Origin of the sequence: Leucobacter exalbidus (assembly GCF_017834145.1) — a bacterium.
GTDB classification, from domain to species: domain Bacteria; phylum Actinomycetota; class Actinomycetes; order Actinomycetales; family Microbacteriaceae; genus Leucobacter; species Leucobacter exalbidus.
In genome coordinates, this window is sequence record NZ_JAFIDA010000001.1 from 1,727,454 (window position 1) to 1,842,796 (window position 115,343).

Annotated in this window: 98 protein-coding genes, 3 rRNA genes and 8 pseudogenes (2 of these 109 cut by a window edge); 35 read left to right on the top strand and 74 right to left on the bottom strand. The window is 60.9% G+C overall.

Annotated features, from left to right (window positions below; genetic code table 11):
- The 7 genes from JOF28_RS07790 to JOF28_RS07820 form a co-directional block, all read right to left on the bottom strand.
- Window positions 1-210 carry the 5' portion of a DUF3817 domain-containing protein gene (locus tag JOF28_RS07790; RefSeq protein ID WP_209705250.1) on the bottom strand. 243 nt of this gene lie to the left of the window's left edge, so 210 of the gene's 453 nt are visible here — the first part of the coding sequence; it begins with the start codon at window positions 208-210; the stop codon falls past the left edge of the window.
- 177 nt (window positions 211-387) lie between these two features.
- Window positions 388-504 (bottom strand): 5S ribosomal RNA (rrf, locus tag JOF28_RS07795).
- Window positions 505-641: 137 nt separating this feature from the next.
- Window positions 642-3,752, bottom strand: a 23S ribosomal RNA gene (locus tag JOF28_RS07800).
- 421 nt (window positions 3,753-4,173) lie between these two features.
- Window positions 4,174-5,700 (bottom strand): 16S ribosomal RNA (locus JOF28_RS07805).
- Together the 16S, 23S and 5S rRNA genes form the textbook arrangement of a ribosomal RNA operon.
- A 426-nt stretch (window positions 5,701-6,126) precedes the next feature.
- Window positions 6,127-6,483 (bottom strand): VOC family protein, encoded by a 357-nt coding sequence (locus JOF28_RS07810; RefSeq protein ID WP_209705251.1) that lies wholly within the window; start codon window positions 6,481-6,483, stop codon window positions 6,127-6,129.
- 52 nt (window positions 6,484-6,535) lie between these two features.
- A complete protein-coding gene (locus tag JOF28_RS07815) occupies window positions 6,536-7,201 on the bottom strand; it encodes a response regulator (RefSeq protein WP_209705252.1) in 666 nt (221 codons plus the stop codon).
- Complete coding sequence (locus JOF28_RS07820) at window positions 7,198-8,442, bottom strand: sensor histidine kinase (protein ID WP_209705253.1); 1,245 nt, start codon at window positions 8,440-8,442, stop codon at window positions 7,198-7,200. The genes JOF28_RS07815 and JOF28_RS07820 overlap by 4 nt, the downstream gene beginning before the upstream one ends.
- A 108-nt stretch (window positions 8,443-8,550) precedes the next feature.
- Here JOF28_RS07820 and JOF28_RS07825 point away from each other — a divergent pair, with 108 nt between their 5' ends.
- Complete coding sequence (locus JOF28_RS07825) at window positions 8,551-9,123, top strand: hypothetical protein (protein ID WP_209705254.1); 573 nt, start codon at window positions 8,551-8,553, stop codon at window positions 9,121-9,123.
- Between the two features lie 72 nt (window positions 9,124-9,195).
- Here JOF28_RS07825 and JOF28_RS07830 read toward each other — a convergent pair whose 3' ends face one another.
- From JOF28_RS07830 to JOF28_RS07850, 5 genes are all read right to left on the bottom strand, one after another.
- Entirely contained in the window at window positions 9,196-10,617 is a 1,422-nt protein-coding gene (locus JOF28_RS07830) for a DUF2130 domain-containing protein (RefSeq protein ID WP_209705255.1), read from the bottom strand.
- 53 nt (window positions 10,618-10,670) lie between these two features.
- On the bottom strand, window positions 10,671-13,871 hold the full coding sequence (locus JOF28_RS07835; protein ID WP_209706909.1) for a type I restriction endonuclease subunit R: 3,201 nt from the start codon (window positions 13,869-13,871) through the stop codon (window positions 10,671-10,673).
- Window positions 13,872-13,958: 87 nt separating this feature from the next.
- Complete coding sequence (locus JOF28_RS07840; protein ID WP_209705256.1) at window positions 13,959-14,390, bottom strand: hypothetical protein; 432 nt, start codon at window positions 14,388-14,390, stop codon at window positions 13,959-13,961.
- Between the two features lie 10 nt (window positions 14,391-14,400).
- Window positions 14,401-14,778, bottom strand: a complete 378-nt coding sequence (locus JOF28_RS07845; protein ID WP_209705257.1) for a helix-turn-helix domain-containing protein — start codon at window positions 14,776-14,778, stop codon at window positions 14,401-14,403.
- Window positions 14,775-15,152, bottom strand: a complete 378-nt coding sequence (locus tag JOF28_RS07850) for a hypothetical protein (RefSeq protein ID WP_209705258.1) — start codon at window positions 15,150-15,152, stop codon at window positions 14,775-14,777. The genes JOF28_RS07845 and JOF28_RS07850 overlap by 4 nt, the downstream gene beginning before the upstream one ends.
- A 235-nt stretch (window positions 15,153-15,387) precedes the next feature.
- On the opposite strand from JOF28_RS07850, the pseudogene JOF28_RS07855 reads away from it, so the two are divergent.
- Window positions 15,388-16,828: pseudogene (locus JOF28_RS07855) on the top strand (IS30 family transposase).
- 4 nt (window positions 16,829-16,832) lie between these two features.
- Window positions 16,833-17,126, top strand: a pseudogene (locus JOF28_RS07860) (integrase core domain-containing protein); the annotation flags it as partial.
- 41 nt (window positions 17,127-17,167) lie between these two features.
- Here JOF28_RS07860 and JOF28_RS07865 read toward each other — a convergent pair.
- From JOF28_RS07865 to JOF28_RS07905, 9 genes are all read right to left on the bottom strand, one after another.
- Complete coding sequence (locus tag JOF28_RS07865) at window positions 17,168-17,704, bottom strand: FAD-binding protein (protein ID WP_245190219.1); 537 nt, start codon at window positions 17,702-17,704, stop codon at window positions 17,168-17,170.
- On the bottom strand, window positions 17,697-18,404 hold the full coding sequence (locus JOF28_RS07870) for an SDR family oxidoreductase (protein WP_209705260.1): 708 nt from the start codon (window positions 18,402-18,404) through the stop codon (window positions 17,697-17,699). The genes JOF28_RS07865 and JOF28_RS07870 overlap by 8 nt, the downstream gene beginning before the upstream one ends.
- A 271-nt stretch (window positions 18,405-18,675) precedes the next feature.
- Window positions 18,676-19,452 (bottom strand): SDR family NAD(P)-dependent oxidoreductase, encoded by a 777-nt coding sequence (locus JOF28_RS07875; protein ID WP_209705261.1) that lies wholly within the window; start codon window positions 19,450-19,452, stop codon window positions 18,676-18,678.
- On the bottom strand, window positions 19,452-20,651 hold the full coding sequence (locus tag JOF28_RS07880; protein WP_209705262.1) for a cytochrome P450: 1,200 nt from the start codon (window positions 20,649-20,651) through the stop codon (window positions 19,452-19,454). The genes JOF28_RS07875 and JOF28_RS07880 overlap by 1 nt, the downstream gene beginning before the upstream one ends.
- Window positions 20,652-20,811: 160 nt before the next feature.
- Window positions 20,812-21,273 (bottom strand): flavodoxin domain-containing protein, encoded by a 462-nt coding sequence (locus JOF28_RS07885; RefSeq protein ID WP_209705263.1) that lies wholly within the window; start codon window positions 21,271-21,273, stop codon window positions 20,812-20,814.
- Window positions 21,274-21,309: 36 nt separating this feature from the next.
- Entirely contained in the window at window positions 21,310-22,623 is a 1,314-nt protein-coding gene (locus JOF28_RS07890; RefSeq protein ID WP_209705264.1) for an FAD-dependent oxidoreductase, read from the bottom strand.
- 20 nt (window positions 22,624-22,643) lie between these two features.
- Complete coding sequence (locus tag JOF28_RS07895) at window positions 22,644-24,068, bottom strand: carboxylesterase family protein (protein WP_209705265.1); 1,425 nt, start codon at window positions 24,066-24,068, stop codon at window positions 22,644-22,646.
- Window positions 24,069-24,124: 56 nt separating this feature from the next.
- Window positions 24,125-25,714: a bifunctional 3-(3-hydroxy-phenyl)propionate/3-hydroxycinnamic acid hydroxylase gene (locus JOF28_RS07900; RefSeq protein ID WP_209705266.1), complete on the bottom strand. Its 1,590-nt coding sequence runs from the start codon at window positions 25,712-25,714 to the stop codon at window positions 24,125-24,127.
- A gap of 41 nt (window positions 25,715-25,755) precedes the next feature.
- Window positions 25,756-26,463, bottom strand: coding sequence for a fumarylacetoacetate hydrolase family protein (locus tag JOF28_RS07905; RefSeq protein WP_209705267.1), 708 nt, complete (start codon window positions 26,461-26,463; stop codon window positions 25,756-25,758).
- 273 nt (window positions 26,464-26,736) lie between these two features.
- Between JOF28_RS07905 and JOF28_RS07910 the strand changes: the two genes are divergently transcribed.
- The 8 genes from JOF28_RS07910 (at window position 26,737) to JOF28_RS07945 (ending at window position 35,503) form a co-directional block, all read left to right on the top strand.
- Window positions 26,737-27,435, top strand: coding sequence for a GntR family transcriptional regulator (locus JOF28_RS07910; protein WP_209705268.1), 699 nt, complete (start codon window positions 26,737-26,739; stop codon window positions 27,433-27,435).
- 122 nt (window positions 27,436-27,557) lie between these two features.
- Entirely contained in the window at window positions 27,558-28,448 is an 891-nt protein-coding gene (locus JOF28_RS07915; protein WP_209705269.1) for a VOC family protein, read from the top strand.
- Window positions 28,449-28,731: 283 nt separating this feature from the next.
- A complete protein-coding gene (locus JOF28_RS07920) occupies window positions 28,732-30,483 on the top strand; it encodes a flavin-containing monooxygenase (RefSeq protein WP_209705270.1) in 1,752 nt (583 codons plus the stop codon).
- 299 nt (window positions 30,484-30,782) lie between these two features.
- Window positions 30,783-31,775 carry an ABC transporter substrate-binding protein gene (locus JOF28_RS07925; RefSeq protein WP_209705271.1) on the top strand — a complete coding sequence of 331 codons (993 nt, stop codon included), beginning with the start codon at window positions 30,783-30,785 and terminating at the stop codon, window positions 31,773-31,775.
- Window positions 31,776-31,831: 56 nt separating this feature from the next.
- Complete coding sequence (locus tag JOF28_RS07930) at window positions 31,832-32,614, top strand: ABC transporter permease (protein ID WP_209705272.1); 783 nt, start codon at window positions 31,832-31,834, stop codon at window positions 32,612-32,614.
- 228 nt (window positions 32,615-32,842) lie between these two features.
- Window positions 32,843-33,427 carry an ABC transporter permease gene (locus JOF28_RS07935; RefSeq protein ID WP_209705273.1) on the top strand — a complete coding sequence of 195 codons (585 nt, stop codon included), beginning with the start codon at window positions 32,843-32,845 and terminating at the stop codon, window positions 33,425-33,427.
- Between the two features lie 52 nt (window positions 33,428-33,479).
- Window positions 33,480-34,295 carry an ABC transporter ATP-binding protein gene (locus tag JOF28_RS07940; protein WP_245189906.1) on the top strand — a complete coding sequence of 272 codons (816 nt, stop codon included), beginning with the start codon at window positions 33,480-33,482 and terminating at the stop codon, window positions 34,293-34,295.
- Between the two features lie 431 nt (window positions 34,296-34,726).
- Entirely contained in the window at window positions 34,727-35,503 is a 777-nt protein-coding gene (locus JOF28_RS07945; RefSeq protein WP_209705274.1) for an SDR family NAD(P)-dependent oxidoreductase, read from the top strand.
- A 169-nt stretch (window positions 35,504-35,672) separates the two neighbouring features.
- Here JOF28_RS07945 and JOF28_RS07950 read toward each other — a convergent pair whose 3' ends face one another.
- From JOF28_RS07950 to JOF28_RS07965, 4 genes are all read right to left on the bottom strand, one after another.
- On the bottom strand, window positions 35,673-35,822 hold the full coding sequence (locus tag JOF28_RS07950; RefSeq protein ID WP_209705275.1) for a hypothetical protein: 150 nt from the start codon (window positions 35,820-35,822) through the stop codon (window positions 35,673-35,675).
- A gap of 45 nt (window positions 35,823-35,867) precedes the next feature.
- On the bottom strand, window positions 35,868-37,118 hold the full coding sequence (locus JOF28_RS07955) for an IS256 family transposase (RefSeq protein WP_071044057.1): 1,251 nt from the start codon (window positions 37,116-37,118) through the stop codon (window positions 35,868-35,870).
- Between the two features lie 257 nt (window positions 37,119-37,375).
- Window positions 37,376-38,143: an ATP-binding protein gene (locus JOF28_RS07960; RefSeq protein WP_209703953.1), complete on the bottom strand. Its 768-nt coding sequence runs from the start codon at window positions 38,141-38,143 to the stop codon at window positions 37,376-37,378.
- Window positions 38,143-38,562, bottom strand: coding sequence for a hypothetical protein (locus JOF28_RS07965; RefSeq protein ID WP_209705276.1), 420 nt, complete (start codon window positions 38,560-38,562; stop codon window positions 38,143-38,145). The genes JOF28_RS07960 and JOF28_RS07965 overlap by 1 nt, the downstream gene beginning before the upstream one ends.
- A gap of 83 nt (window positions 38,563-38,645) precedes the next feature.
- Here JOF28_RS07965 and JOF28_RS07970 point away from each other — a divergent pair.
- A protein-coding gene (locus JOF28_RS07970) for an IS3 family transposase (protein ID WP_425342488.1) occupies window positions 38,646-39,823 on the top strand; the annotation gives its coding sequence in 2 pieces (ribosomal slippage) (window positions 38,646-38,928 and window positions 38,928-39,823; 1,179 coding nt in all).
- Window positions 39,824-39,907: 84 nt separating this feature from the next.
- Here the strand turns inward: JOF28_RS07970 and JOF28_RS07975 are convergent.
- From JOF28_RS07975 to JOF28_RS08065, 20 genes and pseudogenes are all read right to left on the bottom strand, one after another.
- Window positions 39,908-41,686: a type IV secretory system conjugative DNA transfer family protein gene (locus JOF28_RS07975; protein ID WP_209705277.1), complete on the bottom strand. Its 1,779-nt coding sequence runs from the start codon at window positions 41,684-41,686 to the stop codon at window positions 39,908-39,910.
- Window positions 41,683-42,216, bottom strand: coding sequence for a hypothetical protein (locus JOF28_RS07980; protein WP_209705278.1), 534 nt, complete (start codon window positions 42,214-42,216; stop codon window positions 41,683-41,685). Before JOF28_RS07980 ends, JOF28_RS07975 begins: the two co-directional genes overlap by 4 nt.
- Before the next feature lie 874 nt (window positions 42,217-43,090).
- Window positions 43,091-43,315, bottom strand: coding sequence for a hypothetical protein (locus JOF28_RS07985; protein ID WP_209705279.1), 225 nt, complete (start codon window positions 43,313-43,315; stop codon window positions 43,091-43,093).
- Window positions 43,316-43,676: 361 nt separating this feature from the next.
- Window positions 43,677-45,167 (bottom strand): VirB4 family type IV secretion system protein, encoded by a 1,491-nt coding sequence (locus JOF28_RS07990; RefSeq protein WP_209705280.1) that lies wholly within the window; start codon window positions 45,165-45,167, stop codon window positions 43,677-43,679.
- A complete protein-coding gene (locus JOF28_RS07995) occupies window positions 45,164-45,946 on the bottom strand; it encodes a hypothetical protein (protein WP_209705281.1) in 783 nt (260 codons plus the stop codon). Before JOF28_RS07995 ends, JOF28_RS07990 begins: the two co-directional genes overlap by 4 nt.
- Window positions 45,947-46,166: 220 nt before the next feature.
- Window positions 46,167-47,636, bottom strand: a complete 1,470-nt coding sequence (locus JOF28_RS08000; RefSeq protein ID WP_209705282.1) for a hypothetical protein — start codon at window positions 47,634-47,636, stop codon at window positions 46,167-46,169.
- Between the two features lie 4 nt (window positions 47,637-47,640).
- Window positions 47,641-48,645, bottom strand: a complete 1,005-nt coding sequence (locus JOF28_RS08005; protein WP_209705283.1) for a hypothetical protein — start codon at window positions 48,643-48,645, stop codon at window positions 47,641-47,643.
- Between the two features lie 295 nt (window positions 48,646-48,940).
- Window positions 48,941-50,407, bottom strand: a complete 1,467-nt coding sequence (locus JOF28_RS08010) for an SCO6880 family protein (protein ID WP_209705284.1) — start codon at window positions 50,405-50,407, stop codon at window positions 48,941-48,943.
- Window positions 50,408-50,413: 6 nt separating this feature from the next.
- Window positions 50,414-51,742, bottom strand: coding sequence for a TrbL/VirB6 family protein (locus tag JOF28_RS08015; protein ID WP_209705285.1), 1,329 nt, complete (start codon window positions 51,740-51,742; stop codon window positions 50,414-50,416).
- A gap of 33 nt (window positions 51,743-51,775) precedes the next feature.
- Window positions 51,776-52,048, bottom strand: a complete 273-nt coding sequence (locus JOF28_RS08020) for a DUF6112 family protein (protein WP_245190222.1) — start codon at window positions 52,046-52,048, stop codon at window positions 51,776-51,778.
- Window positions 52,049-52,186: 138 nt separating this feature from the next.
- Complete coding sequence (locus JOF28_RS08025) at window positions 52,187-52,453, bottom strand: DUF6112 family protein (RefSeq protein WP_209705286.1); 267 nt, start codon at window positions 52,451-52,453, stop codon at window positions 52,187-52,189.
- 5 nt (window positions 52,454-52,458) lie between these two features.
- Window positions 52,459-53,664, bottom strand: a pseudogene (locus JOF28_RS08030) (M23 family metallopeptidase); the annotation flags it as partial.
- 12 nt (window positions 53,665-53,676) lie between these two features.
- A complete protein-coding gene (locus tag JOF28_RS08035; protein ID WP_209705288.1) occupies window positions 53,677-54,360 on the bottom strand; it encodes a hypothetical protein in 684 nt (227 codons plus the stop codon).
- Window positions 54,361-54,390: 30 nt separating this feature from the next.
- Window positions 54,391-55,407, bottom strand: a complete 1,017-nt coding sequence (locus tag JOF28_RS08040; protein ID WP_209705289.1) for a ParB N-terminal domain-containing protein — start codon at window positions 55,405-55,407, stop codon at window positions 54,391-54,393.
- Between the two features lie 156 nt (window positions 55,408-55,563).
- Complete coding sequence (locus tag JOF28_RS14525) at window positions 55,564-57,810, bottom strand: ATP-dependent DNA helicase (RefSeq protein WP_245189908.1); 2,247 nt, start codon at window positions 57,808-57,810, stop codon at window positions 55,564-55,566.
- 20 nt (window positions 57,811-57,830) lie between these two features.
- A pseudogene (mobF, locus tag JOF28_RS14530) lies at window positions 57,831-59,030 on the bottom strand (MobF family relaxase).
- Between the two features lie 390 nt (window positions 59,031-59,420).
- Entirely contained in the window at window positions 59,421-61,109 is a 1,689-nt protein-coding gene (locus JOF28_RS08050; protein ID WP_209705290.1) for an Hsp70 family protein, read from the bottom strand.
- The gene (locus JOF28_RS08055) at window positions 61,109-61,744 is read right to left on the bottom strand and encodes a hypothetical protein (protein ID WP_209705291.1); all 636 of its coding nucleotides are present in this window, start codon (window positions 61,742-61,744) and stop codon (window positions 61,109-61,111) included. The genes JOF28_RS08050 and JOF28_RS08055 overlap by 1 nt, the downstream gene beginning before the upstream one ends.
- Window positions 61,745-61,757: 13 nt before the next feature.
- The gene (locus JOF28_RS08060; protein ID WP_209705292.1) at window positions 61,758-62,189 is read right to left on the bottom strand and encodes a hypothetical protein; all 432 of its coding nucleotides are present in this window, start codon (window positions 62,187-62,189) and stop codon (window positions 61,758-61,760) included.
- Window positions 62,186-64,420, bottom strand: coding sequence for a hypothetical protein (locus tag JOF28_RS08065; protein WP_209705293.1), 2,235 nt, complete (start codon window positions 64,418-64,420; stop codon window positions 62,186-62,188). The genes JOF28_RS08060 and JOF28_RS08065 overlap by 4 nt, the downstream gene beginning before the upstream one ends.
- A gap of 310 nt (window positions 64,421-64,730) precedes the next feature.
- Between JOF28_RS08065 and JOF28_RS08070 the strand changes: the two genes are divergently transcribed.
- Both JOF28_RS08070 and JOF28_RS08075 read left to right on the top strand, forming a co-directional pair.
- The gene (locus JOF28_RS08070; protein ID WP_209705294.1) at window positions 64,731-65,390 is read left to right on the top strand and encodes a hypothetical protein; all 660 of its coding nucleotides are present in this window, start codon (window positions 64,731-64,733) and stop codon (window positions 65,388-65,390) included.
- 323 nt (window positions 65,391-65,713) lie between these two features.
- Window positions 65,714-65,923 (top strand): hypothetical protein, encoded by a 210-nt coding sequence (locus JOF28_RS08075; RefSeq protein WP_209705295.1) that lies wholly within the window; start codon window positions 65,714-65,716, stop codon window positions 65,921-65,923.
- Window positions 65,924-66,047: 124 nt separating this feature from the next.
- Here JOF28_RS08075 and JOF28_RS08080 read toward each other — a convergent pair whose 3' ends face one another.
- The gene (locus JOF28_RS08080) at window positions 66,048-66,344 is read right to left on the bottom strand and encodes a metal-sensitive transcriptional regulator (RefSeq protein WP_209705296.1); all 297 of its coding nucleotides are present in this window, start codon (window positions 66,342-66,344) and stop codon (window positions 66,048-66,050) included.
- A gap of 120 nt (window positions 66,345-66,464) precedes the next feature.
- On the opposite strand from JOF28_RS08080, the gene JOF28_RS08085 reads away from it, so the two are divergent.
- The 7 genes and pseudogenes from JOF28_RS08085 (at window position 66,465) to JOF28_RS08115 (ending at window position 71,102) form a co-directional block, all read left to right on the top strand.
- The gene (locus JOF28_RS08085; RefSeq protein WP_206475469.1) at window positions 66,465-66,650 is read left to right on the top strand and encodes a hypothetical protein; all 186 of its coding nucleotides are present in this window, start codon (window positions 66,465-66,467) and stop codon (window positions 66,648-66,650) included.
- Window positions 66,651-66,676: 26 nt separating this feature from the next.
- Window positions 66,677-67,051 (top strand): thioredoxin, encoded by a 375-nt coding sequence (gene trxA, locus JOF28_RS08090; RefSeq protein ID WP_209705297.1) that lies wholly within the window; start codon window positions 66,677-66,679, stop codon window positions 67,049-67,051.
- 208 nt (window positions 67,052-67,259) lie between these two features.
- A complete protein-coding gene (locus JOF28_RS08095) occupies window positions 67,260-68,678 on the top strand; it encodes an MBL fold metallo-hydrolase (protein WP_209705298.1) in 1,419 nt (472 codons plus the stop codon).
- A gap of 21 nt (window positions 68,679-68,699) precedes the next feature.
- A pseudogene (locus tag JOF28_RS08100) lies at window positions 68,700-69,450 on the top strand (sulfite exporter TauE/SafE family protein).
- Between the two features lie 14 nt (window positions 69,451-69,464).
- Window positions 69,465-70,022, top strand: a complete 558-nt coding sequence (locus JOF28_RS08105) for a DUF4395 domain-containing protein (RefSeq protein ID WP_342452122.1) — start codon at window positions 69,465-69,467, stop codon at window positions 70,020-70,022.
- Window positions 70,023-70,069: 47 nt separating this feature from the next.
- Window positions 70,070-70,450, top strand: coding sequence for a rhodanese-like domain-containing protein (locus tag JOF28_RS08110; protein ID WP_342452123.1), 381 nt, complete (start codon window positions 70,070-70,072; stop codon window positions 70,448-70,450).
- Between the two features lie 73 nt (window positions 70,451-70,523).
- A complete protein-coding gene (locus tag JOF28_RS08115; RefSeq protein WP_209705300.1) occupies window positions 70,524-71,102 on the top strand; it encodes a DUF6512 family protein in 579 nt (192 codons plus the stop codon).
- Between the two features lie 278 nt (window positions 71,103-71,380).
- Here JOF28_RS08115 and JOF28_RS08120 read toward each other — a convergent pair whose 3' ends face one another.
- Together JOF28_RS08120 and JOF28_RS08125 are read right to left on the bottom strand one after the other, a co-directional pair.
- Window positions 71,381-71,854 (bottom strand): HAD family hydrolase, encoded by a 474-nt coding sequence (locus tag JOF28_RS08120; protein WP_342452124.1) that lies wholly within the window; start codon window positions 71,852-71,854, stop codon window positions 71,381-71,383.
- A 127-nt stretch (window positions 71,855-71,981) separates the two neighbouring features.
- Window positions 71,982-72,329 carry a hypothetical protein gene (locus JOF28_RS08125; protein ID WP_209705301.1) on the bottom strand — a complete coding sequence of 116 codons (348 nt, stop codon included), beginning with the start codon at window positions 72,327-72,329 and terminating at the stop codon, window positions 71,982-71,984.
- Window positions 72,330-72,477: 148 nt separating this feature from the next.
- Between JOF28_RS08125 and JOF28_RS08130 the strand changes: the two genes are divergently transcribed.
- The 3 genes from JOF28_RS08130 (at window position 72,478) to JOF28_RS08140 (ending at window position 75,051) form a co-directional block, all read left to right on the top strand.
- Window positions 72,478-73,620, top strand: a complete 1,143-nt coding sequence (locus tag JOF28_RS08130) for an ABC transporter permease (protein WP_209705302.1) — start codon at window positions 72,478-72,480, stop codon at window positions 73,618-73,620.
- Window positions 73,620-74,339, top strand: coding sequence for an ABC transporter ATP-binding protein (locus JOF28_RS08135; RefSeq protein WP_209705303.1), 720 nt, complete (start codon window positions 73,620-73,622; stop codon window positions 74,337-74,339). Before JOF28_RS08130 ends, JOF28_RS08135 begins: the two co-directional genes overlap by 1 nt.
- A 67-nt stretch (window positions 74,340-74,406) precedes the next feature.
- Window positions 74,407-75,051 carry a TetR/AcrR family transcriptional regulator gene (locus JOF28_RS08140; protein WP_209705304.1) on the top strand — a complete coding sequence of 215 codons (645 nt, stop codon included), beginning with the start codon at window positions 74,407-74,409 and terminating at the stop codon, window positions 75,049-75,051.
- A 1,257-nt stretch (window positions 75,052-76,308) separates the two neighbouring features.
- Here the strand turns inward: JOF28_RS08140 and JOF28_RS08145 are convergent.
- Window positions 76,309-76,974 carry a site-specific integrase gene (locus tag JOF28_RS08145; RefSeq protein WP_342452125.1) on the bottom strand — a complete coding sequence of 222 codons (666 nt, stop codon included), beginning with the start codon at window positions 76,972-76,974 and terminating at the stop codon, window positions 76,309-76,311.
- On the opposite strand from JOF28_RS08145, the pseudogene JOF28_RS08150 reads away from it, so the two are divergent.
- Window positions 76,880-77,167 (top strand): annotated as a pseudogene (locus tag JOF28_RS08150) (transposase); the annotation flags it as partial. The gene JOF28_RS08145 and the pseudogene JOF28_RS08150 sit on opposite strands and share 95 nt — an antisense overlap.
- Window positions 77,168-77,187: 20 nt before the next feature.
- On the opposite strand, the gene JOF28_RS08155 reads toward JOF28_RS08150, so the two are convergent.
- Complete coding sequence (locus JOF28_RS08155) at window positions 77,188-78,234, bottom strand: IS110 family RNA-guided transposase (RefSeq protein ID WP_209705306.1); 1,047 nt, start codon at window positions 78,232-78,234, stop codon at window positions 77,188-77,190.
- Window positions 78,235-78,402: 168 nt separating this feature from the next.
- Here JOF28_RS08155 and JOF28_RS08160 point away from each other — a divergent pair.
- Window positions 78,403-79,086, top strand: a pseudogene (locus JOF28_RS08160) (IS3 family transposase); the annotation flags it as partial.
- Window positions 79,087-79,136: 50 nt separating this feature from the next.
- Window positions 79,137-80,577: pseudogene (locus tag JOF28_RS08165) on the top strand (IS30 family transposase).
- 105 nt (window positions 80,578-80,682) lie between these two features.
- Here JOF28_RS08165 and JOF28_RS08170 read toward each other — a convergent pair.
- The gene (locus JOF28_RS08170) at window positions 80,683-81,048 is read right to left on the bottom strand and encodes a sulfate permease (RefSeq protein ID WP_209705307.1); all 366 of its coding nucleotides are present in this window, start codon (window positions 81,046-81,048) and stop codon (window positions 80,683-80,685) included.
- A 191-nt stretch (window positions 81,049-81,239) separates the two neighbouring features.
- Here JOF28_RS08170 and dprA point away from each other — a divergent pair, with 191 nt between their 5' ends.
- Window positions 81,240-82,223 (top strand): DNA-processing protein DprA, encoded by a 984-nt coding sequence (gene dprA / locus JOF28_RS08175; RefSeq protein WP_209705308.1) that lies wholly within the window; start codon window positions 81,240-81,242, stop codon window positions 82,221-82,223.
- A gap of 3 nt (window positions 82,224-82,226) precedes the next feature.
- Here dprA and JOF28_RS08180 read toward each other — a convergent pair whose 3' ends face one another.
- From JOF28_RS08180 to JOF28_RS08255, 16 genes are all read right to left on the bottom strand, one after another.
- The gene (locus JOF28_RS08180; RefSeq protein ID WP_209705309.1) at window positions 82,227-82,433 is read right to left on the bottom strand and encodes an excisionase family DNA-binding protein; all 207 of its coding nucleotides are present in this window, start codon (window positions 82,431-82,433) and stop codon (window positions 82,227-82,229) included.
- A 58-nt stretch (window positions 82,434-82,491) separates the two neighbouring features.
- On the bottom strand, window positions 82,492-83,772 hold the full coding sequence (locus tag JOF28_RS08185; RefSeq protein ID WP_209705310.1) for a tyrosine-type recombinase/integrase: 1,281 nt from the start codon (window positions 83,770-83,772) through the stop codon (window positions 82,492-82,494).
- 362 nt (window positions 83,773-84,134) lie between these two features.
- Complete coding sequence (gene nrdF / locus JOF28_RS08190; RefSeq protein WP_209705311.1) at window positions 84,135-85,112, bottom strand: class 1b ribonucleoside-diphosphate reductase subunit beta; 978 nt, start codon at window positions 85,110-85,112, stop codon at window positions 84,135-84,137.
- Between the two features lie 127 nt (window positions 85,113-85,239).
- Window positions 85,240-87,381: a class 1b ribonucleoside-diphosphate reductase subunit alpha gene (gene nrdE, locus JOF28_RS08195; protein ID WP_209705312.1), complete on the bottom strand. Its 2,142-nt coding sequence runs from the start codon at window positions 87,379-87,381 to the stop codon at window positions 85,240-85,242.
- Window positions 87,381-87,782, bottom strand: coding sequence for a class Ib ribonucleoside-diphosphate reductase assembly flavoprotein NrdI (nrdI, locus tag JOF28_RS08200; RefSeq protein ID WP_209705313.1), 402 nt, complete (start codon window positions 87,780-87,782; stop codon window positions 87,381-87,383). The genes nrdE and nrdI overlap by 1 nt, the downstream gene beginning before the upstream one ends.
- A gap of 66 nt (window positions 87,783-87,848) precedes the next feature.
- Entirely contained in the window at window positions 87,849-88,082 is a 234-nt protein-coding gene (nrdH, locus tag JOF28_RS08205; protein ID WP_209705314.1) for a glutaredoxin-like protein NrdH, read from the bottom strand.
- Window positions 88,083-88,328: 246 nt separating this feature from the next.
- Window positions 88,329-88,589, bottom strand: a complete 261-nt coding sequence (locus JOF28_RS08210) for a hypothetical protein (protein WP_209705315.1) — start codon at window positions 88,587-88,589, stop codon at window positions 88,329-88,331.
- A gap of 236 nt (window positions 88,590-88,825) precedes the next feature.
- Complete coding sequence (gene rlmH / locus JOF28_RS08215; RefSeq protein WP_209705316.1) at window positions 88,826-89,284, bottom strand: 23S rRNA (pseudouridine(1915)-N(3))-methyltransferase RlmH; 459 nt, start codon at window positions 89,282-89,284, stop codon at window positions 88,826-88,828.
- On the bottom strand, window positions 89,281-90,513 hold the full coding sequence (locus JOF28_RS08220) for a pyridoxal phosphate-dependent aminotransferase (protein WP_342452126.1): 1,233 nt from the start codon (window positions 90,511-90,513) through the stop codon (window positions 89,281-89,283). Before JOF28_RS08220 ends, rlmH begins: the two co-directional genes overlap by 4 nt.
- A 20-nt stretch (window positions 90,514-90,533) precedes the next feature.
- Window positions 90,534-92,387 carry an ABC transporter ATP-binding protein gene (locus JOF28_RS08225; RefSeq protein WP_209705317.1) on the bottom strand — a complete coding sequence of 618 codons (1,854 nt, stop codon included), beginning with the start codon at window positions 92,385-92,387 and terminating at the stop codon, window positions 90,534-90,536.
- A 23-nt stretch (window positions 92,388-92,410) separates the two neighbouring features.
- Complete coding sequence (locus JOF28_RS08230) at window positions 92,411-92,980, bottom strand: DUF2207 domain-containing protein (RefSeq protein WP_209705318.1); 570 nt, start codon at window positions 92,978-92,980, stop codon at window positions 92,411-92,413.
- A 120-nt stretch (window positions 92,981-93,100) separates the two neighbouring features.
- Complete coding sequence (locus JOF28_RS08235; RefSeq protein ID WP_209705319.1) at window positions 93,101-93,487, bottom strand: hypothetical protein; 387 nt, start codon at window positions 93,485-93,487, stop codon at window positions 93,101-93,103.
- Window positions 93,488-93,554: 67 nt separating this feature from the next.
- Complete coding sequence (locus JOF28_RS08240) at window positions 93,555-93,875, bottom strand: thiamine-binding protein (protein WP_209705320.1); 321 nt, start codon at window positions 93,873-93,875, stop codon at window positions 93,555-93,557.
- 136 nt (window positions 93,876-94,011) lie between these two features.
- Complete coding sequence (locus JOF28_RS08245) at window positions 94,012-95,433, bottom strand: DHA2 family efflux MFS transporter permease subunit (RefSeq protein ID WP_209706918.1); 1,422 nt, start codon at window positions 95,431-95,433, stop codon at window positions 94,012-94,014.
- A gap of 176 nt (window positions 95,434-95,609) precedes the next feature.
- Window positions 95,610-96,743, bottom strand: coding sequence for an ABC transporter permease (locus JOF28_RS08250; RefSeq protein ID WP_209705321.1), 1,134 nt, complete (start codon window positions 96,741-96,743; stop codon window positions 95,610-95,612).
- Window positions 96,740-97,648, bottom strand: coding sequence for an ABC transporter ATP-binding protein (locus JOF28_RS08255; protein WP_209705322.1), 909 nt, complete (start codon window positions 97,646-97,648; stop codon window positions 96,740-96,742). The genes JOF28_RS08250 and JOF28_RS08255 overlap by 4 nt, the downstream gene beginning before the upstream one ends.
- Before the next feature lie 201 nt (window positions 97,649-97,849).
- On the opposite strand from JOF28_RS08255, the gene JOF28_RS08260 reads away from it, so the two are divergent.
- The 3 genes from JOF28_RS08260 (at window position 97,850) to JOF28_RS08270 (ending at window position 101,120) form a co-directional block, all read left to right on the top strand.
- Window positions 97,850-99,277 carry a histidine kinase gene (locus tag JOF28_RS08260; protein WP_209705323.1) on the top strand — a complete coding sequence of 476 codons (1,428 nt, stop codon included), beginning with the start codon at window positions 97,850-97,852 and terminating at the stop codon, window positions 99,275-99,277.
- Window positions 99,274-100,026 (top strand): response regulator, encoded by a 753-nt coding sequence (locus JOF28_RS08265; protein WP_209705324.1) that lies wholly within the window; start codon window positions 99,274-99,276, stop codon window positions 100,024-100,026. Before JOF28_RS08260 ends, JOF28_RS08265 begins: the two co-directional genes overlap by 4 nt.
- A 257-nt stretch (window positions 100,027-100,283) precedes the next feature.
- Window positions 100,284-101,120: a DUF1684 domain-containing protein gene (locus JOF28_RS08270; RefSeq protein WP_209705325.1), complete on the top strand. Its 837-nt coding sequence runs from the start codon at window positions 100,284-100,286 to the stop codon at window positions 101,118-101,120.
- A 30-nt stretch (window positions 101,121-101,150) separates the two neighbouring features.
- Here the strand turns inward: JOF28_RS08270 and JOF28_RS08275 are convergent, their stop codons facing one another.
- From JOF28_RS08275 to JOF28_RS08290, 4 genes are all read right to left on the bottom strand, one after another.
- A complete protein-coding gene (locus tag JOF28_RS08275) occupies window positions 101,151-101,513 on the bottom strand; it encodes a hypothetical protein (protein WP_209705326.1) in 363 nt (120 codons plus the stop codon).
- A 93-nt stretch (window positions 101,514-101,606) separates the two neighbouring features.
- Complete coding sequence (locus tag JOF28_RS08280) at window positions 101,607-102,713, bottom strand: alpha/beta hydrolase (protein ID WP_342452127.1); 1,107 nt, start codon at window positions 102,711-102,713, stop codon at window positions 101,607-101,609.
- Between the two features lie 239 nt (window positions 102,714-102,952).
- A complete protein-coding gene (locus tag JOF28_RS08285) occupies window positions 102,953-103,909 on the bottom strand; it encodes a DNA cytosine methyltransferase (RefSeq protein WP_209705327.1) in 957 nt (318 codons plus the stop codon).
- A gap of 31 nt (window positions 103,910-103,940) precedes the next feature.
- Window positions 103,941-104,867 (bottom strand): NotI family restriction endonuclease, encoded by a 927-nt coding sequence (locus tag JOF28_RS08290; RefSeq protein WP_209705328.1) that lies wholly within the window; start codon window positions 104,865-104,867, stop codon window positions 103,941-103,943.
- Between the two features lie 100 nt (window positions 104,868-104,967).
- Between JOF28_RS08290 and JOF28_RS08295 the strand changes: the two genes are divergently transcribed.
- From JOF28_RS08295 to JOF28_RS08310, 4 genes are all read left to right on the top strand, one after another.
- Window positions 104,968-105,828 (top strand): alpha/beta fold hydrolase, encoded by an 861-nt coding sequence (locus JOF28_RS08295; protein ID WP_209705329.1) that lies wholly within the window; start codon window positions 104,968-104,970, stop codon window positions 105,826-105,828.
- Between the two features lie 240 nt (window positions 105,829-106,068).
- Window positions 106,069-106,296: a DUF2188 domain-containing protein gene (locus tag JOF28_RS08300; protein WP_209705330.1), complete on the top strand. Its 228-nt coding sequence runs from the start codon at window positions 106,069-106,071 to the stop codon at window positions 106,294-106,296.
- 261 nt (window positions 106,297-106,557) lie between these two features.
- Window positions 106,558-107,613 carry a lipoate-protein ligase LplAB gene (lplAB, locus tag JOF28_RS08305; protein WP_209705331.1) on the top strand — a complete coding sequence of 352 codons (1,056 nt, stop codon included), beginning with the start codon at window positions 106,558-106,560 and terminating at the stop codon, window positions 107,611-107,613.
- A 29-nt stretch (window positions 107,614-107,642) separates the two neighbouring features.
- Window positions 107,643-109,562, top strand: a complete 1,920-nt coding sequence (locus JOF28_RS08310; protein ID WP_209705332.1) for a hypothetical protein — start codon at window positions 107,643-107,645, stop codon at window positions 109,560-109,562.
- On the opposite strand, the gene JOF28_RS08315 is transcribed toward JOF28_RS08310, so the two are convergent.
- The 3 genes from JOF28_RS08315 to JOF28_RS08325 all read right to left on the bottom strand — a co-directional run.
- Window positions 109,559-110,524 (bottom strand): quinone oxidoreductase family protein, encoded by a 966-nt coding sequence (locus JOF28_RS08315; RefSeq protein ID WP_209705333.1) that lies wholly within the window; start codon window positions 110,522-110,524, stop codon window positions 109,559-109,561. The two genes, JOF28_RS08310 and JOF28_RS08315, sit on opposite strands and share 4 nt — an antisense overlap.
- Window positions 110,525-110,720: 196 nt before the next feature.
- Window positions 110,721-112,814, bottom strand: coding sequence for a YhgE/Pip domain-containing protein (locus JOF28_RS08320; RefSeq protein ID WP_209705334.1), 2,094 nt, complete (start codon window positions 112,812-112,814; stop codon window positions 110,721-110,723).
- Window positions 112,811-115,343: the 3' portion of an MMPL family transporter gene (locus JOF28_RS08325; protein WP_209705335.1), read on the bottom strand. The gene runs 254 nt beyond the window's last position; the window shows 2,533 of its 2,787 coding nt (coding positions 255-2,787); the start codon falls outside the window, past its right edge; the stop codon is at window positions 112,811-112,813. Before JOF28_RS08325 ends, JOF28_RS08320 begins: the two co-directional genes overlap by 4 nt.

Sequence of the window (115,343 nt, forward strand, 5' to 3'; positions counted from 1 at the left end):
GAGTATACCTCGACCTACGCCCCACTTCTGGTTGACCCATACGAATACGGTGGTGACACCGTAGCACAGGAATACGAAGCCGTGGAGGCCGCCGGCGATGGAGACCAGGTCGGCGGTGTCGGTTGCGCGCAGGATGAGCGCGGTGATGAGGCCTGCCCAGGTGACGACCTCGGCGAAGGCGAATGTGCGAAACAGAATGCGCGGTGTCATGACTGTAAGATTACCGCGTTGCCCTGAAAACCCATGGTCAGAAGCATCATCCTTTAGTGTGATCTTCTTCACACCGCGTCTTTGTACCGTCTATGGTGGTAGTGGGTAAAACAAAGGGGCCGTCAGGACACGCTCACTCAATCGTGAACATCCTAACGACCCCTTCATTGAAAAGGTGTCCGGCGGTGACCTACTCTCCCACACCCTCCCGAGTGCAGTACCATCGGCGCAATCAGTCTTAGCTTCCGGGTTCGGAATGTGACCGGGCGTTTCCCTGATGCTATAACCACCGTAACGCTATCAACATACAAACCACACCCAAACCCTAGCCACCAGTGGTGTCTTGTTTGGGGGTGTGGCCGTCCGTTGGGAACCACAAAGTAGACGCGAACAATCGTTACACTAAAAATCTTATGCCCAACAAGTGGGAAGAAATCAAACCATCGGCTTATTAGTACCAGTCAGCTCCACCCGTTACCGGGCTTCCACATCTGGCCTATCAACCCAGTAATCTACTGGGAGCCTCACACACCAAATGGTGTACGGAAATCTCATCTCGAGGCCGGCTTCCCGCTTAGATGCTTTCAGCGGTTATCCATCCCAAACGTAGCCAACCAGCCATGCCCTTGGCAGAACAACTGGCACACCAGAGGTCTGTCCAACCCGGTCCTCTCGTACTAGGGTCAGATCCTCTCAAATTTCCAACGCGCGCAGAGGATAGGGACCGAACTGTCTCACGACGTTCTAAACCCAGCTCGCGTACCGCTTTAATGGGCGAACAGCCCAACCCTTGGGACCAACTCCAGCCCCAGGATGCGACGAGCCGACATCGAGGTGCCAAACCATGCCGTCGATATGGACTCTTGGGCAAGATCAGCCTGTTATCCCCGAGGTACCTTTTATCCGTTGAGCGACAGCGCTTCCACAAGCCACTGCCGGATCACTAGTCCCGACTTTCGTCCCTGCTCGACCTGTCAGTCTCACAGTCAAGCTCCCTTGTGCACTTACACTCGCCACCTGATTACCAACCAGGCTGAGGGAACCTTTGGGCGCCTCCGTTACTCTTTAGGAGGCAACCGCCCCAGTTAAACTACCCACCAGGCACTGTCCCAGAACCCGATCAGGGTCCATAGTTAGATATCCAATATGACCAGAGTGGTATTTCAACAACGACTCCACCATAACTAGCGTCACAGCTTCACAGTCTCCCACCTATCCTACACAGGCCACACCGAACACCAATACCAAGCTGTAGTAAAGGTCACGGGGTCTTTCCGTCCTTCTGCGCGTAACGAGCATCTTTACTCGTATTGCAATTTCGCCGAGTTCACGGTGGAGACAGCTGGGGAATCGTTACGCCATTCGTGCAGGTCGGAACTTACCCGACAAGGAATTTCGCTACCTTAGGATGGTTATAGTTACCACCGCCGTTTACTGGGGCTTAAATTCAAAGCTTCGAACCCAAAGGTCCTAACCTCTCCTCTTAACCTTCCAGCACCGGGCAGGCGTCAGTCCGTATACATCCACTTGCGTGTTAGCACGGACCTGTGTTTTTAGTAAACAGTCGTTCCCCACTGGTCTCTGCGGCCACCACACCCTTTCAACGTAAAGTCTAATAAGCGGATGGCCCCCCTTCTCCCGAAGTTACGGGGGCATTTTGCCGAGTTCCTTCACCATGATTATCTCGATCTCCTGAGTATTCTCTACCTGACCACCTGAGTCGGTTTGGGGTACGGGCAACAGCAAACCTCACGTCGATGCTTTTCTAGGCAGCATAGGATCACCTGCTTCCCCCAAAGGGTCCGCATCGTATCTCACCCTTCATGTCCCAAACTATTAATAAGGAACAGGCTACATACTTACACCGGGACAACCATCGCCCGGCACAGGCTACCTTCCTGCGTCACACCTCACGCTCACCACCCGAGCTTTGGGTTCGCAGCCACCACCCACACATCACCCGAAGGATCCATGCAAGCTTAGGTTTGCTTAGCACTACTCGTTAGGCCTTTGACGGTTTACCGCCGGTACGGGAATATCAACCCGTTGTCCATCGACTACGCCTGTCGGCCTCGCCTTAGGTCCCGACTTACCCAGGGAAGATTAGCTTGACCCTGGAACCCTTGGTCTTCCGGAGGACGGGTTTCTCACCCGTCTTTCGCTACTCATGCCTGCATTCTCACTCGTGTAGCCTCCACGGCTGGTTCACACCGCCGCTTCAATGGCCACACGACGCTCTCCTACCCATCCAACGGACTGAACCACAAAAGGCTTGTCTATACGTTAAATGCCACAACTTCGGTGGCGTGCTTGAGCCCCGTTACATTGTCGGCGCGGAATCACTTGACCAGTGAGCTATTACGCACTCTTTCAAGGGTGGCTGCTTCTAAGCCAACCTCCTGGTTGTCACAGCAACTCCACATCCTTTTCCACTTAGCACGCGCTTTGGGACCTTAGATGGTGATCTGGGTTGTTTCCCTCTCGACTATGAAGCTTATCCCCCACAGTCTCACTGCTGCGCTCTCACTTACCGGCATTCGGAGTTTAGCTGACGTCAGTAACCTTTTCGGGCCCATCGGCCATCCAGTAGCTCTACCTCCGGCAAGAAACACGCAACGCTGCACCTAAATGCATTTCGGAGAGAACCAGCTATCACGAAGTTTGATTGGCCTTTCACCCCTATCCACAGCTCATCCCCTCAGTTTTCAACCTAAGTGGGTTCGGTCCTCCACGCGCTCTTACACGCGCTTCAACCTGGCCATGGATAGATCACTTCGCTTCGGGTCTAGGACATGCGACTGAATCGCCCTATTCAGACTCGCTTTCGCTACGGCTACCCCACACGGGTTAACCTCGCCACATATCGCTAACTCGCAGGCTCATTCTTCAAAAGGCACGCCGTCACTAGAACAAGCTAGCTCCGACGGATTGTAAGCAAACGGTTTCAGGTACTATTTCACTCCCCTCCCGGGGTACTTTTCACCTTTCCCTCACGGTACTAGTCCGCTATCGGTCATCTGGAAGTATTTAGGCTTATCAGGTGGTCCTGACAGATTCACACGGGATTTCTCGGGCCCCGTGCTACTTGGGATACTCATCACGCGGTAAAACCATTTCGGATACGGGACTCTCACCCACTCCGGTCGACCATTCCAAGTCGTTCTCCTATAGCTTCACTCTCACGTTGACAGGCCGGCAGACCCATCCAACAAGTCCCACAACCCCGACCATGCAACCCCTGCCGGGTATCACACATGACCGGTTTAGCCTCATCCGGGTTCGCTCGCCACTACTACCGGAATCACTTTTGTTTTCTCTTCCTGGGGGTACTGAGATGTTTCACTTCCCCCCGTTCCCTCTACCCGCCCTATATATTCAGGCGGGAGTCACCAGGTACACAAGTGCCCTGGCGGGGTTTCCCCATTCGGAAATCCTCGAATCGCAGCCCGTTTATCGGCTCCCCGAGGCTTATCGCAGATTACTACGTCCTTCTTCGGCTCCAGATGCCAAGGCATCCACCGTTTGCTCTTAAAGATTTGAAATCACATAAGTATCAAAAAAATCACATTATAAATAATGCGACCAATGAAAAAAATTTAGTATCAACAACAACCCGTAGGTTGTTGTTAGATGCTCGCGTCCACTGTGTAGTTCTCAACGTACGGTCGATCCCAACCACGCCACCAACAAGTGCGACGCAGAAGGGCCCGAAGAAACCAAACACCCACCCCCATACAGGAGCAGCTGGCTGGGCCTTCAGGACCCAATAGTATGCACTGTCTTGAAACTAGAACCCACTCACCCACGCTTTCCAACCCTGCCCCGTAAAGGACCTGGCGTACTTGCACAGACGAGCAAATCAAAGTTTACTTTGTCGAATGTTCCACCCATGAGCGTTCAGCATCACACGTACGGTGATGTCCTGAACATTCTGCAACAACAATGTTGTTGAGTGCTCCTTAGAAAGGAGGTGATCCAGCCGCACCTTCCGGTACGGCTACCTTGTTACGACTTAGTCCTAATCACCAGTCCCACCTTCGACAGCTCCCTCCCACAAGGGGTTAGGCCACCGGCTTCGGGTGTTACCGACTTTCATGACTTGACGGGCGGTGTGTACAAGGCCCGGGAACGTATTCACCGCAGCGTTGCTGATCTGCGATTACTAGCGACTCCGACTTCATGGGGTCGAGTTGCAGACCCCAATCCGAACTGAGACCGGCTTTTTGGGATTCGCTCCACCTCGCGGTATCGCAGCCCATTGTACCGGCCATTGTAGCATGCGTGAAGCCCAAGACATAAGGGGCATGATGATTTGACGTCATCCCCACCTTCCTCCGTGTTGACCACGGCAGTATCCCATGAGTTCCCACCATTACGTGCTGGCAACATAGGACGAGGGTTGCGCTCGTTGCCGGACTTAACCGAACATCTCACGACACGAGCTGACGACAACCATGCACCACCTGTATAGAAGTGTCCAAAGAGTTGACGATCTCTCGCCCGTTCTTCTACATGTCAAGCCTTGGTAAGGTTCTTCGCGTTGCATCGAATTAATCCGCATGCTCCGCCGCTTGTGCGGGCCCCCGTCAATTCCTTTGAGTTTTAGCCTTGCGGCCGTACTCCCCAGGCGGGGAACTTAATGCGTTAGCTACGACACAGAACCCGTGGAACAGGCCCTACATCTAGTTCCCAACGTTTACGGCATGGACTACCAGGGTATCTAATCCTGTTCGCTCCCCATGCTTTCGCTCCTCAGCGTCAGTAGCGGCCCAGAGATCTGCCTTCGCCATCGGTGTTCCTCCTGATATCTGCGCATTCCACCGCTACACCAGGAATTCCAATCTCCCCTACCGCACTCTAGCCTGCCCGTACCCACTGCAAGCCCGAGGTTGAGCCTCGGGTTTTCACAGCAGACGCGACAAGCCGCCTACGAGCTCTTTACGCCCAATAATTCCGGACAACGCTTGCACCCTACGTATTACCGCGGCTGCTGGCACGTAGTTAGCCGGTGCTTTTTCTGCAGGTACCGTCACTTTCGCTTCTTCCCTACTAAAAGAGGTTTACAACCCGAAGGCCTTCATCCCTCACGCGGCGTTGCTGCATCAGGCTTGCGCCCATTGTGCAATATTCCCCACTGCTGCCTCCCGTAGGAGTCTGGGCCGTGTCTCAGTCCCAGTGTGGCCGATCACCCTCTCAGGCCGGCTACCCGTCGTCGCCTTGGTGAGCCATTACCTCACCAACAAGCTGATAGGCCGCGAGTCCATCCATCACCGATAAATCTTTCCCACAACTGACCATGCGGCCGCTGTGCATATCCAGTATTAGACACCGTTTCCAGTGCTTATCCCAGAGTGATGGGCAGGTTACTCACGTGTTACTCACCCGTTCGCCACTCATCCACCCCAGCAAGCTAGGGCTTCAGCGTTCGACTTGCATGTGTTAAGCACGCCGCCAGCGTTCGTCCTGAGCCAGGATCAAACTCTCCGTAAAAAATTACATGCCCCACCAGAAAACGGAAAAAGCTTCCCAGCAGAACGAGTTCAACCTGACAAAAACGAACATCATTACTGACGTTCATATAATTTGTCCAAAACAACCCCACCAATCCGAAGATCGGGAAGGGTTTAAATAAATTGGCATTTGACAATTTAAGTGCACACTATTGAGTTCTCAAGGACCAGACACTCCCCGTACCAGCCAAAGGCCTTCCGAAGAGCAACCTGTCTAACTTACCACAACTTCAAGTAAGTATTTGCGCAAGCTAATGAGCCGGACTGTTGTTCCGGCCCGGCAGCGTTGCAGTGACAAGAGATAACAATACGCAGATGCCAAGGTCAGGGCAACTTCAGGCCTCCACCGTGGCGTGTCGAACCGGTAAACCTATACAGGCAGCCAAATCTGGGTCGTCGCAAAGAATTAAGCGACCGACCAGACCCCCAGTTCATTGCCCGCTACATCGCGAAAGTGTGCACGGCGGCCGCCGGGGAATGCATAGGTGCCATTCGTAATGGTGCCGCCGGCTGCCACCACGGCAGCGACTGTACTGTCGAGGTCTTCGGCGTAGAGCAGCACGAGTGGCCCACCCGCGGTAGGAGTGGTGCCTGCGTCGAGCCCGCCGACCTCTCCCCCGCCCGCGGGGTCTTGGATACCTGCATACCCCGGCCCGTAATCGGTGAAGGCCCAACCGAACGCTTCTGCATAGAAGCGCTTGGCCGCCGCAATGTCGGGCGCACCCAACTCGATGTAGTCAAAGACACGGCGGTGTTGGCTCATGGTGTTGAGCCTACGCGGGGGCGGGGCGCACGGGAAGGGATCCGGAGCAGATTTATGCGCCCGCAGCCCGGGCCGCATTCGCGAGCTGCACGCGTGAGGCGACCCCGCTTTTGGCGTAGAGCGCACCTACGTGGGTTTTGATCGTTGTGACGCCTACCCCTAGGGCCCGCGCGATCGCCGGGTTGCTGAGCCCCTGCGCGACGAGGCCAAGCACCTCTCGTTCGCGTGCAGTGAGCGATTCGAGTGCAAGAGGTGAAGTGCCGGGCGGCGAGGTCTGGGGCTGCGCGGCATCGCTGGCAAGCGCGCGTGAGATCAGCCCCTCGGCAATTGCCGGGTCAATCACGCGGCGATCGGCCATCACGTGCCTGATGCTTTGCAGCATCTCAACCCCGCTGACGCTCTTGAGTAGGTATCCGCTCGCGCCGGCGGCCAACGCTCGCATGATGAGGTCATCGGCGTCAAAGGTCGTGAGCACGATCACGCGGGTCTGGGTCTCGGCCGTAATGCGTTCGGTGGCCCAGATGCCGTCTGTGCCAGGCATGCGCATGTCGACGAGCGCAATATCGGGGGCGTGTTTGTGGCACTGGGCCACCGCGTCGAATCCGTTGGTGGCCTCGGCCACAACCTCGATGCCGGCATCGGCGCTGAGGATCGCGGTGACCCCGCTGCGCACGGCTTCGTGGTCGTCGGCGACCACCACGCGAATGATCTCGGTCATCGGACTCCTTCTTCTGCCACTGTGGGCTCCGTTCCCGGCAGCGCTACGGTCGCGATCCAGGTGGCACTGTCTGTTTCTCGTCGGCTCTCGAGGCGGCCGCCGACCATCTCGAGCAGCGCGGCCGAGGCCCGCAGCCCGTGGCCGTTACCTGGGGCGGTGCGCGAGCCCCGCGCGATCTCATTGGTGAGGGAGATCCGTGTGTGTTCGGCCGCCAATTCCACGGTGACGTCGCCCGCGCCGTGTTTGGCCGCGTTGGCGAGGAGCTCTCGTAGCACGCGCAGCATCACGCCTCGGCGCGCAGCTGGCTCGGCCGCGAGGAGCGCATGCGTGCGGTCAAAATCACCCTCAGGCCACCGCAGATCTCGGTGCGCGGGCAGTACATCTGCGAGCGAATTGAGTTCGTTTGTCAGCTGATCCGGATCATTGGGGTGCTGCTCTGGAGCATCGAGCTCGAGCGACGCTGTGAGCACGGTGATGAGGCTGCGGAGCTCGCGGTGCGCGGCATCGGTGCCGTGCTTCGCGCGCTCGAGGCTTGCGGCGAGAGCATTGGCGGGCAGCACAGATCCTGCAGCGGCTGCAGGCGCGGTGGCCGTGGCGAGCTGCAGCTTCGCGGCTTCGATGTTGAGGCCGGCGACCGCGATCTGATTGGCGACGAGGTCGTGTAGATCGTGGGCGATGCGCTCGCGCATCTCAGTGGTCTGACGGGCGTGGGTGCGCACGAGGGCCGTGCGCGTGCGGGCCCGCTCGCTGCGCACGGCCCAGCCCCACGCCGCAGAGATCACCACCAGCAACCCCAACTGTACGACGACCGTGGGCACAGTCTGGCCCGCGGGCGACACGACCAGTAGACAGACAATGAGCAGCACCCCGAACGCGAGCGTCGCCCACAGTGCAATGCGCAGCCCGCGGTCGCTGCCGTACTTCACCGCGGCGTAGATCAGGTCACTCAAAATCAATACGACGCCGAGACTGCCACCAAACGACAGGTCGACCGCGGCGACGGCAGCCCCCAGCCCGAGGGCAAGGAACGGTCGCGTCGAACGCATCGTCGCGATCGCGGCCATGGCGAGCAAGGCCACCAAGAAAACAGTGCCGCGCGTACGAAATACCGCGAACTCAGCCCAGACCTGCAACATGCCCAGCTGTAAAATGGCGAGGCCGAGCATCAGCCACAGCACGGCGACGACCCCGTCGCGCGTGCGAGGGTGAGCGTTGAGTTGCTCCCAGCTGCGCGCGATCATGCCCCCATACTTGCAGAGTCTTTGCCCGTATCGGCTCATCCCCCGGGAGGAGATGGGGCGGCCCGCGGCAGGATCCGCGGCCACACAAACACGAGCACGCTGATATCCATGAGCATTATTGTGTGGGGCATCATCGCTTGCGAGGTCGGGTTTTGGGTGGTTATGTTGCTGGGGCTGGCGGCCCGGTACCTGCTACGTTTGCAACGACTATCGACCGCGCTGCTGCTGTCGGTGCCCGTGATCGACGTGCTACTCCTAACGCTGATCGCGTGGGATCTGCTGGCCAACCGGGCGGTCGCAGACTTTGCGCACGGCCTCGGCGCCGTGTATCTCGGGTTTACGGTGGCGTTTGGTCATCAGCTCATCTCGACCGTCGACGCCCACTTTGCGCACCGCTTCGGTGGCGGCCCCGCACCGACCAAACGACCCAAGACCGGGCCCGCACACGTGCGATATGAGTGGCAGCAGTGGCTGCGAGCGCTGCTCGCGGGCGCGATCGCAAGCCTGGTGCTGGGCGCCATCATCTTGCTGGTCGGTGACCCTGCCCGCACGGCCGAGCTTGCCAACTGGTATCCCCGCATCGGGTTGGTGCTGGTGATCTGGCTCATCACCGGGCCGCTGTGGGATCTCGTGGCCGACGTGTTTCGGTCGCGAGAGCCCAGCGAGCAGCTCTCATCGTAGGCGTGGTGGCCTCACAGGTACTCGCTTGCCGCCCGGCTGGTCAGCCGCTCTGCCGCTCAGCAGCTCAGCCGCTCAGCCCGCCGCGGGGCCGGTCTCAAGCTCGGCGCCCGATTCGAGCTCGGCGAACTTCGCCGCCATCGTGGGGTTGCCGCGCGTGAGCTTCTTGATCGTAAGGTCGTCTGCCTTGTCGTTTGCGAGCCGCAGGTTGTTCGCCGACTTGTGCAGCGCCTGCTTCACCTTCTCGAGATCCTTGATCGACTCGTCGATGCGCTTGACAGCCTCGTCGAAGCCTTCGGACGCGAGGCGCCAGTTGCGGCCAAATGCGCTCTTGAATGCTTCGAGGTTCTCTTCGAAGTTGGTGATGTCGACGTTCTGCGCGCGCACCTGCGCCAGCTCAGTCTTGTACTTCAGCGAGTTCATGGCGGCATCCCGCAGCAGCGAGATCATCTGCACGAAGAACTGCGGCCGAATGACGTACATCTTGGGGTATCGGTACGAGACGTCAACGATGCCCGTGTTGTACAGCTCGTTCTCGGGCTCGAGCAGCGACACCAAAATGGCGTACTCGCAGCCCTTCTCAGTGCGGTCTTTATCGAGCTCCTTGAAAAAGTCTTCGTTCTTCTTCTTGGTGGCCGTCGTATCGTTCTCGTTCTTCATCTCGAACATGATCGACACGAACTCGGTGCCGGCCGGGTCGAGGTCTTTGAAGATGTAGTCGCCCTTGCTGCCGGTGCGGGCGTCGTTGTCTTTCTCGAAGTAGGCGTTAGGGAAGGCGGTGGAGCGCAGCCGGTTGAACTCGATTTCGCAGTGCTGCTCGAGCGTCTCGCCCACCATTTTCGTGGAGAGCTTCGCCTTCATGTCTTTCAGACGCTCGATAGCGTCGTCGCGGTCTTTCAACTGCGTCTCGTACTTGTCTTTCATGGACTTCTCAGCGAGATCTTTCTCAAGCCCCGCACGTTCGAGGCTGCTCTGCAGCTCATCGCGCTGCTTTTCAACGATGCCCACGGCTTCGGTGAGCTCAAGCTTCTTGGCCATCTCGGCCGAAGCGATCTGAGCCTTCAGTTCGCGCACCTCGGCGGTGGCTTCGGCAGTCGTTTTCTGCAGTTCGGCCGCGAGCTTTGCCTCTGCCAGCTCAACAGCGGATCGCTTCTCTTGCTGTGCTTTCTCAAGATCGTTGCGCAGCGTATCGCGCTCTTTCTCGATCGCTCCGAGCGCCTCGGCCACGGCAAGCTTCTGGTTGGTCGCTCCGGCGTCGATCGTGGCCTGCAGCGCGGCTACCTCCGCCGCCTTCACAGCTACGGCCTCTTGTAATTCACTCTGCGCTTTCGCCGTTGCAAGCTCCAGGGCGTTCTTCTTTTCTTGGGCGGCGAGCTCGAGCCGCTCGTGCAGCTGGCTCTCGAATTCACTGTCACGCACCTGCTTCACGATGTCTGCGTAACCGGCCTCGTCGACGGTGAACGTTTTGCCGCAGTGCGGGCACTTGATCTCGTTCATGGGCGCGCTTCCTTCACTCGGTCAATGTATACGGGCTGTTGTCTGCTGCACCGCTACGCGCCACGCTCATCGGCGTAACGCGGGGCGATTTCTTCCATCTGGTCCATCACGAGCTCGATCGCTCCCACCTGCTTATCGGGTGGATACCGGTACTTCACGAGCAGCCGTTTAATGGCGGCTCGCAGCTTCGCCCGCACCTCGGTGCGCACGGTCCAGTCGGTGCGCACGTCTCGCCGCACGACCGCCACGAGTTCGCGCGCGATTGTGGCGAGCACCTGGTCGCCTTGGGTTTCACGGGCTGAATCGTTGCTGGCGATCGCGTCGAAGAAGGCGAGCTCGTCACGCGAGAGCGGCGGGTCAAAGCTCTCCCCGCGAGCTGCCTCGGCCACCACTTCTCGAGCGAGCTCGTACATCTCGGCAATCACCTGCGCAGCGGTGAGCTGCTGGTTGGTGTACCGGCGCATCACGTCGGCAATGCGAGAGGAGAAGGCCTGCTGCCACACAAGGTTGCCGCGGGAAATCTGGCGGCTCTCTGCCGTGAGCTGAGCCCGCAGCGCCTCAATGGCGAGCTGGGGGTTGCGCGCCTGCTGCGTGCGCGAGAGAGATTCTGCGCTCAGGTCATCGAGCGAGAGCTTAGGAATCCCGGCCGCTTCGTAGATGTCGATCACGTCACCCGATGCCGTGGACTCGGCCACGAGGCTGCGCAGCAACCGCTGCACCTCCTCAGGTACTGGCTCATCATCAGTCTGCCGCGCCAGAGCATCGTACTTTGCCATCCACACCCGCACCTCCTCGTAGAAGGAGATCTCGTCACGCAGCTCGTTCAGGTTCTCGGCCCCCGTGGCAAGCGCCCAGGCTCGCGCTAGCTTGCCGCTCAGCTCACGGAAGCGCGTTGCCGCGCTCGTGGTGCCATCACTCGCCATGCGCGCAGGATCGCGCAGGTGCTCGGTGGCCACGGTGGCTGCGGTGCTTTTAGCGCGGGGGTGGCCGGATCGCACGATTCGTTGCCAGTCGCAACCGACCAGCAGCGCTCGAATATCGTCGACCAACTGTTCGGTGAGCTGCATCGCTTCTTCGGTGTTGCGACCCACAGGTTTATTAGCCCGATCGGTATCGGTGTACTCAGCGAGCGCCGCAGTGAGGTTATCGACGAGCGGAGCGTAAGCCACAAGCAGCCCGTCTGCCTTACCGCGGAAGGTGCGGTTGACACGGGCCAATGTCTGCATCAGCAGCGCACCCTTGAGCGGACGGTCAAGGTACAGGGTGTGCAGTGGGGGCGCGTCGAAGCCGGTGAGCATCATGTCCTTGACGATCACGAGCTCGAGCTCGTCGTTAGGGTCTTTCAGCCGCGCCTTGATGCGCGCGTTCTCGGAATCGCGGCGCACGTGGGTTCTGATGAGGTCGGGGTCTGAGGGCGTACCCGAGTAGACGACCTTGATGCGGCCTGACATCGGATCATCGGAGTGCCACTCGGGGCGCAGCGTCACGATGGCATCGTAGAGTTTGGCACAGATCTCGCGAGTGCCGCCAACGACGAGCGCTTTACCTGGCCCCTCGATGAGGGGGGTCATTGCCGCACTCCGACGATCCCAGTGGGTGAGGATGTCTTTGGCGAGCGCCTCGATGCGCTCGGGGGCGCCGTAGACCGCGTTCATCACGGCCACCGATGCTTCGATTTTAGCGCGCTCGGTGTCGTCGAGCCCCAGCGTGGCTTCATCGGCCGCGGCGTCGATCTCGTCGACGGAGACCTCCTGGGCGAAGTCCACTTGGATGAGGCGTGGTTCGAACGAGACAGGTACGGTGGCACCGTCTTCCACGGCACGGCTGAGGTCGTAGATGTCAATGTAGTCACCGAACACGTCACGCGTATTACGCTCGGCGAACGAGATAGGGGTGCCCGTGAACGCGATGAGGGTTGCGTTGGGTAGCGCCCGCTTGAGATGGTGGGCGTACCCGTCGAGTGAGTCGTAGTGACTACGGTGTGCCTCATCAACGACCACGATGATATTGCGGCGGTCACTCAGGTGAGGGTGTTTCAGTCCCGAGTCCTTCTCGGCCTTGTTCAGGCCGAACTTCTGTAGCGTCGTAAAGAAAATACCGCCGGTAACGCGTGCCGCGAGTTCATCGCGCAGATCTTCACGGCTGCCCAGCTGGCGCGGGGACTCCGTAAGCAACTGGCTGCGATTGAAGGTTTCGTAAAGCTGGCCGTCGAGTTCGGTGCGGTCGGTGACGACCACCAGTGTCGGGTTGCGCAGTTTCTCGTGGCGGGCAACGAGACCAGCGTAGAGCTCCATCTCCATAGATTTACCCGAGCCCTGCGTGTGCCAAACGACAGCAGCCTTACCGTCGGAGTCCACGGCGTGCGCCGTTGCAGCGACGGCCTTGGTGACGGCGAAGTACTGGTGCGGTTTAGCGATGCGTTTCGCCAGGCCGTCTTCGCCTTGGTCGAACGCAGTGAAGTGTCGCGTGAGCGTCAGGAAGCGGGTCTGCTCGTAGAGCCCCAATACTGCGTCGTCAATGGGTTGCACATCGACCGGGTTGGGGTCGTCGAGCACGTGCTCGAGGCGAGGCTGGGCGAGCTTCTTGCCGTGGTCGTCGACGTTCCACGGCGAAAAGTGGTTGAGCGGCGTGAACGGAGTGCCATAGCGGGCATCGAGTCCGTCACTGGCGAGGTTGAAGACGCAGAATCGAAACGCGAGGGGGAACTCTTCTAGATAGGTGTGCAGTTGGGCGTGCGCTGCGGCCACCCCCGCATTGGCACCGGCCCGCTTCAGTTCGATGACGCTGAGCGGCAGGCCATTGACATAGAGCACCACGTCGAAGCGGCGATGAATGTCTCCCCGCCCCGGAACGTTCTGACGCAGTGTGACCTGGTTCACGGCGAGCCAGTCGTTGCGCTCGGGAACCGGGCTCAGTAACTGCAGCGTGGGATGCTGCGGGGTGCCGTCAACGTCGACGTAACTCATACGGTAACCGTCGACGAGCATGCGGTGCACACGTTCGTTCTCGGTGATAGCGTCTTGCGACGACGGCGTCGCAATCTCGATAGCTGCCTGCTGCAGGTACTCAGCGGGGATACCCGGGTTCAGGCGGCGTAGTGCTGCGATGAGGCGCGGCTGGATGAGTAGGTCGTCCCACTTTTCGCGTTCCCCCGTGCCGGGCGCGATCTCGCTGCCGGCTACGGCCCGCCACCCGAGTGGCTCGGCTAGTAGGTCGAGCACCCTGTCTTCCCAGTCAGCCTCGCTCGCGCGCATCATCGCGGCTCCTTCTCTCATGTGATTTTCGTGGCGTGTAGGGGAATGCGTAAAATCAGAACGATGCTGCCGGGTTTCAGTGCAGAGCTATGCCTCGGCAGGTTCTGATGTTTGGTGAGATGCTTCGACCCCGTCAGCTCGAACGAGACGTGCCAGTCGCGCTTTAGGCGCGGAGGTCGGAATCTCGGGTCGAGATTCGATCAGACCGAGCGCCCCAAGCGCAGCAGTTCTCGCAGTGAAGTACAGAAGGTTGAGGCTGGCAACGGAGTCAAGCTGCCTTTCGAAGGTAACAATCTCGGATTCCTCGAGAAGCGCTCCCGCGTTGTCCCCCTGAAGTACACCCGAGACATCGATATCTGCGGTGCCGTCACCTGTCGCGACATGCAAATGGGCCAGCAAGAACCGGTTGCCAGATTCATCGGGTTCTGGTGCATACCCGATGCTCCAGTCAACGTGTGGCTCGGCCGGCGCCGCTATCTCTACCTGGAGCGACATGATGAGTGGAGAGTCAACTGTCATTATCGATGGGTCAGACATTCTGTGCCTCTGATTCTCGCGCCCAGACTGAGCTGCGAGCTGCAGCCCTGTGGCGGCTGGTTCGCGGTAGGCGCCAATCCGTTTCACGTGGTCGTGTGACGTTAGAACCCGCAGCGGGGTTGAGTTCGAGGCTTTCACCCAGCACGTGGAGGGTAGCCGCAAGCGTTGCCACGCCGATGTTGTGTTCACCCTTGAGCCGACGGGTAATTTCTGCACGGCTCACACCGAGCGCGCGGGCAAGCTCGGCTCGGCTCATCCCGCTACGTTCAAGTGCCCCTGCGATACGCTCGGCCGCATCGATCTTCGCGGCTTCTTCAGCGTAAACGGCATCATAGGTGGGGTCTCCGAGGGAGAAGATGTCGTTGCTCATGGTTTGTCTCCGTTCCATTCCCAGAAGATGTCTTGTGCTTTGCGGATTTCTCGTGGCACTTGACTGTCTTTGGGCTTCTCTCGCCCGTGGGTTGCGTACCAACAGAGTTGGTAGCGAATAAGGTACAGGCGGTACTTGTCTACTTTGATTTCGTAGACGATCGCTTCGTCGCCGGCAGAACTCAGCCGGCGAAAGTTCTCAGGCGTCTTGATCGGGGTGCCGTCACGCAGATACTCGAGGTACTTCGCGTATCTTGCACGATAACGAATTTGAAGACCTTGAATGAAGTCAATCGCATCGCTCCTCCCCGACCTACGGTTCATCGCAAACACGGTGTCGCAGCCTGGCCAGAACCGAGTTAAGTGTTCATTCATAACTTAACACTTTTCTTTTCGCTGCGACACCGCGGCTTCAATCTAGGCTCCTGCCTCGCTGGCTATGCGCTCCGCGTCACGCACGCGCAGCTGACCCGACATCAGCTTGGGAAGCAACGTGTCTCTTGTTTCTGCGAGAGTTTTATTTTCCCTTACCGTTGTTTCAACCACGTCCAGGAGCGGCTGGCGGATTCAATTGGTTGTCGCAACACCCTGATGATGGAGGTGTTCAAGAATGGCGACGAAAGATTGGGCCGCGAAAACCGGTGATGCGCCCGAGGTGGTGCGTCGGCAGTGGCGTGCGGATAGGGCGTTACGGCCCCCGATGCGATCTCCTGGTAGACCGGAGCCTTCCCGGTCAGTTCAGCGCGAGTTTTGGCGTCTGATCGCCACTGGGATCACCTCGGCTGAAGCTGCGCTACAGGTGGGCGTGTCAGTGCCAGTAGGTACGAGGTGGTTTCGGCATGCTGGGGGTATGACACCACTGAGTTTGTGCGAGCCCACTGGGCGGTATCTCTCATTTGAGGAACGTGAAGAGATCGGCCTCCTTCGCGCCCGGAACATTGGGGTGCGTGAGATTGCCCGCCAGTTGCGGCGTGACCCTGGAACGATTTCACGTGAGTTACGACGGAACGCAGCCACCCGGAGCGGGAAGCCAGAATACCGGCCGTTGGTCGCGCAATGGAAAGCGCAACAGGCCGCGAAACGTCCCAAAGTAGCGAAGCTTGTGCAGCACGATCACTTGCGGGAGTACGTGCAGGAGCGTCTTTCTGGTGAGGTTCGGCTGCCCGATGGCACCATCGTTACGGGACCCAAAGCCCCGGTATGGAAGGGACTAAATAAGCCGCATCGGCAGGACCGGAAGTGGTTCCTGGGGTGGAGCCCGGAACAGATCTCCGAACGGTTGAAGGTCGATTTCCCCGATGATGAGAGTATGCGTATCAGTCACGAAGCGATCTACCAGTCTCTCTATATCGAGGGTCGTGGCGCGCTGAAGCGTGAACTCGTCGCGGCGCTTCGGACTGGGCGTGCGCTCCGGAAACCGCGGGCGAGGTCGCGCAACACACCGCAGGGGGCATGTCACCGCTGATGTGGTGATTTCTGAGAGGCCAGCGGAGGCTGCTGATCGTGCAGTTCCGGGGCATTGGGAAGGGGACCTCATCATCGGGACGAACCGGTCGGCGATAGGCACCCTCGTTGAGCGGAAGAGCCGTTCCACGTTGTTGGTGCATCTGCCTCGACTGGAGGGGTATGGGGAGCAACCGGTGGTGAAGAACGGGCCCGCGCTTGGTGGGTATGGGGCTGTGGCGATGGCCGATGCGCTGACTGTGGCGATGTCTCAGCTACCGCAGCAGCTCAGGAAGACGTTGACGTGGGATCGCGGGAAAGAGCTCTCCGCTCATGCGAAGTTCGCATTCGAGACTGGCACGAAGGTGTTCTTCGCGGATCCGCATTCGCCGTGGCAGCGGCCTACGAACGAGAACACGAACGGGCTCCTGCGACAGTATTTTCCGAAGGGTACTGATCTTTCAAGGTGGAGTGTGGAGGAGCTTGAGGCGGTGGCGTACACGTTGAATAACCGGCCCAGAAAGGTGTTGGGTTGGAAGACCCCGGCAGAGGTATTCACGGAGCAGCTACAGTTGGTTCAACGACCCGGTGTTGCATCGACCGGTTGAACTCACCCAGTTTCGAAGCCGGAAATTCCGGCGTGCGCTCTCACGTCACGGCCTAGTGGGATCGATGGGGCGAGTTGGTGCTGCCGGCGACAACGCGGCGATAGAGAGTTTCTTCAGTCTCTTGCAGAAAAACGTGCTCAACCGTCGCTCCTGGGCTACCCGTGAAGAGCTACGGATCGCGATTGTGACTTGGATCGAGCGCACCTACCACCGCCGACGTCGGCAGCCTCGCCTAGGCCGGTTGACCCCGGTCGAGTTCGAGGCCATCATAAACACGTCGGTCGCTCTCGCGGCCTGACGTATTAACTGTCACCAACTCCTACAGCAGACCCAAACCCGCTAAAAGAACCCTCTACCAAACACGACACTTGACACCCCGCCAGCTGTCGCGAGGCCACCTACCCCAGTATCGCCGAAGTTGCCGCTGGTCAGGGCCAAATCGTGCGGGGTGAGCACTGGCGCGACGTCACCCCAAGCGGCACCCGCCCCCACGTCGAACATGCCGACCTGCGGGTCGAGCAATTCGATGTCGCGCATGCTCGACAGGTCGAGGATGATGCCGCCCGTGTTGGTCGAGCTGCCCGAGATGCCATGACCGCCCGAGCGCACGCTGAACGGCACGGGATCGCTAGTGTTGCCGGTCGTGCCGGTATTGCCCGTCGTGCCGACTTCGCGGCGCACGCTTGTCGCGTACTCCACCACGGCGGCGGCTTCGTCGTCGTGTGTCGGCCGCAGCACCAGTTCGGGGCTCCCAGCGCCCATGTAGCTGGAGCGCAACCGCCAGTAGTCGGTGTCGTCCGCCCGCACCGCCACCCGCTGCAGAGTTTCGGGCAGATCCGGCCAGATCTGCTGACCCTGCTGGCCCAGCTCACTCATTTTCTTCACCAGTCGCTGCTTCGTTCGTTGCTTCCTGCCGCCCCTCGGCGAGCTGCTGCAGCACCCGACTCACATGTTCCTTGTTACGCAGCGTGAACTGTGCCGAGGATGCGGCCGAGTTCGCGGCCGCCGCGACACTCACGCGCCCCACCTCGGCATCCGACACCCAGGTCGGGTCGACCCACTGACGCTGACGAGTTTCGACCGGGCCGAGTATCTGCGCGAAAACACGTCGCTCGGCACCAACCTCTTGCGAGAGAACCTCGTGCATCATCTTGAGGGCGGCCTGCTCCATGTTGATGATGGAGGCCCCGGGCACGGGGGTGGTCGCGCTGCCGCCCAGGATCAGCTGGTAGCTGCCATGCTTCGGCAGTCGCGGAATCCACGCCCGCGCGGTCGCGAAGTGGGCGGTGGTGAGTTCTACGAAGTAACGGTTCCACTCATCGCGTGTCACCTGCCAGAGCGGCCGCCCCTGCCACCAGCCACCAATCGATGCGACGACGTCGGTCACCGGGCCGAACTGGGTCTCTACGGCCGCGGCCAGTGACTCGGCGCCGTCGAACGTCACGTAGTCATGAATGACGAAGTGCAGGTTGGGATGCTCGGCGAGTGCGCCCAGCACCTCACGGAACTCGGCGACGCGAGCCTCGGAACGCGAAGGAAAAATGATCTCGTCCCGAGTCATCAGCCAGGCGCGCACGACGCCCTCCCCACTGATCCGGTGCCGCCGATGATCACGACGCGACGACCAGACAGGTCTCGCCCCTGCTCTTCGTTCTGCACTTCAGCCACGGTCATGGCTGCCTCCCTCGGTTGCTCGCTGACGGAAATCACCGCCGCACACTTATCTGTAACTACAGGTAAGTGTGCTGTGTTCCCGTAATTTTGCACCGCCCGAGGGCCCAGCAAAACACGAAAGGTCTCTCGCGGGAATCCAGTGATCCCCGCGAGAGACCTTTTCGACAGAAGCCTTACGAGGCAGTCTGCCCACCGTCGACAGCTATCACTTGGCCCGTGACGTAGCTGGCGCGGTCAGACAGCAACCAAAGCGCCGCCTGCGCAATCTCGAGCGGTTCAGCCGTGCGCTTCAGCGCCGTCCTGGAGACCATTCGATCCTCGCTGCCTGCAACAGTCTCAAATAGCCGTTCAAGCAGCGGGGTTCTCGTGGGCCCGGGGGCGATGGCGTTCACACGAACTCCGCGCAAACCATACTCAAGGGCCGCAGACTTTGTCACCCCGAGGATTGCATGCTTGCTGGCCGAATAGGCTGCGGCTTGCGCAGCTCCGATGAGACCCGCCAGTGACGAGGTGTTCACAATCGCCGCACCAGCAGTCATTGCCGCAAGCTCAGCACGCATTGACTGCCAGACACCGTTGAGATTCACGTCTAGCGTTCGCTGCCAATCAGCAAACTCAACATCCAGCAAGCCACCCGAAGGTCCCGGAATTCCAGCATTATTGAATGCTCCATCCAGGCTGCCATAGCTACCCACAGCAGTTTGCGCAGCATCAGTCATGAACGCATGATCAGTCACATCGCCAGACAGGCCTATCGCAGAAAAGCCATCTGCCTCCAGCAGAGCAACCAACTGCGCTAGCGCCCCCTCGTCGCGGTCCACGACGACAAGAGACGCACCTTCGCGAGCGAACAACTTGGCTGCAGCTTCACCAATTCCAGCCGCAGCCCCCGTAACGAGAACCGACTTGCCGGCAAGTTCCGCCGAGCCACCCACAGGGGCGGTACCCACTATGAAATTTCAATCGGGAGCTGAGTCCAGCTCCTGAGTGGTGCGGTGTTAAGCGACACGGCCTCGCCAGCAAGCTTGAGGTTGGTAACCTTCTTCGCGAACGTGGTCAGCAGAATCTGCACCTCCATGCGGGCTAGCGGCTGGCCTGCGCACTGGTGAATTCCAAAGCCAAGCCCCAAGTGATCGCGACTCGCCTGCGTCAGGTCATACTGTTCTGCACGCTCGCCCCACTTGCGATCATCACGCCCAGTCGCGCCGGTGAAGAAGATGATCTTCTTGCCACCGGTGAGCTTGATTCCGCCGAGCTCGGTGTCCTCCGACACTGTGCGAGTGATCGTCTGAGTAGGCGACTCGAAGCGAAGCGTTTCATCAAGTGCAAACTTTGCGAGATCGGGTTCAGCGGAGAGCTTTTCCCACTGTTCCGGGAAATCAATAAGTGAGTGAATCGTGTTCACGAGCCCAAAGATCGTGGTGTCCATGCCGGCCGTAATAAGTGCCCGGATCAGCTTTACCGCCAGCTCATCATCAATGTCACCCTCGTCAACCATGGCCCAGATACGTGCACCCCAGCCGTCTGGGGTGAGGTTTTCGCGCTTGCTGGCGTTAGCAACCCATTCCCGAAGCGGACCAGCTTCGCTCATGATTTCACGAATCCTTTCGTTGTGCGGCGACGTCGAAGCTTGGATGGAGAGGCTGCTGAACGGCAGCATGCTGTCCCGACCGTCTTCAGGCACACCGATCAGGTCAGGCACAATCGAGAAGGGGAATTGGTAGGCAAAATCTTCGTAGGCATCAATAGTGCCCTTAGCGAGGAGTTCATCAACGAGTTCCTCGGCCCGAGCCGTCAGCCTCGCCTGCAGTCCCCGCATTTCCTTCGCGGTAAACAGCTTGATGATCGCCTGTCGAGCTACGTCATGGTTCGGCGGGTCCTGCTCAACCAGGCCACTCGGCTTGAGGCCAGGCCACCGCTCTGAATCGGCCAGGTCAGCTAGCCCCACACCGCGCGCGGAAGTGAAGCGGCGCCAGTCGAGTAGGGCCTCTCGCGCCAGATCGTATCGCCCGGTTGCGTAGGCATCGTACTTTTCGAGGTAGACCACGGGGCCGGCATCTCGCAAGCGAGTATAGAAGGGGTACGGGTTGAGCCAGACGTCTTCCCCGTAAGGATCCTCGTGAATAACCGGAAGCGACGAGCTTTGCATTTTCTACTCTCTTCTTTGAGGTTGACCACCCTGACCGAGCGGTGCAGCGGCATACGGCAAGACTATCCGTTAACTATATGAAATGTGCTGGATTTCATAAAATCTAGTATTTAATACAGTATGCGCGCTGGGTGGCCGCGCACGGTTGAGCGTTCAGGTGTTATTTTGTCAGCGACGCGGCTTCCTGAAGCACCCCTTCAATCCATTCAAGCGCCACTTCGCTTGCGTCATCCCAACTTGATGCATCGTGCCGGCCATACTCGCCGATTCGCTTCGCACCCTGCCCCGCAAAGCGGCGGTCGATGTGTTCGCTGCCCTGGCTATAAGTTGCTTCGTAGAATCGATCTCCGAGCCCAAACATTGCGTACACAACACCGCTGAGATCTGGCAGGACCGAATCAAAATCATCGATGAATGGTTTCACCACATTGGGGACTTCACCGTCGCCATGAGTCGAGCACACAACCACATATAGCCGGTCAGTCGTCAGCGCCCCCGGCTCAATCTCGTGTATTTCATTCAGCTCAGTCTCGCAACCAGACTCCTTAAGCTGTTCAATGAGGTCCTCAGCGATGAGCTCACAATTGCCAGATTCTGTGCCATACAGTACGTGTACCTTCATAGCGATTCCCTTCTTAAAAGCTTTCTATAACCAAATTTATGAGGATGCCCCGCGCGCTACACGAATCATGTCTTGCGCAGTTTTCACTTTTCGCCGCACACGTTCGGCGCCTGCGCCAGCACGCTCGTGCTCATCGAGCCGAAGCCAATCTGAATACGAAACAGCTAACTCTCTCACATCCGCTGGGAGCCCCACCCACCCCGCTTTATCAGAACGAGGAGCGAGTTCACCAGACTGCAAGTCAGCCTCAATCTCAGCAGCTACAGACTTGGCGCAAGCACGGTTCTCGGGAACGCCCCCCGTGGCTCCACGCTTAAGCCACCCAGTCCGGTAAACACCAGGAGCCACCTTGCCTGAGTCGCTTGGCTCAAAGACAGACGCATCCGTCGACTCTTCAGACGACCAAGCAGCTGAAACCAGGCGTGTGTCACCTAATTCAAACCCAATTGCTGTGATCACGCTAGTCGCATCAATGATGACCCGTTCACTCTGCCGCACCAGGGCGACGCCTGTAACACGAGCGTCGCCAAGCAGCTCGACCGGTTCGGCTCCAAAATGAAGATCGACCTGAACGTCATGGGAGCCCCCCGAGGAACCGTTTCCGCTGCCGACTAGCTCCAGCCGGGCTGAACCCCGGGCATCAATGTCACCGTCAGGTGATTCAACGCCATATGCAGTGAGGTGAACACTATCTAAGTCGATAATTTCCTTGAGCATCTGAGGGTCGAAAGCACTTTTAGCGGCCGATGATCTGCTGAGCACAGTGACGCGCTTCGCAGGCCCCCTCGCATACTCTTCAAGCGCTTCATCATCTATGTCGCTCCCCGCGTAGAGTGATGCTGGCTTTGCCAGAAATCGCAACACGTCCATCGCAACGTTGCCCGCACCAACGATAACAATTTCATCGCCAAGCTCATCCAACGCTTGAGTTGCATTAGGTGCAGAGTTCAACCTCCGAGTGATCGCACCCGCACCAAAGACGCCCTGAAGTTCTTCTCCCAAGACCCCTAACGGCCGGTCTTCGTAACGACCCGTCGCTAAGACAACGGCATCGAATTGAGCCGCGAGGTCATTGACCGACAGCTGCGCTTCTGCGCCTTCGCCGATATGAACGCCACCGGCAAACCTAATATCTGGGGAGCGAAACATTCTTTCGAACTGCCGCGTAATCGCTTTTGTGTGCTGATGATCAGCTGCAACACCGTAGCGAATGAGCCCGAACGGAGATGCATACCTGTCGAAGATGACAATCTCCGCCGCTGACAGACTCCGTTGCAGCGCCTGCGCAAGATAGCACCCCGCTGCGCCAGCTCCAACAACTGCAATCTTTACTGAATTTTCAGTGCTCATTTAATCATTCCTTACATTGCTCAGCTAGCGGCACTGCTAGTTGATTTTGCCTTAATCCAGCTATCGGGCTCAATCCTTGTCGTTGGTGAAACTCCAAGTTCCCGAGTCTCCCGCCGCAGATTGGGCTCAACGTCTTGTCCGCCGCTTACAAAAATTCGAACCATGGATATTAGTTCATCCGACATCTGCTCAAACACCTCTCGGGGCATTCCCTCAAGCATGGGTGCGCCTTGCCATTGCTCACGATTTCCAAACAACAGCGGGACCGCAAAGCAATGCGGAGCCCCTAACGCAAGCCCCACTGGGTCATGCACACGCACAAGCGACGCTGGAATGCCCGCGGCAGCCGCAGATTCCGCCAACTGCATCGCAGGCAATCTGAACTTTTCGAGTGTGATTACATCGCCCATTCGCTGCTTCGCTGATGCGACTTTACGGCTATTTTGGAGCATGACTGCAACGCGTTCGGGCTCATTAAACGTCGCCGCTATCGCCTCTTCCACACGCACTTCAGTGAACGCTGCATCAGGTGCAGCCGCCACAAATGCCTGACCCTCGTCAGAAGTCGTCACTACGAGCACGTCCGAGACGTGCGCGTTCTTGCCAAACGCGCACGCGTCGCCGGTCTCGGTCGACACCAGTCCGTCATCTATGACAGGGAATACTGGCATCCCCCGACCTCTGTACTCTGCCACCAGCTGCTGCTGAGCCGAAAGCACATCGGAGGTTGTGGCCTCTTGAGGTGACACTTCCAACGCTGCCACGAATGCGCTGCTGCGCTCCCGGTAGGCTGCCTCATCGAACGGCGCGTCACCCGGCGGGCTCACTAAGAGCACTCGTCGAAAAAGTCCCTTAGCTTCAGTCGCAGTTGCGAGCGCCTGCGCGATCCAACCGCCAGCAGAATCACCAGCGAGCGTGACGTTCTCGGGGTCTCCACCGAATGCAGTGATGTACCGCTGCACCCAACGAAGCGCCAGCATTACATCGTGCAGGCCTTGGTTACGAAGTTCAGCTCCAGGCCCATCTCCCAAAAAGCCCCAGGCCCCAATTCGATAATTCACAGTCACAACGATTGCTTCTGTGCCACGAGAGAGTTGCCCACCGGCGTACCACTGCGAGCTACCACTTCCTGATAAGAAGCCGCCGCCCGGAACAAAGACGATGACTGGAGCATCGTGCGAGCGGACTGGCCCTTGGATACGGAGGTGAAACGCATCAACAGTTTGCTCGAGATCAGACAGCGCCGAGCCAAGCAAGAAATCAAGGCCCCCCGGATTCTGGGGGAAGCAAGCCGGAGACGTCTGCCGCGGTGTTGACAGTTCGGCCAAACTAAACGGCCTATTCGCTTCACTTAATTGCGCATACTGGACGCCCCGCGCATCGAAGATACCGTCGGTTGCGGGCGCGGTGATTTCTCCGCCAAAGAATTCCAGTGTGCTGGTCAAAACAGTCTCTCAATTTCTCATCGTGCTCGTATGCGCAGTGCGTCCCGATAGATAGATCAGAAGCTGACAAGCTCCCGAAGCTTCGCCAAGATGGCCACTTCATCAGTCTGTTCAAACGCTCCGTATACATACTTATCGGGGCGAATCAGCAGGAAGCGCGATCGTTCACCCGACAGCTTTGACAAAGAGCCATCCAAATCGACTAGATCGATGCTGCCAGAACCGTTTGCGGCAGGCCGACGGCCAGCAGCGATCACAACGTGCCGCACGCCAAACGCTTCCCAGCCCGCGTTCAAGGGCGCCGTTCTGGCAGATCTGCCCGCGATCTCGATCAAAGACCAACCTGTACCGAGCACGGTGTCGAGAGGCATTTCTTCACCGTCGGTTGTCTGAACACGCGGTTGGCTCAGTGAGCGGCCAATCACTTCAGCAAGAGCTGGGAGGGCCGACGTAGCCGTTGCTGCCCCCGCCTCCGTGTAGACCGGAGGAGTAATAAATTTCATTCCTGAGAGGAAGTCTCGTACCTTCGGAATCAAGCAAAGGCCTCGCACTACGGTGTCCCTCAGCCGCGGCACCACAGTTCCCGTAGCCATAACAACACGGCCCACACGTCGCGAGACTTTGACCATCTTCGCGCCGTGTGTATGCCGTTCAACCTCATATGAGTCGAGCAGCTGCTCGGTTGCTCGGCCGCGTAGTGCCTCAATCAGCTTCCACGCCAGGTTCTGCGCATCGCGGATACCGGCGTTCAGCCCCTGCCCGGCGAACGGAGGCATCAAGTGCGCCGCATCTCCGATCAAGAACAGTCGATTTACCCTGTAATGCTTTGCAATTCGCTGGTGAGCAACATAGACCGCGGCGCGGCGCACGTCAGCATCGTCGAGCTGGGGCCGGAAGGGCTTAACTAGATTCCGGATCATTTCGGGACGCGTCATCTCATCAGCGTCTTCACGATCAAACAGCATGAACTCAATGCGAAGGCGGCCCTTCACGCCAGGGACCAGCACATACGGGCGCTTACCATCACAGTGGAACTCAGCAAAGGGATCTCGCTTCGCAGTCTCCCCCAGCAGGTCGATGACGATCCAACGCTGCGGCTGGGTGCTCCCTACTAGCGGAATGTTCGCGAGTTTCCGAACCGTACTCTTGCCGCCGTCTGCACCAACGAGCCACTCCGCTGCAAAACTGACGTTGGCACCGTGAGAATCCGTAGCTTCAACAGTGACCCCCCGTACGCTCTGAGACAGGCCGGTGACCTCGTGGCCGAGCTTGAAATCAATATTTGAGTGTTCAAGTGCACGATCAAAGAGAAGTTGCTCCATGACCGGCTGATCAAATTGAGACTTCGCTGGCTGCCCGATCCGAGATGGCATTGGCTTTGCAGATGCCAGAAGACGGCCATTCAGCCCAAAGTAACGACTCCCCGTGTCGAGAAGACTTTCGCTCTTCAGCGGTTCCGCAATTCCAAGGTCAGCCATCACCCGGAGCGACTCGTCGACGAGGCTGATCGCCCGGGGAAGATCCCCGGGCTGCGTCGCGCGTTCCAAGACTAAGACCGAGAATCCCGCGTCTGCCAATATCAGAGCGTGCGTCAGGCCTATCGGGCCTGCGCCGACAACAATTACGTCATTAGTTGCTGCATTCATGTTCTCAGTCCCAGTCTCAGTTCACGGACAGTCAGGGCTAACTACGCAACGATCCGGTTGCTCAGCACACCCATACCGGTGGCCTCAACTTCTACAACGTCCCCATCCTTCAAGAAGGTCGGGGGAGTCATAAAGAGCCCCACGCCACCGGGAGTTCCGGTCGCTATCACGTCACCAGCACTCAGCGCAGTGAACGAAGTGATGTACTCAATCAGCTCAGGAATGTCGAAGAGTAGCTTCTCGACGCGAGCCTGCTGTCGAATTTCACCGTTGACACGAGTTTCCAGCACGACGTCATCGATTGACTCGACCTTATCTGCCGGAACGTAGTAGGGCCCAAAAGCACCACTCTCAGGAAAGTTCTTGCCAGGGGACCACTGCCCCGTGTGGCGCTGCCAGTCACGTGCCGAAAGGTCGTTGAACAACGCATAGCCCGCAACGTACTTCCATGCTTCCTCACGAGGCACACGGTAAGCATCTTCAGCGAGCACAATCGCGATCTCGCCCTCGTAGTCGTACATGTCTGAGGGCGGCAGCGTAAGGTCGACGCCGTGCGGAGCAAGGGTGTCAGCCCAACGAATAAAGATCGTGGGGTGCGGAACATCGGCGCGCCCCGTCTCGTCCTGATGGGAGCGGTAGTTCACGCCCGCGCACACAATCTTGCCAGGGTTGTCGATGAGCGTGTGGAACGTCGTATCTTCAACGGCCTGTTTTGGGTTCTCGAGGACCTGCTCTGCTCGTTCAGGCAAGACTTTGCCGACGATAGCTTCCTTCAGTGATGTCGCTACACCTGCCCCACTTGGACCCAGGTCGTACAGCAGGCCCGCGTGTTCCGCCCCCCAGGTAAGCCCGTCTACGCCCTGATAGCTAGCAAATCGCATGTGAGTTCGTCTCCTCATTAGTACAACGTCATCGTTTGTATATGCCTGGGCGCGTAAATCAGCTACCCCGCTTGCATTGTGCATACTCTATCAAAAAATACAAAATAATCACATATCTTTAAAATATCCTAGGGTGGGACCATGGCAAGACGTGGAAACTCCGACACAATTAGCACCCAAGTGCGAAATCAACTCCGCAAGGACATCCTCGCTGGCACATGGCTGCCCGGCGAGAAACTCCTTCTATCTGAACTCTCAAAACGCTACATAACCAGCAGCACCGTGGTTCGCGAAGCCCTGACTCGGCTTTCAGGCGACGACCTCGTGCAGCTCAAACCGAATCGCGGGTTCTTTGTCCCACAGCTCTCACTAAGCGAGCTGCGGGACTTCAACGAGCTCCGATGCGTCACCGAAGGTTTAGGCATTCGTCTCGCAGTCGAGCGGGGTGATCTCACCTGGGAGTCTGAACTCATAGCTGCGCACCACTTACTCGAGCGAACCCAGCACTACCGCACAGACGAGCCCACCAAGCTTGACGACGCCTGGGTACTTGCACACGCTGCATTCCACAGGAAGCTTCTCGAGGCGTGCCAGGTTCAAGTCCTCATCGATCTCTCATCCAGGCTCGCAGACTCGACATCGCTCTACCGCAGATGGGGTGGAGTCGCTCCCGCCACGACCCCGCGAGACGTAGAGACTGAGCACCGCGAGATACTCAACGCCGTAACCGCGCGTGACGCAGAACTCGCCGCTGAGCTTCTGCGCCAGCACTACACCAGAACAACCGAGGTCATTGTCGAATCAGGTCTGGTCACAAGCGTCCCAGCACTCCAGGACTAGTCCTGGGGTGAGGGCCCGATGGGCAAATTTCAGTAAATAGTGCATGATTTACAGATTATGCACTATTCTAAATATGGCCGTGCAACCGCACCCCGCCTGCTTCAACGTCGAGGGAGACATAGATGACCAGCCATGTAATCAGTGAGATTGGGTATGTCGCACTCCAGACTACTGATATCGAGAAATCTATTCAGCACTCGCGGGACATCCTGGGTCTCGTAGAGACCGGCCGATCCGGAAACGCTGTTTTTCTGGGAAGCCGTGCCCGTGCCCACCACGAGCTCGTGTACCTTGACTCCCCAGAAGACTCACTCGGGCACATTGGCCTCGTTGCCCCGACGAGCGCGGCGCTCCACACCGTACGCCGTCGCATCATCGATGCTGGCTTCGCGATGATCAGTGACACGCCACTGCACCCTGGTGTTGCCGACGGATTCTCGTTCGTTGGGCCTGAGAACTTCGTCTTCGAGATTTACACCCAAATGGCGTCAGTCTCTCTCGTGCCGCAGAGTTTTGGGCCCGACCGCTTCGGCCACGTGAACCTGCACCCACAGCACCTAAAAGCAATGGTCGACTTCTTCGTTGACATTCTTGACTTTCGCATCTCCGACATCATCGGTGATGATTTTGCATACTTCTTGCGCTGCAACCCCGAACATCACGGCATTGCCCTCGTTAAGGGCCGGGGCTGGATGCACCACCACGCATGGCAGGTGCAAAGCATCGCAGAACTCGGCAAAGCTGGCGATCGCCTCTTCGAAAACGGCAGTGAACTACTCATGGGGCCCGTGCGTCACGGCGCCGGCCACAATATAGCCGCCTACTACGTAGAACCCAATGGTGCAGTCGTTGAGCTCTATACCGACCTCGAGATGATCTATGACGACAACAGGCCCCCCATCGTTTGGGACGCCGACGACCGTCATTGGTCTACCCGCTGGGCTACATACGATTTCACTGAGTTTCGTTCGCACGGTGTATTCCCCGCTTCTGAAGCGATTTCCAGCCACTAGCGCATCTGCGCCTACGCACGCCACATTCCAGGAGTATCCGATGTCTTCACCCGCCCCCGCGCAACCGCTCCCCCTCACGGACGCTTTCGACGACCTCTACTGGCGAGATTCCTACGAACCGATCTCCGAGACGGACGCCGAGCTAGAGACCATCGTCGCCCAGTCCGACTTGCCCACGTTGCTCGCCGCGTTGGCTGCTGTCACATCCGACACCTCGATCCTCGCAAAGCACCTGCGCCCGCCGCTCACGCCCGTCGATACCATCGGAAAACCCCACGGGGGAATGAGCCAGGAGCAGCAGTCTGAAGCGCGCGAAATTGCTCTGACGGCGCTTCGTCGCGTCAGGGACGAACAGCTCACTTCCGCGTCTCGCCTGAGCGAACATGAGACCCGAGAAATTCTCTCGTACCTAGCCAACGGCGACACCTCAGACTCTTGGTACGGGCTGCTCACCCACGAGCTCGACCTAGCTCCGGCCAAAAATGCTGCTCCCGACTGGCAGATATCTGACTTTGAAGGTAGAGAAGGCTTCGAGGTGCTCGTAGTCGGAGCTGGCCTGTCTGGCATTGCCGCCGCCTATCGACTCAATCAAGCCGAAATCAGCTTTACCCAGATTGAAACAAGCCATACGCTCGGTGGCACATGGTGGAAAAACCACTACCCCGGCGTGCGCCTGGATACCCCCACCTTTGGTTACAGTTTTTCATTTGCGCAGCGCACCGACTGGCCACACCAGTTCGCAGAAGGGCACGAGGTACGCGAGTACCTCGAGTCTGTAGCGGAACGTGGAAATATGACCGATTCGATTGAGTTCAATACGGCCCTGGTCAGCGCCATTTGGGACGAGAAGCTCAACCTGTGGCACGCCACTACACGAGACGCCGACGGGTCGGAACAGGTTCGCGACTTCAACGCGATCATTACCGGCGTCGGCCAACTTGACCACCCGTTCATTCCTGAATACCCGGGACAAGACACTTTTGCCGGAGTGCAGATGCACTCGCAAGAGTGGCAGCACGATGTGTCACTCGCCGGCAAGAAGGTAGCCGTAATTGGCACCGGCGCAAGTGCCTACCAAATCGCGCCAGCAATCGTGGACGATGTCGAAAAGCTCGCCGTGTTTCAGCGCAGTGCCCCGTGGATGCTGCCAGCCCCGACCTACCACAACGAAACTTCTGAAGCATTCCGCTGGCTCTGCCGCAAGGTGCCGTACTACGGCCAGTGGTTCCGCCTATGGATGACGCTGCTCGGCATCGAAGGCCGCATCCACACCGTCACTGCGGAGCCTGATTGGGAAGGCGCGCCACTTTCTGTATCGCCTACCAACGAGAAGGTGCGCCAAGAAATTATTGGCATGCTGCGCGACCAGCTCAACGGCGACGAAGAACTACTCGAGCGCATGACACCGAGCTACCCACCAGGGGCAAAGCGTATGTTGCGCGACAACGGCGTGTGGAGCAAAACTATCACCGCACCGCAGACCTCACTTGTGTCGACTGGCATTTCGCATTTCACTCCGTCTGGCATTGTCACGCTTGATGGTGAAGAAGTTGAACTCGACGTCATTATTTATGCGACGGGGTTCCGGCCTTCCGACTACCTTGACCCGATTCAGATCACCGGCCGCGGTGGGGTTGAGATCCACGACTACTGGGACGGTGACGCTCGCGCCTTCGCCGGCATCACGGTCCCAGGATTCCCGAACTTGTACATGCTCATGGGCCCGAACACCGGCGGTGTCGTGGCCGGCGGACTCTACTTTATGGTCGAGCGCGCGGTTGAATATGCTTTGAAGTCGTTCAAGCTCATGTTTGAAACTCAGACTCAAGCAATCGACGTCACCCCACAAGCCCTTGATCAGTTCATTGCAGATATTGATGCAGAGAACAACCGAATGGCATGGGGGCAACCATACGTCAAGACTTGGTACAAGAACGCCAAGGGCCGCGTATCTCAGGTGTGGCCGTTCCCCATCACCGACTATTGGACAATTACAGAACAGGTGAACCCCGAGGACTACGAGTTCCTGCGCTAGTTCTCACGTTCCACTCCGGCGGCGGGGGAGGCTTGCAAATGAAAGTGCAAGCCTCCCCTGCCGCCGTCTATTTCAGTAGACGTCTCAAGCCAGACATGGGCGGGGCTAATCGAAACGCCAAAGCGAGCTGCGCCGCACTAGACCAAGATCAAACATTGTTGGGAATTTAATGCATTATTCAAACAAGTCTGTATAGTTATCTTAGGACCCCCAAACTGCACCCAGCAGACAAGTCCACGTCAGATTTAAACACGTAATTGGGACGCATCACTAAAGTCACCTCAATGAGGAGGAAAATAATGAACAAGAAGAAGCTACTGGGAACGGTTGGCGTCGCTGCGATCACGGCAATCGCGTTCACCGCATGCAGTTCAGGCGGCGGAACTGACGCTTCCGGCGGATCGGGCGACGAGCTCACCCCCATTACTGTCTTGTACGCTCCGGTACATTATGAAACCGCAATGATCGCACAGACCGAGGGCTACTTCGAAGATGCTGGGCTCGACGTAACTCTCAAGGCTGGCGCAGATCCCGCCGCTATCGTGTCACAGGTGCTCAGCGGTGAAGTAGAAATCGGGGCCACATCCTGGGGCGGTCTCTCTGCTTCTGTAGCTGAAGGCATGCCCGTCGTCGGCATCGCTGGTAACGGTGTTGTAAGCACCGAGATCGACACTTCCGGTGTGCTCGTGGCAGCTGACAGCCCCATTGAGACAGTGGCTGACCTGCGGGGCAAGACCGTGGGAGTGGTCGGCATTGGCAATGGCACTGAAATTCCGCTTTTGCTGCAGGCCATTGATGAGGGCATCGCTGATCCCGTAAATGAGATCACGCAGGTTGCGATTCCCTACAGCGGCATGCAGGCTGCTATTGAATCAGGCACCGTTGACTCCGTATTCCCCGCAGACCCCTTCTACTTCCAGATGCTTGACGCAGGAGCAAAGCAAGTCGCTGCTCCTGTGCGCGAGTACCAGGGCAACTCACCCATCACAGTGTGGGCCTCAGCCACGAAGTGGGTCGAAGAGAACCCTGACACCGCCGAGGCTTTCCAGTCAGCAATGCAGCAGGCATTCGACTACTACGAGAAGGAAGAGAACAAGGACGCCGTACTGCAGTTCCGTGCCGATGAGCTCCAGGTTCCTATCGATAAGGTTTCACAGGTCCTCTCACCGATGAGCTTGGCTATCAACGTCCCTGAACTGCAGGCACAGCTGGACGCGATGCACGATTTCGGTTACATGCGCGAGCTGAAGGCACAGGACATGTTCTGGAGCGGCACTCCGCTCAACGAGTAATTAGTTAGCTAGGCCGCCCAGAAGAAAATTCCTCTCGAGTGAGAACGCCGGGGTTCATGAATACCAAAACTATGTCACCGCGAAACGCAATGCTCAGCATGCGTTTTGGGGTCATAATCCTCCTGCTCGTAATCTGGCAGGTGCTTGTGACCATCCACGCGATGCCGTCCATGACACCTGCTCCGTGGGAAGTCCTGGTATCGATAGGCACCACACTTTTCTCGGCGCACTTCTGGGCGGCCCTACTTCAAACTGTCTCAGCATCGCTCGCGGGGTGGGCAATCGCTGCAGTCCTCGGTGTCTTACTCGGTCTCATAATCGGATCGTTGGCACCAGTTGAACGAGCGACCTCTGCACTCATCGACATCGGTCGCTCGTTTCCCATGATCGCCCTCCTGCCTGTTGTCATCCTCTTCTTAGGAGCCAACATTCGCATGGAAATCTTCATGGTGGCGATCTCCTGTTTGTGGCCTGTCCTTGTGCAGACCATTTACGGTGCAAGGCGCATCGAATCGGCACTGAACGACACGATCCGGATGTTCCGTATTCCGCTCCTCCTGCGCTTCCGCAAGGTAATGCTGCCTTCTGCTTCCCCCTTCATCGCTACCGGCTTACGCATTTCGGCCTCCATCGCGGTTCTCGTTGCAGTGAGTACGGAGGTGCTGAGCCAAAACCCTGGTCTTGGGCGTCAGATCACCCTCGCGCAAGAGACGCAGAACTGGGATGTCGCATTTGCCTACCTCTTCTTTACAGGCCTACTGGGCTGGGGGCTGGCTGCAGGGCTTGGAAAGCTAGAAAATCGTTTGCTGGCTTGGAATCGGAGAAGCAATGCCTCATAAGCTGCCACGCTCACTCCATGCCGTGATTCCGGAAAACCGATAGGCCCCCTGATGACTCTTGTAATTCGAACGCTCGAACGTGTGTGGCTTCCAGTGCTAGTGATTGTGCTCTGGTGGTTTATTAGCGCCAACAGCACAAATGTCTACGTACCTTCGCTGGAATCTATCGTCGACGTTATTGCGCGAGACTTTGCAAACGGCGCACTAGTCAGCGCATTGCTTTTCAGTTTGCAGAACCTGCTGTACGGGTTCGTAATCGCTGTCGTTGTCGGGATCGTACTAGCCCTCATCCTCGGTGAAACGAAAGTCTTGTTCGAAGCGCTCTCACCGCTCATCAACTTCATTCGTTCAATTCCCCAGACCGCGCTCGTACCGCTCATCATCGGAGCCTTCGGCATCGGCGGGGCGCCAAAGATCATGGCGATTGCGTTCGCCTGCGTCTGGCCAATTTTGCTCAACGCTATTGACGGAGTACGTGGAATTGAGCCAACCGTTCGAGATGCAGCTCAGGTGTACCGCATCCCGAAGGCACTGTACTTCCGGCGCATTCTCTTGCCGGCAGCTTTGCCCCAGATCGTTGCGGGCATTCGTGTGGCCCTTCCGATCGCAATCGTGATGATGGTCGTCAGCGAGCTGTTTGCCGCCGAAAACGGCATTGGGTTCTACATTCTGAACAGCTCATCACGGTTCAAGATTCCAGAGACCTGGGGCGGAGCACTGCTTGTTGGTCTCCTGGGCTATATTCTCTCGACACTCTTCATCGTGCTGGAACGACGCATTCTCCGCTGGTACTTCTTGTCAGCAGCGAAGTAATTACGCCCCTGCGACTCCCTAGTTCTTACGCCATCTCCAGGAAGCAAATCCATTGAGCAACATCTATAACACAACCTCGATCGCGACGTTCCCCACTGGTGACGAAACGATTCTTACTGTTGACAACCTGACAATGAGCTACGGCTCAGGGGAGAAACTCAACCCGATTCTTCGAGGACTCAATCTCGAAGTGAAGGCTGGTGAGTTTGTCTCTATCGTTGGCCCCTCCGGCGTCGGCAAGACTACCCTCCTTCGCTGCCTGTCTGGGCTGATCACTCCCACTGCAGGTGAGATCTCTGTCAGCGGCGAATTGATTCAAGGCCCACACCCTGACATCGCTGTTGTTTTCCAGGACTACAGCCGGTCCCTCATGCCGTGGATGACAACGCGCGAAAACGTTGCTTTCCCGCTTGAAGGTAAGGGCGTCGCACGCCAGGAACGTCTGCACACTGCTGACCGAAATCTCGAGGCAGTCGGGCTTGCCGGTCAGGGTGATAAGTACCCCTGGGAGATGTCGGGCGGCATGCAGCAGCGCGTGGCAATCGCACGTGCACTCGCCTACCATGCTCCTGTACTGCTCATGGATGAGCCGTTCGCATCGGTCGACGCGCAGACTCGATTTGATCTCGAGGATCTAGTCATCGATCTTCACGCAAACCTCGGGGTGACGATCCTTCTCGTAACCCACGATATTGACGAGGCACTTTATCTGTCGGACAGAGTGGTAGTCATCGCTGAGAAGCCCGCCACCGTGGTGGACGTTATCGAAACAGGATTTGGCGACGTCAGGGACCAGGTAGCTACGAAGGCTGACCCACGCTTCTCTGTAGCGCGAGCTAGGATCCTCGAGCGACTGCGCGATCACTAAGCAACTTTGACTCGCAGGCGCGAAAAGCGTCACCTAGAAAGCCAGCCGAACAGGTAAAAGCCGAGGGGCTGGGGCAAATTCCAAGAATGAGGTATCCATCTTGTTGTTAATTGCCTGGCCATACAAGGGAACGACTTATAAGACTCATAAGGTCGCCCCACCCTGGTATAAGGCCCCAGGGTGGGGCGACTTTTCTGATCGCGGTTCAATGCTGCAGCTTTCCGGGGAAGGCAGCCTGCACACGATCAACAACACCTTCAGCAGACCGTCGATATCGCGAATCCCGGCTGTGCCGAGGTCATCCAGTAGTGCTGATAGATTTTCGTGTGAGCTGTGTTTTGCGAAGCTTGTCGCACGTTTGATCTCCGGTGCAACATCGATTTCAGCAACCCTGCGGCACCTGCAGGGGACGACGAGAGGAACACAGCGAAGTGGGAAGTTTTGACGGAAAAGTTGTCCTGATAAGTGGGACTGGTAGCGGCATGGGAAGAGCTGCCGCCTTGGCCTTTGCCGCCAAAGGCGCACACGTTGTCGGTGCCGACATCAATCTAGACAACGCTCTTGAAACCCAGGCGTTGGTCGCTGCGCAAGGCGGCGAGATCGAAACCGTCGGACCAGTTGACCTTGCAGATCCGAACGACGTTGAGCGCTGGGTGAATAGCGCACTTGAACGTTTTGGTCGTATTGATGTTCTTTACAACAACGCAGGATCGGTTCGATTCGGTTCGTTCGATGAGTACTCACTAGACGACTGGGAGTACACCATACGTAATGAGCTGACCATTGATTTTGTTACTTCAAAGGCTGTCTGGCCGACGATGGTGAGCCAGTCCAGCGGCGTAATCATAAATATTGCTTCAATAGCGGCACATCGCGAAGGCCTTGCCTTTCCCGCGACTGCTCACTCCGCGGCGAATGCCGGAATTGTTGCGTTGACTCGTACGATCGCCGCGGCAGGGGCGAAACATGGGATTAGGGCGGTCAGTATTAGCCCAGGGTGGGTAGAAAACCCTAACTCGCGGTCGAGTCGATCTACTGATCCACAAGTGAAGGCAATGAACGCTCACTTGCTTTCTCAGCTTCCACTCGGGAGAAGAGTGAGCATGGAAGAAGTTATCGACACTGTAATGTTCGCCGCCTCCGATAAGGCCTCGTACCTCACAGGCCAGGACATACTCCTCGATGGCGGAATGACCTCAGCTATTTAACAGTGACTGCCCAACTGGGCGTTAGCTGTGTAAAACTGTGCGAGACCTTCTAAGCCAGCGTGAAGGCGGCGCCGTCAGCCCAGCGCATAACCGGGGCCTCGAGAATTTGCGGTTCGTGTGTGCTGCTGTGCACTTCGACGATCTCGAGACCCTGATTCTTCATCGCGTGCTATGTCGCTTCCTCGATACTCGAAAAAGTGCCGGCAAGCCAGCGCTCCTTGAGTAGCTCTGCGGCGAGCCAAATGACCTCAGAGATTTCCCAACCGATCTCGAAGTATTTGTAAAGCCCAACATTGGGGGTGGCTTCACCCGCGGTCAAGTCCCGTGGAGTGGTGTAACGATCATTCTTCGAGAATGAGCTTGGCTACGCAGTCAACGTGAGGGGTAGTTCCACAGCCACCTCCTCAGCAACGTTGTCCGTGATGAGGCGAACCCTGCAACGAGCCAACACCTCGAGTCCGAGGTATCGGCGGCCCTCCGCCCACTCGTCAGATTGCTCTGCCAGGACCGCTCCAACGAGCCGGGTGATCGCGTCTCGATTCGGGAAAATACCGACAACGTCAGTGCGACGTCTGATTTCTTTGTTGAGACGTTCGTTGGGGTTGTTCGACCAGATCTGCTGCCACACATCTTTCGGGAACGCCGTGAATGCGAGGATATCGGCGCGGGCAGCATCGAGATGATCGTGCACGCCAGGCAGTTTCTCGCCGACGTAGTCCAGGAGCCGGTCGAACTGTGCCTCGACAGCTGCAACGTCGGGCTGGTCATAGACGGAATGCAGCATTGCTTTCACGGCAGGCCACATCTGCTTCGGGCAGGCCGACATGAGGTTCGCGGCGTAGTGGGTGCGGCAACGCTGCCAACTGGTGCCGGGAAAGTTGGCCCGCATGGCCTCGACCAGGCCAGCGTGTGCGTCTGACGTGATGAGCTGCACTCCGGTCAGTCCTCTCGCGACGAGGTCCGCGAAGAACATGTTCCACGCCGCCCCGGTCTCGCTCGTCGCGACCTGCATGCCGAGCACTTCACGATGCCCATCGGCGTTGACGCCGGTCGCGACGAGCACGACCGTGTTGATCACTCGCCCGCCCTCACGTACTTTCATGGTGAGGGCGTCACACGCGACGAACGTGAACGGGCCGGCATCACTGAGCGGTCGGGTGCGGAACTCGGTGACGTGTTCGTCGAGATCAGTGGCCATGCGAGAGACCTGCGATTTCGACAGTGAGTGAATGCCGAGCGTTTTCACGAGTTTGTCCATGCGTCTCGTGGAGACGCCCGCGAGGTAGGCGTCAGCGACGACGGTGATCATCGCTGACTCGGACCGTTTGCGTCGTTCGAGGAGCCAGTCAGGGAAGTAGCTGCCCTGCCGTAGTTTCGGGATCTGCACATCGATCGTGCCGACGCGGGTATCGAGCTCGCGGGCCCGGTACCCGTTGCGGGAGTTCGTGCGGTCTGGTGAAGGGGTGCCGTACTCGGCGCCGCAGACCGCGTCGGCCTCGGCGGAGAGGAGCGTGTTGATCATGGTGTGCAGCAGGGTGCGCATCAGATCTGGCGAAGCGTCGCCCAGGGCTTGGGTGAGAACAGCAGCAGGGTCGACAATAGAAGGAGTGGTCATCGGTGTGATGCCCTTTCGAGTGAGAGTTAGAAGGCTTCTCGAAGGTGTCCCCGGTGGCCACGCTGTTCTTTCAGTGGGGCCGTTGTTACTCGGGGTTCGTTACACCACTCTACGGGGCACTACTTCACCCGCGGGATAGGTGGCAGAGTGGCGCATAGTCCTTTCGGGAAGCGCTAGTCCATGTATCGGAAAGCAAGATTCTGGGTATCGGGAAGCAGCCCTCTTGTAGCTGCTTCCCGATACCCAGCATGGCGCGGTTACTCCCAGTAGCCCGGGGCCTGCCGGGCAAGCTCATCGCGGTGTCGGCGCATATCGATCTCGCCGAGGTTGATCTTCTTCGAGTGGTTCACCAGACGGTTCACGATCGAGTCTGCAGCTACTTTGTCGGGCAGCACGTCCACCCAATAGTCCGGGCCCGACTGCGACGCAATCATCGTCGGGGCACGATGTTCACGATTCGCGAGGATCGTAAATAAGTCGGCTGCAGCATCAGGGTCGATACCCACAGTGAGGAAGTCATCGATGATGAGGAGATCCACCCTGGAATACTCGTTCAGCATGGCCTGATGTTTAATGCTGTCATGCCGGGCGATCACGAGTTTGCGGGCAAGGTCGTCCATACGCACGTAGGCGACGGAGTGACCGTTCTGGCAGGCCGCTACTCCGAGCGCGCAGACGAGATACGTTTTCCCGCCGCCCGAGGGTGAAGTGATGAGCAAATTCAACGTCTCGGCCTTCCAGTCCTGGCCGGCGTAGCGTTGCATCCGTACTTTGGTGATGCCGCGGCCCTCTTGGTAGTCGAGTTCAGCGATCGAGGCTCCGGGGAGCGGGAACGCGGCTTTCTTGATCGCCCCGCTGACCCGGTTCGCGTGGCGCAGTTCGAGTGCGTCAGTCGCAGCAGTCAAGAACAGTTGCTCCGGCGTGAAATGGTCGTTCGCTTCATCCGTGATGAGTTCCTCGAAGCGGGTCGCGATATGAGCGACACGTAAATCACGGAACATTTCGTAGTCGTCATCGGTGAACATTAGAACGTCCTCCGCTCGCCCAGCTGACGGTAATAGTCCGCGCCACGTATATACGCTCCGGAAGGAGACTCATCCGGGGTGGCGGCTTCGCCCGCTGCAGCCTCAAATGCCGGACGTTTCCTGGTCGACGCGGCCGGCCGTACTCGGGCCGGCTTCTTTGCATCGGAATCGATTGCAGCCATGATTCGTTTGATCGTTGTGTATGTCGGGTGCCCACCTGTTGACAGAATCTGCTGGCAGGCGGCTTCAAGACGCAGCTTGTTGTTCTTTCCGAGGCTGTCGAGAATGTTTCGGCAGTCAAGGAATCCCTGAGCCTCGAGAGCACGTCGGTCAATGACCTGCCCGATCACTTCGACCGTTGCTGGGCCGAATGCGCGGGCCCGTTGTAGAAACCATTCCCGTGACCAGAGCCCGTCCACGTTTTGATACTGGGCAGGGGGTCTGCTGAAGCTTTGGTTGACTCTTGTCCGCCAGTTCTGTAGGACTGGCTGGGAGGATATGGATCATGGCTAAATACTCGGAAGAGTTCAGAAAAGACGCCGTCGCGCTCGTCAGACAAGGCGCGACCCAGTCACAGATCTGCAAGGATCTGGGGATCTCGAAATCAGCGCTCTCAAAATGGGTGACCGATGCCGACCGGACCGACCGCGGCTTACCTCTTGCGGCCGAAGTATCGCGCGAGGAAGATGCTCAGATTCGTGAACTGATCAAACGTAACCGGCTCCTCGAACAAGAGAACGAGGTCCTGCGTCGCGCGGCCGCGTATCTGTCACAGATCCACATCACACCCCCAAAATAGTGTTCCCGCTCGTCCAAGAGATGGCCGCAGTAGGCGCCCCAGTGAGGGTACCTGTCGCGGTGGCGTGCAGGGTGCTGGGATTTACGAAGCAGGCGTACTACCAGTGGGTGAAACAGCCCCGGTCGAACCGTGAAATCGAAGAAGCACATCTGATCGAGGTACTACGCGAGATTCATGCGGAAGACCCCGAGTTCGGGTACCGGTTCCTCGCCGACGAGCTCCAAGGCCTGGGCTACGAAGTGTCAGAACGGCGTGTGTGGCGGCTGTGTCATGTCGCCGGCATCCGTTCGGTAATCACGAAACGTAAGCCACGTAACGCCCGTGCTGGCGCGCCGGTGGGCGATGATCTGGTCGAGCGGGAATTTACAGCGTCTGGGCCAAATTTGTTGTGGCTTACGGATATTACGGAGCAATGGACGAAAGAAGGCAGACTCTATCTCTGCGCGGTGAAAGACGTGTGGTCGAACCGGATCGTGGGCTACTCGATCGGTGACCGCATGCAAGCGGCCCTTGCCGTGGCCGCGCTCACGAACGCGGTGGAGCAGCGCGGGAATCCGGTAGGCACGATTGTGCATTCAGACAGAGGCGGTCAATTTCGATCGCAGAGCTTCCAACACGCGCTCACCAGGCACCAGTTGCAGGGGTCGATGGGGCGTGTAGGGGCGGCGGGCGACAACGCGGCGATGGAAAGTTTCTTCTCGCTCCTGCAGAAAAATGTGCTCGACCGGAAAGTATGGGAGACACGGCTGGAGTTGCGGCTCGCGATCGTGGCATGGATTGAGGGGAAGTATCATCGCAAGCGTCGCCAGCGTGGGCTTGGGAAGTTGACCCCGGTCGAGTTTGAAGTTGTTAATGTAGGCAGCGTCGCACTCGCGGCGTAAAGAAACCAGAGTCAATCAAAGCTTCAGCAGACCCCTTTGTTCGGTCACTGCAACAGGAAGGTGCGCCTGGATTCCCGCGCGCTGTTACGTTGCGGGGCGTTCCAGCGATGCCTCAATTGCCGAGCGGTCGGCCTTAAGCTGCGGGCTGTCTGGGCGCTTTGGCCAGGGGTGCAGGTCGGTGATAATTGGGGGTGCCGATCGCAGCAGGATGACCCCGGTGCCAAATGGCAGGGTTCGGATACGGTCGGGTGGCAAGATTGGGACGCGGCGAATGGAGCGCTGGTTCGAGCGCGAACCGTAGTCACCCAACGTGATCGAATCAGTGAACTCGTCTCGCTCTCCGATCAGCGTGGAGAGGTCTTGGAGGTCGCGGGAGTTGGATGCGCCGCCGAGAACGATCTTCGCGATGCTGGCATCCCAGATGGCGGCCGCTTGATTCTCGGACCATTTGTCTCGCGCTTGGGCGAGTGACTGGAGCACGGGCATGGTGGTGATCCCTGTGCCGCCGCCCTCTGCCATGAGCGTCGGGAGCGAGGGAAGCGGCGCAAGATTTCCAATCTCATCGAGGGCGAGTAGTAGCGGCGGATCAAGCCGGGCGCCCGGTGATCGTGCTGCCATGCGGCGGGCCGTCTCGACGAGGTCTTCAACGAAGGCCGCGACGAGAGCCGAGCTGTTCCCGGCACCCGCACCGGTTGCAAGTAGAAAAAGCGTGCCGCGATTGCGGATGAACGTCTCTGGATCGAAGTGTTCGCCTTCAGCTGGGCTGACAGCATCGAGCACCCTCGGATCGGCCAGTGCCGAGAGCGCGAGTGAAACACCTTGCCAGATGCTGTCGCGTGTGCGCGGATCAGCATCGAGCATCGCTTCCAGTGACTCGGCCCAACCCGTTGCGGCGAGTGGCGACCCGATCAAGATGGCGACCGCTTCTGCCGCCGCCGCAGGGTCGAGCGTCCAACGGAAGAGTTCTGTTGGGCTGCGGTGGTCGAGGGCCGCCGCATGCAGGAGTGCCTGCAACGCAATGCGCGTCTTTCCTTCCCAGAACCCGCCGCCTTCGACGCCACCCGAAGATAGCTCGGTGGCCGCGGCAAGCCCGGTTGCTCGGATCATCGCGGTCAGCGGATCCTCGCACCCGCGTATAGGCGACCACCGCAGCCCGGCAGGGACGCCCTCAGCGAGGCGTTGCGGATCGAAAACCGCGACTGGCCCGAACTGCTCGCGTGCTCTGAGTGTGACAGTGAGGTTGTCGGGCCTCGTCGACGTCGTGACGACCGCGCCCGGTGCATCAAGGATCGCGGGGATGACGATGTGCAGACCTTTGCCTGAGCGCGGGGGACCGATCAGCAGGATCGAGTCTTCGACGCTGGCCCAAACCTGCTTGCCACGTGACCGGCCCAGCAAGTAACCCACGTCCTCAGGCATTGGCTTTTCCAGCGAAGGACGAAGCGTGGCAGCCCGGTGCAAGAGCGACTTCGCGGACGCATTGGCTGCGACCTCGTGGCTCGTGGCAGTGCCCGCGAGCTTGCGCGGATCGGCATCGGCGGCGCGGGAATGGCGGCGCCACTTCATCCAGCCCCAGCCGATCAGCCCGCCGAGTCCGAGCAGCAACGTCATCGCCACCGCCCAGTAGATGATCGCGTTGAGCGCGGGCGCTTTGAGGGCTGCTGCCGGGTCCAACGGATCAAAGAGAACGTTGACACCACCGGCAATTCCGACATCTGGTTGCGTTGCCCCAGTGAGGAAGGCAGCAATCGAACCTGCTGCTCGCAGGACTACGGCAACACTAAAAACAGCGACAAGTGCAATCATCAAGGCGTTGGTCAACTCATCGCCGAGACCACGCCCCTGCGCTTGTGGAGCACTCATGACGGTAAGCGTTCCGAGACGATCACGCCCGAAACGCGTCCGATCAGCATGATCTCTGAACGGTGGTCCACCAACTGGCTCAAGTCGACGAGCCCACGAGCACTCCCATCAGCAGATCCTTCGGCGTTTGAAACCGACAACGCGACGGTGATGTCTTCGCCGGGGATGAATCCAGACGCGGTAATCTCGAACAGCTGATGCATCGGACGGTGCCGCGCTCGCCGCATCGCACTGGGTGGAGCAGCCTCTGCTGTAGCACGCTCATTTCGCAACGCATTGACAATCTCGGTGAACACCGAGCCATCGAACTCATGTATTTCGACCCGGACGGTGCGCGTGCGATGCTCGGAAATTGCGTCGAGCAGCTCACCGAACCGAGCCCTACTCCATTCCGCCTCCGCGCCAGGAGCTTGAAATACTCGGCCATCGAGAGTCGCGCGCATCGCACCGCGCTCATCGACGTGAATGTCGGCCAGTGGGAGATTGACTGGTGTCTTGGAAGGGACTCTGGCGGATTTGCGATTGCTCATACTGCACAGGTGCGCGGCGACAATTTGCGCCCTAGTTTGTCGACAGGTATCCCACCAGATCGATCGCAGATGCTAGCTCTTATCTACTGAGGAGATTGGGTCTTGTAGCGGGCCACATGTCGATTGGGAGCTGAACCCTTCGATTAGTCCCAAACCTCTACAAGGCCGAGGTCACGGAGCTCTATCTGAGCGACCCCATTGTAGGAGGTGATGGGGCCATTCGCGCAGATTGTGAGCCCAGGAGATTCAGGTTCAACGCCACCAATATCCCATACCACGATGGCGAACCGTTGAGGGTCTGGGTAGTCCAGCCCGATGTTCAGGAAGACATCATCGTTTGACGTGCGCATACTCATAAGGGGCCCACAGACCCGCTGAGTCGTGCCGACGTGGTTCACCGCCTGGTCCCACGAGAGTCCATCGTTGGGCCACTGAGTCTGAGGAGAAGTATCGGTCCATGGGTTATCTGAGCTGGAGTCTGTGCAGAGCTCCTCGGCTCGAAGAAGCCGCACAGATTCGGGGTGGATGTTGCGCTCAAGCAAGAAATCGCAGGTCTCAGGTCCAAATTGCCCCTTTGCCATACTTGCAGTCGAAAGATAATCGATGGCTATGTCGTATTCGTCGCCACAGTTTTCACTGAGCCATTGAATCTCTGAATTAATAACCCCGGCTGTATCGCCGACTCGCTCACGTTGGATTACAGATGCGGCCACCTCATCGCAGGACACAAGCTGCGAGCTCGAGCTATTGATGCTGCTCTCGGATCGAGTACATCCAGTCGCCGCGAGGATTAGAGCAGTAGCAAGAAGGCTTACAGCAATACCTCGAGACCTAGCCGATCCCGGGAACGGGTTATTCATCGCAATGAGCAGTCTCAGTAGTCACAGGCAATCGCGTTATAAGAATGCATGGCAGGATCATCCGTCGCGTGAAAGTGGGCGTCGCCCTTGGATCGCACGGTGAGACGCTCAACGTCAGAGGCGCTCATGGCAGTGTCGCCTGTGAGCGACACTAGCTTGCCTCCTTGCACAGTCGCCTCACCGCGGTACTGGTTGCCAGCCGAGTCCACGAGGATCTCGTACTTGTTGTCCGCGTTCACAAATACGGCCTGGCAGCTGTAGTGCCCATCTTTCAGGGGGAGAGCCGACGTCTGTGTTGTTGCCCACCAAATTCCGGCAATAACTAGGCCTGCAATAATTACGTAGGTCCACCCTTTGCGCCATATTGAGTCCGCAGCCATTCTTTGAATCTAGCAGGTTCCTGAGGAGCTACTGGATACTTGGATCGGCTCGTTCAACTGATCTCGACCTTTGTCGATGTATAGCGGGTCGCTCTGCTGGGTTTTCAGATGCTCGATGGTCCCGATGAACTGACGACTTCATTCTGGTCGCCTATTGGTGGGGACAGAACTGAAGGGCGAGGTGGGCCCCAGGTATCGCTGACACTGCCTGAGCCCGGCATCAAGAGATCGGAACCATTCGCCCCCTCGTGTCGAAGAGTTCCAGCTCTCCGGGATGCAGCTGATGCTGGCAGACGAAGGAACGGTCCTTGATTCGCCAGAGTCCCTGACCCACACCGAGCCCAGGCAAGAGCTTCTGCTCGGTGCCAGTGAGTCCAAGCGCTTTCGCTGTTGCTCCAAGCTGATCAGACTCCTGCCGGTAGATGATCCGCGTTTCGGCGTTCGCGAGCAAGCTATTGGCCAGGGCTCGCATCGCGGAGCCCTGATCTCCGACGTTCTCCAGGTCGGTCAGCTTGTGGAAGATGAGCATGTTCGCAATGCCGTAGTGCCGCGCCAGTCGCCAGTGCGCATCCATACGTCGCAGCAATGCCGGATGTGACATGAGGCGCCACGCCTCATCGTAGATACACCAGCGTTGGCCACCATTCGGATCGAGGAGCGCGGACTCCATCCAGGCCGACGAGCAGGTCATGAGCACCGACATCAGCGTCGAGTTCTCCGTCACCCGTGACAGGTCAAGCGAAATCATCGGCAGTGTCGGATCGAACGCTACTGTTGACGGACCATCGAAGAGCCCGGCAAGGTCACCCGAGACCAACCGCCGCAGCGCATGTCCTACGAGACGTCCGTCCTCGGCGAGACGCCCATCGAGATCCGCTTCCGCCGTCGGCGCAAGGATGTGATCGACGACCATCGGAAGGATCGGTACGTCGTTGCTGCGCACGACCTCGCTCAGTGCCGTATCGATCGACGTGTGTTCCAGCGGAGTGAGCGGTCGCGTCAGAACCGTCTCCGCGAGTGCGCCGATGAGATCGCGTCGCCGTGCTGAGACTGTGGATGCCCAGCTCTCCTCACTCATTCCTGCAGGTCGATAGCCCTCGTCGAGAGGATTTAGCCGGGCAGCGAGCCCATGACCGAGCACGATTGCTTTGCCGCCGACGGCTTCGGCTACTGCGGTGTGCTCACCCTTTGGGTCGCCAGGAACGTAGACCCGACGGCCGAATGGGAGGGATCGGGTATAGAGGCTTTTTGCCAAGCTGGACTTGCCGGATCCGACGATGCCTGCAAGCACGAGATTCGGGGCTGTGATGAGTCCTCGCGCGTAGAGCACCCAGGGGTCGTAGACGAAGGATCCGCCGGAGTACAGATCCTGACCAACGAAAACACCGTCAGGCCCGAGGCCGCCTTCGGCCAGGAATGGATAGGCACCAGCGAGGGTCGCCGAAGTGTCTTGATGCCGCGGCAGGCGAAGTTTTCCGGGCGAACGCAGCTGGGCAGGTCCTGGCTCTCCAGCTGCCGGGAGGTACGTGGTCGCCCGGCGCTCTGCCAATTCGGCGGCGTACTTTGTGCGAGCCGCCTGATGCTCCGTCTTCTTCTGCTCAGCGCGCAAAATCGCGGCAGCCTGACTGCGCTGCTTACGCACGCGTCGCTTTTCAGATGCTGGAGCGACGAGGACCGACGTGTGCAGGCGTTCGGCATCATCGTGGCTCATAGTCCGAGGCCCCTTTGCTGCTTGATCGCCGTGATGCTGGCGGGCTCGAACCATGACGTTTGCTGTTGCTCACGCGTCGGTCTCGATGCCGACGGGGCACCAAGGGTCCGTTTGTCATCGGGTAGCCGGTCAGCAGGTGCAACACCATGGAGTCGGTACAGGGCGACGTGCTCGAAGCTGTGGCTGTAAGCGAGATGGTAGTCGCCATCTCGTACCTCACGCTCAAGTGGGCCGCTCGGTGGAACGTCGTAAACGTATCCGTTCTCCATTGCTGCGCTTGTGGTTTCGTCACCGAAGTCCCAGGATTTCAGATGGTCGAGCCCGGCAACAGCGCCGTCTCTGTCGATCATGTCGAGAACTTCATCTGCCTCTGGGCCTTGCAGGAAGACGACACTGATCCATCGAGCAGCCTGGGGTACGTTTGCGGCTGGATCGTCGCGCCAAGCAACACGGCTCGTAGCCGCTGCCGCTGCGTCGAGTCGCTCTTCGGCCTGATCGATCAGGGTCGCGGCCTGGTGGATTTCGTCGGCGGACGCAAGAGCATCCTGTGACCCGATGTCATGGTCACCATGGTCGTCAAATGCGCGAGGACGATTCTCGACATGGGCTGCAGCGAGCTGATCGAGCACCTGCTTGAGTGATCGCACACCTGACAGCAGATCGCCGAGCACACCGTACAGATCCTGCGGATTCTCGAACGAGCGTGTGGCGTGCGCGAGTCCGCGCAACGCCTCGGAAGCTTCACCGGCATCAGCGCCAGGATCGTAGAACGTGGGCATGGTGACCTTCCAACAGTCGAAGTGAGAACTTGAACGTTGGGAAGGTGCGCTCGGAGGTTCTCAGCCGCGGGCCGGGAATGACCCCGTTGGCTGTCATCCACTGACCGCAGGACGGCGGTGGCTGAGGCGAGGATTGCGTCTAGGGCGAACGCGGCCTGATCGGAACGCGCGTCACGCGGAACGGTCATGACACCGCGTAGCCCATGGCTACTTGCGCAGATTAGTCAACGAAATAGGCGGTGGCCTTCTCATCGCTGTCCAGGACATCTTCATATTCGACGCCAAGCTTCCGTGCGAGGGCAACTGATCCGTCAAGGGCTATTTCCAAGTCGGGAGAGAACGCTCGTCCAAGTAAATCGAGATAGGTGGACAATGTTGCATCCAGTTGGTCGATCAGGTCCTGATAGTCAGCTGCAAGTCGTTCGTCGAGTTCCTGTTGCGATCTCAGGTAGCCCTCGACCAGTTCCTCCTCGTGCTTCGATAGTGAGTTTGACACTGACTTGTACATCAGTATGCCGACGGTGTTCCCAATCACAGCGCCGAGAACAGGCACAGGGATGATTGCCTGACCGAGGAATGATGACAATGCACTGACCGCGGCCTCGAGGGAGACGAACTCGGCGTTCTCGATGAACTCCTGCTCGTTGATCTCCCCGCGGCGGAGCTTGTTTGCCTGCTCCGCAATGCCGAAGGCGGCGGTGACGATGGCACTGGCTGCAGCGGCCGACGTCGCTGTGAAATTGGTAAGCGTATAGATGCTGAACCCACGTACACCGCCCTTGGCGAATCCGAAGCCGGTTTCGCTCGCAACTTCTGCCCAGTCGTCCGCGTCGAAGTCGCCTAACTTCTTACCTGTGCGCCGCTTGGCGACCACGGCCATGACGAAAGTGGTGGTTCCTTCAATCATGGCTGCCGCCATGGTTACTTGCGCACCTTGCTTGAAGGTGGGCTTGCTCTCCTGATACGCGGAGTTTCGCTGATCTTGGTCAGTTTCGCGCAGAGATTCCTTTTCTGCCTCGAAAGTCGCGTTATATGTGCCTTGCTGAACTTCGTGGTAGTCGAGGTTTGACGGTTCAAGAGAATCGAAGGGCACCGAGCCATCATTGAAGAAAGTTTGAACGCGCTGCCAGTCCCTAAACGATGGGCCGTCGCCTGCACGCGTGAGAATCTTGCCTGCTTCCTCATGGGGCATGGCGTAGAGCTTGCGCACAATCTCATAGTGATCGTTGGGGATCTGATACCTATGGCCACTCTCGATGAAGTCTGGGTACCTCTCAAGATGCTCGGCGATTGCCCCCAGACCGAAACTTCCTCCCGCCGCGTAGAACTTCTGCTGGATGGCGACTCCATCTCTCATGAGGTCGAATGGTCCGTTGTCGTCAACCCACTGATAGATCTTGCCGCCACCGGTAACTTGGCTTCGCGCGTTTCCGATCCCGGTCTCGGCGACCTCAGCAATGAAGCCATGCATGCCTTTGAGCCCGCCGCGGTTGCTTATTACCACCTGCCGGATCCCGCTGATTGCTTCGTCCGCGCTTCGCAATGCATCGCGTAGATGCATATCCTGTTGGCGGAGGTTGTCAATTAGCCGGTCTAATCGGAGCTGGTTCAGATAGTTTGCCCAGGCTGCGACGGCCTGCTCCTGCCCGCTCTTCGTGATCTTCGCAGCGCTGCCTGACGTGGACTTCACGGAGCTACTCATGGTCGCCCGCCTGCTCGATGTGCTGGCCGAGTTGAGCAGCGCATGCCTTCGTGTTGTTTACCAGGGCAGCAAGCTGTGTCTGCTGCGGTTTGGCGAGGACCAAGAAATCCGTGCCAAAGAACGGTAGCGCTGCGCTGTAGCTTCTCGTGAGCTCTATCCGCAGAGAAGAAGTGCGCTGGAGGAGGCTCCCGATTTGTGCACCCATCTCCGTCACGAGGGCCGTGTTTAACTTCACAGCAGTGAGTGCCTCCTGCTTAGCTTCACGGTTCTCGAACTTCTTTTTTGCGAATAGTGCAATCGAAGCGAGGAGAGTTGCGCCGGCAATCGTCCATCCCACAGGTCCAGCCAAAGCAAGCAATGCGCTTCCTGCGGCTGTGCCGCCGCCCCCCGCCGCGAGAGCTCCACCTCCGAGCCATGCGAGTGCGGCCTTAGTCGCAACAGCTCCGGAGAGCGTGGATATCGCAGTGCCCGTAGACGCAGTACCGAAGGTCGTTGCGACCCAGAGTGCAGCCGATGGAGCCATGCTTGCGACAGCAGCGCCAGCACTGAATCCAACTCCTACACCAGTCGCGGAGTTGCGGGCGGCTTCAAGATCCTTACGAGCGAACTCCTCGGCCTCAAGGAACTGAGCCTTGTTCAACTGGATTTCCTGGAACGCAGTCTCAAAGGACTTCGGCGTGTTGGCAATACTGTTCACCACCAGCTCGACGAACTCGATCAGGTCGCTAGAGCGTTCCCGCTGACGAAACAAAGTGAGACCGTTATCGTTCATCGCAGTGAAAGCCCCGTTGTACTCTGCAATGGCCTCTTCATAAGGGTCTGGCTTCTTTGCCGTGAGCTTCTCGACGGTGCCGCTGACAAATTCTTTGGTGGAGTCCGCGATTTCCTCCGCCTGTTCAGCAGCCTGGACAGACTTTTCTCGGGCGAACTTCCCGATGCCGTCGGCAGCCTTGCCGAAACTATTCATGGCTTTGTCGATGGCCCGCGGTTCAACCATGTGCATTCTCCCTAAAGACTTCTACTGCTCTTGAAAGGAGCGTATCGGTCACCTCCGACAAGGCGGTCTTGCGGCCAGCGTCAGATGCGTCGCCGATGAGCTCAGGGCGCAGCAAATGGGCTACACAGCACCTTGGCGTTCAAACATTTCGCTCGTCGCTACTGACACCTCGATGAGCATGTCGCGTGGCTCATAGCCAACTTTCATGGCACACCCACGCCTTTATGCGGTCCGGCCGATCTGCGAGGGCTCTGCGAGGGCAGAGAACCAGCATGATTCAAATGTTCTGTACTGCTCACACCACTCGACACAGCGGCAGCGCCGCGGCGGTGAAGGCCTGAGCTTGCTGACCGACGAGGAGACGGGTCTCACACGAAGCCTGGATCGCGGCTTGCTCGATCGCGGCGACTGCGGCGTCGAGTTCGTCGGCCGTTCGTGCTGAGACCGAGATGAGGCCGGTGTAGCGCAAGATGCCGTGTCCAGCGGTGAGGTCGGCTTCCTGCTGGAGAACATCCTGAAACTCGGCGGTCTGCGAAGCATCTTCGATCTGGCCGATGCGTTGGCGCTGAGCTGCGTCTGAGATATACTCCGTCTTCTTCTTTCGGATGTCGCGCGCAGCCTGGTCAGAGCGCATCGGGGTGCACATCAGCGAGAAGGATCGCTGGATCCCAGATGAAAGGAGCAACGGCGCCAAGAACCCCGGGTAGACCATCGAGCGGGGCCACTCCGAGATCCACAGCACCGCATGGAATGCGGAGTCTGTGCGCAGCCTAGACCATGACTCGTTCACGGCGACTGGCCCCGCGGTGGCAAGTGACTGGCCGAGTTCACCGTGGCGTTCGAGCGTCGCTGCGATTGCGGGGTCATACGCGGAACGCAGGATCACAGCGATCTCGCCGCACGACAACCAATCCGACGGAGCCAGGTCGGCTGATCGCAGTGCAGCGATCAGCGTGGACATTTCTTGGCGAAGCACGGCTGCAGCACCGCGAATGCTGCCACCGGCAGTGCGGATTTGCCGAGCCGCTGCGTGCATATCGAGCGAAAGTGAGAGCGTCGTAGCGTGGCGCTCACCCGCGGGCCCGGCGCGCTCAATCAGTTCGGCGTACGTCGTTGACGCCCATGAACCATTGGCGTTGCCATGTGACGCCCACCATTCAGCGAGCCCCGTGCCAGAATCTGGCAGCGTGCGCTCAAGTACTTGCAGCATCGAGAGTCGACCAGACCTACACACGGTTGCGAGCACACGACCCCAAGAGCTGACGCGCCGATCCTGCTCGCCGGGATCGAGGAGCACGAATGCTGGGTGCGCGACGGCAACGATGGCTGTGAGAGTGCTCGCGGTCGGGTCATGAACCATCCCGGCGCCCGTGATCGGATCCTCATACTCACGCAGCCGCGCCACGTCGCCGGGTAGCGCGAGCGAACCCGCAGGCCGTGGCCTCACAACGCGCCGCCGATAGAGCAACTGGCCGCCGGTGGCCTTCCAGAGCCACCAGAAAACGACCGGGATCCATTCGACGATCGCCCGTCCAGAGATCCGGATCCACACCGTCGCCGCGGCGGAGAGCCACACGGGTGCCGAGAACGCGATGAGCATGCCGCCTCCGGCGTAGAACGCCCACACCAGTGAGCCGACGCCAACTCCGAGTGCGATCAGCTGCGAGAGTGACAGGCCAAGCAGGACGCCTCGTCGCGTCAGCCGGGAGAACTTCACCGGGACGAGATCACCGGCTCGTTGATCGTCGTAGTCCTTCGACATGGTGGGCTATTCCTTTCCTACCGTGCGCGGCTGTGGAGGCTGGCTGCTGGGCGGTGCAGGATCGGTTCGAGGCGCGGGAGGCTGAGGCGTTGAATGAGGTGCGGCAGAAGTCGCGCCCGAGCCATCCGCACCAGCGGTAGCTGATTCGGCCGTCCCAGCAACAGCACCCCCGAGCTGAGGTCCGGCAGTCGCGGCACCTTTGATGACCTCCGCGCCGATAACGACCGCTGCCGCGGGTCCGGCAGCCACGGCAGCACCACTGGCCCCCGCGCCGGATCCTGCACCCGAACCGGCGGCCGAAGCAGAGGTGCTGGGCGCACCGGTTGCTGCGGAAGTGGCGTTCGGTGTCGCACCGCCGCCGGAGCCACCATCGAGCACCTTCTTGACTCCGTCGCTCTGCGGTTTCGACGGCACGGGCACGGGCCGGTTCACGGCGCTCTTTGCTTCTTGCTCGCTTCCCATCGCGTGGTAAAGATCGAAGCCGAGGAACGAGATGAACCGGTAGACCATGTATGGCGCGAAGGCTGCAATGAACAGCAGCACGATGCCTGAGATCGGTTCAGTCACGGAAGACAAATCGGCCTCAATCGGCGTTGAGACCTGCGTGATCGCGATGAGGAACACGACGACGAGGACGAGTTTGGAGATGATGAGCGCGACAACGAACGCGGCCCATTTACCGATCCATCCGCGGGTGACATCCCAGGCCGCTCCAGCGAATGCGATGGGTGCGAGCACGATCGCAACGAGCAACAACGCTTTACGGATCAGGAGCGAGAACCAGACAATCGCGACCGCACAGATCATCATCCCGGCGAGGAAGATCGTAACGATCGCGCCGACGCCTGGAGCCGCGATGTTGATTGTGGTGAGCCCGGCGGTGAGGAGCGCGATCTTATCGCCCATAGTTTCGGTGGTTTCTCCTGCCGCCTGGACGACACCGATGCACAACTGATCCACAATCTCCAGAGCAGTTGCCGTCAACGTGATGACGACGAAGGAGCCGAGAACGGCTTTGGCTGCGCCGAGTGCTGCGCGTGAGAGCGCGGCGGGCTCCCGTCTGATGAGGCCGAGGACGAGCTGGAAGCAGAAAAACAGCAAGACGATGAAGACACCGATGCCAAAGAGCAGGTTGTAGACGTCGAGGTAGCCCTCGGATTGGACGTCCACGAGGGTCGTGCTGTCAAAGACTGTCCACATGGCTTCGATTAGCCAGCCCGCGGCTTGACCCATCGTGGAGGCGAGCCAGTCAAAAGGGGCCGACACCAAGGTTGCGGCGCCTTCGCCGACGGCATCGCAGACGTTGGATATGACGGGGATATCGCAGACACTCATCGCAGGCCTCCCTGAACTAGTGGGTGGTGGGCCTCAGACCTGCTGTCCGACGTTCCAGAAGAAATTGATCAAGGTCACGGATGCGCCGCAGATGACTGCCGCACCACACGAGATGAGTACGCCGAGCTTGCCGCGACCTGCGAGATGTGGATTGGACGAGTTCGATCCGAACCCCCACACGATCGCGGAGATAATCAGCGCGAGTACGGAAAGGATGAGCCCGACAGTCATGACGGCACCGACAATGGTGCGCAATTGCGCGATCCCCGGCAGACCGGAGTCATTCGGTGTGATGTCGATGTCCATCGGCAAGACTGCGGCGATGGTCGTGATGAGTTCAAACACGGTGGCTCCTTGGCGTGAACACCGCCGACGGCGGCAGACGAAACATGGTCGAGAGCCAGGTGTGCAGCCCGTTCCCGTTCGTCACGATGCGGCAGAGAGCTACAATTGCTCGCCCAGATGAATGAGCCAGTTCAGCCAGGTCACACCGCCACCTGCGAGGATCGCGGCTCCCAGAGCTACGAAGACCCCCGCGCGTGCCTTAGCCGCGACCGCGGGGTTGCCGCTGGAAGTCGAGATTGCCCAGATGATTGCGCTGACGATGATCATGAGGACGGCGACTATGAGGATGATCGTGAGCATCGCTCCGATGACAACTTTGAGATCACCGATGCCACTCAAGCTGCCGAAGTCTGGAAACACATTCATGACGTGCCTCCTGTCGTCGCAGAACATCCAGCACCAGCAGTCGCCTCTGGGAGATCAGCGGCGTCGTGATCGTTGAGCCATTTCGCCGCATCGATCGCCTCCGCATATGTGCCGCCGGGGCGGACCTCAAAATGCAAATGCGGTCCGGTTGAACGCCCCGATGAACCAACATCACCGATGTGTTGACCGGCGATGACACGGTCTCCGACCCTGACGTGGATGCCGTTCTGCCACATATGCGCGTACGCGGTGGCGACGGTAGTGCTGTCGATGTGGTGTTCGATGACGATCAGCCCTCCCCAACCGCCGGAGAACTCTGCGACAGTTACCACTCCATCCGCTGCGGCGAGAATGGGTGTCCCGTCGGCCGCGGCAAGATCGGTGCCGGTATGGAAGGCGCTCTCGCCTGTGATGGGGTCAATGCGTGGCCCGAAGTCGCCAGTGTGAACCCAAGACCCTTCCGGCAATGGAAATACGACTCGGGAGGATTTCGTCACTGCGTCGGTTGGTGGTGGCGATGTCATTGACGGAGTCGTGGTTGACGCAGCAGTCGTCGACGACGTCGAGGCACTGCTCGTGAGCGTTGCGAGAATCTTCTCGGCAACGGGTTCGTAGTTGTTGTACCGATCCGGGTACGCAGACACCTCGACAGCTTGTGCGGCTTCGCCCTTGCCCATGCTCTGCCAGCCGGGGATATCGAGCAGGCCGCGAGGCGATGGATAGTTGGGCCCGGACGATCCACCGAAGAACGCAGCAGCCTGATATTCGGGGTCCATCAGCTCAGCCACAGATCCCCAACCCGATTGCGGCCGCATCTGAAAGAGGCCGAGCGAGTCGTGATCGGATCCATTTCCGTCGTTCGGGTAGCTCACGGATTCTGGGTAGGTTCCCGTGTTCGCGAGCTGTCGCAGCGTCGACTCGGTGAGAGCGGCCATGATCGCGATCTGTACGCCATCGCGGGTGACGCCCTCGATCCGTGAACCCATGGTGATGATCGTCGCCGCATGCGTCAGCTGCTTCTTGTTGAGCGTGAACCTCTCACCATTCACTGTTGTCACTACGAGAGAATCCGGCACATTCCCGACGGTGAGCCCTGGAGAGGAAAGGCACGCAATCACCGCCGAATTCATTACGAGACCGACGGTGACGAGCCCCAACGTCGGTGCGAGGAACAGGAGACCGACGACTGCGATCACGAGCTTCTTCATCATGAGCCGGGCCTCCTAACGCAGCGGATTATTCAGCTGTGACAGCCGCAGCACATAGCAGGTGTCTTTGGGCGGGCAGGCAACGAAAACCGTGAAAGCAACCTGTTGGTCGGCACTGACCTGGTCACCATTCCAGTCGCCGGAGCGATGGCGGATTCCCTCGATCGTGAACGCGGTGGCACCTGCGGGGAGCTGGCCTCGTCGAGCCTGCGCGAGCGCGTCAGCCCAGGCACCCGGCACGTACGCGGAAGTGATCTCCAAGTATTGCTTCGTTGCGTACTGACGCAGTTGCGTCCACGCATCGTACGAGGGTAAATAGATTGCAAGATCGGCTGCAAGGCCGGGCTGCTCGGTGCCACTCGGGTCCGCAACGTCGAGGATGACCTCGGTGTAGTCCAGCGGAAGGAATCCACTGCCGGTGTCCCAGGTAAACAGCGCCGTCGCGACGCTGCGTGCAAAGGTCTCGGCATCGGTGCTGTGGGGGATTGCCGGAATCCGAGGTGTCGGTCCATCAGGGGCATTCGAGGAGCCAGGACCACGTTCAGTAGTTGGTGAGACCGGGCCGGTTGACTCACCGTGCCCACGGGATCCGGCGATGAGTCCGTAGACGCCAACACCGGTGATGAGGAGCACCACGACTGCGGTGGCGATGAGGGCGACAACGGTGCGGCGGGAACGAGGAGCGGTCAGAAGCTTCATGCCTGGAAGGTGCGCAGCGTCGGCCGCGCATCAGATCGCTCGGAGGTTCCTTATCTCCATTGGCTGCTCAGCGGTATCAACGTTGGTATCGAGCGCTGTTCGGAGTCGCTCCGCGAAGTCTGAGGTTGCATCCACTGCCCGCAAGAACAACTCGACTTCAGCAGCACTCAGTTTGAGAGCGAGGTCGTCGACATCAAAGTGACGCCACCACCCATCGAGCTCAGTCCAGGTAACAACGAACGCGCGAACTGGCCACGGCTCGTCGTCGTCCGCACGATTCGTCTGCGGACTCGGCGAAGAGCAGCGCTTAGTGCGCGGCGTGCTCTTGAGACGCGCCAGAGCTTCTTCCGCCAGCTTCGCGACATCTTCCTCAGGTGCATCGGAGTCTGCCTCCGCGACAAGCTGGCGGGCCCGCAGATAGCTCGGGTGTACCGGTCCGCCTGAACCGATGAGTTCGAGCTCGGCGGCAACTCCCACACGAACTGTCTCTGATTGATCTTGGTCCTCAGCGATCTGCTGCAGGTAGTTGATCTTCTCGAGAGTGGTGTGTGAAGCACCATCGGGGATCATCGCAGCGGCCTGGGCGCGAGTTTGTCCCGGTGATTCTGACGGTGGCGCAAAATTTGCTGCACCGTCACTTCCCGGCTGATTTTCGCTGCTGAAACGCGACGCTTCTTGCCGACGAGCAGCATCCTCAGCCATGTGCGCCTTGATCTCCCGATAGAGCGCTGCACCCTCCAGCTGGGTGAGCGGCTTGTGCAGCATGTTGTCATCTTGTTCAGCAAGCAGGTGTGCGAGATCCCCCGAGATACCTGAACGCACCCAAACCTTGACGTGCTGCCAGCCGAGTTGCTTAATCGCAGCCAATCGTCGCGCACCGCATACCAAGATCCCGTCGGGTGTGACCGTGATCGGTTGGAGTAAACCATCACGCTCAATCGAGGCTGCGAGCGAGTCGAGGTCGCCGAGTCCAGTGCGGTGACGCCGCCCAACGCGGATTGATTCGACGGCACGGTCCAACTCGATGTGTCCGCCGTCCCGACTCACTGGTTGCTCCCGTGGGTGGGGACCGACATCGCGATAGCCGTGACCAGGTCGTCATCGCTGAGGAGCGTTGCGAGCGCTTCACCAACGAGTATGCGGAGAAGGATGCCTCGCCCGGTGCTCGTCGCGCGATACGCGGGATGCGGCCCCTCGCTCGGTCTATAAGCCCAGACCGGGGCCGTCACGCCGTGGCTCTGTGCTCGGGTGGTTCTGCTCGACCGTGCCGCGCAGTCGCCGGGCTCGGTCAGCGGCGTGCTGTCGCGCTTGTTCTGCCGCTGCCCGCTTCGCTTCGATCAGTGCGGCGGCTTGTTCGGGTGGTAGGGCGCGCAGTTCCTCGGCTTCGCGCCGCGCCACCGTCGCCTGAACATGCGTGTCGTGGGCTTCGCGGTTGGGGCGGATAAACCGTGCTCGTATCGGGTCACGACGCACCCGCTCGGCTCCCAACTCTTGCGCGAGTAGCGTGAGACGTTCCCGGTCGTGCCGGTCTATGAGCGCCGCGTGCTCCGCCCGCGCAGCAGCGAGAGTGCGGGCGGCGTCGAGCACGCGCGGGTCGTTCTCGGCACGCCGCTGGGCAGTGGTGGTGGCCCACTCGGTGAGGCTGTCGCTGTGGCGCGGTAGTACACCCCAGGTCTCGCGCGCCCGCTCGCGTGCCGTGTGGGTGCGCTCGGTCGCGGTCTGGTGTTCCTGTCGTGCTCTGCGTCGCCCGAACCTGCCCGACGCGGCGAGCCGTTCCGATGCGGCGCTCTCGGCGATGACGGCTGTGAGGTACATTTCGCCGTCCTCGACCGCCTGCGGCATCAACTCCGCCACGGCCTCGGCGCGGGCCTGGGCTGCGCTGGTCTCGGCGGCGCGGATCGCCTCGGTGCTCTGCTCGTCCTCCGCCCTATAGGTGGCGCGTTGCTGGTCGAGGCGTTCCGCGACTCGCTCCCATTTCTCGGCCTTTCGCTCGGCACGTTCGGCCTCGCGCACGAGCCGGGCTATGTCGGCGTTCACGATGCTCACGGGGCCGTCGCTCACGAGGCCGCGCACGGCTTCTGCTGCGCGTCCGGTGGCGTCTGCGAGGCCACGGTCTGCCCGGTCGCGTTCCATCGCCTCAATGAACTGTGCTCGTGCATCGGCCATGCTCTCCGCGACAACGTGCAGGGTGTTCTCGTTTCGGCCGCGGGTCATACCGACATAGACCGCCGCACCACCCAAGCTGTCGGTGAGGATCGTGTGCGAGGCGGGCGCGGTCACCCCCTGCACCCCGTAGGCGGTCGCGGCATAGGAGAGATGGGCGTGCTCGCGCACATACTCCGCAGGCAGGTGGATCGTGTGCTCGCGTTTGCGGTCGCTGTGCGCATCGCGTACCCAGAGCGACCCATCCGCCTCGACGTGTTGCACGATCCACTGTTGCCGGTTCGCCACACCCAGGTCGGCGCTGTTCTTGCGGGTCTGGATCAGGTCACCCCGCCCGATGCTGAGGCTGTCGCTGCCCGTGGTCGTCGTGGTGTCGTCGACGCTGCCGTGCGCGACTCGTTCGTCTCGGATGCGGTCATTCAGCCGCGCAGCTTCGTCGTTGGATGCCACGGTGACCGCTTCGCCGTCTCGTCTGCTCATGGCGAGATGTTCGCGCAGCTCGTCGGCGTCGGTGTGTAGCTGGATCAGGCCCAGCACTCGCAACTGGTCGAACACTTCGCCGGGGTTGCGACGGTCGCGCATCTGCACCGTGACCTCGGCATATTCGGGATCGGCGAAGCGGTGCACCTCGGCCATATCGAACGCGCGCCCCCGAAGCTGCGCCGCCATATCGAGCACGCCACCTCTACCGACTGCGGGCAGTTGCGCACGATCACCGACAAGCGCGAGCGTTGCGCCCGTCTCGGCGGCGACGGTGAACAGGGCGAGGGCGGTGTCTTGATCGAGCATCCCCGCCTCGTCCACAACGATCCGCTCACCACGACGCAACCGCGCTGCTTGTGGCGGGCCGGTATAGGTTGCGCCAGTCATCGGGTCGCTGTCGCCTATGGCGAGGCGCGTCCATACGCCGTCAGAGTTCCGCCGCCACCCGCGCGCGTAAACGAGTGCGGCGACCGATTCGGCGGGCACGCCGAGTTCCTGGTGCGCGACCTCAGCGGCACGCTTGGTCGGCGCAACCACCCGCACCCTTCCGCCGCGTTGTTCGGTGGCGCGGATCGCCGTGGCGAGCATCGTGGTCTTGCCCGCGCCCGCGGCGCCCTCCACGATCACCAGCGGATCCTGCGAGGCGACCGCTGCGGCCGCTTCAAGCTGGCCGGAATCGAGGCGCTGACCGAGCGCGACCGCGTGCTCGCGCACGTCAGTATGCTCCGGCTCCTGCTCGGGGGTTCGGGCGGTGATGAGGTCGCGCAATTCCGTCTCGACCTGCACCACCCGCAGGCTCGTCAAGTGCGCGACATGCTCCGGCGTCACGGCGTCACGGCGTCAGCCGGGAGGATCGAGAAGCAATCCTCGAGCGCGAGCATCGTCGCAACCCCGATCAACTCGCGGAGTTCATTAGGGGTTGCACGCACGCCTGCTTCAGTGATGATCCGGGTGGCGTGCTCCTGCACGCTGTGGCGAGTCCACGTCGACTCTGCTGCGGCGCACCGATCCAAAGCACGCGAGGCGATCCGCTGCACCGAGAGGTCATCCGTCGATACCGGTACACGCGCCGGCCTACGGACCAGGTACTCAGGGTCGTAGCCGGCTTCGCGTAGCTCGGTCAGCCAGGCTTCCTCTTCCCGCAAGGTCGTGGGCTTCTTCGCGGGGCGCTCATACGCCCACGCCTGCGCGGTCAGCCGCGACGAGACAACCGGCCCCATCGTCTCGCCAGGATGCGCCGCCTCCCATTCGGCTTCGAGCCGTTCCAGGTTCTTCCGCACCTGCTCGCCCCGCTTCGACATAACCGTGTTGAGCGGTTCAAGCTCGACCACTTCTCCCGATACAGGGTCGAGGGTGAGGCCGTGCCGATCAAGCACCGCGGCGAGTTGCGGGCTGGCGGCGATCACGGCGGTACCGAGGGCACGGATCGCGCCTTGCTGCCGGAACGTGGCCGCCGTATCGAGCGCCCGCCATTTGCCCGCCGCCCAAACTCTTGTGCTGACCTGCATATGGATGTGCCGGTGTGGATCGCCTGCTCGTGAGGTTCGATGGGTGATGCCGACGACCTGCATGTGCTCGACCGGCACGACCTCCTGCTTTCCGCGCGGGCCGACACGAGTCACGGAGTGCTGCGCGAGCCACCGCTGAATCTCCGAGAGCGCGTCCTACTGAGCTTTGTTCAGCGATTCGGACGCCTCTGGGTGCAGCGCCGCCGCAATCGACAGGCTTTTGGGCGCGTTGATGACCATTTCCGCGAACCGGGGCGACCCCTGCCGATCCGACCCCGCCATGCGAGGCTTTCCCATCTGCTCGCCGGTATCAGGGTTGATCCAGTCCACCCAGCCCGCGTACTCGTCAGCGGTCAGCACGCGATTACTCACGGCTTCGCCCGAGGCATCAAGCACCGTGTACTGAACCCCGGTGCTGTCGGACAGGTAGTAGTCGTCAGCCCGTGAGCGGTCGGCCTCGACATAGCGCAGCGCGTCAGCCCCGGTGCCCCGGAACAAGATCACACCGCCCTGCATCGCGATCACCGCCAATGTTTCCAAACTAGAAACGGCTTCTATCTATCATGGTAGCATACGTTCATTCTCTGAAACAGAGTGATGTCTCAGGACAGAGTGAACAGTCCTATATCAGCACATCGAGGATGGGTCCGGACGCGGTACTGAAAGGTGCGTGCGTCACGGATCGGCAACGTCATCTGACATGCGGAATACCGCGCTCAAGGATCGAGCATTCGGAGATACGGTCAATCTCGCTCCCCACCTTGCCGGTTCCCAGCGTCCGACCAGCTGTCGTCAGCCACGAAGAGTTGAGAAACCTCCACACCCAAGGTCAGTCATGATGAGTACAGCAAAGATCGCAACGGTAAACTTGCCCCGACGTTCTGCACGCGTTTACGCCTCAACACGCTAGAGCAGGTAGCTGTATTTTCGTACCGCAGATTGCAAGGAGGGGATCGCCGACTCGTCTCCGGCCTCAGCCGAGGAAATAAGTGAACGCAACTCCGCAGCTTCGGCGTCTTCGATGAACGGGATCACCTTCGTCTTTACCTCTGTGACTATGCGCTGCTCCGCGGCACTTAGAGCGGATGCCGCCCGATCAACGCTCGTCTCTATTCGATCCGAATCAAGCGTTCTTGCAACGCGGTTCGCAATCTTCGGAAGGTCCCGCTTCTCTACCCCCTGACCGTAGGAGACATCGTCGGACAGCAGAACGTTACCCAGGCTGTCCTCTGCGGTGACGTGGAGGATACCGTCGATGTCATAACTATAGGTAAGGTCAAGGGTGATCTCGCCGAGTGGCTGTGGGTCAGGAAAATCAAGCGTCCAGGATTTGAGAATCACGTTATCGTCGTCATCGAGCGACTTGCTTGGGTCCCCCTCGATCACCTGAACATTGACCTGTTCTTGAAAGTCGGATGCGGGTATGAAGGTGTCAGTAACCCGAGCCGGCAGCTTGTGATTGCGCGGGATGAGCTCAGAGAATGCGAGTCCGCTGGTGGGGTCAAGGATGATTGTCCCGAGCGCATGTTCAGTCGACACGAAGAAGTCTCGGTCGTCCAGTTCTCCTGACAGGATGGCTGATGCGACGGCTGCTCCTTCGGCGACCGCGGTCATCGGATCGATACCAGTAGCAGGGCCGCGTCCCAACAACTCGGATACGAACTGCCGGATCGCAGGAACTTGGCAAGTCCCACCTACAAGAACCACCGCGTCGATGTCGCTAGCCTGCGCGCCAATGTCCTGAAGGCACTGGAGGATGGGTTCACGAACCCGCTCAATTTGGGGGCGAACCGCATCTTCGAACATCGCTCGCGTGACCTGCCGGTACTCTCCACCGGGCAGTGGCACGCTTACCTGTTCCGCTGTCGAGAGCTGAATCTTCGCCTTCTCGATGTCGAGACGGAAGCCCGTACGGTCACTGCCGTTCCACTTCGATGGGTCACTGACCGTATCCATGACGATGCGTGAGAGGGCAGTGTCGAAGTCGAGACCGCCTAGCTGTTGAATGCCTTTCGAGGACTGTTCCATGAAGACACCGTCGATATTCTTCAGGATGGTCACATCAAGGGTGCCACCACCCCAATCGACAACCATGAGGGTTTCCTCGTGTGCCGAACGCATGCTGTATGCCATTGCCGCGGCAGTCGGCTCGTTGATAAGCGCTTGGACCTGAATGCCAGCCATCCCTGCAGCCAGCTTCGTGCGGTAGCGCGCTAGTCCGCGACTGTTCGCTGGGATAGTAACGACCGCCTGATCGAATGCAACACCTTGGTGCGCGCTCGCGCGCTTCAGGTGCCCAAAGATCAACGTAGCAATCTCCTCAACAACAAACTCCACACCATCCACATCCGCACGCTCTTCAGCGCGAAGTAGACGCTTCACTGCGGCGAGGCTACCCGGTCGCTGCTTAGCAGCCCAGCCGAAGATCGGTCGGTCATCATCGCCACGACCGAAAACCGTGGGAAGGACTCGGTCGAACCCAAGACCAGCCCACTGTGCGGGCGGCTCATCGATTGACAGCACCGAAAGAGCGTTCGCGGCGAACTGAGCCACTACAGAGTTGGTAGTGCCAAAGTCGATACCGATGCTGGCCATTAGGACTCCTTCGGGGCGTCAGCGTCAGTCTCGGCGTCGGTACCCTCAACCGGCGCACCATCCAGGATACTCTCAGACTCTGCGCTGTCCTCAGCGGCATCATCTGGGAACGAGATTTCATTGCTCCTAGGCTCCACCTCCAGTTCGCCACCTACGGCAGGTACTGATGCCAGGTCAGGCTGCCCCTCTGCCACTGCGATATTCTGGTTCGGCTCTGGCTCGACGTTGCGCTCACGAAGACGACCCTGGTGCACAAGTCGCCGAACTTCGGTATCGACATAGGCCGGAATCTCAACTTCGACCTCACGCGAATTCGGAACTGAATCCCACACATCCGGCACCCTCGGGTCTTCAATGCGCTCAATTCCAGCCTGCCTCAGCCAGCCATCGACAAGGTTCTGGAGGTCGGTGATACTGGCCCCGCGCCGAAGTGCGACATCGATTTCCGCAAGCTGGGCGACATGCTGTGTACGAGCACGCGCAGACGCGACGACCTGTTTCCTTAACCCTTCGTAGGCGTCTGATGAGAGCGATGTCCCGGGGTCCCGAACCAAGAGGGCCGTGTGGATACGATCAAGCTGCCGCTCCATCTGGGTTAGGAGCTCTTTGTTCTCGCGGGCCTTGCTGCCGAACATATGGGGCCTTTCTCTATGACTCAGATGACTCAGATGACTCTGGGAAGCTATGGATTTGAGGTAGCGGGCTCCCCAGCCATTCGGCGATAACCGATGCCGCTACCTCACGGATGATCTGCACGCGGAGGGCCTCTATAGTTGCAGGGTCGGTGGGCTGGGTTCGCCGCTCGTACGGCTGGACCGGTGGATTGAGAATGCCTTCGCCGCTGGGAATCTCATAGACACTGGGGTTAGCCGGAATGCGGTAGTCATCGATACTCGATCCAGGGTCTTCGATGCGCTGCTCGATCGCGTGGAGCGCCCAGTTTAGGTCTTCGAGATCATATGGAGCGTCAATCGCGCGCTTCAACCGTCGTGTTGCTTTGGCAAAGGCTCTCGACGCCACTTCCTTCGATGCCCCGAAGGGAACCCCTAGAAGTAGATAAGGGCTACGTCTCTCGCTCATCGAATCGTCACCGCCTTGTTCCCGAGTTCACTTACGTGTGCCATAACGCTATCCACCCAGCGAAGCAGGTCTGGATCACTGACCAGCGGCCGAACCTTGTTGAGAATGTCCCAGCTCTCCCGGCACAGCGCGGAGATCGGTGACATTAGCTCCTGCACCGCTTGATGATTGACTTGATATGCGGGGATAACACGAAGCTTGTCGAGAATTCCATTGAAAAAGTCGACAGCCTGATCGAGTTGCTGAGATCTGGCCCCGGCATATGATCGCGCCAGAGACTCACCTGCCAGTGTCACCATCGACGACATACGCTCCCGATCATCAGTGTCGAGGCTGCTCAGCTCGGACCTTGCGTTGAGTACCCAGTCGATGAAGATGTCCTTCGGTTCGCCTTCGCTTCCGTCCATGCTCATGGAGATTGCAGTGACCGTGAGACAGACGAGAGGCACACGTTGAACCGGCTTCATCGGAAGCTTAGCTTCGACAATAGTCATACCGAATACCGCGGCACCAACCTCGGTGATGTTCTCGATGAGAACTCCGATAGCGGCTTCAACGAGTGAGTCACGCTCACCCTCAACCCAAGGTTCAGCGCCCCCCTTAGCGTCCCGGAGCTCATTGCCGAGCGCCGTGATGAACTTATCGATCCCCTCTGCACGCGCTTTCAGCACACGGACCATAGGCTTGCCGGAGTGTGCGCCGAAAGCAGCGATCGGTTGCGCGGCGAGCCATTCTTCATCGTTCTCTGCCAAGACACGAAGGACTCGCTCGTATCGCTCATCATCGATAGGTTCAGCGATGAGAAGCCGGAGTACTTCGATGATTTCCTCGGGGATGTCATCGGAGTCCTCTTCCCAGAGACGTGCGTCATCCCGCTTCCATAGAATCAGCGCCTTCTCCGCCGCGAGCGCCCGCTGCTGGGGACCGACCGCTTCTTCAGCGAGGCGGACAAACCTATCGACAGCCTCGGAGTGCTCCAGCTCAGTTGCCACGACCGCCGCATTAGTCAGGAGCGCGTCTGAGTACTCTCCTTCCAGGGCGGAGTCGAGAGCAGAGAGCGCTTGCTCAGGACGACCCTGCATCCAGAGTGAGCAAGCAAGGACATTGAGCAGTTCGTCACGCACGGCTTCACGCTTGGCGGTGCGAAGTCCATCCCGAGCGGCCCCGGCGGCCCCAATCCAATCCCACTCGAAGAGCTTCGACCGAGATACGTGAAGAGCGGCGAGGTTGCGCAACTCATCCGGTCCGACACCTGTGATACCGGCGTGGATGAGCGTCGCCCAAACTGACTTGTCGCTCAGCAGCACTTGAGTCGCGGCGTTCTCCGATCCGTTGACGGTCTCTGCAAGCTCGCGAAGGGATGGGTCCTTCGGCTCACCGGGGATGGCCTCTCCGCGCCGCAACGCCCGCGCTGCCGCAACATCTATGAGTCTCGCTGAGGGTATGGCCTCGGCGACGGTTTGGTCGCCATTCAGATACCGCCGAATGCCCTCCGAGGTAAACCCGAGCTGAACGACCTCGGAAGAACTCAGATCCGCCGGCGCGATTCGAGCGCGAACATATGTCCTGAGTGGAACGTCGGGCATTGCGTCGACCGCTGCATCGGCGGACACTCCGCTGAATCCAAAATTGCGCACCCCACGATCGATGAGGTCATCTACAACCTCAATGGGAAGGCCAGCGACTTCGACTGCCGTTTCGCGATCAAAAGCTGCACCGCCGGTCACGGCTAATGCAAGGGCCGCAGCAGATCGGGCCTGCACTGATGGTGCGATGTCGATGGATTCACGCAATTCGATCGCACCATGTACACCTGACTCGGCCAGGTAGGATGCGACAATCCGCGCGGCATTCTGCACCAAATCGAGGCGAGCAGGAGTCGCAGCAAACAGCAGTCGGGCCTCTTCGATACCACCGCTGCCATCCAGACCCTCTGCTGCTGCAACTCGAAGTCGGATCCCACTCGGGGCGGTTGTATCCGCTGCAATTTTCTCCGCGTGAGCGCGGCGTTCCGGCGAGCCTGCCGGGAAGTCGGAAAGATACTCGTAGTGGATGCGCCAGTCTTCGATGGGGAGCTTGAGCGCGTAGTCGACCGGGAGGCCGAGCTGTTTGCGATCCAAGACCAGACCAAGGGCGTGTCCCGGTTCCGATATCAGACCTTGGTAACTCGCGGTGAGCGTTCGTTCGAGCTCATCCGACAGTCTGGTGCGCATCCCTGGCGAAAAGAGCATTGCCCAGAGTCGACCTGCGTGAGAAAGAATCGAACCGTCCGCGGAGGGCAGAGGGGCCTTGACCTTGGTTGCAGGCAGAGTGTCTGTCTCGCCACTAATTGCCCATATGCCGGTAACGTTATGAGCGGACTGATCGATGACAGCAAACGGTTCCGTCTTGAACAGGGACCGGCGTGCTCTGAACAGACCTCCGACAAGAGGACCAGGTGCTGGGGTTCCGAGGAGCGCTATCTCAGCGGGTACAGGGTGTAGGCGCACGGTTCCCTCCGACATCGGTTCGCTCTCCTTGCTACTACGCTGGATACTAATTATGTCAAACCGAGACTGGGCACCTGAACCGGACTTTGAGGTTCAAAGTATAACCGATGACGAAAGTCCGGTTCGTCCTGCGCCGCCGCTGGAACCGCCCGCGTACTTCAGCGATGCTGAGTCAGCTTCTGCACCATCGCGTTCAACTGCGCCGTTTTCATCAACATCAGATGCGTCGTCGAGCCACAAAGGTTGGACAGCATTCGGAGTGCTTGCAGGCATCGTGATCCTGGTGGTTGTCGGCGCACTCGCGTCTGCGCGTCACTGGACCAAGGTGGACGTTGCCGAGCATAAGGAAACCTTCCGTACTGAGGCCTACCAGACCGGCAGCTACAACATCTCGAATGACCGGGTTAGCCCCTGCTACGTCGGCCAGGACTGGACCGCCTGTATCAACGTCATGGTTGGCATTTACAACTCCGCGTGCGTAGGCGTGAGCCTTACGACGAGCGGGTACAACCTGTGCGACGGCTACCTCGCTGAGATCGACCGAATGAAGGGCGAAGGAGGCTGGGGGTACACGGTGGTTACGCTTGGAAGCTGGGGTCACTTGTCGCGTTTACCGGAAACATCGACACGTCAGGTCTCCAACAACGACTATCGCCCTGCGGTGACGCACGATGCGGTCTGCTACCTCGGATTCCTCGGGGAGTGTAAATAGTTCCAGAGAGGGCAAATGCTCGTTCACTCCTGCGCTTGCAATCGCTCGGACACACCTGTTTCATGTGCTAACTCATGTGCTACCGATGCTGCTAGATCGTGAACCGCGGTGCAGTTATCCACAGGCAGGCTCCGCAGAAACGTCGGAATCATGCGGCAGAACGCCGATTCACGATTTCATGTGCGAGGGGGAACGGAACAGTTCAAGTCCCCCTTCGCGCACGAGAACAAAATATCCCCTGACCACGTGTTTTAACACTTTGGTCAGGGGCTATTTTCGTTTCATGGAGTGGGTTATGGGGCAAGCGCTTCTGCTAACTGGGCGTGCGACTTGCCCACGTCCAGCAACTCGACTTTGCCGCTCTCAGTGTTGTCAATGCGACGGCGAAGCTTTATCCGCCAAGTCGCATCGACCTCGGCCTAATCCGCATTGGCATCTTCGATGTCGAGGCTTCGCAGGCTGCGATTGATCACGGCAGCACGATCATGCTCGTTAAGAGCGAGGATCGCCTGCGCGCGACGTGCGGTGGGTGATGCCGACGACCTGTATGTGCTCGACCGGCACTTCCTCCTGCGTCTTGCGTGGGTCGTCACGCTAACGAGCCTTCGCGAGTGCGGATGTGATGGAAATCCCCGCGGGTTCGATTGAGGCCGACGGCTAGGCGAGCGTGAGAAAGAGTTTCTCGAGTTCGTCTTGATCGGGGGCGCCCTCCTTGCCTGGGTGGTTCAAGCATTCTTTCAATGCGCTGGAGATCACAAGGAACCCCGCCCGGTCGAGCGCCTTGGAGACGGCGGAGAGCTGCTGCACGACATCGCGGCAGTGCGCGTCCTGCTCCACCGCGGCGATGACCGCGGCGAGCTGCCCGTGTGCGCGACGCAAGCGGTTCACCACCTTGCGCTTCGCCTCCGCATCATGCTGAGCAGGAATAGGGTCTGCTGTTGTCTCATGCCCCATGACCTCTGCCTCCTTCACTGTGTTGAAACGACCTGACTTGACAAACATGATACCCCCCTGGGTATAGTTATCCTATTCCGCAGGATACCCCCTGGGGTATATAGAACCAAGGAGAGCGTGATGTGTCGAGCGGTGACCTGTCGTACATGCAGGAAGACGACCTGGGCGGGATGTGGGCAGCATGTCGCGATGGTGAAGGCGGGCGTGCCCGCATCGGACTGGTGCAACGGCAAGCACACTCAGGCGCAAATCGATGCCGCGAAGGCAAACCGGGGCGGGTTCTTCTCCCGCCTGTTCGGCCGCTAAACCGCAGAGAAGGAACGGAACAGGCAATGGCTACGAGGAATCTGACGCTGGACACCTTCGAGGGTGCCGTGAACGGTGATGGCATCGTGTTCGTCGATTTCTGGGCGGCGTGGTGCGGGCCGTGCCGGGCATTTGCCCCCACCTTCGAGCGCGCCTCCGAGCAGCATCCAGACATTGTGTTCGGCAAGGTTGACACCGAGGCCGAGCAGCAGCTCGCAGCGAGCTTCCGCATCAGCTCGATCCCGACTCTCATGGTGTTCCGCGACGGGATCCCGGTCTACGCCCAGCCTGGGGTTCTCCCTCCTGCGCAGCTCGACCAGCTCATCCAGGGCGCCCGTGACCTCGATATGGACGACGTGCGTCGGCAGATCGCCGAGCGCGGCACGCAGCCCGCCTCCTGAAACCGGCTGAGATCCACTCATCCATCCAGCACATCGTCAGAAAGGACCCTCATTATGTGCGCACGAATCACCTGCTCTGCCTGCGGCAAGCCCACCTGGACCGGCTGCGGCGAGCACATCGAGGATGCCCTCTACGGCGTACCCGAGGCAGACCGCTGTACATGCAACTGATTCATGAACCATTCCGTCACTCGAGAAAGAACTGATTATGCTGCTCGAACGCATCTATGACGAGGATCTCGCACAGGCGAGCTATTTCATCGGCTGTCAGGCGAAGGGCGAGGCGATTGTCGTCGATCCCCGCCGTGATATCGATGTCTACCTCGACCTGGCCGAGAAGAACGGCATGCGAATCGTCGCCGTCACCGAGACGCACATCCACGCCGACTACCTGTCGGGCACCCGCGAGCTTGCCGCAAGGGTGAGCGCGCAGATGTATGTCTCCGACGAAGGCGGACCCGACTGGACCTATGGGCCCGATTTTGACGGAGCCGTGCGCATGAAGCACGGCCACCGCATCCGACTCGGCAACATCACCGTCGAGGCCTCGCACACGCCCGGGCACACGCCTGAGCACCTGTCGTTCCTCATCACCGACGGGGCGCAGGCGAGCGAGCCGGGTTTCATGCTCACCGGCGACTTTGTGTTCGTTGGCGATCTCGGCCGTCCCGACCTCCTCGATGAGGCAGCGGGGTTTGTTGACACCCGTTTCCAAGGGGCGAGAGATCTCTTTGCGAGCCTCCGCGACCGCTTCCTCACGCTGCCCGACTACGTGCAAGTGCTCCCAGCTCACGGCTCAGGATCAGCGTGCGGCAAAGCACTCGGCGCAATCGCCGCGTCCACGGTCGGGTATGAGCGCAACTTCTCGTGGTGGGGCAAATATCTCGGGAACGGCGACGAGCAGGGCTTCATTGATGAACTGCTGAACGGCCAGCCAGACGCACACGCATATTTCGGGCGCATGAAGCTGGAAAATAGGGCCGGTCCCACGGTGATAGGGGCGGCACCAGAACTCGTCGAGTACTCGGCAGATGAGCTGCTGGCCGCGCTCGCTGACGACGGTGTGATCTTCGTAGACACCCGCCACAATAGCGAAGTGCATACGGGCACCGTGAAACGCTCACTCAATATCCCGGGCGTCGAGAAAGCTGCGAGCTATGGTGCGTGGGTGTACGATCCGGCGGTCGAGCAGCGGCCACTCATCCTCCTCGCACCCTCTCTCCAAGAGGCACATGAGTTGCGCGATCATTTGGTGCGGATCGGCATCGACTCGGTGCGCGGCTACATTACTTCGCTCGACGGTCTCGACCTTGTCATGCCGAAGCTCGTGCAGCCGGAGGTTCTCGACAGCTTCGAGCGGGTCATATTGCTCGACGTGCGCAATCGCACGGAGCATGACGCGGGTCATCTGCCGGGCGCGAAGCAACTCTCGGGTGGGTGTGTGCTCTGGAACCTCGATCTGCTTCCCGCTCCCGAGGCCGGCACCATCGTCACATACTGCCAGAGTGGTGTGCGAAACAGTGTCGCTGCAAGCGCTCTGCGTCGCGCGGGCTACGACGTTGCCGAACTCGACGGCAGCTATGCCGCGTGGGCGGCGCTTCCCGGCAACATTCCTGTCGCCGCCTGATCGAGCACACCCTGGAGTCCGATGGAACTCCACCTGATCATCATTGCTCTCGCGCTGGCGTTAATGGTTGGAGTGTCTCTCGGGCTGCTCGGAGGTGGTGGATCGATCCTCACCGTACCGATTCTCACCTACGTACTGGGCATGGGGCCGCGTGAAGCAATCGCGGCTTCCCTGTTCATCCAGGTGCGACCAGCGCAGTCAGCATGTTCAGCCACGCAAAATCGGGCCGCGTGCGCTGGAAGAGCGGCGCCTTAATCGGTGCTGCTGGCATGGTAGGCGCATTCGCGGGCGGGCTGCTCGGCGGGGTTACCCCCGGGGTCATTCTCATGATCCTGTTTGCCATCATGATGATGGTCACCGCGATCGCGATGACGATCATGCGCGACCGACCGTGCGCATCCTCATCGATGGGCTCCTCGTCGGCGTTGCCACGGGCCTCGTCGGTGCGGGCGGCGGGTTTCTCATCGTTCCCGCGTTAAACCTGCTCGGCGGGCTGCCGATGGCCGTCGCAATCGGAACTTCACTGCTCGTGATCACGATGAAATCGTTTGCTGGGCTCGGCGGATACCTTTTCTCCGTGCAACTGAACTGGCTGATCGTTTTCGCCTTCACCGCCACCGCGGTCGCCGGTTCGTTCGTCGGCGTCGCATTGACCGGGCGTATTCCAGAACGCGCTCTTCGCAATGCATTCGGCATCTTCGTGCTTGTGATGGGTGTCTTCGTGCTTATCCAAGAAGCTCCTGTTCTTCTCTCATTGTTCGCCACTGCTTGAATCGGAAGACCCTTGTGATCAAAAACGCCCCGAGTACTGAATCCAGAGGCCCACGCATCGGCCGAATCGTTCACGGTTATACGATCCCCGTCATCGACGAGCGTGCTGTGCGTGCGGGGCCAGGGATCCTGTTTTTGTTGGGCGGCGCCGAGTTCGCGACCGCGTTCTTCACCGGCTCGATGCAGCCACTGCAGCCCTTCGGAATGTTTTTCATGGTCGATATGCTGCTGCGCGTGGCCGTCGGCGACCGGTGGTCGCCGACACTGATGTTTGGGCGCCTCGCCGTGTCGGGCCAGCGCCAGGAGTGGGTCGGTGCACCACAGAAGGAATTCGCCTGGTGGCTGGGCTTCGGCCTCGCTCTCGTCTCCTGCATGAGCATGGGCCTATTCGCGACCCCGCTTTGGGCAACCCTTGCGCTCTGCGGCATCTGCTTAACCCTGCTCTTTCTAGAAACGGCCTTCGGCATCTGCATCGGTTGCGCACTGCAGGCGCGTTTCGGCAAGCAGCCGCCCAGGTATTGCCCGGCCAACACCTGCGAGGCGAGCCCTGCAACTCGCGTGAATGCTCCATGACCCACTCATCGATTTCCCCGCGTCATCCGAACCGAAAGGCACACACCGTGCGTCGTTCTATTGTTATTTCACTCTCTACTGTCGCTGTGCTGTTCGCCTTAGCTGGCTGCTCGGCATTGCCGACCTCGGCCGGCGGTGCCGGCACTGTTGAAATCGGCGGCGACACGATGCTGCTAGACGTTCGCACCGCCGAAGAGTACGCGGCAGGGCATCTCGATAGCGCCCACCTGCTCGACTTTAACCGTGGCGACCTCGCTGCCGAAATCCCAAGCCTCGACTCCGATGCTGAGTACCTTGTCTACTGCCGTTCGGGCAACCGATCCAGCCAAGCCATCGCATTAATGGAACAGGCAGGCTTCACCAATCTCACCAACCTCGGATCACTCGAGCAGGCTTCCGTGGCAACCAAACTGCCAATCGTGAACTGACGAATGACCGGAGGAAGAATCCAGAGTTAATGCTGCCGGGCCAGGATACTCGGCGGACTGTTAAGTTGTGTGCATGGCTATTGAGACCATCGTTTCGATCAGTTGGTGGATGATCTTGCCGCTGAGCATTATCGGCAGCTTGCTTCATTTCGTCTTCGACTGGACACGCCACAATCGAATTGCGGCGATCTTCAGCGCAGTGAACGAAAGTTACTGGGAACATATCAAGATTGCTATTTGGCCTACCGTGCTGCTGCAAATCGTTCTGTTCGCCGCAGGGGGTTACCAATATCTGTCGTTTATCCCTGCGGCAACGATCGCGCTCTATTCCTTACCGGTCAGCATGCTCGGCATCGTGTTCCTCTATAAGAGCATCACTAAGCGCAACATTCTTTGGTTAGACATCGCTTCTTTTTTCGTGATCATCGCCGTCGCACAGACTTTGTTCGTGCTGGTTTTGGAACAGCTCGACGCTTCATGGGTCACTGTTGTTTTGGCGGGTTTCTTTCTTGTTGGGCTGCTGATCGCGTCTCTTCGTTTCACTCTTCGTCCACCCAATGAGCCAGACGCCTTCATCGACCCGCTCACCCAGAAATACGGCCTCCACGCGCATCCTGATTACCAGATACCAAACGAGCAACAGCGCGGATAGCCGGTATCGGGAGGCATCCCCATGGGTTGACCATCTTGATAGATGCAGCGTGTTCAAGCGGCTCGGCAATGACCAGAAGTTCGGCAGCATCTAAGTGTTCGCCTTCGCGTGCATGAATGACAGTGAGGAGCGGCGCGTTGTACGATGCACCGAAGCCGCGGGTGATGGCGTCGGCGGCCTGCCACTCGGTCGCTGTCTTTACTGGGGCCGCGGGCTGAGAATTCGTTCACCGACAGCTCTCAGAAGGGATCGGAGCGGGGTACTGGAACGTCCATTCTTCAGGCGTTTCGTATCGCCGAGTCCACAGACGCTCTTGTTTCGCTGTGTCTGACATGGTCTTGCTGCGCTCCCTTATACGCTCGGAGCGCTCGGAGTGCCGACACGATAGCGACAAGATCCACGATCTCTTGGAGGAGTGCGCCCGCCACTGCCGGCAGGTACCCAAACGCGGCTACGAGCATCAAACCCATCGAAATGATGATGCCCAGCCAGATCGATTGCAACGCGATCTGCACGGTGCGTCGCGAAACATAGGCAACATCTGCCACGCGTGCAATGTCATTCGAGGCGATTACCGCGGCCGCGGACTCGCTCGCGACCGTGGCGCAGCGCGCCGCCATCGCGATACCCACATCAGACACAGCTGGCAGAGGGGCGTCATTGATCCCATCACCAACCATGAGCACGGGCCAAGGCCGCATGGCCTGCACGATTTCGACCTTGCCCTGGAGGACGGTCTTAGCGTGAACCATTTGAATTCGGCGCCTGTTGCGCTAAGAGCTGCCTATTGCCGAGGTGCGAGTCGTGTGACTGTCACAGAAGCCTGACCAATGCTGCGGTTCAGCGAGGGAAAGCACTAACAGCGGCTACCGGTGGTTCTTACCAGAAAACTGCAAGCCCGACGTTGATCAGGGCAAGGCCGCCCACCGCGTGCGCGATCCCGGTGGGAACGGTTTGGCCCCGCTTCACCTTTCGGCGCCCAATCCAGGCAGTGACGAGAATTACGATAAGGAGGGACAACTTCACCGCAATCTTGATGTGATTGACGTCGGCATCGCCCATTTCTGCCAGGCCCACAAGTAACACACCAGTAATGAGCTGCACCCATGCACCGATGAACTGAAAGAGACCCACGGATGGTTTCTTGAACGTTGCGAGCCACCCTCCGACGAGCGCGGCCGCTCCGAGGATGTGAAAAAAGACCAGGGTGGCGTGTAGAAGATCCATACCGATTAGCTTATGGTGGTCGATCTGGCTTTGCCGTGGTCCGCCACATTACGGGCGGGGGTTCTCGGCGACCTTTCAGGTTTCTCGACATAGTGTTGACATGTTTTCGACCCTGTGTCGACAAAATGAAACAATCCGGAAGGAAGTCATGTTTCTTGCAATCCGCGAACTGAAGTTTGCGCGAGGACGGTTTGGGCTGATGGGTGCTGTTGTATCACTCATCGCCATCCTGATGGTACTGCTGTCCGGTCTGTCCTCGGGCCTGGTCAACGATGGTGTCTCAGGCCTGAAGTCGCTGCCAGTCACTGCGTTTGCCTTCGATGAAGGCACGAAGACCGACAATGCGTTCTCTCGCTCGGTGGTAGACGCTGAGCAGGTTGACGCGTGGAAGTCACAACCAGGCGTCAAGCATGCTGACCCCGTGGGTGCTGGAATGACAAACGCCACCACCGACGACGGCACGCAGATTGACCTGTCGCTCTTCGGCATTGAACCCGACTCCTTCCTAACCCCAGCAGTCTCTGAGGGCGAGCACCTCTCCGGCCTCGCTGGAATCGTCGTATCCGAAACCGCGAAGAGTGACGGACTCGAACTCGGCACAATCATCACCCTCGATCGCCTCGACACCGAACTCGAGGTCATTGGCTTCACCGAGGGCCAGGCGACGTTCGGGCACGTCGACATGGCGTACCTCCACCTCGACACGTGGAAATTGATTGCATCGGGTGCGGCGCAACCTGGTACCCCTACTCAGGCGCAAGTCGACGCGCTCGACTTCGAGGTCGCGAGCGTGGTGGCACTGCAGGCCGAAGATGGCGAGGAAATCGACATGCTCGCTGGAGATTTAGCGGCTGGCACAACAACGGTTGATCTAAAGGAGTCCTTTAACTCGTCGCCGGGGTACGAAGCAGAAACCCTCACTCTCAGCATGATCCAGGTATTTCTCTACGGGATCTGTGCACTGGTCGTAGGCGCATTCTTCACCGTCTGGACCATTCAGCGTCAGCACGAGCTGGCAGTGCTCCGCGCTGTCGGTGCCTCGGGCCGATACCTGCTCCGTGACTCGTTGACGCAGGCGGCAATCCTACTTCTCAGCTTTACAGCGCTCGGCGTGGCGGCCGGCGTGGGTCTCGGTTCAGCGATGCCTGATGGGATGCCATTCGCGCTTGAAGCAGAGCCGATTCTCACCTCTTCAATCATCACTATTGTTCTGGGTCTTGTAGGTGCCGCTGTCGCGGTGCTTCGCATCACCCGCATCGATCCAAATACTGCCCTGGGAGGTCAGCGATAATGGCGACAGAGCACGCAATCGAGCCAGCACTTTCACTGTGCAGCGTCACGGTCGAACTGGGAGACGGCGACAGCAAGGTGCGCCCCCTCGACCACGTCGACCTCGAAGTCGCCCGCGGGGAGTTCGTTGGTGTCGTCGGCCCATCAGGCGCTGGGAAATCCTCTTTGCTCGCAGTCGCCGGAGCACTCCTGCAGGCAGACTCGGGCAATGTCGAAGTGTTGGGGCAGGATCTGTCGAAGATCGGTCGCTCTCAGGGGAAACTCGCAAAGTTCCGGCTCCGCAATATCGGCTTCGTCTTCCAATCAGGAAACCTCATCCCGGCACTGAATTCTGCGGATCAGTTGCGCCTGGTGAACAAACTTTCTGGAGGTCCCACTTCGTTCGACCCGCTACCACTCCTCGACGCAGTCGGCATGGCACACAAAGCGAAGAACCTTCCCGGGCAGCTATCCGGCGGAGAACGCCAGCGTGTGGGAATCGCACGCGCATTTGTCACAAGTCCGGGTTTGCTGCTCGTTGATGAGCCGACGTCTGCACTTGATCGTGCACGCAGTCAGCAGATTGTGGCGCTCCTCGCTGAGCAGAGCCACGAACGTGGTGTAGCAACCATCATGGTGACGCATGATCACGACGTGATTGGTCACTGCGACCGCGTGGTCGAGATGGTCGACGGACGCCTGAGCGCATATGAAACGAGTGAGGCCATGGGAGCCCACTAACCCTCTCTCCAGAAACCGAGGTGTATGTTCAAAGACGGACACCACGTGTGGAAAGGAGGCGGTCGCAATGCCGAAAATTAGTGCAGCCACGGTCGTGGAACACCGCGCTCAACAAGAGCGCCTCATTCTTGATGCAGCCCACGCGATTCTCGAAGAAACTGGCGATGTCACAAGCATGCGGGAAGTTGCTGAGCGTGCAGGCCTTGCGAGATCTAGTGTCTACCACTACTTCGATTCCCGCGAGGCACTCCTCAACGCGCTCGTACAAGATGTGTTCCCGAAGTGGACCGAGCGTGTCACAAACGCGATGGCCGCCGAGCCCGAACTCAGCGAGCGAATCATTGCCTACGCGGTGACGAACGTACAGCTTGTTCAGGAAGGGGCACACGCGGTCGGCGCCGCTCTCGCAGCACTGTCACCCGGCGAAGCCCTCAATGAGCAAGCCACACAGATGCATCGCGCGATACAAGAGCCATTGATAGAGACCCTTGCCGAACTCGGGGTTCGAGACCCTGAGGGGCTCGGGGAGCTCATCAACTCGGTGGTGCACGCCTCCACGCGATTGTTGGAGTCGGGGCGGCAACCTGAGCAAGTGTACGCTGGGCTTACCGCGGTTATCAGGCCGATGGCACGCGAGATGCAGGCGCAGATGGACCAGGAAATCAAGGACTATGAGACTGGCCCCCGCAGTCTGCAGGGTGATCGCTCTTAGCATTGCGACCCGCACGGGCTGCAGCGGAATAGGCTCACGCGATTCGTTCTGCTCAGAAAAGTTTAAGTCCGCACGCCCCTACCACTGTCGTGCACCAGGTCGTCAGAGCAAAGAAACATGAGGATTCAGAACCAATTAGCTAACGAGTTCGTTCGAACACTCCAAAACTTGCCTTCGTTCAGCACTTGAAGAAAGCTCGTCAAGGAGTCCATGCATGGCGTAATAGTGATCTCGCGTGCCTCAGCTTGCAACAGCACCCCAACTTCTAGTCTCACTTGAATGGCGCACAAACTCCCCGCGTGCGTTGTCCTACGAGCAGAGTTTGAATGCGCAGATCATTAAACGCAGAAGTTTTCTGATGAAACACTTTGCCCCATGGGGCAAACCATGGGGCACCGGCCATGAATGAGCATGTATTTACGTGCCACTATGTGTCCCCGTGGCTTTGAAAATTGCTGACCTCATGCAGTTCTGTGCACCCTTATGTCTCAGGTTGTTGCTGCGCACTGTGCAAGGCATGTCCCCTCTCTTTGTCCATTGCCGTATTTAGCACACGGAAGTACCCTTGAAAGTGTCCCATCCGCAGCAGGACGGCACTGGACACGAAGACCATTTCACAGTGGCACGCTGGGGGCACGAGAACTCCACAACTGCCGACAATCCGCGGAATTACGCGGGTGGTGACGAGTACTGGGACTTCTAAAGTACCTGGTCAGACCATGTTTCAAAGAATTAGTGCAAAGAAGGGGGATCATGAACGCAACTTGTCGCAACGACGAGAATGTGCCCAGTGATCACATTTTGAGCACACATTTTCCAGAGTGCCGACATCGACATAATGTCCGTTCGGCACGCCTGGCATGCAACAGGAAGGGTTCTCGCGTCCGCGCGGGAGCCCTTTCCCGTTGTAACGACCCACCACCGAGAAATACTCAGGTGGGAGAGAGGAGTCTGCTCGTGCATACTCCAAAGGGCCCCAATGGGGAATGGAAGACGGGGCAGCGCGTGCCCGTCTCGGGACAATGGGTGGATCAGTACGGTGTAGTCACGCACCATACTGCCCACGGAACGTTCCCGCCATGCATCGACCGCAAGGGCGAAACTGCATATCGCGAATTGATTCAAGAAGATGTTCGGTTGGTAGCCTAGCTTCTTGATCAAGCAAGAATACCTTCACTCATTCGGGTGGGGGTATTTTTGTTTTTAGACGCCGGGTCGATACCGGCGGGACGTTACTCCACTCTAACTGCATTTGCCTCAGCTTGCCTTCGAAGCTTTGTTCGAGAGAGCCTTTGCCCGTGCCCCGCTCATGTTCGCCGCCACATCATCTATGTCCTGCTCAAAGAGATCCGCGTACACGTCCATCGTCATCGCTGCGCTCGCGTGCCCAAGCATCCTCTGGACCGCTTTCGGGTTCGCCCCTGCGCTCACCGCTAGGGACGCGGCAGTGTGACGGAGATCGTGTGGAGTGACGCGTGGGAACGTCTCATCTTCCTTCATCGCGGCCTTCACTGCGCTCGCGAACCACGAATACTCTGCGTGAGGGCGGATGGGCGGCACGCTATCGACCTTGCCGAACACGAACGCGCTCTGGGGTCGGCCCTTCGTGATGCGCCTGAGCGAGAATGCGATGAAGTCGAGCATCGGGACTGACCGGCTCTCGCCCGTTTTTGGTGTACCAAACTCGAACTCGCCTTTCACTTGCACGGCGTTGTAATCGATCATCATGCGCTGCTTTTTGAAGTCGAGACGGTTGAGGGTCTGCTGAGGGTTTGGTTGAGTCTGAGTATGTTTCGTTCGCGAGGGCGGAACTGGAAGGATGTTGATCATGCCAACGAAATACAGCGAGGAATTCAAGAAAGACGCTGTCGCGCTTACCGAGTCCGGGATGACCCAGAAACAGGTGTGCCAAGACATGGGCATCTCGAAGTCAGCGTTAGCGGCGTGGGTGCAAGATGCCAGGTTCAAGACGTATGGCATCACCCCGTCGAAAGATCCTGACGAGCAGCGCGAGATGCGGCAAGCGTTGAAGCGAATCCGTGAACTCGAAATGGAAAACGAGGTGCTGCGCCGTGCCGCAGCGTATCTTTCACAGATTCACATCACGCCCCCAAAATGACGCTTCTATGCTTTTTGTCAAGCCATGCGGGTCTGGAGTTCTCGAAACATGGCTCGGCATACGTAACGCCGCAGGCAGCGACGAACCTCGCGTGGAGTGCGGCCCTCAGCTCGGCGGCGGGACACGTACTCACGAGTGGCTTCGTCGTAGCTCATACGGGTACGAACAATGGTGTCAACTGCCCGGTTGAGTTGCCGGTCTCCGGAGCGGGAAAGCCGGTGCCGAGTCGTGTTCCCTGAGGACGCTGGTAGCGGGGCGATTCCCCCGAGGGCTGCGAAAGCAGCTTCTGACCGCACCCTGCCACGGTGTGAATAGGCAGTGACAAGAATCGCTCCAGTTACTGGGCCGACCCCCGATATCTGCTGCAACCCAGGGGCGAGTTCCTCAGTGAGTTCAGCAAGCAGGAGGTGGTTGACCTTGAGCTGCTCGATGTGTTCGAGGATTGCCCTGGCCAAGCGCTTCGCCTCAGTTCGGAATATGCGCGCTGGCCCATTGTCCCCGGACGTGCGCCAGGCAGAGATAGTTTTGATCTGCGCGTCGTTCAGTGGCTTGCGGGCATCGATGCCGAGGTCAACGCTGCGTGCCAAAGCATTAAGCGCGTTTCTGTTCGCTGTGCGATGGTGATCGAGCTGTGCACGGGCTGCAAGTAGCACCCGGAGTGCGGTACGACTCCCCGCCTGCCGAGGCTGGCAGAGAACGGCGGTATCGCGGCCGAGGACTGAACGGGCTGCCGCTTCGGCATCGAGAACGTCAGACTTCCCAGAATGGGCGTGAGTCGATCGAGCTGCCGGCCGAACCTCGGCAACGGTGATTCCGGCCGCGCCTAAGGCTGCGGTGATACTACTACCGTAGGAAGACGTGCCCTCAGCAGCCGCAAGCACTGCAGTGTGCTGACTGCGCCGCCCAATCCAGTTGACGGCGCGGGCGTTGCCGGCCGAAGACGTGGGAAATGTTGCGGTGGAAATGACCGCACCATCTTGCGCCCGGATAAGGCAATAGGTGTGGGTACGAGCATGTGTGTCGATGCCGACGACATACTCGAACTGATCTGTGACGAGAACCATGGTGACCTCCATTAATGAAATATGATGACCGGTCCACTTTGGGGTCGCTTGGAGCCACATCTGTAATGAGTCACATCCGCGAGGGGTGGACAAGCTTCTAATTAAGGCATCCGTGCGCAGAGACCGGGCTTCGACTTGAACATGGACACGTCATTTTGAAGACACCACCGTGAGGTGAGTCGGATATACCGTGAGTCACATGTGCGAGTCGAAGTCCAGCCTCTCAGCCCACCACGGGTGGGCATAGACCCATTACAGATTTACCCGCTCGTCCAAGAAATGGCCGCGACGGGTGCCCGTGTTCGGGTGCCCGTCGCGGTGACGTGCCGGGTGCTGGGGTTTTCTGAGCAGGCCTACTATCAGTGGCTGAAACAGCCGCGCTCGGCACGCGAGATCGCCGATAACCATCTGATCGGGGTGCTCCAAGAGCTCCACGAGGATGACCCCGAGTTCGGGTATCGTTTCCTGGCCGATGAGCTCCATGCCCTCGGCTATCAGACGTCAGAACGTCGTGTGTGGCGGCTGTGTAACCTTGCGGGCATCGCTTCAGTGATCACGAAGCGGAAACCCCGGTACAAGAAGGCCCTGCCGCCAGTGCATGACGATCTGGTGCAGCGCGATTTCACTGCGACGGGGCCGAACCAGTGCTGGCCGACGGACATCACAGAGCATTGGACGAAAGAGGGAAAACTGTACCTTTGTGCCATCAAAGATGTGTGGTCCAACAAGATCGTGGGCTACGCGATTGATGACCGTATGAAAGCATCGTTGGCGGTGAGGGCGCTCGAGAACGCGGTGCTCCAGCGCGGCGCCCCTGAGGGTGTGGTGGTGCATTCCGATCGTGGTTCTCAAGGCGGATTCAATTGGTTGTCGCAACACCCTGATGATGGAGGTGTTCAAGAATGGCGACGAAAGATTGGGCCGCGAAAACCGGTGATGCGCCCGAGGTGGTGCGTCGGCAGTGGCGTGCGGATAGGGCGTTACGGCCCCCGATGCGATCTCCTGGTAGACCGGAGCCTTCCCGGTCAGTTCAGCGCGAGTTTTGGCGTCTGATCGCCACTGGGATCACCTCGGCTGAAGCTGCGCTACAGGTGGGCGTGTCAGTGCCAGTAGGTACGAGGTGGTTTCGGCATGCTGGGGGTATGACACCACTGAGTTTGTGCGAGCCCACTGGGCGGTATCTCTCATTTGAGGAACGTGAAGAGATCGGCCTCCTTCGCGCCCGGAACATTGGGGTGCGTGAGATTGCCCGCCAGTTGCGGCGTGACCCTGGAACGATTTCACGTGAGTTACGACGGAACGCAGCCACCCGGAGCGGGAAGCCAGAATACCGGCCGTTGGTCGCGCAATGGAAAGCGCAACAGGCCGCGAAACGTCCCAAAGTAGCGAAGCTTGTGCAGCACGATCACTTGCGGGAGTACGTGCAGGAGCGTCTTTCTGGTGAGGTTCGGCTGCCCGATGGCACCATCGTTACGGGACCCAAAGCCCCGGTATGGAAGGGACTAAATAAGCCGCATCGGCAGGACCGGAAGTGGTTCCTGGGGTGGAGCCCGGAACAGATCTCCGAACGGTTGAAGGTCGATTTCCCCGATGATGAGAGTATGCGTATCAGTCACGAAGCGATCTACCAGTCTCTCTATATCGAGGGTCGTGGCGCGCTGAAGCGTGAACTCGTCGCGGCGCTTCGGACTGGGCGTGCGCTCCGGAAACCGCGGGCGAGGTCGCGCAACACACCGCAGGGGGCATGTCACCGCTGATGTGGTGATTTCTGAGAGGCCAGCGGAGGCTGCTGATCGTGCAGTTCCGGGGCATTGGGAAGGGGACCTCATCATCGGGACGAACCGGTCGGCGATAGGCACCCTCGTTGAGCGGAAGAGCCGTTCCACGTTGTTGGTGCATCTGCCTCGACTGGAGGGGTATGGGGAGCAACCGGTGGTGAAGAACGGGCCCGCGCTTGGTGGGTATGGGGCTGTGGCGATGGCCGATGCGCTGACTGTGGCGATGTCTCAGCTACCGCAGCAGCTCAGGAAGACGTTGACGTGGGATCGCGGGAAAGAGCTCTCCGCTCATGCGAAGTTCGCATTCGAGACTGGCACGAAGGTGTTCTTCGCGGATCCGCATTCGCCGTGGCAGCGGCCTACGAACGAGAACACGAACGGGCTCCTGCGACAGTATTTTCCGAAGGGTACTGATCTTTCAAGGTGGAGTGTGGAGGAGCTTGAGGCGGTGGCGTACACGTTGAATAACCGGCCCAGAAAGGTGTTGGGTTGGAAGACCCCGGCAGAGGTATTCACGGAGCAGCTACAGTTGGTTCAACGACCCGGTGTTGCATCGACCGGTTGAACTCACCTTCGATCTGGGCATCATTCAGATCGGGACATGCGCGGATCGAGGTCAATAATTCGTATTGGCAAGTCCAGGTCCAACCGAATCAACAATTGGACAGCGTCACCGGCCGAGCACTGTGCTGGGCTCACTCGGTGACTCTTGTGCGAGCAGTTCTTTACGAGCGATTGCCTCATAGTGCCTCGATCGCAACAAAAGCATCACGCTGACCGGGCCCATAACGATGAACTTCATCGCGTTCCAGATGCAGATCAAGATCACGAAGTGCAACCATCCCGGCCCGCCGTGATCGATAAGATCTGAACACCACACGGCGGCCAGCATGTAGGGCACGGCAAGCAACGTCGCTGGCACACCCCACTTCAACCCACGACGCCGCCGAATGACAGCGATGAGGATGTTGGTCGGCATGCAGTGCTGCATGAACGAGCGAACGTAGATACTCAAGATCCAGATTGAGCGAATCATGGCGGGGCCTCCCGATATACATACTTCTCCGAAGAGGAGGCGACATATGATCGAGTTCCCGTGAGGGCCACCCCGAAGGGCCTATTACTTGTGGACGTGCCTCACCCTCCAATGTACGCCCGCTTTTGCAGATGCGAAAGGGTCAGATGAGGCGCACCTTCTAGAAGAAGTCATTCTCGAAGGAGGCCACCATGCCCGCGCTCACTGCTCTTGCCAGGGACGATCGCTCCGCCCGCTTATTGCTATCGATTATCGGCACCCCCGCTGACGTTGCCACGGGAAAACTACTCACCGAGGTAGGCGCAGCAGAGCTGATCTCGATCGCCGAAGGGGACGGCACAGTCCCGGGCATGGATCGAGTTGAGGCTGCGGTGTGGCGCGATCGGCTCCATTCAGCTGCCACCCCGGATCGCCTTGCCGAGCGAATAGTTGAGGCCAGCAAGTTCCGTGTGATCATTCCCAGTGACCCCGACTGGCCAACGACGCTTAACGATCTCGGTCACCGTGCCCCGTACGCGCTCTGGGCGAAGGGGCGCACAGAATTGCTCGCTGAGCCGCTCCCGCAGCGCATCACCGTCACGGGCGCCCGCGCCGCCACCTCATACGGCGCGCATGTCACCGACGAACTCTGCGGCGACCTTGCTCAGAGTGGCAGAACACTGATCGCAGGGGCCGCATACGGGATCGAGGCGTCCGCGCACCGCGCCGCCCTCCTCCGCGATATGAACACGATCGCAGTGCTCGCTTCTGGGGTTGATCGCCCATACCCCGCGGGCCACGCTGATCTCATCGACCGCATTGCGCGCGAAGGGCTGCTGCTGTCCGAGGTACCACCGTCGGTCGCGCCGACTCGCCAGCGGTTTATCGACCGATCGCGCATCCTCGCCGCTTTGTCGAGCGCGACGATCATCGTTGAAGCAGGATCCCGGTCAGGTTCGTTGCACACGGCCACCGAGGCTGCGCAGCTGGGACGCCTCGTCGGTGCAGTCCCTGGGCCGGTAACGAGTGCCGCCAGCACGGGCACCAACCTGATGCTGCAAAGTGGTCAAGCCAGTGTAATTACCAATGGATCGGACATCATGCGCATGGTTGAGGGCGAGACGAACGCCCCTGAGCGGAGTGTGATCCGCTCAGGGGCGCCGCATGTTGCCTCACCCAAAAGTCGAGTGCTGTAAGTCCTATCTTGCCGTCGGAATCTCGACCACCAGACTCCGGCGAAGCTCGTCGAGATCGACCCGGATGAGTCGGCCGACCCGATACCCACGAACGGTGCCGTCAGCGATTCGACGCCTGATGGTCTTGACCGAAACCCCCAGGTTCTCGGCCGCGACCACCAATGGAACCAGCGCAGATTCAGATGCCTCAGATCGAGTTCGAGCAGTCATGGTGTTACCTCCCTGTAAGCGAATGAGTGTCACTCCACAGGTGTCCGCCGCTGTCCGGTTAGGTCTCCTCGCCGCCGTCACCTTCTTTCTGCGCTCGGGCAATGCTCGCGCTGACACGATCGCTCATCCGGTCAGCCAGTTCTCGATCTCGGTTCATGGTGGCGTGCTGGTAACGCAACACGATGTGAATGTCAGCGTGACCGCCGCGTCTCATCAGCTCCGCGAGCGTCGCCCCCTCTTGCGCGAAGATCGTGAGCCCCGTGTGGCGCAGGTCGTGGAACCTGAAGCGGTGGGGCAGCCCCGCGACTCCATCTCGCACGTCAGCCCAGATGTACCCCCACCGGGTGTTCGACAGCGGGATGCTCCCCCGGCGGTCGGCGGGGAGCACCGGCGCCTTCGCGTCGGAGGAAACGTAGTCGTGCAAGTGCTGCTGCAGTCGACCGATCATGAGCTTCGGGATACTGAGGGATCGCCTGCCAGCCTCACTCTTCAGATCGGTGTAGCCGCCCGTATTGGCGTTGAGTTGACGCCGAACGTGCAGCGTGGCACTTCCATCGTCATGCCACTCGATATCACGACGTTGCAGCCCAAGGCACTCCCCTCGGCGCAGCTGACACCATGCCGCGAGCAGTACTGCGATCGCGTACTGATCTGGAACCGCCTCGTACAACGCCTCTACCTGCATGGGAGTCGCAACGTCTTCACCCGCGTCGTGGTCTACGTCGTGCCTTACCGACTCTTGCCGCGGTACCGATACATTCGGTGCGGCTGGGATGATGCCGTCTCGTGCGGCCTGCCGGAGGATCATCATGAGCACGATGAGCACCGGTCTCGTGATGCCGTTGAACTTCGAGTTTGGGTTCAGAGGCGCGGGGATCTGGTCAAGCCGGTCCGTCATCACCTTGATGCGGGCGGCGTCGATCTCGCGCACCGGAGTGCTTCTGAACTCTGGAACGAGATAGCCGGTGACCTTTCCTTGGTAAGAGCGCACCGTACCAACAGCCCGCTTCTTACCGCTGCGGTTAGGTTCGGTACGGATCATTTCAAGCCAACGCTTGGAGTACTCCTCGAATCCCAAGGACTGTGCTTGTTCGGTTGCCAGCTCGGCTTCAAGCCTGGCCGCGATCTCCTCCGGCGGCTCCCACAGGCCCCGCGCCATGTTCGACTGCACCCCGGCAAGCCAGGTTCTGGCATCCGTTTTGGTGAGGAAGGTGAGCAGCCTGTCTTGATCGGTTCTGGCTGTGTAGGTCGTTCCGTCGGGTCCTGGGTAGCGAGCTTGCCAGCGGCCAGAAGGGAGCTTGCGCAGGCTCCCCCAATTCTCGCGTTTGCTGTTACTCATGATGACCTCCCATGGACTCGAACGGACGCTGGTGGACCGTCGTGCCACTTCGTGCCACTCGACCTCACACCCCTCCTAGATCCGCATGATTCCGCGGATCTCCGGGGGTTGATTCGATCGTTTGTGACACGAAGTGGCACGGCTTGGGCGGTGCAGCAACTGCAAATTCTGGTCCCTGCCTCGCCTCCCTTCCACGTGGAAGGTGCGCACGTGCCATCCCCGTGCCACTTCGGGTGGGTATTCCTGTTCATTTCTGTTCTCCTCTGTCTTTCGACTGGAGACACGAAAACGCCCCTGATCTGCGAAAACTCGCGAATCAGGGGCGTGAACAGGTATTTAGGTGGGGCCTCTAGGGAGAAGTCTTAGAAGTCCCAGTCCTCGTCTTCGGTGGCCTCAGCCTTGCCGATGACGTAGCTCGAGCCTGAGCCCGAAAAGAAGTCGTGGTTCTCGTCAGCATTGGGCGACAGCGAGGACATGATCGCCGGGTTGACGTCGGTCATCTCCTTGGGGAACATCGGCTCGTAGCCGAGGTTCATGAGCGCCTTGTTCGCGTTGTAGTGCAAGAACTTCTTCACGTCTTCCGTGAGGCCCACCGGATCGTAGAGATCCTGCGTGTACAGGATTTCGTTCTCGTAGAGCTCGTACATCAGCTCGAACGTGTACGCCTTCAGCTCTTCCTGACGCTCAGGAGTCTCTTTCGCGACGCCCTGCTGGTACTTGTAACCGATGTAGTAGCCGTGCACGGCTTCGTCACGAATGATGAGGCGGATCAGGTCTGCCGTGTTCGTGAGCTTTGCCTTCGACGACCAGTAGATCGGCAGGTAGAAGCCCGAGTAGAACAGGAACGACTCGAGCAGCGTCGAAGCAACCTTGCGCTTCAAGGGGTCGTCGCCCTCGTAGTAATCGATAATGATCTGCGCTTTCTTCTGCAGATACTGGTTATCGACTGACCAGCGGAACGCGTCGTCAATCTCCTGCGTCGAGCACAGTGTCGAGAAGATCGACGAGTAGCTCTTGGCGTGCACCGACTCCATGAACGCAATGTTCGTGTAGACGGCTTCCTCGTGCGGGGTGATCGCATCGGGAATCAGCGAAACGGCGCCAACGGTGCCCTGGATCGTGTCAAGCAGGGTGAGGCCGGTGAAGACGCGCTCGGTGAGACGCTTCTCAGCGTCGGTGAACGTCGCCCACGACTGCACGTCGTTCGACAACGGCACCTTCTCGGGCAACCAGAAGTTCGACGTCAGGCGATCCCAAATGATCTTGTCGGTGTCGTCTTCGATGCGATTCCAGTTAATCGCCTGCACCGCGTGGCCCAGCTTAAACGGCTTCGGGTTCATCGTTTCCTTCTCGGCTTGTTCTTTGTGTTCAGAGTGATGGATCAAGGCTACGCCCCCACTGCGACCAAAGGCCACTCCCGCAAGACCCAGGTGGGTTGCTTCGGGAGTGGCCAGCGGCTCGGCAGGTTTAGAGCATGCAGCTCACGCACTCAGCCATATCCGTGCCCTCCAGCGCGAGCTGGCGGATGCGGATGTAGTAGATCGTCTTGATGCCCTTGCGCCATGCGTAGATCTGCGCCTTGTTGATGTCACGGGTCGTCGCCGTGTCCTTGAAGAACAGCGTGAGCGAGAGGCCCTGATCGACGTGCTGCGTTGCTGCGGCGTACGTGTCGATGATCTTCTCGGGGCCGATCTCGTAGGCGTCCTCGTAGTAAGCCAAGTTCTCGTTCGTCATGAACGGAGCCGGGTAGTACACGCGACCCAGCTTGCCTTCCTTGCGAATCTCAACCTTTGAGGCGATCGGGTGGATCGAGCTCGTCGAGTTGTTGATGTACGAGATGGAACCGGTGGGCGGCACAGCCTGCAGGTTCTGGTTGTAGATACCGTGCTCCATGACGCTGGCCTTCAGCTCACGCCAATCCTGCTGCGTGGGCAGTGCGATGCCGGCGGTGGTGAACATCTCGGCGACGCGGGGCGTCTCGGGAAGCCATTCACCATCGGTGTACTTGTCGAAGAATTCACCCGACGCGTACTTCGAGTCAGCGAAGCCGCCGAAGACCTGCTTGCGCTCGATCGCGATCTTGTTCGACGCCTGCAGGGCGTGGAACAGCACCGTGTAGAAGTAGATGTTCGTGAAGTCGATGCCCTCGGCTGAGCCGTAGTGCACGTGCTCACGAGCCAGGTAGCCGTGCAGGTTCATCTGGCCGAGGCCGATGGCGTGCGACTGGGCGTTGCCGTCTTCGATCGAACGAACCGAGTTGATCGAGCTCATGTCGCTCACCGCGGTGAGTGACCGGATCGCGAGGTCAACGGTCGAGGCGAGGTCGCCGCCGTCCATGGCCATAGCGATGTTCATCGAGCCGAGGTTGCAAGAAATATCCTTGCCGATGTTGTCGTAGCTGAGGTCTTCGTTGTAGGTCGTGGGGGTGTTGACCTGCAGGATCTCAGAGCACAGGTTCGACATGTTGATGCGGCCCTTGATGGGGTTCGCATCGTTCACAGTGTCTTCGAACACGATGTAGGGGTAGCCCGACTCGAACTGCAGCTCGGCGACCGTCTGGAAGAAGACGCGTGCGCTGATCTTGGTCTTCTTGATGCGTGCATCGTTGACCATCTCGTAGTACTTCTCAGTGACCGAGATGTCGCCGAACGGTACACCGTAGACCTTTTCAACGTCGTACGGCGAGAAGAGGTACATCTCTTCGTTCTTCTTCGCGAGTTCGAACGTGATGTCGGGTACGACGACGCCCAGCGAGAGCGTCTTGATACGAATCTTCTCGTCAGCGTTCTCGCGCTTGGTGTCGAGGAACTTCATGATGTCGGGGTGGTGTGCCGAGAGGTACACCGCGCCGGCACCCTGGCGTGCGCCGAGCTGGTTGGCGTAGCTGAAGCTGTCTTCGAGGAGCTTCATCACGGGAATGATGCCCGAGGACTGGTTCTCGATCTTCTTGATCGGGGCGCCGGTCTCGCGAATGTTCGACAGTGACAGTGCCACGCCGCCGCCGCGCTTGGACAGCTGCAGCGAGGAGTTGATGCCGCGTGAGATCGACTCCATGTTGTCCTCGACGCGCAGCAGGAAGCAGGAGACGAGCTCGCCGCGCTGTGCCTTGCCGAGGTTCAGGAAGGTGGGGGTGGCCGGCTGGAAGCGGCCCGAGATCATTTCGCGCACGAAGCCGCGAGCGAGCTCCTTGTCGCCACGTGCCAGGCCGAGTGCGACCATGACGACGCGGTGTTCGAAGCGCTCGAGGTAGCGCTTGCCGTCGAACGTCTTCAGCGCGTACGAGGTGAAGAACTTGAACGCACCCAGGAATGCCGGGAAGCGGAACTTCATCGCAAAGGCTTCGTTGGTGAGCTCTTCAACAAAATCGATCGTGTACTGGTCGAGAAGTTCCTTCTCGTAGTACTCGTTGTCGATGAGGTAGCGCATGCGCTCTTCGAAGTTGTGGAAGAACACCATGTTCTGGTTGACGTGCTGCAGGAAGTACTGGCGCGCAGCTTCACGATCACGGTCGAACTGAATCTTGCCGTCCGCGTCGTACAGGTTGAGCATCGCGTTCAGCGAGTGGTAATCCATGTCGCTGATCTTTGACGAGTCAAGTCCCGAGGCCATCACTGCTGCTTCCAAAACGTATCCATTCCTTTCCGAACGGCGTTCACGTCGTCCGGGGTTCCAAAGAGTTCAAATCGGTAGAGAAAGGGCACTTGGCACTTCCTCGAAATAATCTCTCCGGCGATCGCATATCCTTCGCCGAAGTTCGTATTTCCTGCCGCCATCACCCCGCGTAAAAGCGTGCGGTTTCTCTCATCGTTGAGGAACTTGATGACTTGTTTGGGCACGGCCCGGGTTTCAGGGCCGCCTCCGTACGTGGGGACGAGGAGCACATAGGGCTCTGTCACCACGAGCGGTTCTTCATGCGCGTACAGCGGGATCCGGGCCGCGGGGCGTCCCAGTTTTTCGACGAAGCGCTTGGTGTTCCCTGAGATGCTTGAAAAGTACACCAGGTCAGTCATGATCGCTTACCTCGATACCGCAGTACCCCGAGGTCCAAAGACTCCGGGGCGAATTGCGCAGGTGTGTTACGCCAGACGGCTCGCGAGTGCCGAGATCTTGTCGGGGCGAAAGCCCGACCAGTGCTCGTCATCGGTGACCACGACGGGAGCCTGGAGGTAGCCCAGTTCCTTCACCGTTTCGAGCGCCGATTCGTCCTGCGAAAGGTCGAGTACGTTGTACTCAATTCCCTTGCTGTCGAGCGCTCGGTACGTCGCTGTGCACTGCACGCACGACGGCTTGGTGTATACCGTGATGGCCATTTCACGCCCTTCTTAAAAGCTTACTCGCCTCGTTCGAGGCACTACATATAGTGAACCATACCAACCTTGACCACAACATGATGTAGTTACACCAATGTAGTTTTCTTTTCACTCTCCACCGAAACCGGTGTGACTTGGGGAGAACTTTTCGCATGGTTCTGCGCTTTCCGCACAGTTATCCACAACCCCACTCGGGGCAGAGAAATTTCCTCCCCACCCCTATCTCGGCGTGTCGCCAGTAGGGGGTCATTCGAGGGCCACCGGCCACAAGAATTCACGCCCATCGGGTTCAAACCAGCGCAGCATCAGCATCGCGTTGGGGGCTGCCGCGCAGTCTCCCGCGGCCCCGCCACGCACGATCACTCGCGCCCGTTCGCCGGGCAATACCGTGGCCGGAAGCGACAAACCTAACACCCCGGCCCCCGCTAACGCGAACCTCACTGAGTGCGCGGGGCGCTCCCCGCAGTGCTCCACCTCAATCGCCCCGGTGGCCGACCGCAGGCTCACGCGCCACGGTGTTTCGATCGGGGCAGCGTCGGGTGGCGCGGGCCCCGCATGCCGGGCCGTCGAGGCGCTAGAGGTAGCCCCGGGGCTCGGGGCCTGCTGCGGCGTCTGCGCCCACAGCCCCAGGCGAGCTCTTCGCGCCCGGGGCCGCACCCTGACACTCAATCTGAAGGGGTTCATGGCGGCAGGATACGCCGCACGTCAGACATTGCAGGGGCAGATGCCGCCCCCACCGTGTTCTACACGTGATGGTAGGGGCGCCCGCCCGCAATCTCCTGTGCCCGGTAGAGCTGTTCGGCGAGAATCAACCGCACCAGCTGGTGGGGGAAGACGAGCTTAGACAGGCTCCACACGAAGTCAGCGCGCGCCCGCACGGCGTCGCTGACGCCGTAGGCCCCGCCGATCACGATGCTGACATTGCGCCCCGCGTTAAACGCGCCCTGCAGCGTGCGGGCCAGCTCTGGGGAGTCGACGTTTTTGCCGCGCTCGTCGAGCAGCACGACGAAGGCGTCACGGTCGAGCTTCGCGAGAATGCGCTCCGATTCTTCGCCGCGCGCCGCATCGTTTTCACGCGCGGAGTGCGGCAGCAGCTGCCAGCTCACATCGAACGGTTTGCGCAGCCGCTTCTCGTAGCGGTCGATCCCGTCGAGCACCCACTTCTCGTGCTTCTTGCCAACGGCCAGCACCTTCACGCTCATGAGGCGCGCACACTCTCGAGGTACTCGGCGATGCGCCCGATCGCTTCCGTAAGCACCGGCACGGCCGGCAGGGTGACGAAGCGGAGGTGATCCGGAGTCGCGAGGTTGAAGCCACGGCCGTTGGTCACCAGCACCTGCGTGGCCCGCAGCAGATCGATCACAAATGCCTGATCGTCTTCGATCGCGTAGACCTCGGGGTCGAGGCGGGGGAAGAGGTACATCGCGCCGCCGGGGCGCACGCAGGTGACTCCGGGGATCTCGGTGAGCAGGGTGAGTGCGGCGTCGCGCTGCTCGCGCAGCCGCCCGCCCGGGGCGCACAGCTCGCCGATGCCCGACCAGCGGGGGTCGGCGAGCGCGGCCGGAATCGCGTGCTGCGCCGGCACGTTCGAACACATGCGCATGTTCGCGAGCAGGGTGAGGCCCTCGAGAAAATCGCGGGCGTTCGAGCGGTCGCCCGTGATCGTGAGCCAGCCGGCGCGGTACCCGGCAATGCGCTGGGCCTTCGACAGTCCGCTGAACGTGAGACAGATGGTGTCGTGCGCGTGCAGGGCAGCGTGCTCGTGGCGGGCGCCGTCGTACAGAATCTTCTCGTAGATTTCGTCGGCCATCAACACGAGGCCGTGGCGTTCGGCGAGCTCGGCGAACCCACGCACCAGCTCGGCGCTGTACACGGCTCCGGTGGGGTTGTTGGGGTTGATCAGCACAATGCCCTTAGTGGCGGGCGTGATGAGTCGCTCGATGGCCGCAAGATCGGGCATCCAGCCGTTCAGCTCGTCGCACGGGTAGTGCACGGCGCGGCCGCCCGAGAGCGTGACCTGCGCGGTCCACAGCGGGTAATCGGGCGCGGGCACGAGAATTTCGTCGCCGTCGCTCACGAGCGCCTGCAGTACGAGCGAGATGAGCTCGCTCACGCCGTTGCCGATGATCACGTCATCGGGGGTGACCCCGGTGATTCCGGCGGCCTCGTAGTAGTGCGCCACGGCCTCACGCGCTGGCAAAATGCCGCGCGAATCGCTGTAGCCCTGCGCGAGCGGCAGCGCCTGCCGCAGCGCCTCGACGATTTCGGGAGGGGCCTCGAACCCGAACGGGGCCGGGTTGCCGATGTTGAGTTTGAGGATCTGGTGGCCCTCGCGCTCAAGGCGCTCGGCCTCCTGCAAAATCGGGCCGCGTACGTCGTAGCGCACCCCTTGCAGTTTCTTGGACTGGGTGATCTGTCGCTTCTGCCGCACGGTGAAAGTGTAGTCCTGTGTCACTGCTGTTGCGCGTACAACTCGGCGTATGCCCCACCTTGTGTGATCAATTCGGTGTGCGTGCCCGATTCGAGAATGTGCCCGGATCCCACGACGTAGATGCGATCTGCCCCCTCGATGGTCGACAACCTGTGCGCGATCGCGATCGTGGTGCGGCCGCCGCGGGCCCCGTCTAGCGCCCGCTGCACCGCCCGCTCGTTGACCGTGTCGAGCGCGCTCGTGGCCTCATCGAGCACCAGCACGCGCGGGTTCTTCAGCAGCACGCGCGCGATGGCGATGCGCTGTTTCTCGCCGCCCGAGAGTCGGTAGCCGCGCTCGCCCACGACGGTGTCGTAGCCGTTGGCGAAGGTTGAAATCGCATCGTGAATATTGGCGAGTTTGGCCGCGGCTTCAAGCTCGGCCTGGGTGGCGTCGGGTTTGCCGTAGCGCAGGTTTTCGGCGATGGTCGCGTGGAACAGGTAGGGGTCTTGGGTGACGACGCCGATGCGATCCATCAGGGCTTCCTGCTGCAGGTCGCGCACGTCAACGCCGCCGTAGCGCACCGAACCCTCGCTCGCCTCGTAGAGCCTGGGGATCAGTGATCCGATGGTGGTCTTGCCCGACCCCGATGCGCCAACGAACGCCACGAATTCGCCGGGGGCGACCTCGAACGACACATGGTCGAGGGTGGCGCGCTCGCTCGCCTCGGCGTCGGAGTACCGAAAGGTGACATCGTCGAAAGTGATGCGGCCGGCCTCGCCAGGTCGCTCGCTGGGTTCGAGCGCGTCGGGCCGGTCGGTGATCGCGGGATTCAGGTTGAGGTACTCAAAGATGCGCGCGAACAGGGCGCGCGAGGTCTGCAGGTCGAGGGCGATACGCATGAGTGCCATGAGCGGGAAGAGCAGCCGCGATTGCACCGTTGTGAACGCCACGATCGTGCCCGAGGTGATGCCCGGGTCGAATCCCTCGCCCTGCGCGTTGGCAATGATCCAGCCCGACACGAGGTACACGATGGCCGGCACCGCCGACATAAACACCTGCACCATGGCGAAGAAGTACTGGCCGCTCATGGTCTGGCGCACCTGCAGGTCGATCTGGCGTGCGTTCTCCGCCGCGTACCGGCCCGTCTCGGCGCCCTGCCGCGAGTAGGTCTTGGCGAGCAGTACGCCCGACACCGACAGCGCCTCTTGGGTGATCGCGGTCATTTCAGACAGTGATTCTTGTGTTTTGCCCGCGATGCGCGCCCGCACCTGGCCCACGCGGCGCTGCGCAAACACGATGATGGGCATCAGTACGAGGGCGATCAGGGTGAGCTGCCAGCTCAGCAGCAGCATGGCAACCGCGGCGGCGATGACGGTGACGATGTTGCCGATGATGCTCGAGACGGTGTTGGTGAGCACGTTGGCGACGCCGCCCACGTCGTTTTGCAGGCGCGATTGGATGACGCCGGTTTTGGTGCGGGTAAAGAACCCAAGCTCCATCGCCTGCAGGTGCCCAAACAGGCGCACGCGCAGGTCGCCCATGACGCGGTTGCCCACGCGCGCGGTGAAGTGGGTCTGCACCACGCTGATGGCGCTCGAGAGCACGAACGCCGCGATCATCGCCCCCACCAGCCAAGCCAGCAAGGGGAGATTCGGAATGCCGTCGGGCGGAAACAGCCCGTCGTCGAACACGCGCTGGGTGAGCAGCGGCGGGGCAATACCCAGCGCGGCCGACACGATTACGAGCCCGATGATGACGGTGAGCTGCGTCTTGTAGGGGCGAAACAGGTCGGTGATGTGTTTGCCAAGGTTGGGAATCTCGGGCGCCTCAGCGTTGAGTTCCTTCTGCTTTGCGGCGTCTCCGCCAGCGACTCCGCGCCCACCTGGTCTCATGTGCAGAGCCTAGCGCGCCGGCGCTAAATACTCAGTAGATCGCCGATGCCCTCGAGCACCGATCCCCCGGCATCCACGAGCTGGCCCGCGCTGCCGAGCGCTTCAACGAGATGGCCCGCGGCGGCCGCGATCTGCAGCGTCGCCGAGATCAGCTCGAGGGCCACGAACGCGTCGTCGGCCCCGAATGCATCGGTGTCGATGCGCGCTGCTTCAATACGCAACACCTCGGCCCACTCGGTTTCGAGGTTGAACAGCATCGCATACGGCAGCAGTTGCTCATACACGTGCAACCGTTCGAACCCCTCGGCGGCGGGCACACGTACCGCGCCCTGCGGCGACTGCAGCACGCGCAGCCGGTCGGCCTCGGCCAGGCGAATGTACTCGCGCATGCCGGCGAGGTGCCGGCGCGCTTGCAAACTCGGCGGCAGAAACCGCCGCCACGGCCTAGGGCAGACAATCATCGCGGCGATGGTCGCGCAAAACGCGGCACCCGCGACGATCACCCCGGCGAGCGCGGTGTCATCTTCGCCCAGCATCGTCGCGCACACAATCAATACAAACGCGGTGGCAAACACACCGATCCAGCCGAACACCAGGCACACGGTGCGCGCCCAGCGCACTGGCCGAGCACCGATCAGCCCTCGATGAGCGAGCTCGCTGATCGTGTCGGCGAGCAGCGCGGCGGCCCGTTTGCCTGCCGCGCCGCCCTTAGTCTAGAGCTTGCGCACGGCCTTCTCTTGTGCCGCCTCCCCCAGATACACCGCGAGCACGCGCTGCTCTTGCGCGGTGAACTGCGCACCGGGTGCGATCTCGATTGCGAGCTGCTCGCGCCCCTTTTTCGTGGGGGCTGCGCCCGGTTCGGGCTGCGGGGTGAGCAGGCGAATTTTCTTCCGGATCGCAAGCTCCACCAGCGCTGCGGGCAGGGCGCGCGCTTCGGCATTGGCCAGCACCGCGTCAAACAGCAGCGAGGACCCGGGCAGCGGCGCGTACTCGGCGATTACGGTGCCGACGGGCTGACGCGACTTGTGCCGCGAGATCAACGCGATCGTGAGCAGGGCTGCCGCGGGGAGTGCGGCGGCAAGAATCGCGAAGAAGACCATGCACAAAGTTTAGGGCGGTGGCCGAGCCTCGGCGTCGCCCCAAGACGAAACCCCGCCACCCCACCGTCTACGACGCGTCGATGGCCTGTTCGAGTCGCTCGAGCTTGCCGTCTATTTCGCCCTCGAACCCGGGGCGAATGTCGGCCTTCATGATCAGCGAGACGCGTGAGCCAAACGGCAGCACGGCCTCGGTAGCGCGCTTGACCACGTCGAACACCTCGTCCCATTCGCCCTCGATCTCGGTGAACATTGATGAGGTACGGTAGGGCAGCCCCGATGCGCGCACGACCTTGACGGCCTCGGCGACGGCGTCAGACACCGACCCGTCGGCACGCTCTGCACGGCCGGGGGCTTCGCCGCTCGGGGCGACTGAGAACGCAAGAATCATGGGAGGTCCTTTCGAGAACTGTGCGGGCGGCGGCGCCCACACAGGGTGAGAAGCACAGGGCAGAAAACGCAAAAGCGTGGTGCCTCAGACGCTACGCCTTGGGCACCACGCCAGTCTACGGATGACGAGATACGGGTTACTGCATCACCGGCACGGGGCCCGTGACGGGGCGCACCGGGCGCTTGCCGAAGAACAGGGTGACGACGATACCGACGGCGATGACCGCGATCGGCAGCAGCAGGGACTGCGCCATCGCGATCGAGTAGCCCTCGCGCAGCGGCTCAGGCAAAGCTCCTCCGCCCGCACCCTGACCGCCGGCGCCAGCCGCGGCCGCACCGAACTGCGCCGACAGCTGCGACGCCATCAGCACGGTGATCGCCGCCGCACCGAGCACGGCGCCCACCTGGCGGCCGGTGTTGTAGACGCCTGATCCGGCGCCTGCGAGTTCAGGGGCCAGCCCAAACGTCGTGATCGAAGCCAGCGGGCCCCACATGAACGCGTTGCCGAGGCCGAGCACCGCGCTCGCGGCGAGCAGCCACCAGATCGAGGTGTCGGGGCGCATCATGAAGAAGTACATGATGAGGCCCGCGGCCACGAACACGAGCCCGAGGGTCGCTGCGCGGCGGGGTTCGCGGTGGTCGATCATGAGGCCGACGGGGCGGGCGAGGGCGATCGCAATGACGGCCATCGGCGACAGCATCAGCGCAGATTCGGTGGGCGTGAGGCCCAGCACGAGCTGGAAGTAGAACATCAGCGGAAGGCTCTGCGCGGTGATCGCGAAGCCGATGGTGACGATCGCGGCGGTGCCGACCGAGAAGTTGCGGTCACTAAACACGCGCAGCGGAATCAGTGGTTCACCCTTCTGCACCCGCTGCCACACGACGAACAGCACGAGCAGCACAATGCCCGCGATGATCAGCATGGGTACGGTGATCGGGCCGAGGATGGAGCCCCAGTCGTAGCTCTCGCCCTCTTGAATGCCAAACACGAGCAGAAACATGCCGACGCCGCTGAGTATCACGCCGAGCCAGTCGAAACGGTGCGCGGTGGTGGGCAGCTTCGGCACGAACTTCAGGGCGAGCGCGAACGCGATCACGCCCACGGGCAGGTTGATGAAGAAGATCCATTCCCAGCCGCCGGCATCGATCAAGAAGCCGCCAAGAATCGGGCCGACGAGGGTCGCGACGCCCGCCGTGACACCCCAGATCGCCATCGCCGACCCGCGCTCACGCGGCGCGAAGATGCGCGTGATGACCGCCATCGTCTGCGGTGTCATCAGCGAGGCGCCGAGGCCCTGGAACACACGCGCGATGATCAACGTTTCGATATTGGGGGCGATGCCGCACGCGAGCGATGCCACGGTGAAGACCGCGAGGCCCAGCAGGTAGAGGCGGCGCGGGCCGAACCGGTCACCGAGGCGCCCGGTGATGAGCAGCGGCACCGCGTACGCGAGCAGATACGCGCTCGTCGCCCACAGCGTCGCCGTCATCGTCGTGTCGAGCCCCTGCATGATTGAGGGGTTCGCGACCGACACGATCGTCGTATCCACCAAGATCATGAAGAAGCCGAGCACCAGGGACCACAGGGCCGCCCACTGTCTGATGGGCGGGGCGGCAGGGGCCTTACTGTCGTTACTCACTGCGCCAGCTTACGCGCCCGGGCTTAGGATCAAGATCACGATCAAGATCCGGATCAAGGCCTAGTGTCTAGGGCCTGATCCGGATCCTTAGCCCGTTAGCGCTTCAGCGCGTCGGCAATCTTGACCCGCGTGCCGGTGCGCAGAATCGATCCTTCATAGATGCGGGCACCCAGCGCCCACACAATCGCGATCGATACCAGCAGAATCAGCACTGACAGGATCGGCTCCCACCATGCCGCGGTGCCCAGGTAGAGCCGCATCGGCATGCCGACGGGGGCCGAGAAGGGGATGTAGCTCATGATCGCGAGCGCGGTCGGGTTGTCGTTGAACACGATCACGCCGATGTAGGGCAGCATCACGAGCATCATCACGGGGCTCGACACCGAGCCGATGTCTTCTTGTCGCGACACGAGCGAGGCGAGGGCAGCGTAGAGGGCGGCGAGCAGCACGAAGCCGAACGCAAACAGAATGCCGAACCAGATCAGTGCGATGCCGAGTTCGCCCAGCAGCAGGTCTTGCCCGGTCGCGAGCATGCCCACCGAGGCGAGGGCCGCGATGGCGACGACCTGCGCGAGGGCGAGCAGGCTGTTGCCGAGGATCTTGCCCGCGAGCATGGTGCGGGCGCTGACGGTGGAGAGCAGAATCTCGACGATGCGGGTCTGCTTCTCTTCGACCACGCTTTGGGCGATGGTGGTGCCGAAGGTGATCGCGCTCATCATGAACACCATGCCGAAGGCGATCGAGATGAGGTACGCGACCATCGGGTTGTCTGAGGTGGGTGCGAGGATCTCGAGTGTGGGGGCGGCAGACAGGGCCTGCATCACCTCGCCGGGTGCGCTGTCGTTGGTGAGCACGGTGAGGCCGACCGGGGTGTCTCCGCCCGGGATCACTGCGGCTTCGACGTCGCCGTCAAGCACGAGGCGCTCGGCCGCGGCGCGATCTGGCGCGCTCGTAACCTCGAGGCCAGCGGCTTCAAGCTGCGCCGCCGGATCGCTGGTGCTTGCGGCGCCGGTGCCGGCCACAACGGCGACCTTTGCCGGGTCACCGAACCCGCCAGAGTTGGCGATCACGCCGCTCGCAATCACGCCCGCGAGCACGAAGAACAGCAGCAGGCCGGCCGAGATTAGAAACGCCTTGCTGCGCAGGCGGGTGGTGATTTCGCGCTCGGCGACTAACCAGGTCGCGGCCGCCGGGGTGAGCCGCCGGTGCGTGGGTGTTGATGTGCTCATCGCACTACCTCCTGAAAGATCTGAGCGAGCGAGGGGGTGACCGGGCCGAACCGGCGCACGTGGCTGACCGCAGGGTCGCCCTCGGTGACGGCACGCGTCAATACCGACTGCGCTGCGGCGACGGTGTCGGCTTCGAAGCGGGCCAGGCCGCCGTCGAGGTGGGTGACGGTGACGCCGGGGTGTTCCCTGATCCAGCCGGCGTCGCCCGCGCTGCCCGCGATCTCGATTTCGAAGACGCGGCCCGAGTGTTCGGCGCGCAGCGCTTCGCGTGAGCCCTGGGCGAGGATCTTGCCGCCGCCAACGATGACGAGGTCGTCGCAGAGCCGCTCAACAATGTCGAGCTGGTGTGAGGAGAACAGCACGGGAACCCCCTGTGCGGCGTAGTCGCGCAACACCCCCACCACGACCTCCACGGCCATCGGATCGAGGCCCGAGAACGGTTCATCGAGCACGAGTACGCGCGGTTCGTGTACGAGGGCGGCCGCGATCTGGGCGCGCTGCTGGTTGCCCAGCGACAGGCTTTCGAGGGTGTCGCCCGCGCGATCGGCGAGCCCCAGGCGTTCCACCAAGCGCTCGGCCGAGGCCTTCGCCCCCGTCGCCGTCATGCCGTGCAGGCGGCCGAGGTACACGAGCTGCTCGAGCACCTTCATCTTGGGGTACAGCCCGCGTTCCTCTGGCATATAGCCGAAGCCCGCGCGGTCGGCGGCGGTGATGGGGGCACCGTCGATGGTGATCGTTCCGGTGTCTGCCGCGAGCACTCCGAGCAGAATGCGCATGGTGGTGGTTTTGCCCGCGCCGTTGGCCCCCACGAAACCGGTCATGCGGCCCGCGGCGACACTAAAGCTCACGCCGTCGAGCACGCGGCGGGAACCGAACGTGCGGCTGACTCCTTGAATCTCAATCATCAACGTTCCTCTCGTTATGTGTTCCAGCTTGGCCTGCCACCGCGGTGCGGCGCCTCCCCCGCAAGGCGGAACTTGCGCGGGTGTCAGAGGAGATTCGCACCGAGCAAGGCGTGTTCCCGCCGCATCTCCCCGCACATCTCCCCGCGCATCTCCCTCGCACGGGGGAAGCGGCTCACCGCGCCAGTTCACTACCCTGGAATCATGACGGTCACCACGCGAGAGCCCAGCCACGGCACCTGGACTCGCCCCCGGCCCACGCGCGAGGGGCTGCGCTTCGATGTCATCCTTGCCGTTGCCCTGGCCCTCGCGGCCACGACCACCGCGCTGCTGTACGACCGGGTCGGCATCTACGCCGAAACCGCTCCCATATGGGTGTGGATTGTGGGCCTCGGGCTGTCGACCCTGCCGCTCGCCGCTCGGCGCATCTGGCCCGTGCCCGTCGCGATTCTCGTGTCGATCGGGTTCTTTGTCTGCGGGCAATTCGCTGTGCCCGAGCTACTGATTGTCAACATCAGCCTCTTTATCGGCCTCTACGCGGTCGGCGCGTGGGAGCCCCGGCGTGCGCTCGCAATCTGGAGCCGCATCGCCATCAGCCTGGCGATGGTGGTGTGGCTGCTGGTCTCGCTGATCATCGCCTCGTCGAACACCGAGGCGATGCCCGAGGTGTCGCGCAGCGGCATCTTCTCGGCCTTCGCCACCTACGCCGTCATTCAGATCATCACGAACCTGATCTACTTCAGCGGCGCGTTCATGTTCGGCAACCGATCGTGGCAGGCAGCCCGCGCGCAGGCGCAGCTCGAGGCGCAGGGGCACGAGCTCGCGCTCGAACGACGCACGAGCGCCGAGCAGGCGGTAGCCCTCGACCGCATCGAAATTGCGCGTGAACTGCACGATGTCGTCGCGCACCATGTCTCAGTGATGGGCATTCAAGCGGCGGCGGCCAGGCGGCTGCTGGAAAAGGACGCCGAATCGGGGCGCGAACGGGCCCAGCAGGCACTCTTGGTTGTTGAAACGAGCGCAGAAACTGCCATCGCTGAGCTGCGCGGCCTCGTGGGCACGCTGCGGGCGCCAGAGCCCAGCGCCACCGCCTCCACCATCGGCATCGCGCAACTACCCGCGCTCGTCGCGGCGTCGCAAGGGGCCGGAGTGCCCGCCACGCTCATCATCGCGGGCACGCCGCACCCGCTGCCCATGCTCATCGACGTCGCGCTCTACCGCGTCGCGCAAGAGGCCCTCACGAACGTGCGCAAGCACGCGGGTCGCGGCGCCGAGGCGACCGTGCGACTCAGGTTTGAGACGGGCGCGGTCGAGCTCGAGGTCAGCGACACCGGCATCGCGCAACGGCTCGCGGCGGGAGCTGCCGCGGGTGCTGGTGGGTCTGCCGCAAGCTCCGGATCAGGCCTCGGCCTGCGCGGCATGCGTGAGCGCGCGGGCGCCGTGGGCGGCACCGTTGAGGTGGGCCGGCGCGAAACCGGTGGGTTCTTGGTGCGCGTGCGGGTGCCGCTGCGCGAGCCCAGCCCGGCACCGGGCTCCGCTGCCGGGCCTGCATCCACGACTGTGCTTGCTCCGGCCCCTACTCCTATACCTGCATCAGCATCCGTCACCATTCCCGCGGAGGATCTCGCATGATTCGTGTACTGGTGGTTGATGACCAGGCGCTCGTGCGATCGGGGTTTCGCATCATCCTCGAAACCGAGCCCGACATCGAGGTGGTGGGCGAAGCGGCCGACGGCGCCGAAGCGGTGCAGCTCGCGGCGGCGCTCACCCCCGACGTCATCTGCATGGACGTTGAAATGCCGGGCCTCGACGGTATCGAGGCATCCAAACGCATTCTCGGCTCCGCGCGCTCCGGCAACTCCGGCAACTCCGGCAACTCCGGCAAGTCTGCCCCGCCCGCCATCTTGATCCTCACCACGTTTGGGCACGAGCAGTATCTCTTCGACGCCCTCGCCGCCGGCGTCAGCGGGTTCCTGGTGAAAACGGCCCGGGCCGAGCAACTCATCGATGCCGTGCACGAGCTCGCGGCCGGCGGCGCCCTGCTCGGCCCCGATGTCACCCGCGCGGTGATGGAACGCGCGGCTCAGCGTGACGCGGCAGCAGCGGGCGGCACGGCGGCGGGAGGCACGGCGGCGGGAGGCACGGCAGGATCCGGAGCAGCGTCATGCCCCCTCGACGCCGCAGGCCTCACCGAGCGCGAACGCGAGGTGCTGCGGTGGCTCGCGACCGGGGCGTCGAACGCCGAGATCGCGGCCGCATTGTTCGTGGGCGAGGCCACCGTGAAAACCCACGTCTCCAACCTGCTGCAGAAATTGGGGGCGCGCGACCGCATCCAGGCGGTCGTGTGGGCGCACACCCACGGCATCGAGCCACACGAATGAGCGGGCGTGATTTGATCCGGATCGCGCCCCTCGCCGCGGGCTCACGCCCCGGCGCGCTTCGCCCATGCTTCGGCGCCGTAATGTTCAGTCATGTCTCAGGCGTGACTGGGCTGATGCGGGGGCCCAAGAACTAGTCTGGAGAGAGCTCGCTCCTGGGGGCTATTCGCCTTGGGGGCGCGAGCCGCTTGCCGCGCTACGTTGCCGCGACCGAGACCAGTCACCGACGACACGATTCGCACATTGCGAAGGAGGCCACCATGTCTGACCTACAGCCCGCCGAGCCCGCCACCACGGCTGCCGCAGCTCCCGTCGCCACCGCGTTCAGCGACGCCCACGCCGTCTGGCACGCCGAAGTCGAGGCGGCCCGCACCGCCCCCTATGGTGCGCTCACCGCGACCGCCATGCACTGGCTCGAGGGAGATGCGGGCGAGGCCCGCGAGCTGCCCGGGCTACCCGGTGAGTGGCGTGCGTACCCCGATGGGCTCGTGACCGTCGTGGTCACCGAGGCCGACGGAATTTCGCAGGCGGGGCAGCCCGTAGCGGGCGAGGTGCGGGTGGGCCCGCTGACCGGGCTCGCCTCGGCCACCCTCACCTGGGGTGACATTTTGATTGAGATCGCAGCCCGCTCGGGCGCGATTGCGGTGCGACCCCGTGACCCGCAGGCTGCGGCGCGCGTGGAGTACACGGGCACCCCCGTGTTTGCCCCGAACCGTGACTGGGTGGTGTCGGCCGAGTTCGAATCTGACCCGCGCGCGAGCGTTGAGATTGATTCGGCGGCGGCCGGCCGGTTGCAGCACTATGACTCCCCCGGGCGGGCGGTTTTCACGGTCGGCGGCGAGCGCGTGGCCCTCACCCTGTTTGGGTCGGCGGCGGGCGGTGACCTGCGCGCCATCTTCTCTGACGCGTCACCCGAGACGTTCGACGCGACCCGCTTCGTGGGGGTGACTGCGCGCGAGGGCGGTCTCGTGATCGATTTCAACCGGGCCGTGAACCCACCGTTTGCGTACACCGAGCACGCGACCTGCCCGTTCCCGCCCGCCGAGAACCGGCTGCCGGTGCCCGTCGAGGCCGGCGAGAAGCGCCCCAACGCGTAGGCATGGCGTAGCGACGCGGGGTCGTGGCGGCTACGGCCGCTGCGACCCCGCGAAGCACTCGCGCACCTCGACGCGGGCGGTGAGCCCGCGCGCGATCCGCTCGCCGAGCGCGTAGGCGCGTGCCGGGTCAGTCACCCGCACCGCCCACACGCGCGTCAGCGACGAACCTCCGCCCGCAGCGGGCAGGCCGTCTGCGCCGAACTGCTGCGCACGACCGGGTTCGTCGAGCACCTCGCTCCACTCGAGCTCAGACGACGCGGCGAGCTCATCTTCAAGCGCGGCCGCAAAGGTGACGGCCGCCTCGATCTGGGCGGCGCTGCGCCCGGCGTGCACCAATCTCGCGGATGCTTCCCCCGTATGCGCTGCTCCGTGCACCATCAGTAGGTATCGCATGGCCCGCTCCGTTTCCCGGGCCCGACCTCAGTGACGTGCCCGCAATTGGTACGTCAATGGTGTCACGAAGCAGCGCGCAGGTCGAGGGGTCAGCTACTGCACTTCGTCGCGTGCGCCCGCCACCAACCGGTCGATGGTCTGCTGCGCACTCGCGAGCGCCACGGCCGACTCCTCGGGGCGGTTCAAATACCCGTGCGTGGTGCCCGCCTGCGTGTACTCCAGCACCCGCACCCCGGCCACCGCGAGCTGCTCGGCAAACTGCTCCCCCGACGCCCGCAGGTCGTCAATATCGGCGTTCACGATCACCGTGGGCGGCAAAAGTGCGAGACGGGGCGCCGCAATCTCGCCCGCGACGAGCTCGCTTTCGGCGGCTTCTGCGTCGCTCACCTCACCAATGTGGGTGGCGTACATGGTCGAGATTCGATCCGGATCAAAGCGCAGCCCCTCCCGCAGCGTCGCCGTCGCGCGCGCAATCGCGGCATCGGGCCGCTGGGTGCGGTGCAGCGTGGGGTATTCGAGCATCAGGGCCGCGGCCGCGGTGCCGTCGCCCGCGAGGGCGGCATCGGCACGGTCGAGGGCGGCGAGGGTGGCGAGATGGGCCCCGGCGCTGGCTCCGCCGATGAGCAGCGGGGCCGATTCGGTGCGCGCTACCCACGAGGCGACCGCGGCGACGTCGTTTGCGGGGGCGGGGGCCTTCACGGTGTCGCTCGCTAGGACGTAGTCGACCGAGTAGACGCGCACGCCGGCGGCGGCGAACTGGCGGGCGGCCCAGTCGGCCTCGGCCATGTCGAGCCCGCCGTGAATGAAGGATCCGCCGTGAGCCCACACGAGCACGGCCCAGGGTTCGGTGGTGGCGGCTGTCGCCGGTGCCGGGTCGTAGCGGCGCACCGGAACCTCGGCGGAACCCACCCGGTTGATGCCGCTCGCAGCCGCGGCACCAGCATCTTGGTTGCTCGGCTTCGACGACGAAACCTGGTTCGCAGGGCCAGGCACCACGAGATTCGTCACGGTGACCGCCGAGGCATCGGAGCCAGTAGCGTCGTGAACTCCTGTCGCACCAGTCGCACCGCTCAGGCTCGTTGTCGGCTGGGCGGCCGCCGTGCCGCGGGCGTCACCGCGCCACAGCACTGCCACGAGGCAGGCGGCGAGCGCCACGCACCCCACAATTACACCGATCAGGGGCCATCGTCGTATGCTCACACGCTGATTCTATGCGCGGTTGGTCGTACCCCTGGCGAAGTACACAAGTTGCGAGTCATAATTGGGTTCATGCTGACAGGAGCTCAAACGCAGTTCATTCATGGGGTTAGGAGCATCCATCGCTACGGCAGGCGGAACAATATGACCATGAGACATGAGATTGTCGAGAATGTTAGACATCCGTTTATAAACCGAATGAAAAGTTAACCTCTACTGGCACGCTTCAGTAATCACGACAGTTAATGTGCGCTCTTCTCTAAGAGGTTCTTGACATGATTACCTACTGCATAGGCCAGTTTGACGGGAACAGCGTTTCCAATCTGCCGACCTTGAATGGTCTTGGGCCCTTGTAATATCCAGGAGTCTGGAAAAGTCTGGATTCGTGCAGCTTCTCTGACCGTCAGCTGCCTAGGAAGCGTTGGATGAATTGGTGGATGAAATCCAGCTAAGTGATTGCCATTCGGCCCGTACCCACCACCTGCTCGAATCGTAACCGATGGCTTATTGGGATTTAGCCTCGACCGCCGATAATTCGGGTCCTCCTCCCCTGCTCCCAGCTTCTTCCAGCGTTCAACCACGTGTTTAGCATGCTTGTTCGCGACATGGTTCAGTTCTGGCTTGTCATCCCAACTCTCTAAATCTCCGATGGCGTCCCAGACAGTTTTCGGCGGTAAGCCCACAATTGGGCTGGGCAATGATGCCCCTCCCCCCATTAGCCCCACTACGATTAACCGTTTCCGGGCCTGCGGAACATCGAACTCAGCTGCGTTAAGAACACCCATCGAGAATTCGTATCCCATTTCACTCAGTGCGGACATAATTCCGCTCAGGTGATCATCATTTTTACGATGAGTCAGCGCGCTAACGTTCTCGAGCACAATCGCTCGAGGCTTAACCTCTCTGACAATTCGCATATATTCAACCCATAAAAAGTTACGCGGATCGTCAGGGTTTCCTCTGCCTGCGGAGCTAAATCCTTGGCAAGGTGGGCCGCCTACGACAGCATCCACACCTGCATAGGGAGACGCATCAAAATCCCGAATATCACCGCAAACCACATTCCATTTAGGACGATTAAATGAGAGGGTTTCGCAAGCGATGGGATCGTGGTCTAGGCATACAGCGGGTTCCCATCCGGCGAGCTCAAACCCTAGGTCCAAGCCGCCGCCACCACTAAAAAGAGAAACGTATCGCATCCCACAAGACTACCTGCGACAGCAGACAGTGTTAGCTTAGCGCCGCATTAATGGCGTCCTCATACGCCCCCATCGGAGGCAAATTCGTTACTCCGACAAAGGCTTGAGCTACCTGAACCACACTCGTTGTAAGACGCCCGGTCTGCAGCAAGCTCGCAGGTTGACCGGGAATCACGTTTTCCCAATCGGGGTCGTAAGACAAGAACGTAACTGCGCCAGGAGCCAATGGGTATTCAGGAAGTTCGTTTCCTTCGCCAAGAAGGCGCTTCGCGATTCGCTCAAAAACCGGCTTAGGAGTCACAAAGAAGAGGCCACCTTTACATAACTTCTCCCGCTGCAACAGATTACCTTTGTAAATCACCTGCGGCAAGATGCGCTTATTCACATTCTCCCAGTTAAAGGCCGCATCACTTTTCTTTATTTCTCGACCGTTCTGCAGCCCATCGATTGAGGCCCGATAGTTCCCTGTCGTATCAATCGTTTGCACTTCAACAGCCACAAACTCGGCAAGGCCCGTCGGAGTAACTACCGCCAAAATCCAGTCCACAAAGTAGGAACCCGAGCCGCCTCTCTGAGGTAAGCGCAGCTCACCACCCCATTTTTTTCCGAATACCCCAATTACGGGGCTCCCCCTCCGGATCGCCTCTGACAGCGCGGTTCGCCCCGGGGTCAGCACCCACCCATCGGTAAATCCAAACTCCCACTTATCGCCGAAAGCGATCGCAGCGATATCTCGAAGAATTTTCCAGTCGTCGCCATACAACCGATTGGGGCAGCAAACCACCGGAGCTCGCGTGGTTTGCTTCAGCGCGCATACGCCTGCGACCAAACCATCCTGAAACACTTTCTCGCACGAATCATCTATGAAAGGGCATCGTTGATTCGATGCGGCAGACGTAGCTTCCACGCTAGTGTCTGCAGCGCTGTACCCAAACCAATCGGTAATTGTCACGGCCATGGCCCCATACTGTCACGCTCGAGGGGATTCAGCTATTCCGCATTAGCGCCGCATCCTCTAAACACTGGCGCCGCACACCTCGACCCGCCACAATAGGCCCATGACACCCGCCTACACCGAGTTCACGTACACCGATGCATTGGACGTCGAGATCACCGCCTACGAGTGGCGGGCCGAAGATCCTGTTGCGATTGTGCAGATCTCGCACGGCATCGGCGAGCACGCGAAGCGTTACGACGCCTTTGCGCAGTTCCTCACGAAGAACGGGTTCACCGTTTATGCCGACGATCACCGCGGCCACGGCGCCACCGGCCTTGCCCAGCACGACGGCGATCTCACGAAGCTGGGGCGCCTCGGCGAGGGTGGCCTCGCCGCCACCGAGAACGCTATTTTGCAGCTCACCGCGATCATTCGTGAGCGTAACCCCGGCCTCTCCGTCGTCATGTTTGCCCACTCGTGGGGGTCGCTCATGGCCCAGCGTATTCTTAATTCGCACCCGCGTGCGTGGGATGCGCTCGTGCTCTCGGGGTCTGCCCTGCGCACGTTCCGCCACATGGAGAGCGGCAATCTCAACGCGAAGTGGGCCGGCCCCGACGCCAACGGGTTTGAGTGGCTCAGCCGCGACGAGGCCGAGGTCGCGAAGTACATCGCCGACCCGCTGTGTTTCGAGGCCGATATTCTGCGGCTCTTCGGTGTTGCCGACGGGCTGCGACTCTTCGGCCGCCCGGTCGCTGGCCTCGCCCCCGAGATGCCGATCTTGATCATTTCGGGTGCCGAAGATCCGATCGCCCGCGGCGACAGCTTGCCGCTGCTCGCTGAGGCCTTTCGCAAGCGCGGAGTCCAAGACGTCGCCCTCAAAACCTACCCGGGCGCGCGGCACGAGACACTCAATGAAACCAATCGCGACCAGGTGTTCGTGGATCTCTCGACCTGGATGCTCGAGCAGGTTTCGCCGAACTAGATTCCGAGTCCCCAGGACCGGCCTTGTACCCGAGGTTCCCCTTGATGGCACCGTGAGACATCGCACTTGCTCATTCTGGCATTGCCCAGATGGCTGCAAAGAAACGAAATTCAGCTATAGCTCGTACCGACAGCAGACCCCATCCGCGCCGAACAACCCCTTGCCTCCAACACGAAACAATATGTACACTATAGAACATAGGTTCCGAACATGTATTCTATAGAGGCATTGGAGAAGCACATGAGCAAGAGGAAGTCTGTGCATACAGTTCCAAGAGGCGACGGGTGGGGCAACCTGAGTTCTGGGAGTACTCGTGTGCCTAAGATTTATTCAACCAAGGCCGAAGCTCAAGCCGCGGGGCGGGCTACCGCGATGCGCCAAGAGGCTGAGCACGTGATTCATAATCGCAACGGCCGCATTGGTGCCTCCAACTCCTATGGAAACGACCCGTTCCCACCTCGGGGCTGAAGGCACTTCGAGTGCTTAAAACATGGCTCGTACCGCCCGCACCATCAGCGGTTGTCGCGTTTCTTCAGCGAGGGTGACTTTCGAACCAAGGGGCCTAAGTCCGTTATCCGCTGAACCAGTCGCTGAGCACCACATGCCCTCCGCCCGTGCCCGCAATGCGCCCCGGCTGTGCTCCACAGTTCACACCGCGCGACGCGCCCCACGGCACCCCGCTGACCCCCGTCCATGGCGCCAAAGCGGCCCGAGGCGTACGCTAAAGCTATGAGCACACACGGCGAGTTCAAGGTTCCCGGCGGCAAGCTGGTTGTCGTCGATTTCGACGTGGCCCACGGCCGCATCAAAGACTTCCGGTTATCGGGTGATTTCTTCCTCGAACCCGACGATGCCCTCGACTGCATCAATGGGGCCGTTGAGGGTATGGACCCCGCGGGCACCATCGAAGACTTCGCGGTCGCGATCCAAAAGGCGCTCCCCAGCGAGGTCCATCTGCTCGGGTTCACCCCGGGGTCTGTGGGGGTCGCCATTCGCCGTGCGCTCACCGGCGCCGCCCACTGGCGCGACTACGACTGGCAGATCATCCACGAGCCGCCCATCTCCCCGGTGCTGAACGCCGCCCTCGACGAGGTACTCACCACCGCCGTCGGTGAGGGTCTGCGCGGCCCCACCCTGCGCATTTGGGAGTGGAACGAGCCCGCCGTCATCATCGGCAGCTTCCAGTCCGTCAAGAACGAAGTAGATGAGGCCGAGGCCGCCGCCCGCGGCGCGAAGATCGTGCGCCGCATCTCGGGTGGCGGCGCCATGTATATGGAGCCCAACGCCAGCATCACCTACGCCCTCTACGTGCCGGGTGAACTCGTGCGCGGCATGGGCTTTGCTGATTCCTACGCGTACCTCGACGAGTGGGTGCTCGAGGCGCTGCAGGCGCTCGGCATCAACGCCACCTACAAACCCCTCAACGACATAGCGAGCCCCCAGGGCAAAATCGGTGGCGCGGCCCAAAAGCGCCTCGGATCGGGCGCCGTGCTGCACCACGTCACGATGGCCTACGACATGGATGCCGAGGCGATGACCCAGGTGCTGCGCATCGGCCGAGAGAAGCTCTCTGACAAGGGCACCGCGAGCGCGCAGAAGCGCGTCGATCCGTTGCGCAGCCAGACCGGGCTGTCGCGTGAAGACATCATCGCGAAACTCATCGAGGTGTTCACGCAGCGTCACGGCGCCCAGATGGGCGAGGTGACTGACGGCGAGTGGGCCGCGGCCGAGCTGCTCGTTGAGCAGAAGTTTGAAACCCTCGAGTGGATTAAGCGCGTCCCGTAAGCTCAATAAGTTTCAGTAGGCTCAACAGCATGCAGCACAACGACGCTCTCCTGCAGGATCTTCGCCGCGTACTGGCGAGCCCCTCGCCCGCGCTGTTGATCGAGGCCGCGAGCGCGCTTGCGGCGCTCCAGCCCGCCGAGCCCGGCCCTGATGGCTCCCACACGCATGAGCTGCAGGATCTCATGACGGTGATCACGCAGTTGGCGCCCACGCTGGTGTCGGCCGCTGACCCTGAGACGAACGCGGTGCTGCGGGTGTGGGCCGAGATGCTCGGTGATGACATGCTGCGCCGCCGCGTCTTCCACTCGGTGAGCAAGCGCGATCACCCGGCTTGGCTCGATAACCTCCCGCACACCCGCGTCACGCGCGCCATTAGCTTTGGCGATCCGTTTGGCGAGGAAGAAACCCTGATGCTCGAGGTACAGATCGGCGCCCTGAGCTTCACGCTGGCGTGCGCGGTGCGTCACCTGGGCGGATCCTGCCTCGAGGATGCCTATCTGCTGTCGACCTCGATCGCGGGCGCCTTCGAAGACATTCCGCCTGAGGTTGCCGAGACCGTCGTGCGGCGCGAGCGGCCCCTCCCCGAGGCGCAGCAGCTGCTGGCCGAGGCGCTCGAGGTTTCTGACCAGACGTTTCCGCCGTTTGAGTCTGACAGCTGGCCCATCACGCGCCCCGCGTTCGAGTGGTTTCTGCGCCTCATGCCGGCCCCGCCCACGCACCTGCAGGCCGTCGAGGACCCCTGGCTGGGTGACTTGGGCCACGCCGAAGGCGGTCACCGCGACCCCGAGGTGGCGCGCGTCGCCGACGCGTTCGCCCAGTCGCTCGAGGGCCGCAGGCTCCCCCCTGAAATGCGCAACGACGCCTATTTCGTGTTCTTGTTCCAGTCGACCCACGGCACCGGCGATCTGATGCGCTGGGGCCCGCAGTTCGTCGAGGCACTGATGCTCGATCTGTATCCGCGCAAGATCTTAGCCCCGGATCAGGTACTTTTGCGCCTTCCCCGGTTGCTCTCCGCGATCGTCACATGGGCGAACACGACCTCCGGAGTGGCGCCCTCGCGCACCAATATGGTGCTGCGGCTGATCAAGAAGCTGTCGCCCGAGTATCGCAATCTGGTGCGCGAGCGACATATCAATCCGTTGACGCAAATGTGGGCGGGCATGCCCACGTCGGTGCCCGGATTCCCTGACGGCAGCATTCCCGGCGACCTGTTCCCGAGCGATCATCGCGCGGGTGACAGCCACGCGGGTGATCACCGTGCAGGCCGTCACCTCTCTATCGCCGATCTTGCAGACGCCGATCCGTCAGCCGCCGAGCTGCAGCGCGCTGATGTGCAGAGCGCCGATTTCCTTGACCCCGATTTCTTCGCTGACCCGTCGTTTTCGGCCGATCGGGCGCTCGTGCAGTTCGTGCGTTTTCAGTTAGAAGACGAAGCGGGCGGCCCCGAAGAGCTCGCCGAGCTCGACACCACCCCGCTGCGCATCGACACCTTCGACGAGGTGCTCGACAGCTATGAGGTGCCCGAAGATCTGCACCCGAAGCTGCGCAAAATTGCGGCGATCGTCACCAAGGTGGGCGGTAAGTTCTTTCACGATACCGAGCTCGTGTCGGTGGCCGTGCGGGTGCTCGTGGCGTCGGCGACGTGGGATCCGGCGGTGTATCGCCGCCGCGCCAAAGACGAAATCACCGCGGCCGCCGTGTGCTGGATCGCGGGCCGCAATAACCGCTGGTTCTCTGCGTATGATCGCCCCGAGCGCAGCGTCAAGGCCCTCGTGACGGCCTTCGGGCTCACCTCATCGCCGCAGCAGCGCGGCATCACAATTCTGCGGGCAATGGGTGCGCACGAACCGTATCGGGCGCAAGATCTGAACATCGGCGACCCCGAGTTTTTGACGGCCGCACGCCGCGCCATGATCATCGCTGAGCGCGACGCGCTGCCGCCCGCCTAGCGGGTCAGAATCACCTTGCCGGTGGTGGCGCGGCTCTCGAGCGCGGTGTGCGCCGCGGCCGCCTCGGCGAGCGGAAAGCGGGCGCCGATGCGCACGTCGAGGGTGCCTGCGGCGATCGCGTCGAAGAGTTCACCGTATCGCCAGGCCCGCTCTTCGGGGGTGCGCAGGAAGAAAGTGAGCGAGGGGCGCGTGATCGAGAGTGATCCGCCGCCGTTCAGCCGCTGCAGGTCGAACGGCGGCACGGGCCCGCTCGCCGCCCCAAACAGCACCATTTCGCCGCGAATGCGCAGGGCCCGCAGCGAGTCATCGAAGGTGTCTTTACCGACCCCGTCGTACACGACCGCGACGCCAGCACCCGCCGTCAGTTCGCGCGCCTTCTCAGCGAAGTTGCCGTAGCGCAGCACGTCTGAGGCGCCGGCGGCCAGGCTCAGCTCGCGCTTGGCGGGCGTTGACACCGTGGTGATGACGCGCACCCCGCGGGCGACGAGCAGCTGGGTGAGCAGCAAACCCACACCGCCGGCTCCGGCGTGCACGAGCACGGTGTCGCCGGGCTGCGGGCGTGCGGCCGAGGTCGCGAGGTAGTGCGCGGTGAGGCCCTGCAGCGGCAGCGCGGCGGCCGTCTCAGCGTCAATCGTGCCCGGCACGCGCACCGCGCCCACCGCGGCCACGAGAAATCGGTCGGCATAGGTGGCCCGCGCTTCGGCCGTGGCGATCAGGTCGCCCACGGCAAACCCGGTGACCCCGTCGCCCACCGCGATCACGGTGCCCGAGGCCTCGGCGCCCGGGGTGAACGGGTAGTTTACCGTGTACAGGCCCGAGCGCTGGTACGTTTCGATGAAGTTCACGCCGACCGCGGCGGTCTCCACGAGCAGTTCGCCGGGCCCCGGGGACACCTCGGCAATGTCGGCAAGTTCGAGTACTTCGGGTCCGCCAGAGTGCGGGGCAACAATTGCGCGCGTCATGCTCTGAGCCTACGCTTTGGGCGGCCGTTCATCGAGTACGTCGCGCCGTATGACGTAATGTGCTTCGACGGGGCTGTCTGTTCCAGATGTCTGCCTGTTCTGCCGCCTGCCTACGTCAGCGAGCACCTTCCACCCCAACGACGAAGGGGAGGGCCCGCCGAAGCACACCCTCCCCCGTCATACCGCGTGAGCTACCTCACTTGCGTGCGCGAGCGACCGCGAAGGCCGTGAGCACGAGCCCACCCGCGGCCCACAGTACGAGTGCGGTGACCGCGGCGCCTGCGCCCGTGGCACTCATGGCGATCGCCTGGAAGCCACCCATCGCGGCCCCGATCGGGCTCGCGTCGCCAATCGCGGCGAGCGGGCCGGGCACCGTCGAAACGATGCCGACGGCAAACGCGACAACGAGCAGCGCGAACGCGATGAAGCGCCCAAGCCCGCCCAGCAGTGCGGTGAGGCCCTGCAGCAGCAGGGTGAAAGCGACGCCCGTGAGCAGTGCGAGTCCGAAGAACGCGGCCCCCTGCGCGAGGTCGTATCCCAGCGCGATCGGCAGCACGATCCCGGCGATCCCGCCCTGTACCGCGCCTAGCACGATGGCCGGCAGCGCGCTGCGCAGCGTGATCCAGCCCACGCCGCGGGCGGCGTCGCGGGTGCGGCTCCACAGCGGCGCGAGCAGCAGGAACGCGGCCAACGCGCCGGCCCACAGGGCGATGCCCGCAAACAGCGGCACTCCCGATGCGTTGAACAGCTCGTCGCTCGCGCCCTCGGCCTTCACCGGGGTGACGGCGGTTTGCGCCAGCTTGTCGCGCTGGCTTTCGGTGTAACTCGGAATGCCGCTTGCGGCCTCGCCGAGCCCCTCGGCGAGGGTCTTCGCTCCGGTGGCCGATTGGCCTGCGCCCTCGGCAAGCTTGGTCGCCCCGTCGGCGAGGTCGGGTACGCCGGCCGCGAGCTCAGAGGTGCCGGTCGCCAGCTGCGAGGTGCCGGTCGCCAGCTGCGCGGCCCCGTCTGAGAGCCCCGTGCTGCCCGTGGCGAGCGCGGCCGCGCCCGTCGATAGCTCGGCGCCCTGGGTGGCGAAATCAGACAGCCCGGTGCCGAATTCGGACAAGCCCGTGGTGAGCTGATCGAGCTGCGCAACCGGATCAACCCCGGGGGTTGCCTGCCCGCCGAGCGTCTCTTGCACACCCGACATTGCGGTGCCCAGGTCGGCCGCGCCGGTGCCAGCGTTGGCAAGCTCATCGCCGATGGCCTTTACCGAAGCCCCCATCGCACCCGCCATCTTTCCGCAGAACTCAGGGGTGGCGCCCGAGGCGTAGCACTCCAAGGTGAGCGGTTCAATCGAAGCGCCGAAGGTGGCGGCCTCGGTGCCCGCCCCGGCCAGCCCGTCAGTGAGCGCCGCGGAGTGAGCAGCGGCGTCCGCCTGCATCTGGGTGAGTGCGCCGATGATCGTCTTCAGCTGCGTGACCGCGGCCGTGCCACCGGCCGCGAGGCCCTGGTACGACTCCGACAGGGTCGCTGCGCCATCCACGTACTGGGTCACCCCTGCTGAGAGTGCGCCCGCCCCGGTCGCAAGCTCGGCGGCGCCCGAGGAGAGGGATCCGGCGCCGCTGGAAAGTTCGCCCGCCCCGTTCGCGAGCTGCTGTGTGCCGTCGACCAGCAGGGTGGTGCCGTCGGCGAGCTGCCCCGCGCCATCGGCCAGCTGGCTGCCACCGTCAGCGAGCTTCGTGGCGCCGTCAGCGGCCTCGCCGATGCCGTCGCCAATCTCGTTCATGCCGACAAACACGCTGCCCACGAACTGTTCGCCGAGCTGCTGGTTAAGCACCGAGGTTGCCGTCTGCGTGACGATGCCCGACAGTGCGGTGTCGATGAGGCGGCCGCGGTCGCTCTCTTCGATCTTGATGCGGGCCTGTTCGGCGTCGTCAGGTTCGCCCGAGAGCGAGGTCGCGGCGGCCGAGAAGTTCTTCGGAATGGTGACGACGGTCGTGTATCGCCCGTCGTCGAGGCCAGCCTTCGCGTCTTCGGCGTCGGTGAGCAGCCAGGTGAAGTTTGAGTCTGCGTCGCCGTCGATGAGTTCGCCCGCGAGCACCCGCCCGAGCGGCACGAGTTGCCCGTCGACCTCGACCGCTTCGTCGTTATTGACGACCGCAGCGGTCACGTTTTCGAGCCGGTCGGTGGGGTTCCACAGCCCCCACAGCAGCACGCCTGCCACCGTGAGCGGCACGAGCAGCAGGCCGAGAATGGTGGTCCACCGCACCGGCTTCGTTCCCTTGAGTCGCGAGAATGTGGAGCTCATCGGGCGCCTCCTTCGTGTTGCATAACGAGTGTGTCGGTTGCCTGGTCGGCGACCAGTGCGGTGCCCTCGGGCAGAATGCGGGTGGCGAGCTCGCGCTCCCCCAGCACCACGATGGTGGGGGTGGGGCGGCCCGCTTGGCGCGCTGCCGCCGCGGCCGCCGCGAGTGCCGAGCGCATGTCATCGACGGCGCTCAGCGGCAGGGGCTGCTGCGCGGCCTCCTGCAGGTCGAGCACGATGAGCTGCGGTCGGTCGCTCACGCTGGCGTGCAGCGAGGCCGGGTCTGCCCACGCCACCCGCGCGCGCAGGGAACCCGCGCGCTCGGGCAGCAGCAGCCCGCCCACCTTTGCGGTGCCGGCCACGATGGTGCCGCGGCCCGCAATGATTTCGGCGAGGAGGCGCGAGGTAGCTTCTCGCGGATCGAGCAGCAGCACCTCGCCCGGGGCGACCCGCAGATCCTTGATCTGCAGGCCGCCGGGCAGCAGCAGGTCTTCGGTCGCGATTACCGCGTGGGGCATATCGGCCGGCCATTCGGCGTGCGCGAGCTCGCGTGCGAGCCCTTCGCCCTCGACGTCGAACGAGGGCAGCACCCGGCTGAGCCAGCGCGGCATCTGCCAGGCCCGGTCGCCCAAGAGGGCGAGCACCGCGGGCACGAGGGTCATGCGCACGATGAAGGCGTCGACGAACACACCGACGGCGAGGCCAAGCGCGATCACCTTAATGCTGGGGTCGCCATCGGGCACGAAGGCCGCAAACACGGCGATCATGATGAGTGCCGCCGCGGTCACCACCTTCGCGCTGCCCACGAAGCCGCGGCTGATCGCGTCGCTCGCGTTCGCGCCGTGCACGTATTCCTCGCGAATACGCGAAACAAGAAACACTTCGTAGTCCATCGCGAGCCCAAACAGCACGCCCATCAAGATGATCGGCATGAAGCTGAGCACGGGGCCCGCCGAGTGCACGTTGAGCAGGTCGCCCAGCCAACCCCACTGGAATACGGCGACCACCGCGCCGAACGCGGCGCCCACCGAAAGTAGGTAACCGAGGGTCGCCTTGATCGGCACCCACACCGAGCGGAACACCATCGCGAGCAGAATCAGCGACAGGCCAACGACGAGCAGCCCAAAGGGCAACAGCGATTCACCGAGCAGGTGCGACACGTCAATGCCCACCGCGGTAAACCCGGTGACGGCGAGGCTCACCCCGTAGGTCTCGAGCCATTCATCGTGGTGCGCGCGCAGCTCAGAGACGAGCTCCTCGGTACTCGCTGCCTGCGGCCCCTCCTCGGGCTGCACCTGGATAATGCCGGTGTCGGCGTTCTGGTTGGGCGTCGCCATCGGCACCTCGGCAACGCCAGGAATCGCGCGCACCTCGTCGGCGAGGTCTGCCATCAGCCCGAGCGGATCTTCGCTCGCAATGATCGATCCCGTAAGAATCAGCGGGCCGTTCGCGCCCTCACCGAAGTGCTCGCCTGTCAGCTCGTATGTGACGCGCGCCGGATCGGTTTCTTCCAGCGTTTCGGCACCCGGCAACGCGAGCCTGAGATCCAGGGCCGGCACCGAGGCCGCACCGAGGCCGATCACCACGATCAAGATCGTGATCAGTGGTTTTGCGGTGACCGCGCGCACCCAACCACCGAAGAATCGGTCGGCCCGGCTGACCTTGCGGGCCGCGACGCCTGCGCCAGCAGTGTCTCCGCTGCCTGCGCTGCCTGCGCCCGCCTCGGCTGCCGCGGTGTTCGCGGCGAGCAACGCGCGCTGCTTCTTGGGGAGGATCCGGATCCCAGCCATCGCCAGCACCGCCGGTGTGAGCGTCACCCCGATCAGCACCGCGACCGCGACGCCCGCGGCCGCAGCGACGCCGAGCGCGGTGAGGAACGGGATGCCGGCGACCGACAGCCCGAGCAGCGCGATGATGACGGTGAGTCCTGCGAAGACGACCGCCGAGCCGCTCGTGGCCGTGGCCCGCGCGATCGATTCGGTGACGCCGAGGCCCGAGCGCAGTTGTTCTTGGTGTCGACTCACGATGAAGAGTGTGTAGTCGATGCCGACCGCAAGCCCCAGCATCAGCGCCAGCATGGGGGTCGTCGAGGTCATGTCGGCGAACGCGGTCGTGAGGAACAGGCCCGCGATCGTGACGCCGACGCCCAGCAGCGCGATGAGCAACGGCATCCCTGCGGCCACGAGCGAGCCGAGGGTGAACAGCAGCACGAAGAACGCGATCACTACACCCACCGCTTCAGTCGCGGTGAAGCCGGGGATCGAAGTCGAGAACACATCGCCGCCATAGGAGGCGGTAGCACCTGTGGGAAGCGCGTCTTGAAGTTCGGCGGTGATGTCGATGATGCCGTCGCTGGTGGCCACCGGCACGTCGCTTTGAGTGGCATCGATCTGCACGCGAATGAGCGCTGCACGCCCGTCGTCGCTGATCTCGCTCGGCGCGAGCTCGGCAAACGGTGACACCACGGCGTTCACGAAGGGCAGCGCCTCGAGCTCGGTCGTCGCGTCGACGATCGCTCGCTCGTACTCGGCG

Coding starts and splice junctions, on each gene's coding strand:
- JOF28_RS07810 (WP_209705251.1), bottom strand. CDS start 6,483: ATGAGCCAACACCGCCGTGTCTTTGACTACATCGAGTTGGGTGCGCCC.
- JOF28_RS07815 (WP_209705252.1), bottom strand. CDS start 7,201: ATGACCGAGATCATTCGCGTGGTGGTCGCCGACGACCACGAAGCCGTG.
- JOF28_RS07820 (WP_209705253.1), bottom strand. CDS start 8,442: ATGATCGCGCGCAGCTGGGAGCAACTCAACGCTCACCCTCGCACGCGC.
- JOF28_RS07825 (WP_209705254.1), top strand. CDS start 8,551: ATGAGCATTATTGTGTGGGGCATCATCGCTTGCGAGGTCGGGTTTTGG.
- JOF28_RS07830 (WP_209705255.1), bottom strand. CDS start 10,617: ATGAACGAGATCAAGTGCCCGCACTGCGGCAAAACGTTCACCGTCGAC.
- JOF28_RS07835 (WP_209706909.1), bottom strand. CDS start 13,871: ATGCGCGCGAGCGAGGCTGACTGGGAAGACAGGGTGCTCGACCTACTA.
- JOF28_RS07840 (WP_209705256.1), bottom strand. CDS start 14,390: ATGACAGTTGACTCTCCACTCATCATGTCGCTCCAGGTAGAGATAGCG.
- JOF28_RS07845 (WP_209705257.1), bottom strand. CDS start 14,778: ATGAGCAACGACATCTTCTCCCTCGGAGACCCCACCTATGATGCCGTT.
- JOF28_RS07850 (WP_209705258.1), bottom strand. CDS start 15,152: ATGAATGAACACTTAACTCGGTTCTGGCCAGGCTGCGACACCGTGTTT.
- JOF28_RS07865 (WP_245190219.1), bottom strand. CDS start 17,704: ATGAGTGAGCTGGGCCAGCAGGGTCAGCAGATCTGGCCGGATCTGCCC.
- JOF28_RS07880 (WP_209705262.1), bottom strand. CDS start 20,651: ATGCAAAGCTCGTCGCTTCCGGTTATTCACGAGGATCCTTACGGGGAA.
- JOF28_RS07885 (WP_209705263.1), bottom strand. CDS start 21,273: ATGAAGGTACACGTACTGTATGGCACAGAATCTGGCAATTGTGAGCTC.
- JOF28_RS07890 (WP_209705264.1), bottom strand. CDS start 22,623: ATGAGCACTGAAAATTCAGTAAAGATTGCAGTTGTTGGAGCTGGCGCA.
- JOF28_RS07900 (WP_209705266.1), bottom strand. CDS start 25,714: ATGAATGCAGCAACTAATGACGTAATTGTTGTCGGCGCAGGCCCGATA.
- JOF28_RS07910 (WP_209705268.1), top strand. CDS start 26,737: ATGGCAAGACGTGGAAACTCCGACACAATTAGCACCCAAGTGCGAAAT.
- JOF28_RS07915 (WP_209705269.1), top strand. CDS start 27,558: ATGACCAGCCATGTAATCAGTGAGATTGGGTATGTCGCACTCCAGACT.
- JOF28_RS07920 (WP_209705270.1), top strand. CDS start 28,732: ATGAGCCAGGAGCAGCAGTCTGAAGCGCGCGAAATTGCTCTGACGGCG.
- JOF28_RS07925 (WP_209705271.1), top strand. CDS start 30,783: ATGAACAAGAAGAAGCTACTGGGAACGGTTGGCGTCGCTGCGATCACG.
- JOF28_RS07930 (WP_209705272.1), top strand. CDS start 31,832: ATGAATACCAAAACTATGTCACCGCGAAACGCAATGCTCAGCATGCGT.
- JOF28_RS07955 (WP_071044057.1), bottom strand. CDS start 37,118: ATGACCACTCCTTCTATTGTCGACCCTGCTGCTGTTCTCACCCAAGCC.
- JOF28_RS07960 (WP_209703953.1), bottom strand. CDS start 38,143: ATGTTCACCGATGACGACTACGAAATGTTCCGTGATTTACGTGTCGCT.
- JOF28_RS07975 (WP_209705277.1), bottom strand. CDS start 41,686: ATGAGTGCTCCACAAGCGCAGGGGCGTGGTCTCGGCGATGAGTTGACC.
- JOF28_RS07980 (WP_209705278.1), bottom strand. CDS start 42,216: ATGAGCAATCGCAAATCCGCCAGAGTCCCTTCCAAGACACCAGTCAAT.
- JOF28_RS07990 (WP_209705280.1), bottom strand. CDS start 45,167: ATGAGCCACGATGATGCCGAACGCCTGCACACGTCGGTCCTCGTCGCT.
- JOF28_RS07995 (WP_209705281.1), bottom strand. CDS start 45,946: ATGCCCACGTTCTACGATCCTGGCGCTGATGCCGGTGAAGCTTCCGAG.
- JOF28_RS08005 (WP_209705283.1), bottom strand. CDS start 48,645: ATGGTTGAACCGCGGGCCATCGACAAAGCCATGAATAGTTTCGGCAAG.
- JOF28_RS08010 (WP_209705284.1), bottom strand. CDS start 50,407: ATGTCGAAGGACTACGACGATCAACGAGCCGGTGATCTCGTCCCGGTG.
- JOF28_RS08015 (WP_209705285.1), bottom strand. CDS start 51,742: ATGAGTGTCTGCGATATCCCCGTCATATCCAACGTCTGCGATGCCGTC.
- JOF28_RS08020 (WP_245190222.1), bottom strand. CDS start 52,048: ATGGACATCGACATCACACCGAATGACTCCGGTCTGCCGGGGATCGCG.
- JOF28_RS08025 (WP_209705286.1), bottom strand. CDS start 52,453: ATGAATGTGTTTCCAGACTTCGGCAGCTTGAGTGGCATCGGTGATCTC.
- JOF28_RS08035 (WP_209705288.1), bottom strand. CDS start 54,360: ATGAAGCTTCTGACCGCTCCTCGTTCCCGCCGCACCGTTGTCGCCCTC.
- JOF28_RS08050 (WP_209705290.1), bottom strand. CDS start 61,109: ATGGCCAGCATCGGTATCGACTTTGGCACTACCAACTCTGTAGTGGCT.
- JOF28_RS08055 (WP_209705291.1), bottom strand. CDS start 61,744: ATGTTCGGCAGCAAGGCCCGCGAGAACAAAGAGCTCCTAACCCAGATG.
- JOF28_RS08060 (WP_209705292.1), bottom strand. CDS start 62,189: ATGAGCGAGAGACGTAGCCCTTATCTACTTCTAGGGGTTCCCTTCGGG.
- JOF28_RS08065 (WP_209705293.1), bottom strand. CDS start 64,420: ATGCTCTTTTCGCCAGGGATGCGCACCAGACTGTCGGATGAGCTCGAA.
- JOF28_RS08070 (WP_209705294.1), top strand. CDS start 64,731: ATGTCAAACCGAGACTGGGCACCTGAACCGGACTTTGAGGTTCAAAGT.
- JOF28_RS08080 (WP_209705296.1), bottom strand. CDS start 66,344: ATGGGGCATGAGACAACAGCAGACCCTATTCCTGCTCAGCATGATGCG.
- JOF28_RS08085 (WP_206475469.1), top strand. CDS start 66,465: ATGTGTCGAGCGGTGACCTGTCGTACATGCAGGAAGACGACCTGGGCG.
- trxA (WP_209705297.1), top strand. CDS start 66,677: ATGGCTACGAGGAATCTGACGCTGGACACCTTCGAGGGTGCCGTGAAC.
- JOF28_RS08095 (WP_209705298.1), top strand. CDS start 67,260: ATGCTGCTCGAACGCATCTATGACGAGGATCTCGCACAGGCGAGCTAT.
- JOF28_RS08115 (WP_209705300.1), top strand. CDS start 70,524: ATGGCTATTGAGACCATCGTTTCGATCAGTTGGTGGATGATCTTGCCG.
- JOF28_RS08120 (WP_342452124.1), bottom strand. CDS start 71,854: ATGGTTCACGCTAAGACCGTCCTCCAGGGCAAGGTCGAAATCGTGCAG.
- JOF28_RS08125 (WP_209705301.1), bottom strand. CDS start 72,329: ATGGATCTTCTACACGCCACCCTGGTCTTTTTTCACATCCTCGGAGCG.
- JOF28_RS08130 (WP_209705302.1), top strand. CDS start 72,478: ATGTTTCTTGCAATCCGCGAACTGAAGTTTGCGCGAGGACGGTTTGGG.
- JOF28_RS08135 (WP_209705303.1), top strand. CDS start 73,620: ATGGCGACAGAGCACGCAATCGAGCCAGCACTTTCACTGTGCAGCGTC.
- JOF28_RS08140 (WP_209705304.1), top strand. CDS start 74,407: ATGCCGAAAATTAGTGCAGCCACGGTCGTGGAACACCGCGCTCAACAA.
- JOF28_RS08145 (WP_342452125.1), bottom strand. CDS start 76,974: ATGCCCATGTCTTGGCACACCTGTTTCTGGGTCATCCCGGACTCGGTA.
- JOF28_RS08155 (WP_209705306.1), bottom strand. CDS start 78,234: ATGGTTCTCGTCACAGATCAGTTCGAGTATGTCGTCGGCATCGACACA.
- JOF28_RS08170 (WP_209705307.1), bottom strand. CDS start 81,048: ATGATTCGCTCAATCTGGATCTTGAGTATCTACGTTCGCTCGTTCATG.
- dprA (WP_209705308.1), top strand. CDS start 81,240: ATGCCCGCGCTCACTGCTCTTGCCAGGGACGATCGCTCCGCCCGCTTA.
- JOF28_RS08180 (WP_209705309.1), bottom strand. CDS start 82,433: ATGACTGCTCGAACTCGATCTGAGGCATCTGAATCTGCGCTGGTTCCA.
- JOF28_RS08185 (WP_209705310.1), bottom strand. CDS start 83,772: ATGAGTAACAGCAAACGCGAGAATTGGGGGAGCCTGCGCAAGCTCCCT.
- nrdF (WP_209705311.1), bottom strand. CDS start 85,112: ATGAACCCGAAGCCGTTTAAGCTGGGCCACGCGGTGCAGGCGATTAAC.
- nrdE (WP_209705312.1), bottom strand. CDS start 87,381: ATGGCCTCGGGACTTGACTCGTCAAAGATCAGCGACATGGATTACCAC.
- nrdI (WP_209705313.1), bottom strand. CDS start 87,782: ATGACTGACCTGGTGTACTTTTCAAGCATCTCAGGGAACACCAAGCGC.
- nrdH (WP_209705314.1), bottom strand. CDS start 88,082: ATGGCCATCACGGTATACACCAAGCCGTCGTGCGTGCAGTGCACAGCG.
- rlmH (WP_209705316.1), bottom strand. CDS start 89,284: ATGAGCGTGAAGGTGCTGGCCGTTGGCAAGAAGCACGAGAAGTGGGTG.
- JOF28_RS08225 (WP_209705317.1), bottom strand. CDS start 92,387: ATGAGACCAGGTGGGCGCGGAGTCGCTGGCGGAGACGCCGCAAAGCAG.
- JOF28_RS08235 (WP_209705319.1), bottom strand. CDS start 93,487: ATGGTCTTCTTCGCGATTCTTGCCGCCGCACTCCCCGCGGCAGCCCTG.
- JOF28_RS08240 (WP_209705320.1), bottom strand. CDS start 93,875: ATGATTCTTGCGTTCTCAGTCGCCCCGAGCGGCGAAGCCCCCGGCCGT.
- JOF28_RS08245 (WP_209706918.1), bottom strand. CDS start 95,433: ATGATCTTGGTGGATACGACGATCGTGTCGGTCGCGAACCCCTCAATC.
- JOF28_RS08250 (WP_209705321.1), bottom strand. CDS start 96,743: ATGAGCACATCAACACCCACGCACCGGCGGCTCACCCCGGCGGCCGCG.
- JOF28_RS08255 (WP_209705322.1), bottom strand. CDS start 97,648: ATGATTGAGATTCAAGGAGTCAGCCGCACGTTCGGTTCCCGCCGCGTG.
- JOF28_RS08260 (WP_209705323.1), top strand. CDS start 97,850: ATGACGGTCACCACGCGAGAGCCCAGCCACGGCACCTGGACTCGCCCC.
- JOF28_RS08265 (WP_209705324.1), top strand. CDS start 99,274: ATGATTCGTGTACTGGTGGTTGATGACCAGGCGCTCGTGCGATCGGGG.
- JOF28_RS08270 (WP_209705325.1), top strand. CDS start 100,284: ATGTCTGACCTACAGCCCGCCGAGCCCGCCACCACGGCTGCCGCAGCT.
- JOF28_RS08275 (WP_209705326.1), bottom strand. CDS start 101,513: ATGCGATACCTACTGATGGTGCACGGAGCAGCGCATACGGGGGAAGCA.
- JOF28_RS08285 (WP_209705327.1), bottom strand. CDS start 103,909: ATGCGATACGTTTCTCTTTTTAGTGGTGGCGGCGGCTTGGACCTAGGG.
- JOF28_RS08290 (WP_209705328.1), bottom strand. CDS start 104,867: ATGGCCGTGACAATTACCGATTGGTTTGGGTACAGCGCTGCAGACACT.
- JOF28_RS08295 (WP_209705329.1), top strand. CDS start 104,968: ATGACACCCGCCTACACCGAGTTCACGTACACCGATGCATTGGACGTC.
- JOF28_RS08300 (WP_209705330.1), top strand. CDS start 106,069: ATGAGCAAGAGGAAGTCTGTGCATACAGTTCCAAGAGGCGACGGGTGG.
- lplAB (WP_209705331.1), top strand. CDS start 106,558: ATGAGCACACACGGCGAGTTCAAGGTTCCCGGCGGCAAGCTGGTTGTC.
- JOF28_RS08310 (WP_209705332.1), top strand. CDS start 107,643: ATGCAGCACAACGACGCTCTCCTGCAGGATCTTCGCCGCGTACTGGCG.
- JOF28_RS08315 (WP_209705333.1), bottom strand. CDS start 110,524: ATGACGCGCGCAATTGTTGCCCCGCACTCTGGCGGACCCGAAGTACTC.
- JOF28_RS08320 (WP_209705334.1), bottom strand. CDS start 112,814: ATGAGCTCCACATTCTCGCGACTCAAGGGAACGAAGCCGGTGCGGTGG.